The 115,343-nt window shown below is 59.8% G+C and carries 103 protein-coding genes (1 of these 103 only partly in view); 56 read left to right on the forward strand and 47 right to left on the reverse strand.

What is annotated here, in order from left to right; translation table 11 throughout:
- Positions 1-532: the 5' end (the start) of an HlyD family secretion protein gene (locus ASD36_RS09580; protein WP_060503038.1), read on the reverse strand. The gene continues 692 nt to the left of window position 1, outside the view; 532 of the gene's 1,224 nt are visible here — the first part of the coding sequence; the start codon lies at positions 530-532; its stop codon lies beyond the left edge, outside the window.
- A gap of 129 nt (positions 533-661) precedes the next feature.
- Here ASD36_RS09580 and ASD36_RS09585 point away from each other — a divergent pair, with 129 nt between their 5' ends.
- From ASD36_RS09585 to ASD36_RS09595, 3 genes are all read left to right on the forward strand, one after another.
- On the forward strand, positions 662-1,354 hold the full coding sequence (locus ASD36_RS09585; RefSeq protein ID WP_082512012.1) for a TetR/AcrR family transcriptional regulator: 693 nt from the start codon (positions 662-664) through the stop codon (positions 1,352-1,354).
- Positions 1,355-1,439: 85 nt separating this feature from the next.
- Positions 1,440-2,279 carry an AraC family transcriptional regulator gene (locus tag ASD36_RS09590; RefSeq protein WP_060503039.1) on the forward strand — a complete coding sequence of 280 codons (840 nt, stop codon included), beginning with the start codon at positions 1,440-1,442 and terminating at the stop codon, positions 2,277-2,279.
- Positions 2,280-2,427: 148 nt separating this feature from the next.
- Positions 2,428-3,177 (forward strand): TerC family protein, encoded by a 750-nt coding sequence (locus ASD36_RS09595; RefSeq protein WP_060503040.1) that lies wholly within the window; start codon positions 2,428-2,430, stop codon positions 3,175-3,177.
- Positions 3,178-3,477: 300 nt separating this feature from the next.
- On the opposite strand, the gene ASD36_RS09600 is transcribed toward ASD36_RS09595, so the two are convergent.
- The 3 genes from ASD36_RS09600 to ASD36_RS09610 form a co-directional block, all read right to left on the reverse strand.
- Positions 3,478-4,014: an SRPBCC family protein gene (locus ASD36_RS09600; protein ID WP_060503041.1), complete on the reverse strand. Its 537-nt coding sequence runs from the start codon at positions 4,012-4,014 to the stop codon at positions 3,478-3,480.
- 83 nt (positions 4,015-4,097) lie between these two features.
- Positions 4,098-4,586: an SRPBCC domain-containing protein gene (locus ASD36_RS09605; protein ID WP_060503042.1), complete on the reverse strand. Its 489-nt coding sequence runs from the start codon at positions 4,584-4,586 to the stop codon at positions 4,098-4,100.
- Positions 4,570-4,917, reverse strand: a complete 348-nt coding sequence (locus ASD36_RS09610) for a metalloregulator ArsR/SmtB family transcription factor (RefSeq protein ID WP_060503043.1) — start codon at positions 4,915-4,917, stop codon at positions 4,570-4,572. The genes ASD36_RS09605 and ASD36_RS09610 overlap by 17 nt, the downstream gene beginning before the upstream one ends.
- Positions 4,918-5,198: 281 nt before the next feature.
- On the opposite strand from ASD36_RS09610, the gene gltX reads away from it, so the two are divergent.
- From gltX to ASD36_RS29850, 3 genes are all read left to right on the forward strand, one after another.
- The gene (gene gltX / locus ASD36_RS09615; protein WP_060503044.1) at positions 5,199-6,656 is read left to right on the forward strand and encodes a glutamate--tRNA ligase; all 1,458 of its coding nucleotides are present in this window, start codon (positions 5,199-5,201) and stop codon (positions 6,654-6,656) included.
- A gap of 198 nt (positions 6,657-6,854) precedes the next feature.
- Positions 6,855-8,348 (forward strand): lysine--tRNA ligase, encoded by a 1,494-nt coding sequence (gene lysS, locus ASD36_RS09620; protein WP_060503045.1) that lies wholly within the window; start codon positions 6,855-6,857, stop codon positions 8,346-8,348.
- Positions 8,349-8,462: 114 nt separating this feature from the next.
- Complete coding sequence (locus tag ASD36_RS29850; protein WP_037100293.1) at positions 8,463-8,636, forward strand: DUF1328 domain-containing protein; 174 nt, start codon at positions 8,463-8,465, stop codon at positions 8,634-8,636.
- A gap of 35 nt (positions 8,637-8,671) precedes the next feature.
- Here ASD36_RS29850 and ASD36_RS09625 read toward each other — a convergent pair whose 3' ends face one another.
- Positions 8,672-9,550: a hypothetical protein gene (locus tag ASD36_RS09625; RefSeq protein ID WP_244481983.1), complete on the reverse strand. Its 879-nt coding sequence runs from the start codon at positions 9,548-9,550 to the stop codon at positions 8,672-8,674.
- Between the two features lie 302 nt (positions 9,551-9,852).
- Here ASD36_RS09625 and ASD36_RS09630 point away from each other — a divergent pair, with 302 nt between their 5' ends.
- The 6 genes from ASD36_RS09630 to ASD36_RS09655 all read left to right on the forward strand — a co-directional run bounded on the left by ASD36_RS09630 (position 9,853) and on the right by ASD36_RS09655 (position 18,384).
- Complete coding sequence (locus ASD36_RS09630; protein WP_060503046.1) at positions 9,853-10,812, forward strand: nucleoside hydrolase; 960 nt, start codon at positions 9,853-9,855, stop codon at positions 10,810-10,812.
- 59 nt (positions 10,813-10,871) lie between these two features.
- Positions 10,872-11,882: a ligase-associated DNA damage response exonuclease gene (locus ASD36_RS09635; RefSeq protein ID WP_060503047.1), complete on the forward strand. Its 1,011-nt coding sequence runs from the start codon at positions 10,872-10,874 to the stop codon at positions 11,880-11,882.
- On the forward strand, positions 11,851-13,536 hold the full coding sequence (locus tag ASD36_RS09640) for a cisplatin damage response ATP-dependent DNA ligase (RefSeq protein WP_060510002.1): 1,686 nt from the start codon (positions 11,851-11,853) through the stop codon (positions 13,534-13,536). The genes ASD36_RS09635 and ASD36_RS09640 overlap by 32 nt, the downstream gene beginning before the upstream one ends.
- Positions 13,537-13,578: 42 nt before the next feature.
- A complete protein-coding gene (locus tag ASD36_RS09645; RefSeq protein ID WP_060503049.1) occupies positions 13,579-13,767 on the forward strand; it encodes a DUF3008 family protein in 189 nt (62 codons plus the stop codon).
- A gap of 166 nt (positions 13,768-13,933) precedes the next feature.
- Positions 13,934-16,540: an EAL domain-containing protein gene (locus ASD36_RS09650; RefSeq protein ID WP_060503050.1), complete on the forward strand. Its 2,607-nt coding sequence runs from the start codon at positions 13,934-13,936 to the stop codon at positions 16,538-16,540.
- 431 nt (positions 16,541-16,971) lie between these two features.
- Positions 16,972-18,384, forward strand: coding sequence for an efflux transporter outer membrane subunit (locus tag ASD36_RS09655; RefSeq protein ID WP_060503051.1), 1,413 nt, complete (start codon positions 16,972-16,974; stop codon positions 18,382-18,384).
- A 313-nt stretch (positions 18,385-18,697) separates the two neighbouring features.
- Here ASD36_RS09655 and ASD36_RS09660 read toward each other — a convergent pair whose 3' ends face one another.
- Positions 18,698-19,957, reverse strand: a complete 1,260-nt coding sequence (locus tag ASD36_RS09660; RefSeq protein ID WP_060503052.1) for an ATP-binding protein — start codon at positions 19,955-19,957, stop codon at positions 18,698-18,700.
- Entirely contained in the window at positions 19,958-20,671 is a 714-nt protein-coding gene (locus ASD36_RS09665; RefSeq protein ID WP_060503053.1) for a response regulator transcription factor, read from the reverse strand. It abuts the gene before it with no gap.
- Between the two features lie 416 nt (positions 20,672-21,087).
- On the opposite strand from ASD36_RS09665, the gene ASD36_RS09670 reads away from it, so the two are divergent.
- The 6 genes from ASD36_RS09670 to mnhG are packed head-to-tail and all read left to right on the forward strand — an operon-like array spanning position 21,088 to position 27,096.
- On the forward strand, positions 21,088-23,982 hold the full coding sequence (locus ASD36_RS09670) for a monovalent cation/H+ antiporter subunit A (protein ID WP_347360124.1): 2,895 nt from the start codon (positions 21,088-21,090) through the stop codon (positions 23,980-23,982).
- Positions 23,982-24,317, forward strand: a complete 336-nt coding sequence (locus ASD36_RS09675) for a Na+/H+ antiporter subunit C (RefSeq protein WP_060503055.1) — start codon at positions 23,982-23,984, stop codon at positions 24,315-24,317. The genes ASD36_RS09670 and ASD36_RS09675 overlap by 1 nt, the downstream gene beginning before the upstream one ends.
- A gap of 6 nt (positions 24,318-24,323) precedes the next feature.
- Positions 24,324-25,949: a monovalent cation/H+ antiporter subunit D gene (locus ASD36_RS09680; protein WP_060503056.1), complete on the forward strand. Its 1,626-nt coding sequence runs from the start codon at positions 24,324-24,326 to the stop codon at positions 25,947-25,949.
- A 3-nt stretch (positions 25,950-25,952) separates the two neighbouring features.
- The gene (locus ASD36_RS09685; RefSeq protein ID WP_060503057.1) at positions 25,953-26,441 is read left to right on the forward strand and encodes a Na+/H+ antiporter subunit E; all 489 of its coding nucleotides are present in this window, start codon (positions 25,953-25,955) and stop codon (positions 26,439-26,441) included.
- A complete protein-coding gene (locus tag ASD36_RS09690; protein WP_060503058.1) occupies positions 26,438-26,719 on the forward strand; it encodes a K+/H+ antiporter subunit F in 282 nt (93 codons plus the stop codon). Before ASD36_RS09685 ends, ASD36_RS09690 begins: the two co-directional genes overlap by 4 nt.
- Positions 26,716-27,096, forward strand: a complete 381-nt coding sequence (gene mnhG / locus ASD36_RS09695) for a monovalent cation/H(+) antiporter subunit G (protein WP_060503059.1) — start codon at positions 26,716-26,718, stop codon at positions 27,094-27,096. The genes ASD36_RS09690 and mnhG overlap by 4 nt, the downstream gene beginning before the upstream one ends.
- Before the next feature lie 6 nt (positions 27,097-27,102).
- On the opposite strand, the gene cobM is transcribed toward mnhG, so the two are convergent.
- Positions 27,103-27,867 carry a precorrin-4 C(11)-methyltransferase gene (gene cobM, locus ASD36_RS09700; RefSeq protein WP_060503060.1) on the reverse strand — a complete coding sequence of 255 codons (765 nt, stop codon included), beginning with the start codon at positions 27,865-27,867 and terminating at the stop codon, positions 27,103-27,105.
- Between the two features lie 25 nt (positions 27,868-27,892).
- On the reverse strand, positions 27,893-29,134 hold the full coding sequence (gene cbiE, locus ASD36_RS09705; protein WP_112834739.1) for a precorrin-6y C5,15-methyltransferase (decarboxylating) subunit CbiE: 1,242 nt from the start codon (positions 29,132-29,134) through the stop codon (positions 27,893-27,895).
- On the opposite strand from cbiE, the gene ASD36_RS09710 reads away from it, so the two are divergent.
- On the forward strand, positions 29,133-29,903 hold the full coding sequence (locus ASD36_RS09710; RefSeq protein ID WP_060503062.1) for a cobalt-precorrin-6A reductase: 771 nt from the start codon (positions 29,133-29,135) through the stop codon (positions 29,901-29,903). The genes cbiE and ASD36_RS09710 overlap by 2 nt on opposite strands.
- On the opposite strand, the gene ASD36_RS09715 is transcribed toward ASD36_RS09710, so the two are convergent.
- From ASD36_RS09715 to cobF, 5 genes are all read right to left on the reverse strand, one after another.
- Entirely contained in the window at positions 29,867-30,631 is a 765-nt protein-coding gene (locus tag ASD36_RS09715; RefSeq protein ID WP_060503063.1) for a precorrin-3B C(17)-methyltransferase, read from the reverse strand. The genes ASD36_RS09710 and ASD36_RS09715 overlap by 37 nt on opposite strands.
- Positions 30,628-31,365 carry a precorrin-2 C(20)-methyltransferase gene (locus ASD36_RS09720; protein ID WP_060503064.1) on the reverse strand — a complete coding sequence of 246 codons (738 nt, stop codon included), beginning with the start codon at positions 31,363-31,365 and terminating at the stop codon, positions 30,628-30,630. The genes ASD36_RS09715 and ASD36_RS09720 overlap by 4 nt, the downstream gene beginning before the upstream one ends.
- Entirely contained in the window at positions 31,362-31,994 is a 633-nt protein-coding gene (locus ASD36_RS09725; protein WP_060503065.1) for a precorrin-8X methylmutase, read from the reverse strand. The genes ASD36_RS09720 and ASD36_RS09725 overlap by 4 nt, the downstream gene beginning before the upstream one ends.
- Before the next feature lie 2 nt (positions 31,995-31,996).
- Positions 31,997-33,370: a precorrin-3B synthase gene (gene cobG / locus ASD36_RS09730; RefSeq protein WP_060503066.1), complete on the reverse strand. Its 1,374-nt coding sequence runs from the start codon at positions 33,368-33,370 to the stop codon at positions 31,997-31,999.
- Between the two features lie 144 nt (positions 33,371-33,514).
- Entirely contained in the window at positions 33,515-34,285 is a 771-nt protein-coding gene (gene cobF / locus ASD36_RS09735) for a precorrin-6A synthase (deacetylating) (RefSeq protein ID WP_060503067.1), read from the reverse strand.
- A gap of 351 nt (positions 34,286-34,636) precedes the next feature.
- Here cobF and ASD36_RS09740 point away from each other — a divergent pair, with 351 nt between their 5' ends.
- From ASD36_RS09740 to ASD36_RS09750, 4 genes are read left to right on the forward strand one after another with little or no spacing between them, the layout of a single operon-like run.
- Complete coding sequence (locus ASD36_RS09740; RefSeq protein ID WP_060503068.1) at positions 34,637-36,406, forward strand: type I secretion system permease/ATPase; 1,770 nt, start codon at positions 34,637-34,639, stop codon at positions 36,404-36,406.
- Positions 36,403-37,722: an HlyD family type I secretion periplasmic adaptor subunit gene (locus ASD36_RS09745; protein WP_060503069.1), complete on the forward strand. Its 1,320-nt coding sequence runs from the start codon at positions 36,403-36,405 to the stop codon at positions 37,720-37,722. Before ASD36_RS09740 ends, ASD36_RS09745 begins: the two co-directional genes overlap by 4 nt.
- Positions 37,719-37,847: a hypothetical protein gene (locus ASD36_RS31670; RefSeq protein WP_277995993.1), complete on the forward strand. Its 129-nt coding sequence runs from the start codon at positions 37,719-37,721 to the stop codon at positions 37,845-37,847. The genes ASD36_RS09745 and ASD36_RS31670 overlap by 4 nt, the downstream gene beginning before the upstream one ends.
- An 8-nt stretch (positions 37,848-37,855) precedes the next feature.
- A complete protein-coding gene (locus tag ASD36_RS09750) occupies positions 37,856-38,764 on the forward strand; it encodes a DMT family transporter (protein ID WP_082512017.1) in 909 nt (302 codons plus the stop codon).
- Here ASD36_RS09750 and ung read toward each other — a convergent pair.
- Complete coding sequence (gene ung, locus ASD36_RS09755; RefSeq protein WP_060503071.1) at positions 38,761-39,462, reverse strand: uracil-DNA glycosylase; 702 nt, start codon at positions 39,460-39,462, stop codon at positions 38,761-38,763. The two genes, ASD36_RS09750 and ung, sit on opposite strands and share 4 nt — an antisense overlap.
- 187 nt (positions 39,463-39,649) lie before the next feature.
- On the opposite strand from ung, the gene modA reads away from it, so the two are divergent.
- From modA to modC, 3 genes are all read left to right on the forward strand, one after another.
- Entirely contained in the window at positions 39,650-40,444 is a 795-nt protein-coding gene (gene modA / locus ASD36_RS09760; protein WP_060503161.1) for a molybdate ABC transporter substrate-binding protein, read from the forward strand.
- An 88-nt stretch (positions 40,445-40,532) separates the two neighbouring features.
- Positions 40,533-41,234, forward strand: a complete 702-nt coding sequence (gene modB / locus ASD36_RS09765) for a molybdate ABC transporter permease subunit (protein ID WP_060503072.1) — start codon at positions 40,533-40,535, stop codon at positions 41,232-41,234.
- Positions 41,231-42,298: a molybdenum ABC transporter ATP-binding protein gene (gene modC, locus ASD36_RS09770; RefSeq protein WP_060503073.1), complete on the forward strand. Its 1,068-nt coding sequence runs from the start codon at positions 41,231-41,233 to the stop codon at positions 42,296-42,298. The genes modB and modC overlap by 4 nt, the downstream gene beginning before the upstream one ends.
- On the opposite strand, the gene ASD36_RS09775 is transcribed toward modC, so the two are convergent.
- From ASD36_RS09775 to ASD36_RS09810, 7 genes are all read right to left on the reverse strand, one after another.
- Positions 42,273-42,668: a winged helix-turn-helix domain-containing protein gene (locus ASD36_RS09775; RefSeq protein ID WP_060503074.1), complete on the reverse strand. Its 396-nt coding sequence runs from the start codon at positions 42,666-42,668 to the stop codon at positions 42,273-42,275. The genes modC and ASD36_RS09775 overlap by 26 nt on opposite strands.
- A gap of 89 nt (positions 42,669-42,757) precedes the next feature.
- Entirely contained in the window at positions 42,758-43,825 is a 1,068-nt protein-coding gene (ugpC, locus tag ASD36_RS09780; RefSeq protein ID WP_060503075.1) for a sn-glycerol-3-phosphate ABC transporter ATP-binding protein UgpC, read from the reverse strand.
- Complete coding sequence (locus tag ASD36_RS09785) at positions 43,822-44,649, reverse strand: carbohydrate ABC transporter permease (RefSeq protein ID WP_060503076.1); 828 nt, start codon at positions 44,647-44,649, stop codon at positions 43,822-43,824. The genes ugpC and ASD36_RS09785 overlap by 4 nt, the downstream gene beginning before the upstream one ends.
- Entirely contained in the window at positions 44,646-45,548 is a 903-nt protein-coding gene (locus ASD36_RS09790; RefSeq protein ID WP_060503077.1) for a sugar ABC transporter permease, read from the reverse strand. The genes ASD36_RS09785 and ASD36_RS09790 overlap by 4 nt, the downstream gene beginning before the upstream one ends.
- 263 nt (positions 45,549-45,811) lie before the next feature.
- A complete protein-coding gene (locus ASD36_RS09800; RefSeq protein WP_060503162.1) occupies positions 45,812-47,044 on the reverse strand; it encodes a sugar ABC transporter substrate-binding protein in 1,233 nt (410 codons plus the stop codon).
- Between the two features lie 90 nt (positions 47,045-47,134).
- Positions 47,135-48,037, reverse strand: coding sequence for a sugar phosphate isomerase/epimerase (locus tag ASD36_RS09805; RefSeq protein ID WP_060503079.1), 903 nt, complete (start codon positions 48,035-48,037; stop codon positions 47,135-47,137).
- 16 nt (positions 48,038-48,053) lie between these two features.
- Positions 48,054-49,079 (reverse strand): Gfo/Idh/MocA family oxidoreductase, encoded by a 1,026-nt coding sequence (locus tag ASD36_RS09810; RefSeq protein WP_277995994.1) that lies wholly within the window; start codon positions 49,077-49,079, stop codon positions 48,054-48,056.
- Between the two features lie 137 nt (positions 49,080-49,216).
- Here ASD36_RS09810 and ASD36_RS09815 point away from each other — a divergent pair, with 137 nt between their 5' ends.
- Together ASD36_RS09815 and ASD36_RS09820 are read left to right on the forward strand one after the other, a co-directional pair.
- A complete protein-coding gene (locus tag ASD36_RS09815) occupies positions 49,217-50,251 on the forward strand; it encodes a LacI family DNA-binding transcriptional regulator (protein ID WP_060503081.1) in 1,035 nt (344 codons plus the stop codon).
- A gap of 105 nt (positions 50,252-50,356) precedes the next feature.
- Positions 50,357-51,688 (forward strand): FAD-binding oxidoreductase, encoded by a 1,332-nt coding sequence (locus ASD36_RS09820; protein ID WP_060503082.1) that lies wholly within the window; start codon positions 50,357-50,359, stop codon positions 51,686-51,688.
- A gap of 86 nt (positions 51,689-51,774) precedes the next feature.
- On the opposite strand, the gene purU is transcribed toward ASD36_RS09820, so the two are convergent.
- From purU to ASD36_RS09855, 7 genes are all read right to left on the reverse strand, one after another.
- Entirely contained in the window at positions 51,775-52,659 is an 885-nt protein-coding gene (gene purU, locus ASD36_RS09825; RefSeq protein WP_060509992.1) for a formyltetrahydrofolate deformylase, read from the reverse strand.
- 161 nt (positions 52,660-52,820) lie between these two features.
- Positions 52,821-54,128 (reverse strand): type III glutamate--ammonia ligase, encoded by a 1,308-nt coding sequence (glnT, locus tag ASD36_RS09830; RefSeq protein ID WP_060503083.1) that lies wholly within the window; start codon positions 54,126-54,128, stop codon positions 52,821-52,823.
- 91 nt (positions 54,129-54,219) lie between these two features.
- Positions 54,220-55,548 carry an FMN-binding glutamate synthase family protein gene (locus ASD36_RS09835; protein WP_060503084.1) on the reverse strand — a complete coding sequence of 443 codons (1,329 nt, stop codon included), beginning with the start codon at positions 55,546-55,548 and terminating at the stop codon, positions 54,220-54,222.
- A gap of 15 nt (positions 55,549-55,563) precedes the next feature.
- On the reverse strand, positions 55,564-56,250 hold the full coding sequence (locus ASD36_RS09840; protein ID WP_060503163.1) for a GXGXG domain-containing protein: 687 nt from the start codon (positions 56,248-56,250) through the stop codon (positions 55,564-55,566).
- Positions 56,251-56,288: 38 nt separating this feature from the next.
- Positions 56,289-57,194, reverse strand: coding sequence for a glutamine amidotransferase family protein (locus tag ASD36_RS09845; RefSeq protein WP_060503085.1), 906 nt, complete (start codon positions 57,192-57,194; stop codon positions 56,289-56,291).
- 112 nt (positions 57,195-57,306) lie between these two features.
- Positions 57,307-58,002 (reverse strand): XRE family transcriptional regulator, encoded by a 696-nt coding sequence (locus tag ASD36_RS09850; protein WP_060503086.1) that lies wholly within the window; start codon positions 58,000-58,002, stop codon positions 57,307-57,309.
- A 75-nt stretch (positions 58,003-58,077) separates the two neighbouring features.
- Positions 58,078-59,055 carry a GlxA family transcriptional regulator gene (locus tag ASD36_RS09855; protein ID WP_060503087.1) on the reverse strand — a complete coding sequence of 326 codons (978 nt, stop codon included), beginning with the start codon at positions 59,053-59,055 and terminating at the stop codon, positions 58,078-58,080.
- Between the two features lie 90 nt (positions 59,056-59,145).
- Here ASD36_RS09855 and ASD36_RS09860 point away from each other — a divergent pair, with 90 nt between their 5' ends.
- From ASD36_RS09860 to ASD36_RS31010, 5 genes are all read left to right on the forward strand, one after another.
- Positions 59,146-60,396, forward strand: a complete 1,251-nt coding sequence (locus ASD36_RS09860; protein ID WP_060503164.1) for a sarcosine oxidase subunit beta family protein — start codon at positions 59,146-59,148, stop codon at positions 60,394-60,396.
- 9 nt (positions 60,397-60,405) lie between these two features.
- Positions 60,406-60,678 carry a sarcosine oxidase subunit delta gene (locus tag ASD36_RS09865; RefSeq protein ID WP_060503088.1) on the forward strand — a complete coding sequence of 91 codons (273 nt, stop codon included), beginning with the start codon at positions 60,406-60,408 and terminating at the stop codon, positions 60,676-60,678.
- Positions 60,675-63,629, forward strand: a complete 2,955-nt coding sequence (locus ASD36_RS09870; protein WP_060503089.1) for a sarcosine oxidase subunit alpha family protein — start codon at positions 60,675-60,677, stop codon at positions 63,627-63,629. Before ASD36_RS09865 ends, ASD36_RS09870 begins: the two co-directional genes overlap by 4 nt.
- Entirely contained in the window at positions 63,622-64,194 is a 573-nt protein-coding gene (locus ASD36_RS09875; RefSeq protein ID WP_060503090.1) for a sarcosine oxidase subunit gamma family protein, read from the forward strand. The genes ASD36_RS09870 and ASD36_RS09875 overlap by 8 nt, the downstream gene beginning before the upstream one ends.
- 153 nt (positions 64,195-64,347) lie before the next feature.
- On the forward strand, positions 64,348-64,488 hold the full coding sequence (locus tag ASD36_RS31010; RefSeq protein ID WP_164491962.1) for a hypothetical protein: 141 nt from the start codon (positions 64,348-64,350) through the stop codon (positions 64,486-64,488).
- Positions 64,489-64,533: 45 nt separating this feature from the next.
- On the opposite strand, the gene hutC (ASD36_RS09880) is transcribed toward ASD36_RS31010, so the two are convergent.
- Positions 64,534-65,295: a histidine utilization repressor gene (gene hutC, locus ASD36_RS09880; protein WP_244481989.1), complete on the reverse strand. Its 762-nt coding sequence runs from the start codon at positions 65,293-65,295 to the stop codon at positions 64,534-64,536.
- 97 nt (positions 65,296-65,392) lie between these two features.
- Positions 65,393-66,733: a formimidoylglutamate deiminase gene (locus ASD36_RS09885; RefSeq protein WP_060503091.1), complete on the reverse strand. Its 1,341-nt coding sequence runs from the start codon at positions 66,731-66,733 to the stop codon at positions 65,393-65,395.
- 100 nt (positions 66,734-66,833) lie between these two features.
- Between ASD36_RS09885 and hutI the strand changes: the two genes are divergently transcribed.
- From hutI to hutU, 4 genes are read left to right on the forward strand one after another with little or no spacing between them, the layout of a single operon-like run.
- Positions 66,834-68,084 carry an imidazolonepropionase gene (gene hutI, locus ASD36_RS09890; protein ID WP_060503092.1) on the forward strand — a complete coding sequence of 417 codons (1,251 nt, stop codon included), beginning with the start codon at positions 66,834-66,836 and terminating at the stop codon, positions 68,082-68,084.
- Positions 68,085-68,131: 47 nt separating this feature from the next.
- Positions 68,132-69,667: a histidine ammonia-lyase gene (hutH, locus tag ASD36_RS09895; RefSeq protein WP_060503093.1), complete on the forward strand. Its 1,536-nt coding sequence runs from the start codon at positions 68,132-68,134 to the stop codon at positions 69,665-69,667.
- A 1-nt stretch (position 69,668) separates the two neighbouring features.
- Positions 69,669-70,487, forward strand: coding sequence for an N-formylglutamate deformylase (gene hutG, locus ASD36_RS09900; protein ID WP_060503094.1), 819 nt, complete (start codon positions 69,669-69,671; stop codon positions 70,485-70,487).
- Positions 70,484-72,157, forward strand: coding sequence for a urocanate hydratase (hutU, locus tag ASD36_RS09905; protein WP_060503095.1), 1,674 nt, complete (start codon positions 70,484-70,486; stop codon positions 72,155-72,157). The genes hutG and hutU overlap by 4 nt, the downstream gene beginning before the upstream one ends.
- A gap of 4 nt (positions 72,158-72,161) precedes the next feature.
- Here the strand turns inward: hutU and ASD36_RS09910 are convergent, their stop codons facing one another.
- On the reverse strand, positions 72,162-72,554 hold the full coding sequence (locus ASD36_RS09910; RefSeq protein WP_060503096.1) for a type II toxin-antitoxin system VapC family toxin: 393 nt from the start codon (positions 72,552-72,554) through the stop codon (positions 72,162-72,164).
- Complete coding sequence (locus ASD36_RS09915) at positions 72,551-72,814, reverse strand: type II toxin-antitoxin system prevent-host-death family antitoxin (protein WP_060503097.1); 264 nt, start codon at positions 72,812-72,814, stop codon at positions 72,551-72,553. The genes ASD36_RS09910 and ASD36_RS09915 overlap by 4 nt, the downstream gene beginning before the upstream one ends.
- Before the next feature lie 57 nt (positions 72,815-72,871).
- On the opposite strand from ASD36_RS09915, the gene ASD36_RS09920 reads away from it, so the two are divergent.
- A complete protein-coding gene (locus ASD36_RS09920; RefSeq protein ID WP_244481985.1) occupies positions 72,872-73,471 on the forward strand; it encodes a HutD family protein in 600 nt (199 codons plus the stop codon).
- On the opposite strand, the gene ASD36_RS09925 is transcribed toward ASD36_RS09920, so the two are convergent.
- The 7 genes from ASD36_RS09925 to ASD36_RS09955 all read right to left on the reverse strand — a co-directional run bounded on the left by ASD36_RS09925 (position 73,468) and on the right by ASD36_RS09955 (position 80,314).
- A complete protein-coding gene (locus tag ASD36_RS09925) occupies positions 73,468-74,400 on the reverse strand; it encodes an arginase family protein (protein ID WP_162246342.1) in 933 nt (310 codons plus the stop codon). The two genes, ASD36_RS09920 and ASD36_RS09925, sit on opposite strands and share 4 nt — an antisense overlap.
- A gap of 2 nt (positions 74,401-74,402) precedes the next feature.
- Positions 74,403-75,560 (reverse strand): N-methyl-L-tryptophan oxidase, encoded by a 1,158-nt coding sequence (gene solA, locus ASD36_RS09930; protein WP_060503099.1) that lies wholly within the window; start codon positions 75,558-75,560, stop codon positions 74,403-74,405.
- A gap of 21 nt (positions 75,561-75,581) precedes the next feature.
- On the reverse strand, positions 75,582-77,075 hold the full coding sequence (gene hutH / locus ASD36_RS09935; protein ID WP_060503100.1) for a histidine ammonia-lyase: 1,494 nt from the start codon (positions 77,073-77,075) through the stop codon (positions 75,582-75,584).
- 2 nt (positions 77,076-77,077) lie between these two features.
- Positions 77,078-77,848 (reverse strand): ATP-binding cassette domain-containing protein, encoded by a 771-nt coding sequence (locus ASD36_RS09940; protein ID WP_060509994.1) that lies wholly within the window; start codon positions 77,846-77,848, stop codon positions 77,078-77,080.
- Positions 77,849-77,880: 32 nt separating this feature from the next.
- Entirely contained in the window at positions 77,881-78,591 is a 711-nt protein-coding gene (locus ASD36_RS09945; protein ID WP_060503102.1) for an ABC transporter permease subunit, read from the reverse strand.
- A gap of 15 nt (positions 78,592-78,606) precedes the next feature.
- Positions 78,607-79,329 carry an ABC transporter permease subunit gene (locus ASD36_RS09950; RefSeq protein WP_060503103.1) on the reverse strand — a complete coding sequence of 241 codons (723 nt, stop codon included), beginning with the start codon at positions 79,327-79,329 and terminating at the stop codon, positions 78,607-78,609.
- Between the two features lie 145 nt (positions 79,330-79,474).
- Positions 79,475-80,314, reverse strand: a complete 840-nt coding sequence (locus ASD36_RS09955) for a transporter substrate-binding domain-containing protein (RefSeq protein ID WP_060503104.1) — start codon at positions 80,312-80,314, stop codon at positions 79,475-79,477.
- Positions 80,315-80,509: 195 nt separating this feature from the next.
- On the opposite strand from ASD36_RS09955, the gene hutC (ASD36_RS09960) reads away from it, so the two are divergent.
- Entirely contained in the window at positions 80,510-81,277 is a 768-nt protein-coding gene (hutC, locus tag ASD36_RS09960) for a histidine utilization repressor (protein ID WP_060509996.1), read from the forward strand.
- A gap of 55 nt (positions 81,278-81,332) precedes the next feature.
- On the opposite strand, the gene ASD36_RS09965 is transcribed toward hutC (ASD36_RS09960), so the two are convergent.
- The gene (locus tag ASD36_RS09965; protein WP_060503106.1) at positions 81,333-81,932 is read right to left on the reverse strand and encodes a TetR/AcrR family transcriptional regulator; all 600 of its coding nucleotides are present in this window, start codon (positions 81,930-81,932) and stop codon (positions 81,333-81,335) included.
- Positions 81,933-82,118: 186 nt separating this feature from the next.
- Between ASD36_RS09965 and ASD36_RS09970 the strand changes: the two genes are divergently transcribed.
- Together ASD36_RS09970 and ASD36_RS09975 are read left to right on the forward strand one after the other, a co-directional pair.
- Positions 82,119-83,339 carry an efflux RND transporter periplasmic adaptor subunit gene (locus ASD36_RS09970; protein WP_060503107.1) on the forward strand — a complete coding sequence of 407 codons (1,221 nt, stop codon included), beginning with the start codon at positions 82,119-82,121 and terminating at the stop codon, positions 83,337-83,339.
- A gap of 38 nt (positions 83,340-83,377) precedes the next feature.
- Positions 83,378-86,605, forward strand: a complete 3,228-nt coding sequence (locus ASD36_RS09975; RefSeq protein WP_060503108.1) for an efflux RND transporter permease subunit — start codon at positions 83,378-83,380, stop codon at positions 86,603-86,605.
- 74 nt (positions 86,606-86,679) lie between these two features.
- Here the strand turns inward: ASD36_RS09975 and ASD36_RS09980 are convergent, their stop codons facing one another.
- From ASD36_RS09980 to ASD36_RS09990, 3 genes are all read right to left on the reverse strand, one after another.
- Positions 86,680-88,467: a PAS domain-containing methyl-accepting chemotaxis protein gene (locus ASD36_RS09980; protein WP_060503109.1), complete on the reverse strand. Its 1,788-nt coding sequence runs from the start codon at positions 88,465-88,467 to the stop codon at positions 86,680-86,682.
- 586 nt (positions 88,468-89,053) lie between these two features.
- Entirely contained in the window at positions 89,054-91,078 is a 2,025-nt protein-coding gene (locus ASD36_RS09985) for a beta-N-acetylhexosaminidase (RefSeq protein ID WP_060503110.1), read from the reverse strand.
- Positions 91,079-91,097: 19 nt separating this feature from the next.
- Entirely contained in the window at positions 91,098-91,574 is a 477-nt protein-coding gene (locus ASD36_RS09990; protein ID WP_060503111.1) for a hypothetical protein, read from the reverse strand.
- Positions 91,575-92,078: 504 nt separating this feature from the next.
- Here ASD36_RS09990 and ASD36_RS09995 point away from each other — a divergent pair.
- From ASD36_RS09995 to nadE, 5 genes are all read left to right on the forward strand, one after another.
- Complete coding sequence (locus tag ASD36_RS09995) at positions 92,079-92,339, forward strand: hypothetical protein (protein WP_060503112.1); 261 nt, start codon at positions 92,079-92,081, stop codon at positions 92,337-92,339.
- A gap of 372 nt (positions 92,340-92,711) precedes the next feature.
- Entirely contained in the window at positions 92,712-94,658 is a 1,947-nt protein-coding gene (gene asnB / locus ASD36_RS10000; RefSeq protein WP_060503113.1) for an asparagine synthase (glutamine-hydrolyzing), read from the forward strand.
- 21 nt (positions 94,659-94,679) lie between these two features.
- Positions 94,680-94,958, forward strand: a complete 279-nt coding sequence (locus tag ASD36_RS10005; protein WP_060503114.1) for an acyl carrier protein — start codon at positions 94,680-94,682, stop codon at positions 94,956-94,958.
- 26 nt (positions 94,959-94,984) lie between these two features.
- Complete coding sequence (locus tag ASD36_RS10010) at positions 94,985-96,529, forward strand: AMP-binding protein (RefSeq protein WP_060503115.1); 1,545 nt, start codon at positions 94,985-94,987, stop codon at positions 96,527-96,529.
- Positions 96,526-97,539: an NAD(+) synthase gene (gene nadE, locus ASD36_RS10015; protein ID WP_060503116.1), complete on the forward strand. Its 1,014-nt coding sequence runs from the start codon at positions 96,526-96,528 to the stop codon at positions 97,537-97,539. Before ASD36_RS10010 ends, nadE begins: the two co-directional genes overlap by 4 nt.
- Before the next feature lie 30 nt (positions 97,540-97,569).
- Here the strand turns inward: nadE and ASD36_RS10020 are convergent, their stop codons facing one another.
- Both ASD36_RS10020 and ASD36_RS10025 read right to left on the reverse strand, forming a co-directional pair.
- Positions 97,570-98,685: a hypothetical protein gene (locus ASD36_RS10020; protein WP_060503117.1), complete on the reverse strand. Its 1,116-nt coding sequence runs from the start codon at positions 98,683-98,685 to the stop codon at positions 97,570-97,572.
- Between the two features lie 53 nt (positions 98,686-98,738).
- Complete coding sequence (locus ASD36_RS10025) at positions 98,739-99,425, reverse strand: HemK/PrmC family methyltransferase (RefSeq protein ID WP_060503167.1); 687 nt, start codon at positions 99,423-99,425, stop codon at positions 98,739-98,741.
- A 340-nt stretch (positions 99,426-99,765) separates the two neighbouring features.
- On the opposite strand from ASD36_RS10025, the gene ASD36_RS10030 reads away from it, so the two are divergent.
- From ASD36_RS10030 to ASD36_RS10070, 9 genes are all read left to right on the forward strand, one after another.
- Positions 99,766-101,031 carry a lipopolysaccharide biosynthesis protein gene (locus ASD36_RS10030; RefSeq protein ID WP_060503168.1) on the forward strand — a complete coding sequence of 422 codons (1,266 nt, stop codon included), beginning with the start codon at positions 99,766-99,768 and terminating at the stop codon, positions 101,029-101,031.
- 82 nt (positions 101,032-101,113) lie between these two features.
- Positions 101,114-102,286: a hypothetical protein gene (locus tag ASD36_RS10035; RefSeq protein ID WP_060503118.1), complete on the forward strand. Its 1,173-nt coding sequence runs from the start codon at positions 101,114-101,116 to the stop codon at positions 102,284-102,286.
- Between the two features lie 135 nt (positions 102,287-102,421).
- Entirely contained in the window at positions 102,422-104,050 is a 1,629-nt protein-coding gene (locus tag ASD36_RS10040; RefSeq protein ID WP_082512014.1) for a GumC family protein, read from the forward strand.
- 88 nt (positions 104,051-104,138) lie between these two features.
- Positions 104,139-105,398: an O-antigen ligase gene (locus ASD36_RS10045; protein ID WP_244481991.1), complete on the forward strand. Its 1,260-nt coding sequence runs from the start codon at positions 104,139-104,141 to the stop codon at positions 105,396-105,398.
- The gene (locus ASD36_RS10050; RefSeq protein WP_060503119.1) at positions 105,391-106,167 is read left to right on the forward strand and encodes a polysaccharide deacetylase family protein; all 777 of its coding nucleotides are present in this window, start codon (positions 105,391-105,393) and stop codon (positions 106,165-106,167) included. The genes ASD36_RS10045 and ASD36_RS10050 overlap by 8 nt, the downstream gene beginning before the upstream one ends.
- Positions 106,164-107,450 carry a glycosyltransferase family 4 protein gene (locus tag ASD36_RS10055; RefSeq protein ID WP_244481987.1) on the forward strand — a complete coding sequence of 429 codons (1,287 nt, stop codon included), beginning with the start codon at positions 106,164-106,166 and terminating at the stop codon, positions 107,448-107,450. The genes ASD36_RS10050 and ASD36_RS10055 overlap by 4 nt, the downstream gene beginning before the upstream one ends.
- 373 nt (positions 107,451-107,823) lie before the next feature.
- Positions 107,824-108,930, forward strand: a complete 1,107-nt coding sequence (locus tag ASD36_RS10060) for a glycosyltransferase family 4 protein (protein ID WP_244481992.1) — start codon at positions 107,824-107,826, stop codon at positions 108,928-108,930.
- A 117-nt stretch (positions 108,931-109,047) separates the two neighbouring features.
- Complete coding sequence (locus ASD36_RS10065) at positions 109,048-110,046, forward strand: glycosyltransferase (protein ID WP_060503173.1); 999 nt, start codon at positions 109,048-109,050, stop codon at positions 110,044-110,046.
- Positions 110,043-112,205, forward strand: a complete 2,163-nt coding sequence (locus ASD36_RS10070) for a hypothetical protein (RefSeq protein WP_060509998.1) — start codon at positions 110,043-110,045, stop codon at positions 112,203-112,205. Before ASD36_RS10065 ends, ASD36_RS10070 begins: the two co-directional genes overlap by 4 nt.
- A 36-nt stretch (positions 112,206-112,241) precedes the next feature.
- Here the strand turns inward: ASD36_RS10070 and ASD36_RS10075 are convergent, their stop codons facing one another.
- A complete protein-coding gene (locus tag ASD36_RS10075) occupies positions 112,242-113,864 on the reverse strand; it encodes an ABC-F family ATP-binding cassette domain-containing protein (RefSeq protein WP_060503121.1) in 1,623 nt (540 codons plus the stop codon).
- A 180-nt stretch (positions 113,865-114,044) separates the two neighbouring features.
- On the opposite strand from ASD36_RS10075, the gene pepT reads away from it, so the two are divergent.
- Positions 114,045-115,277, forward strand: a complete 1,233-nt coding sequence (gene pepT / locus ASD36_RS10080) for a peptidase T (RefSeq protein WP_060503122.1) — start codon at positions 114,045-114,047, stop codon at positions 115,275-115,277.
- Positions 115,278-115,343 lie beyond the last annotated feature (66 nt).

Genomic DNA, 115,343 nt, shown 5'->3' on the forward strand with positions numbered 1-115,343 from the left:
GGGCGGTTTTCTGCGCTTCTGCCTGCTGCAGGCTGGCCTTTGCACCAGCGATCTGAGCGTCGAAGCGTTGCAGCGACAGTTTTTCCGTATCGATCTGCGCCTGCGCCTGATCGGCGGCAATGCGGTAATCTTCCTTGTCGAGCGTGATCAACGGATCGCCAGCCTTGACGTGCTGGTTGGCGATGACATTGACCTTTTCGATATAGCCGGACACCTTCGGCGAAATCGACGCGATATCGCCCTCAATATAGGCGTCGTCGGTCGAGATCATGAAGCGGCCGTTGGTCCACCAGTCGTAGCCATACCAGCCGCCGGCTGCCAAAGCAGCGATCACGATGACCGGAAACACCAGCTTGCGGCGCTTCGGCGCGGGCTGCTCAGCAACAGCCGCAACCTGAGGAGCCGCCTGCTGCTCGGCAGCGGGCTCCGTCACGTTCTTGGCTTCAGGAGCTTCGATCTGTTCGCCGGGCACCTTGAAATCATCGCCGACGGGGCGGACATGGGCAGCACCGGACTTGCTTGAAACTGACATATTGCACTACCAGCCATGATATGAGAAATTCGAACCGAACCGTTCAGTTCGATTTGACTTAATGCGAAACTACTCACATATCAAGTCAAATCGAACCAACCGGTTCGAAAAGTTAACAATGAGACAAAAATGTCCGAAGGTAACGACAAATTGGCAGAAACAACGGCTACCGCAGACTGTCCGGGTGAGGCCCTTTCCGGCCGCCGCGCCGCCGGCGAAGACCCAGCAAAGCGTGAACAGATCATCGAAGGCGCAAAGCGCGTTTTCATGAGCGTCGGCTTCGCCTCCGCCAGCATGAACGATATAACGCGGGAAGCCGGCGTTTCCAAAGGCACGATCTACGTCTACTTCCAGAACAAGGAAGACCTGTTTTCGGCGATCATCGAAAACGAGCGCGCGCTTTTTCTGGCAGCGGTTCGCACGGTTCTGGCCGCTCACGAGGATGTCGAAGCCGGGCTTTATAAATTTGGCGTCTCGTTCGTCACCCACGTGACCGATGAAAAGGTGATCAGCGCGATGCGTACCGTTCTGGGCGTCCGCGATCGCATGCCGGTTCTGTGTCAGCGGTTCTTCAAGGGGCCGGAAAACTTGCGAACGGTCCTGCAGGAATTCCTGGCACATCAGGTCGATATCGGCAGTGTCAAGATCGATGACCTCGATCTGGCGGCAGGCCAATTTCTGGATCTCGCCAGTGGCGGCTTCTTCAAGTTTCGCCTCTTCGGAACCATGGAGGCCCCACCGTCGCCAGAAGAAATCGACCGAGTCATTAGCGGCGCCGTTCGCGTCTTCATGGCCGCGTACGGAACCCGGGCAACAGCCTGATAGCCGTCAGCAATCGCGCAACCACGATCAAATGAAGCCGCCTGATCGGCATTAAGGTCATATCCGGTTTGCTGCGGGAGGTTGGATGAATGCGATTGGCAAGGCGCTGTGGTTTATCGAAAGCCATTACGCCGGGGATATTTCACTGGAAGATATCGCGGAGACGGCGGGGCTTTCCCGCTATCACCTGTCGCGTGTCTTTGGCCTGACGACAGGATTTTCGATCAGTGGTTATATCCGGGCGCGGCGCTTGAGCACCGCGGCTCTCTCCCTTGCCGAGGGCGCCTCCAGCATTCTCGCAGTCGCCCTTGATGCGGGTTACAGCTCGCATGAAGCCTTCACCCGTGCCTTTCGCGAGCATTTCGGCGTGACACCGGAAGAAGTTCGCAACAGAGGGCATGTTGGCGATCTCGATCTTATGGAGCCCCTTCGCATGAACACTGCACCCCTTCCAAGACTGGACGAGCCGCGATTTGAAACCACGCCAACCATGATGATGGCAGGCCTGCAGCAGACCTACAATTACGGCGCCAATGCTGGCATCCCCTCGCAATGGCAGCGGTTCAACGCCCATGACGGCGGCATTGCCGGCCAGATCGGGCGTGCCGCCTATGGCATCTGCACGCAGGAAGACGGACAGGATAGCAGCTTTCAGTACATGACCGCCGTCGAGGTTCGAGACACCGACGACCTGCCCGAAGGCTTTGAAACTCTGAAACTTCCCGCCCAGACCTATGCAATCTTCGCCCATCGCGGCCATATTTCCGGCATCCAGGCAACCTGCAACGCGATCTTTACCGAATGGCTGCCCGCATCCGGCTATAAGCATGCCGGACTTCCCGATCTGATGGAACGCTATGACGAGCGGTTTGACCCGAGAACGGGTATGGGGCTCACCGAAATCTGGCTTCCGGTGGCGAGTTAACGGTATCGCGCCGGTTTGCGCGCCCCTCGGCGCTTGCCTTGCCACCGTTTCCGCATACATAAGAAACAATCAATTAAACCCGCGTTGCCATCCGGCGGCGCGGGTTCCCGCATATGCACGCTGATTGCCGAGGAAGGAACCGCCCCCGATGCAGGATATTTTGCTCCTAATGCAAGATCCGACTGCCTGGATTGCCCTGATCACTCTGATCGTCATGGAAGTCGTGCTTGGCATCGACAACCTGATCTTCATCTCGATCCTGACCAACAAATTGCCGCCCGAACATCGGGAAAAGGCACGCAAGATCGGCATCGGCCTTGCCCTGCTGATGCGACTGGGCCTGCTTGGCACCATCGCGTGGATCGTCCAGCTGACGACCCCGGTCTTTACCGTGTTCGACCATCCATTCTCGTGGAAGGACATGATCCTGATTGCCGGCGGCCTGTTCCTCGTCTGGAAGGCCACCAAGGAAATCCACCACAATGTGGATCCAGCCGATCATGAGCAGGATTTCATCGCCAGCTCGGTGACAACGGGCTTTGGCGCCGCCATCGGCCAGATCCTGCTGCTCGACCTGGTTTTCTCGGTCGACAGCATCATCACTGCCGTCGGCATGACGCCGCATCTGCCGATCATGGTTATCGCCGTCGTTTTTGCCGTTACCGTCATGCTGGTCGCTTCCGGTCCGCTTGCCCGCTTCATCGAGAAGAACCCGACCATCGTCATGCTGGCGCTCGCGTTCCTTCTGATGATCGGCACGACGCTGATCGCCGAAGGCATGGGCCTGCATGTGCCGAAGGGTTACGTCTACGCCGCCATGGCCTTCTCAGCGCTCGTCGAGGTGCTCAACATGCTGTCGCGCAACAAGCGGCAGAAGGACAAGGCCGCAAAACACTGACCGGGTATTCGCCTGATTGACGACTCAACAGGGAGCGCACCATCCGGCTGCGCTCCCTTTTTTGTTTGCGGCTGGAAAGCGCCCATCAAAAAAGCCCCGGGACTGTTGTCCCGGGGCAATTCCATATGGGCATTCGAGGAACGAGGCCGAAGGGGTAAGAAGCTCGCCTGCCATTTCGTTGGCCGCGAAGAGAAACCGGAAAAATCTCCGCGTTCTCCATCTCCCTCTGGTCCGGTTGGCACGGCCCGCACTCCTCATCAAGGAAACGGGTCACGCCAACAATGGTTCCCTTTTTGCCGGTTACTTTTCCGCAATCACCTTGAGGTTTTGCAACCCTTGCGCAAAATCGCCACCGATCATCGTGTCCATATTGAAAAACAGACCCATCACTTTGGCGATCAGCGGGCTCGGTCCATCCATCGCCCAGGTCACAGTCGTGCCTTGCGTGGCGGGTGAAAGCGCGAAGGTAGCAACGTTATGGCCTTCGAAGGGACGGATGAAGTCAAGCTTGATCTGTACCTTGGTGGATGGTGTCGCTTCAGTGATTTCCATCCGGCCAGCGCCGACATTCTTGTTGCCATCCCAACTGTAAACCGCGCCCTGACCGCCTGTCGCGCCATCATAGGTGCGCTTCATGGCCGGGTCCTTCATTTCATAGGGTGACCAGGCCTGCCATTGCTTGAAGTCATTGATCAGCGGGAAAATCTTTTCAGGCGGGGCATTGATGGTGACACTACGCTCGACATGGAATGTGTCTGGCTTGGTGGATGCGAAGACGACCACGGCGAGCAGAAGCACGACGATGACGGCAAGAACAATCAGTAGAATTTTCAACATATTCAGGGTCCTGTTGTGTAAGGGAACAAGCGCCCCTGAAGCGCCCGTTGCGGGCTTCAGGGGCATGTTGGATAAAAAGAACTTCAGGCAGCGGCTGCGTCGTTGATAACGGCTGCAAGCTTTTCGAGGCTCTGGCTCCAGCCTTCCTCCATGCCGTCAAGGGCAGGCAGAACGGCTTCGGTTGCCTTCAACACCTCAGCATGCAGGGTCAGCACGGTCTTGCCGTCCTTTTCCGTAAACGTCACCGTATTCAGCGCCTCGAGCATGGGGATGCCGTCTTCGCCATCATAAGTGCTGGTAAACACCAGGCGCTCGTTCTCGACGATTTCCTTGAAGACGCCGTTTGACGGATACATCTGGCCGTCCGGCCCCTTCATATGGATACGAATGACACCGCCAGGTCTCAGATCGACCTCGCAGACCGGGTTGGTAAAATGGTGTGGCCCCCACCACTGGGACAGATGATACGGGTCCGTCCAGACCTTGTAGACCAGCGCTGCCGGGGCGTTGAATGTCCGGGTCAGGACAAGGTTGGCCTTATCGGCCGGAACCACGTCAGCTCTTGCGTTCATTTCCATCTCCCTCTTGAAGTTTTTGCAGGTAGAGATCGAGCCTGTCGAAACTCTCCTCCCAAAATTGCCGGTAGTTATCGAGCCAGGCGTTCAGGTCTTTCAGCGGCCCCGCCTCCAGTTTGCAGGGCCGCCACTGCGCCTCGCGACCGCGACTGATCAGCCCCGCCTTCTCCAGCACCTTCAGATGCTTGGAAACGGCAGGCAGGCTCATCGCGAACGGTTCGGCCAATTCATTGACGGACGCCTCCCCCAAAGCCAGCCGCGCCAGAATTGCCCGGCGCGTCGGATCGGCGAGCGCCGAAAGAGTTGTGCTGAGTTGGTCCTGGGTCATTTTATTTAGCCAATAAGTTAATTAACTTAAAGGTTAATTAGATCGATTTCACGCGGATGTCAACGGCCATTTGAAAAGTTCCCGGCCACAGCTGAAAACGCAGTTTTCCTTGACGCGCCCTTTTGAATATGGTCTCACCCCAGCCATATGGAATTTCCGGTATTTTCCGCCATTTCAGGCATCAGCCGGGCATTTCCTTCCCTTAAAAGCATGCGCCTTCACATCCGGACGTCTCCTTTCCGGCAGGAAGGCCGAAAGCACGTAAAGCACGGGCCAGGATCATGACAGACAGACCAGTCCGGGTGCGCATTGCACCTTCCCCCACCGGCGAACCCCATGTCGGCACCGCCTATATCGCGTTGTTCAACTACCTCTTCGCACAGAAGATGGGTGGCGAGTTCATCCTGCGTATCGAGGACACCGACGCGACCCGCTCGACCCCAGAATTCGAAACCAAGGTGCTGGACGCCCTGAAATGGTGCGGACTGAAATGGTCGGAAGGCCCGGATATCGGCGGCCCCTATGGCCCCTACCGCCAGAGCGACCGCAAGGACACCTACCTGCCCTTCGTCGAGAAGATCGTTGCCAACGGCCACGGTTTCCGCTGTTTCTGCACGCCCGAACGTCTGGCGGAAATGCGCGAGGCGCAGCGCGCCGCCGGCAAGCCGCCAAAGTATGACGGCCGCTGCCTGACACTTTCGGCAGAGGAAGTGACGACACGCATGGCTGCCGGCGAACCGACCGTCGTGCGCATGAAGATCCCTGCGGAAGGCTCCTGCAAGTTCGTCGATGGCGTCTATGGCGAAGTCGATATTCCGTGGGATGCAGTCGATATGCAGGTCCTGCTGAAAGCCGACGGCATGCCGACCTATCATATGGCCAATGTCGTCGACGACCATCTGATGAAGATCACCCATGTGGCGCGCGGCGAGGAATGGCTGTCCTCGGTCCCGAAGCACATCCTGATCTACCAGTATCTCGGTCTCGAGCCGCCGGTTTTCATGCATCTGTCGCTGATGCGCAACCATGACAAGTCGAAGCTGTCGAAGCGCAAGAACCCGACCTCGATCTCGTACTACACGGCACTCGGCTACCTGCCCGAAGCGCTGATGAACTTCCTCGGCCTGTTCTTCGTGCAGATCGCCGAAGGCGAGGAAATGCTGACCATGGAACAGCTAGCGGAGAAATTCGATCCGGCGAACCTCTCCAAGGCCGGCGCGATTTTCGACGTACAGAAACTGGATTGGCTGAATGGCCGCTGGCTGCGCGAAGGTTTGTCAGAAGACGAGTTCGCCGCCCGCGTGCTTTCCTGGGCGATGGAAAACGACCGTATCAAGCAGGGCCTCAAACTCTCGCAGTCGCGCATTTCCAAGCTGGGCGAACTGCCGGACCTGGCGGGCTTCCTGTTCAAGTCCGATCTGTCGCTTGACGCCGCATCCTTCGCCAAGGTCAAATCGAGCCCGGAAGAACTGGTCGAGATCTTCAACACGGTCCAGCCGGATCTGGAAAAGATCCTCGAATGGAACGTCGAGTCGATCGAAGCCGAGCTGCGTGCCATTGCCGACCGCATGGGCAAGAAGCTGAAAGTCATCGTGGCGCCGCTGTTCGTGGCGGTCTCGGGCTCCAGCCGCTCGCTGCCGCTGTTCGATTCAATGGCTATCCTCGGCCGCTCGGTCGTGCGCCAGCGCCTGAAGGTTGCAGGCCAGGTTGCCGCCTCGATGGCAGGCAGCGGCAAATAAAGACTGGCTCTTTCTTCTCCCCAGCGGGGAGAAGTGCCGAGCGAATGCGAGGCGATGAGGGGGTGGTGCGGCAGGCTGAGAAGTCTTTTGCTCCCCCTCATCCGGCCCTTCGGGCCACCTTCTCCCCGGTGGGGCGAAGAGGAAATGGCCTCGACCCCTAGTACCCTTGAGAACAAAGCCCCATAGAAGGCGAGCCCCATGACCGACAAGACCGAAACCGCCCTCTCCTCCGACGTCACCGAAGTGCGCGCCCAGAAGCTGAAAATGCTGCGCGAAAAGATCGGCGACGTCTATCCGGCGCATTTCCACCGCACGATCACCAATGCTGAGCTTGCGGCGAAATACGAGAACCTGGAAGCAGACGTGGTGACCGAAGATGTCGTCACGGTTGCCGGGCGCGTCTATTCCTCGCGCAATTCTGGCATGTTCATGGATATCCATGATGCCGGCGGCAAGATCCAGATTTTCTCCCACAAGGACACGACGCCGGAAGAAGCCCGGGCGATGCTGCCGATGATCGATCTCGGCGACATCATCGGCGTCACCGGCGTGGTGCGCCGCACCAAGCGCGGCGAACTCTCGATCAACGCGCAAGAAATCACTATGCTGACCAAGTCGCTGCTGCCGATGCCGGAGAAGTGGCATGGCCTGTCCGACATCGAGCAGCGCTATCGCAAGCGTCACCTCGACATCATGACCAACGAGGAGTCCAAGCTCCGCTTCCAGCAGCGTTCGAAGATCGTTTCCGGTATTCGCCGCTTCATGGAAGACGACGGTTTCATGGAAGTCGAAACGCCGATGTTGCATTCGGTCTACGGCGGCGCAACGGCCGAACCTTTCAAGACGCACCACAATACGCTGAAGCTCGACATGTATCTGCGCATCGCGCCGGAACTGTATTTGAAGCGCACGCTGGTGTCGGGCCTGACCGACAAGGTGTTCGAAATCAACCGCAACTTCCGCAACGAAGGCGTTTCCACAAGGCACAATCCTGAATTCACCATGATGGAATGCTACTGGGCCTATGCCGACTACGAGGACGTCATGGACCTCGTCGAGCGGCTGTTCTCCAAGCTCGCGATGTCGATCCATGGCACGACCGAATTCATGTTCGGCGACAAGGAAATCTCCTTCAAGGGGCCGTTCAAGCGCGTGCCTATGCCGGATGCCGTCAAGGAAGCGACCGGTATCGACTTCCTGGCGATGAAAACCGACGAGGAAGCCCGCGCTGCCGCCGAGGCTGCCGGTTTTGAAGTCGAGAAGGACGCGACCTGGGGCGAATGCCTGGCCTTCATTTTCGAAGAAAAGGTCGAAGGCACGCTGATCCAGCCGTCACACGTGACGCATTTCCCGAAGGATATCTCGCCCTTCGCCAAGGAAGTGCCGGGCGAACCACGCCTAGTCGAACGGTTCGAGACCTATTGCAACGCCTGGGAGCTGGGCAATGCGTTTTCGGAACTCAACGATCCGGAAGAGCAGCGCAGGCGTATGGTCGAGCAGCTCGAGCAGGCGCATGCCCGCGGTGAGAAGGACAAGCAGCTGGACGACGAATTCCTCGATGCGATCGACCAGGGCATGCCGCCCGCAGGCGGTCTCGGCATCGGTGTCGATCGCCTGATCATGCTGCTCACCAACGCGCCGTCGATCCGCGACATCATCCTCTTCCCGGCCCGCCGCAACAAGGCGGACTGAGACAACGCTAGGGACGCGCCATTCGCTAAACCGGATGGCGCGTTCTTGTCAGCCGACGGAACTTTTCAGGCTCCTGCGCGTCTATGTCCGCAGAATCTGAAAAGGACCCCCTCCATGCTGAAATGGGCGCTCATCTTCCTGGTCATCTCGCTGATTACCGGTTTTCTCGGTTTTTCAGGCGTTTCGGCCGCAACCGCGACGATCGCGCGCGTGCTGTTCGCCATCGCCGTGATCATCTTCCTGATTTTCGTGGTTCTCGCCGTCATTGCCGGCAACGCCATCGTCTGATCCGGATGGCCGGCAGCGCGCTGTTTGAAAGCCCGTCAGTGCCCTGCAGGTTCTTCTGCTGGGCGTTCGGCGGGTTTTTCCATCGCGGATTCCAATGGCTTTTCGCCATCTCCGCCGAGCACCATGGCCAGCATGGAGCCGAAGAAACCTTTTTCCTCAGGCTTTACCGCGCCCTGCTCCGCCGTAGCCTCGGCGTCATGTTCCGGCGCGGCTCCTTCCTCGGCATGCGTAGCAGGCGCCTCGCCACTCTCTGCTTCCTCTCCGTGCGCAGCAGCCGGCGCTTCACCGTGGTCGCCGCTCTTTGATCCGGCAGCCCCAGGCACTGCCGCAGCAGCGGCCGCGACCGGATCGAAACAATCCGACTTGTCGTCCATTGCCGTCAACGTGGTCTTGATGTCGTCGGTCGAGAGAGCCACTTCGGCACCATAGAACAGACCGACGGTGTTTGCCTTCGCCTCCGTATAACGGGCCGTAAATGGCGTGCTCATTCCCGGCAGCTTGGATGGATCAGGCGCGAAAAGGACCTGGGCGCCGATGGCCGCGCCGCGCCGATCGGCACGATCTGACGGTCCGGCGGAATCAAGCACAACTACCTGATAGAGATCGGCCTGCTCTTCCTTGGCCAACAGGCCGGTAATGCGCAATGCAGTGCGGACACGATCGACACCGCCTGCAGATTCCGTGCTCACATATTTGCGAATCCAACGTTGGCCATTGCGGCGCATCTTCAGGGTTTCGATCGTGGTGCAGGCCAGGCCCGAAGTTGAGGGCTTTTGCGGTCCGGCCATGCCGAGAAAGGTTTCCTTGCCGGAATAGACGGCATAGGCGCCGGACGCACCCGACAGCACGAGAATGCCGGTAATGAGGAACATCACCTTGCGGGGGAGACGTATCTTTTTAAAGACCGACTTCACGTACGCTGTTCCGTCATCAGCTTGAAACTCCCTTGCCTGCCACCGCGCGTCTGCGCGGATGCAGGAACGGCCCCACCTATTGATTGAGCCCCCATCCTATCGCGGCGACGTTTCGGAAAGTTTAAGCCTGCTGGCCCTATTTCGCGGCAGGATACGGATTTGCCTTGTTTTGGCACTCCACCTCCCATGGCCCGGAAAATGGGTTGCTCTTGGCCGCCGCACCGCTAAAAGTGACACAACGCTGGACGTCACCCCTTTCAGCAAGCTGCGGCCGGCTTTCAAAACAAAGAAAAGAACACATCATGCATAAGGTAATTTTTGATACGGATCCCGGCGTCGACGATGCGATGGCCCTGTTGTTCCTGCATAATCACCCGGATATCGACCTGATCGGCATCACCTCCGTTTTCGGTAATGCCTCGATCGAAACGACGACTCGCAACGCGCTCTATCTGAAGCAGCAATGGGATATTGCAGCGCCTGTTGCCAAAGGGCTTGGCGAAACGCTCGACCCGTCCCGGCCCCATGTTGGCTGGCCAACCTTCATCCACGGCGATGATGGTCTCGGCAATATCGGGGTTCCAGAAACGGTCGATCTGGCCTGCGATCCGCGTCCGGCCCATCGCTTCATCATCGACATGGTACGCGCCAATCCCGGCGAGGTAACGCTTGTTGCCGTCGGCCGAATGACCAATCTGGCGCTCGCCTTGCGCGACGATCCAGATATCGCCGTTCTGGTCAAGGAAGTCGTCATCATGGGTGGTGCCTTCGACATGCGCGGCAACATCACACCGGCTGCCGAAGCCAATATCCATGGCGATCCGGAAGCCGCCGACGTGGTGATGACAGCCCCATGGCCGGTGGTCGTCGTCGGGCTTGATGTAACCGAGAAGACCGTCATGACTCGTGGGCGGTTGGAAGCTATTGCTGCGACCGGCGGCAAGCGCGCCAAGCTCCTGTCGGACATTTCGCAGTTCTATATCGATTTCTACGAACAGCATGTCGATGACGGTATGGTCGTGCATGACAGCTGCGCCTGTGTCTATGTCGTGGCGCCGGAACTCTTCACCCTGCGCAGCGGTGCGATCCGCGTCGTTTGCGGCGGCATTGCCGATGGCCAGACCATCCAGAAGGCCGACGATCATATTTTCCCGCCAAGCGACTGGGACAACCTGCCAAGCCAGAACATCTGCATCGGCGTCGATGCCGAGGGCGTGCTTGATCTGATTTCCAAGACACTCGGCCACAACCCGGTAGCCTGATTTCGAAAAATTCGCTGCGATAGCTGGCAGTCGTGCAATTGCCAGCTATCTTCGTCTGCATGAAACCGGAAACGCTGCTCTATCCGACGCCCAAGGGTCTCTTTTGCGAGAAGGGCGGCTTCTATATCGATCCCGTCCAGCCTGTCGAACGGGCGTTGATCACCCACGGTCACGCCGATCATGCGCGCGCCGGCCACACACATGTGATGGCGACGCGCGAGACGCTGGAGATCATGCGTATCCGCTATGGCGACACATTCTGCGTCAGTACGCAGGAAGCCGTCCTCGGTACCCGCACGACGATCGGCGATGTCACCGTCAGCTTTCATCCGGCCGGTCACGTGCTCGGGTCGGCACAGATCGCCGTTGAAGCAGGTGGCATGCGCATCGTCGTCTCAGGCGACTACAAGCGCCGCCGCGACCCGACCTGCCTCTCCTTCGAGCCGGTCCCATGCGATGTCTTCATCACCGAAGCAACTTTCGGCCTGCCGGTGTTTCACCACCCGGATGACCGTGGCGAGATTGCCAAGCTGTTGACCTCGCTCAAACAATTTCCCGAGCGTGCCCATCTGGTCGGCGCCTATGCTCTCGGCAAGGCGCAGCGGATCATCATGCTTCTGCGCGAAGCGGGTTACGACGCACCGATCTTCATTCACGGCGCCTTAGCAAGGCTCTGCGATTATTATGAAAGCGAAGGTATCCAACTGGGGGATCTCCGGCCGGCCACGATCGATGCGAAAGACAAACAGTCCTTCGCCGGTGCCGTTGTCGTCGGCCCGCCCTCGGCCTTTGCCGACAAATGGGCCAGGCGCTTTCCCGATCCCATGCCCATCTTCGCGTCCGGCTGGATGCTGGTGCGGCAACGCGCCAAGCAGCGCGGCGTCGAACTGCCGATGATCATGTCGGATCACTGCGATTGGCCGGAACTGACCGCGACAATCAACGAGATCAAGCCAGCCGAGGTCTGGGTGACGCACGGCCGCGAAGAGGCCCTTGTCCGTTGGTGCGAGTTGCAGGGTATCGCCGCCCGGCCGCTGCATCTGGTCGGCTACGACGACGAAGGAGAATAGCCGGTGCGTCCCTTTCGCAGAACTGCTCGACCGCCTGGTTCTCACGCCACAACGCAACGCCAAGATCAAGCTGATGGCGGATTATTTCCGCGACGCACCGGATCCCGACCGCGGCTATGCGCTCGCCGTCATCGCCGGCACGCTGACCTTGAAGGCCGTGAAACCGAACGTGCTGCGGCAACTGGTACTGGAGCGCATGGACGAGGTGCTGTTCCGCTATTCCTATGATTATGTCGGCGACCTCGCCGAAACGATCTCGCTCGTCTGGGAACCGCCAGCCACAGGAAAGCCAGCATCCAGCGACCTATCGCTTGGCACAGTCATGCATCAGCTGGAAACGGCCGGCCGAGCCAATGTGCATGGCCTCGTGCGCGATCTGCTTGATCAACTCGAAGGGTCAAGCCGGTTTGCCTTCCTCAAGCTCATCACCGGCGGCCTGCGCATCGGCGTCTCGGCACGGCTGGTGAAGCAGGCCCTCGCCGACATGGGCAATGTCGATATCACCGAGATCGAAACGCTCTGGCATGGCCTGTCCCCGCCCTATGTGTCGCTGTTCCAATGGCTCGACGGAAAGACCGACAAGCCCAAACTGGATATGCCCGCGGTTTTCCATGCCGTGATGCTCGCAACACCGGTTGGAGACAATGATCTGGCTTCACTCGACCCGAAGGATTTTGCCGCCGAATGGAAATGGGACGGCATCCGCGTCCAGCTTGCCAATCTGGCCGGGACGCGGCGGCTCTATTCACGCAGCGGCGACGACATTTCCAGTGCCTTTCCGGATATTCTTGAGGCTGCGGATTTCGAGGGTATCATCGATGGCGAGCTTCTTGTCGGCGGCACCATGCGCACCAACCGCGCAACGCGGACATTCTCCGATCTGCAGCAACGATTGAACCGCAAGACCGTGACACGAAAAATGCTGGAAGACTATCCGGCCTTCATTCGCGGTTACGACCTGTTGTTTTCCGGGTCGCGCGATATGCGTCCGGAAAGCTTTTTGACCCGGCGCGCAGCACTTTCGGCCCTGATCGAAAAGGCCGCCCCCTCGCATTTCGATCTCTCGCCGCTCGTCCCGTTTTCGAGCTGGGAGGAACTCGATCGCCTACGCAAGGAGCCGCCGGATCCGGTGATCGAGGGCATCATGCTGAAACGCCTGGATTCGTCCTATACGTCTGGACGCTCGAAGGGGCCTTGGTTCAAGTGGAAACGCGAGCCCTATAATATCGACGCGGTGCTGATGTATGCCCAGCGCGGCCACGGCAAACGGTCCAGCTACTATTCCGACTTCACCTTCGGAGTCTGGACGGAGAGTGAAGGCAAGGATGTTCTGGTGCCCGTCGGCAAGGCCTATTTCGGTTTCACCGATGCAGAGCTTGAGGTGCTGGACCGCTACGTGCGCAATAACACTATCGAGCGCTTCGGCCCGGTGCGGTCGATCCGGGCGGAGCCAGATCACGGCTTCGTTGTCGAGGTCGCATTTGAGGGTATCAATTTCTCCAGCAGGCACAAGTCCGGTGTTGCCATGCGCTTCCCGCGCATCTCGCGGCTGCGAACCGACAAACTGCCGCGCGATGCTGACCGGTTGGAGACATTGCTGGCAATGATTGGCACTCCTGAAATCAATGTGGCAAGCCCTGCGGAACCAATCTAGAAGACGGTTGTTAAACAGGCATCCGACCGAAGGAGTAAGTCGATGCCCGCAAAATCCCAAGCCCAGCAAAAAGCCGCCGGTGTCGCATTGTCCGCCAAGCGCGGCGACATGAAAAAATCCGAACTCCAGGGCGCTTCCAAGAGCATGGAAAAATCCATGTCGGAAAAAGAGCTGAAAGAGCTTGCGGAAACCGACCGCAAGAACCTGCCAAAAAGGAAAAAATCCGAATAGAACGCTAGAATTGACGGGGCCTCGAAGCACATCTTGTTAAGACGCCTTTGCGACAATCCGGTCCAATTGCTGTCGAATAGTGAACAGCATTGGAGATCACGTGTTTTCGGGACTGTCGAATGCGCTCAGAAAGTCAACAATAGTTCGGTTTCTCAAACCGAACTACATGCCGACCTACGTCGCGTTGATGGTGGTGATCGCAACCGGCCTGTTTGCTGAACAGCAGAACCGCGCAGTTCATGCGGCAAAGATGCGGGAGGCGGTTATTGCGGAGCTCAACCCGATCCGCTCGAAGCTCGAAGCCAACATCAATGGCGACATTCAACTCGTGCGTGGATTGATCGCTGCGATCTCCACGGAACCGGGCATGAACCAGAAACGGTTCTCCGAACTGGCGCGCAACATCTTCAATGAGCGTTCGCGCTTGCGCAACATCGCGGCCGCCCCCAACCTGATCGTCTCCCTCGTTTACCCACTCGAAGGCAACGAGAAGGCCCTCGGCCTCGACTACCGCAAGAACAGCAATCAGCGCGCCGCAGCGCTCAAGGTTCGTGAGCTGGGCAAGATGGTTCTTGCTGGCCCCCTGGATCTTGTGCAGGGCGGTCAAGGCCTGATCGGCCGCTTTCCTGTGGCCATCTCATATGGCGGCGCCTCGAACCGCTACTGGGGTGTCGTCTCCGCAGTCATCGACGTGGAGCGGCTCTATCAGGACAGCGGGCTTCTTTCAGCCGCACTTGATATAGACGTGGCGATTTCCGGCCGCGACGGCTTGGGTGAAGATGGCGCCTTGTTTTTCGGCAATAGCGCGGTCAAGGCAGCCGACCCTGTCGAAGTAAGCCTGTTTCTGCCGGGTGGATCCTGGATGATCAGTGCAGTGCCAAAAGGGGGGTGGGTCGATACCCCTCCGAACGCCTGGTTCATCCGCACCCTCATCCTTATCGGCGGCCTCTTCATCCTCGTGCCGATGTTCATCAGCGGGCGGCTGATCGAGGAACGCAAACGTAATATCCAGGTCCTTCAAAACAACAAGGATCAGCTCCAGGAACTGTCCCACCGGTTGAAGATTGCGCTCGATGCCTCACAGATCGGCATCTGGGAGCTCGACATCGCCTCCGGTAAACTTCTCTGGGACGACCGCATGAAGGAATTGTACGGTCTGCGGCAGAACGCCAGTGAAGTCTACGAGGATTGGCGGGACGCCCTGCATCCGGATGATCTGCAGCGCGCCGAACAGGAATTCAGCAATGCCCTGCACCACGGTGCGAGCTACGTTTCGCAATTTCGCATCCGCCTTCCGGGCAGCCGCGTCAGGCATATCCGGACGGTCGGCTCCACCTATATTGGCGCTGGCGGCAATGAGAAGATCGTCGGCGTCAACTGGGATGTAACCACCGACGTCGAAAAGACCGAGCGGCTTGAAGCCGCCAAAGGACAAGCCGAAGCCCACAGTGCCGAACTGGAAGCAGCCCGGCACCGGATGGAATTCAATGCTCTGCACGATCCACTGACAGCGCTGCCGAACCGCCGATACCTTGACGAAATTCTGGCAAAAAAACACGCCGACGAGACGAGACCGGGTCTCGCCAGCATCTTCCATATCGATCTCGATCGGTTCAAGGAAATCAACGACACGCTCGGCCATGCGGCTGGCGACGAAATCCTCAAGCATGCAGCCCAGATCCTTCGCGCCAACACCAGCGGCGACGATTTCGTTGGCCGCATCGGTGGAGACGAGTTCGTCATCATTTCACGCCAGACCGGGATAGAGGCTCATGAAGCTGAGCTCGCCCAACGGATCATCGATGCGATGAGCATACCGGTCCGATACAAGGAACAGGAATGCCGTATAGGCGTCAGCATCGGCATTGCCCATCAGGCAAGGCAAGAGGAGGAACTGAGCCAGGTTCTGGTCAACGCCGATATCGCGCTTTACGAAGCAAAGCGCCGCGGCCGCAACCGCTATGAGTTCTTCACGCATTCCCTGAAGACGGCTGTTTTCAAGACGAAACAGACGGCAGATGAAATCCTGCGCGGTCTCGAGCAGAATGAGTTCATCGCGCATTTCCAGCCGCAGTTCTGTCCGAACACTCTGGATATCATCGGGGTCGAAGCGCTGGCCCGCTGGGACCACCCTACCAAGGGACTGCTGGCGCCATACGCCTTTCTGAAGACGGCCGAAGACATCAATGTGCTTTCGGAGATCGACCAGCGTATCCTTGAGCAGGCGCTGTTCCAGTCGATGCGGTGGGAAGCCAGCGGCATCCATATCCCGAAAGTGTCCGTCAATCTTTCCTATCATCGCCTGCATGATGAAAAGCTGATCGATCGCCTCAATCAGATGGCTATTCCGCACGGTAAGATCTCGTTCGAACTGCTGGAGTCCATCTCGTTCGACGAAAGCGACATGACCGTGCTTTCCAATATCGAGCAGATCAAAAATCTCGGCATCGATATCGAAATAGACGACTTCGGCACCGGATATGCCTCCATTGTCAGCCTTTTGAAGCTCACCCCGCGCCGCCTCAAGATCGACAGGCAGCTGGTGATCCCGATCCTGACCTCGACCACACAGCGCCAGCTGGTGGCCTCAATCATCGACATCGGCATATCGCTCGGTATCGACGTCATCGCCGAGGGCGTCGAAACCATGGAGCATGCCCGAATTCTGAAGGATCTGGGGTGTCACGGGCTGCAAGGCTATGCCTTCGCCAGACCGATGAGCGCGACAGACCTCGCAAACTTTGCCCGCGAGCGCCGATGGCTGGCGGCTTAACTCAGGAAAGCACCGTGCCGCATCATGCGCATGACACCTGCCTTCTCGTGAGACACGCTTGGTTCGCCGGTTCATCACCGGATTTCTCATGTCCGCCCGCATTGGCCCGTGGGCCACGCACGCTGGAAACAATTCGACACGCCACCGACAAACGTCAGACATGCACACCCTTTAAGGGTCAGCAAATTGTTAACATTCACGCAGGCACACTGCTGGAATCAGCGTGATTCGCACGGGCAATTTTTTGTCAGGCGCCCTTGAAATCACAGCTACAACGTCCAAGCCGTGGCACTTAGGAAACACCAAAGCTGGGGAAAGTCCATTTCAGGGCCATCTTTGCAATTGTTCCCTCGCATGCGGCGCGGAAAATGTTAAAGACGAAAAGTATGAATCGTTTATTACCGACCCGCTCGGGCCGGATGGGGACCCAGATGAAAATTGCTAAAGTGCTCTTTCCCTTGAGCCTCGTTCTTCTTTCGGGCTGCGTTGTCGGTCCTAACTATCAATCTCCGAATGCCGCGGTGCCGGCGAAATTCTCGGAGGGAGGCAAGGCGGAAGCAGAGGACGTGACGCTGAAGCCATGGTGGGAAGCCTTCCGCGACAAGAAATTGAACGGCCTCGTCGCACAGGGCCTGGGCGAGAACCTTGACGTCCAGCAGTCGATCGAGCGCATCGTTGAAGCCCGCGCCAATGTCATCGTCGCAGCATCCGGCGGCCTGCCGCAGATCAATGCGAATGGTTCTGCAACGGTTGCGGGCCAGGATGGCTCTACCCGGCGCAAGAGCGGCCAGGGCGACCATAGCGAAACAAAGACGATCGGCGGCGGCGGCGATGCTTCCTGGCTGATCGATCTGTTTGGCCAGTATGCACGCGCCAAGGAATCGGCCAATGCTTCGCTTGATGCCGCCTATGCCGACGTCAACGTTGCCCGCCTGGCCTATCTGTCCGATCTGACCACGTCTTACATCGAGGCGCGTTACAACCAGGAAGCTTATGCGCTGCAGCAGAAGAGTCTGGCATCGCGGCGCGAAACACTGAAGCTGACGAATGACATCAAGGCAGCGGGCGCAGCGTCCAGCCTCGACGTCGTTCAGGCCGAAGGCCTCGTGAACACCACCCTCGCGGAATTGCCGGGTTACCAGACCGGCTTCAACCAGGCGGCAAACCACATCGCCACGCTGCTCGGACTGCCCGCGACAACCGTCACGGCAAGCCTGCGCAACGGCGCATCGCAGCCTTCGCCGCGCTATAACACCAAGATCGGCATTCCGGCTGATCTCGTGCGCAACCGCCCCGACATCCGCAAAGCCGAACGCCTGCTGGCTGCGGCGACTGCCCAGATCGGCGTTGCTGAGGCTCAGCTTTACCCAAGCCTCAGCCTGAGCGGTTCGATCGATGGCGCGCGGATCGTCTCGACGGTCGCAGGGGGCCTTAGCACTTGGTCCTTTGGCCCAAGCCTGAACATTCCGATCTTTAATGGCGGCCGTTTGAAGGCCAATGTCGATATCGCCAAGTCCGGCGCACAACAGCAGTACCTTGCATGGAAGCAGACTGTTCTGAACGCGATCGAGGAAGTCGAAAACGCGCTCGTCGGCCTCCGAAACAACTATCAGACGGTAGCAGCCCTGCGTAAGGTCGTGGATTCCTACGAGGAAGCCCTGGGTCTGGCCCGCGAAAGCTACAAGGGCGGCGCAACATCGCTGCTCGACGTTCTCGACGCGGAACGCAACCTTGCGAACTCCCGCATCGCGCTTGCAGCCAGCATCCGCAACCTGTCCAACAATTACGTTGCTCTCAATATTGCCATCGGTGGTGGCGCGGGTATCCAGGCCATCGGACAGTAAGCCGGAAGCCTGCCGATACCGGCAGGTCCGAATAGCCAGACCAATCAAGCGCGGCCATTTCAATCGGTCGCGCTTTTTTATGCTCATCAGTGGCTTGTGAGGAGTTCATCGGTGTGCTGTGAGGGAATGAAAGTGCGGCTTGGCGCTGGCCTCATATCTTGCACGCTGGGCAGCATCACAAAGGCAATGCTGATGCCCGCGCCTACCGGTCAGAAACGGTATTCGCTCCGTCGCTGGCTGCCAAGCCCGATGCGACAGCCGATCCCTGACCGCGATTGGCTGGACGCATCATCCCGGAGCGCAGGTGGTTCGATTAGTCCTGATGTGGCTTGCACAGCGGCAGGCGTACGGTCTGCAGCAGGCCACCCTCCCGGCGGTTGACGATGGTGATGGTGCCACCATGATTTTCAATGATTTCCTGCGAAATGGCGAGGCCGAGACCGGCGCCCGGCACGATCTGCCGTCTGGCCTGGTCAACGCGAAAGAACGGCTCGAAGACACGATCAAGCAGATTTTGCGGAATACCGGGGCCGCGGTCCATAACCGTCAAGACCGCCTCTTCGCCATAGTTGGCCAGCGAAACGCGGGCACCAAGACCATGCGTGGCAGCATTTACCACTAGGTTACGCAGCGCGCGTTTCAGGGCAAACGGCGCGCCCTTGACCAGGACCGGTACGATCGCTCCCTGCTCTACGAGTAGATCCGTCTCGCGAACCTCCTCGGCGACGGAGCGAAGGACTGCATCCAGCGATACCTGCTCCTGCGCGGCCGGACTGATTTCCTCGCGCACCAGCCGGATAGCACTGTCGGCGATGTGATCCAGTTCGTCGAGATCCTTCAGCCAGGACTGTCTATCATCGCCATCGCCGACGAATTCGGCGCGAAGGCGCATACGCGTCATGGGCGTGCGCATGTCGTGGCCTGCGGCGGCAATCATGCGCATACGGCTGGAAACTGCCGCATTGAGACGTGTTGCCAACCGGTTGATGGTCTTGGCAGTGGTGCGAACCTCCATCGGCCCGGTCTCCGGCAGCTCCGGAATAATGCCATCAGGGCGGATCTTGGCAATCGTTTCATCCAGAATGCGCAGGGGCCTCATCATCACATTGCTGACATAGGCCGAAATGCCGGTCATGCCGATCGCGACCAACGCCAGGTAGGCCGCCAGTGGCAGATAGGGAAAAGGAGCGGGGTCGGGGAAGTCCAGATAAGCCCATCGGCCATCATCCAGCCGGATGGCGATATCCCAGCGATGCGGATTGAAGCTCTTCAACACGACGACATCGGCGGTGTAACCCTGCCGGCGGCCCTCTGCGAGGATATTCTCCGTGCGCTCCTGATCGATGCGGTCTTTCGCCGGTTTTTCTTGAATTGCAATATGCAGCGTCTGCGCTGCCAACGGGTCGGCACGAAGCAGAAGAAGTGCGAACTCGGCCTTTTCGGCAAGAACGCGGTCGTACATGACCTCCGGTGGTTTCCGCAGCAGCCACGCCGTGATGACGGCAGCAATCACCAGTACCAGAACAACCGAGATGATCAGCAGCGCCGTCAACCGCGTGCGGAGCGACAGCATCTAGTTGCTCCGCTCAACGGGAACTGCGAGTTGATAACCCTTGTTGCGCACCGTCTTCAGCATGGCGAACACGCTGGCATCGCCCAGCTTGCGGCGCAGACGGCTGACCAGGATATCAATCGACCGGTCGAAAGGATCGGCCGTCCGGCCCTGCGTCAGGTCAAGCAGCGAATCGCGTGACAGAACACGGCCCGGACGCTGGAGAAACACCACCAGCAACTCGAACTCGCCGCCCGTCAGGTCGACGGCACTACCGTCAGGCGCGTGCAAGGTGCGGCTTTCGATATCGGCGATGTAGTTGGCAAACACATATTGCCGGCTGCCCGTGGGTGTCGGCTCGGCGCGGCCACGGCGAAGCACGGCGCGGATACGGGCAGAGAGTTCGCGCGGATTGAACGGCTTTCCGAGATAATCGTCGGCACCGAATTCAAGCCCGATGATTCGGTCGACATCTTCCTTTAGCGCCGTCAAAAGGATGATCGACAATTGCGGCATCCTTCCCCGCAATGAACGGCAAAGATCAAGCCCGGAACCATCCGGCAACATGACATCGAGGACCAGAAGATCGATCTTCAGCTCAGCCAGCTTGGCCTCGCATTCGCCCTTGCTGCCGGCCAGGCTGATGCGAAAGCCCTGGCCGTCGAGGTATTTCCCAAGCAGCCGACGAATCTCCGGATCATCATCGACGACAAGAATGTGCGGTATTGTATCCATGCCGTGTTTATATCAGCAGCAAGGAAAAACGCACGTACCACGGCCGCTGCCCCGGGCCGTTTTCAGTGTCGAAATATTTCCCGCCACATCGATCCTACATTTCGTTACAAAAATCACGGCCTGATGTTTCCAAACACAAATTGACCGGGCACGTGACGACCGGACGCTGCACTGTGATTTCACGGCACACCCGGCAACGAATTGCCGCAGCCAGTCGATTTTATCACGGTTGCGGGTTGGCATGGCGGTCGAAAGCAGCCATAAAAACAATGTGCTCTTGCACCGTTTCGCGGTGCGCTTCGGGCACCGCCGTGGCGCACAATGCTGCAGCATTCACGGACCCCTCGCGGTCCTGTCATTTCGGAAAGATTTAGGGAAACGGGCACATAGAGACCGCGGCGACATTGCTTTTGATTCTGGTTCTTGCGCCTTTTGCAGGAAGCCTTGCTGCAATCTGCATTCCCGCACACAAAGGTACGGCCAGTGCCTGGCTTTCAGGTTCGATCGCCCTGTTTTGCCTCGCCATATCGGCCGGCCTCTACCCGATCGTCGCCGCGAACAAGGTGCTTCGCTACGATATCAACTGGCTTCCGGAGCTGGGCCTGAACTTCTCGTTGCGCATGGACGGCTTCGCCTGGATGTTTGCAAGCCTGGTCACCGCGATCGGCCTGCTCGTCGTCATCTATGCGCGCTACTATATGTCGGCCAATGACCCCGTGCCGCGCTTCTTCGCACTTTTTCTCGCCTTCATGGGTGCCATGCTCGGCATGGTTCTATCAGGCAATCTCATTCTTCTGGCGATCTTCTGGGAGCTGACCAGCATCATCTCCTTCCTTCTGATCGGTTACTGGCACCACAATGCCAATGCCCGTGACGGAGCCCGCATGGCACTGACGGTCACGGGCACCGGCGGCTTGTGCATGTTCGTCGGGCTGATGCTGATCGGCCATATTGTCGGCAGCTACGATCTCGATGTCGTGCTCTCGTCGGGCAATTTGATCCGCAACGACCCGCTCTATACCCCCGTGCTAATCCTTATCTTGCTGGGAGTTCTCACCAAGAGCGCGCAGTTTCCCTTCCATTTCTGGCTACCCCATGCCATGGCGGCGCCAACGCCAGTGTCGGCCTACCTGCACTCGGCCACGCTCGTCAAAGCCGGCGTGTTCCTGTTGATCCGGCTCTGGCCTGTCATGGCAGGCACTGACCAGTGGTTCTGGCTCGTCGGCCTGGCCGGGCTTAGCACGCTCTTGCTCGGCGCCTATTTCGCCATCTTCCAGCAGGATCTGAAAGGGCTGCTCGCCTATTCGACGATCAGTCATCTCGGCCTAATCACCGTCCTGCTCAGCCTCGGAAGCCCGCTGGCAGCAGTCGCCGCGATCTTCCACACCATGAACCACGCCACCTTCAAGGCCTCGCTGTTCATGGCGGCCGGGATCATCGACCATGAAACCGGCACGCGCGACATGCGCAAGCTGAGCGGACTGTTCAAGTACATGCCGATCACCGCGACGCTCGCGATGGTCGCCAGCGCCTCGATGGCGGGCGTGCCACTGCTGAACGGCTTCCTGTCGAAGGAAATGTTCTTCGCCGAGGCGATTGAAACCCACAAATACAACGCGCTCGACACGCTCACACCCTATATCGCAACGCTCGCCAGCATGTTCGCTGTCACCTATTCGCTGCGTTTCATTTACAGCGTTTTCTTCGGCCCACCACCGCAGGACCTGCCTAAGACGGCCCACGAGCCGCCGCACTGGATGCTGGCGCCGATCTATTTCCTGGTGTTTTCCTGCCTCGTCGTCGGCGTCATCCCGGCCCTGACCATCGGCCCGTTCCTCCACACCGCCGTCCAATCGGTGCTCGGCGATGCAACCCCCGTCTATAGCCTTGCAGTCTGGCACGGTTGGAACCTGCCATTGTTCATGAGCCTAATCGCGCTGGTCGGCGGCATCGGACTGTTTTTCATCATGCGGCCCTATCTCGCCACCAGCATCGAGGGGCCGCCCTTCTTCCGCCGCCTGGAGGGCCAACGCATCTTCGAGCGCGTACTCGTGACCCTGTCGTGGAAATGGGCACGCTCCATCGAAATGCGCGCCGGCACCCGGCGTCTGCAGCCCCAGATGCGGGTCCTCGTCGCAGTAGCGCTGCTTGCGGGAGCCGTGACGCTTCTTTCACAGGGTTTCAAACCGGCGAATATCGTTCTGCGGAATATCGATCCAGCCTTTGCGCTGCTCTGGCTGGTTGGCATGGTCTGTGCCGTCGGCGCCGCCTATCAGGCGAAATTCCACAGGCTCGCAGCGCTCGTATTGCTCGGCGGTGCCGGTCTTGTCACCTGCGTCACCTTTGTCTGGCTCTCGGCACCCGATCTTGCCGCGACGCAATTGCTCGTCGAGATCGTCACGACAGTTCTCATCCTGCTTGGCCTGCGCTGGCTGCCCAAGCGGATCGAGGATCCGGACGACCAGTTGATGACCATCTCCACGCGCCTTCGGCGCCTGCGCGATCTGGCCTTTGCCGTGTTTGCCGGACTTGGCATGATGCTCATCTCCTACACGGTGATGACCCGGGAGATGCCGGAGACCATCTCCAGCTATTTCCTCGAACGCGCCTATAGCGAAGGCGGCGGCACCAATGTCGTCAACGTCATCCTCGTCGATTTCCGCGGTTTCGACACGCTGGGCGAAATCGCCGTTCTCTGCATCGTTGCTTTGACAGTATTTGCGCTGTTGTTGCGTTTCCGCCCCGCCACCGAAAGCCTCGAGGCGCCGGAGCAGCAACGCGTCCAGAACGCCTTCGACGACGATCACCCGGACCGCAAGAAGGGCGACAGCGTCACAGAATACCTGCTGGTCCCCTCGGTCATCATGCGCTGGATGTTCCCCGTCATCGGTATGCTGGCTGCCTTCCTGTTCTTCCGCGGCCATGACCTGCCGGGCGGCGGCTTTGCAGCGGGGATCGCCATGTCGATCGGCTTCATCCTGCAATATATGGCGGGCGGCACGCGCTGGGTGGAAGAACGGCTGCGAATCCATCCACTGCGCTGGATGGCCATCGGCCTCATCGTCGCCACCGCGACCGGTCTTGGGTCCTGGGTCTTCGGCTATCCGTTCCTGACCTCGCACGCCCAATACGCATCGCTGCCGATCCTTGGCAAAATCCCGCTGGCGAGCGCGATCCTGTTTGATCTTGGCGTGTTCTCACTGGTGCTCGGCGCCACCGTGCTGATCCTGATTGCGCTTGCCCACCAGTCGGTGCGTGCTCCCCGCGCCCAGATCAGGGCCGCGAGACTGGCTGCGAAGGAGAACACATAATGGAACTGGTTCTCTCTGCCGGTATCGGCGTTCTGACAGCCTCCGGCGTCTGGCTTCTGTTCCGGCCGCGCACCTATCAGGTCATCATCGGCCTGTCGCTGCTCTCCTATGCCGTCAATCTTTTCATCTTCGGCATGGGGCGGCTGAGGGTCAATGCGCCGCCGGTGCTGGAACCGGGTGGTGTCGGTGGACTTTTGACCCACACCGATCCCATCCCCCAGGCACTGGTATTGACAGCTATCGTCATCGGCTTTGCTATGACGGCGCTTTTTCTCGTCGTTCTTCTCGCCTCTCGCGGCTTTACCGGCACCGACCATGTCGATGGCAGGGAGTAGCGCGGAATGAGCTGGCTTCATCACCTGATCATCCTACCGATCCTGCTGCCGATCGTCACGGCAGCGGCTCTCATTCCCATCGACGAACGGAACCGGACGCTAAAGGGCGTGATCGCGTTCACCTCGACCGTCGTGGTTTTCATCATCAGCATTCTGCTGATGCAGATGGCGTCCTCCTCGGGAGACGGCGAAGCGGGTGCCAGCGTCTACCTGCTTGGAAACTGGCCGGCACCGTTCGGCATCGTTCTGGTGCTTGACCGGCTGTCCGCCCTGATGCTGGTCCTGACGGGACTGCTAGCGATGGCAACGCAAGTGTTCTCGATGGCGAAGTGGCATCGGGCCGGCCATCACTTCCATTCGCTGTTCCTTTTGATGCTCGCTGGTCTCAACGGCGCCTTCCTGACCGGCGACCTTTTCAACCTGTTCGTCTTCTTCGAAATGATGTTGGCAGCGTCCTATGGATTGCTGCTGCATGGCTCAGGCCCGATGCGGGTCAAGGCGGGTCTACACTACATCGCCGTCAACCTCGCGGCGTCCTCGCTGTTCCTGATCGGCGTCAGCCTGATCTACGGCGCGACCGGTACCCTCAACATGGCCGATCTTGCCATGCGGATCACCACGATCGGCCCGGAAAACCGGATGCTGATGGAAGCTGGTGCTGCCCTTCTCGGCATAGCCTTCCTCGTCAAGGCCGGCATGTGGCCACTCGGCTTCTGGCTTCCTGCCACCTACGCGGCGGCAACCCCGCCGGTTGCCGCAATCTTCGCCATCCTCACCAAGGTTGGCGTCTATATTCTTCTGCGGCTCTCCATGCTGCTGTTCGGCAGCGATGCCGGCGCCTCCCTCGGCTTCGGGCAGTCGGTACTTCTTTATGGCGGCCTGCTGACGATCGGTTTCGGTGCAATCGGCGTACTGGCCTCGCAGGCGATGGGCAGGCTTGCCGGCTATTGCGTGCTGGTCTCCTCCGGCACGCTGATGGCGGCGATCGGCCTGGGCAATGGTGCCGTCATCGGTGGCGCGCTGTTTTATCTTGTCAGCTCGACACTGACGATATGCGCCTTCTTCCTGCTGATCGAACTGGTGGAGCGCGCCCGCGATGCCGGTGCCGACGTTCTGGCCGTGACGATGGAGGCCTATGGCGACGTCGATGAGAACGAGGAAGAGAAAGAGGGGGGCGTTGCCGTGCCTGGTACCATGGCCGTACTTGGCCTGTGTTTCTGCATCTGCGCCATCCTTCTGTCAGGCCTGCCGCCACTGTCCGGGTTCCTTGCCAAATTCGCCATGCTTCATGGGGTGTTCAATCCCAGCAGCTTTGGCGACGATGTGCCGGTATCCGGTGTTGAATGGAGCTACACGGCCCTGCTTATCCTGTCTGGCCTTGCCGCCATGATCGCCATGAACCGCGTCGGTATCCGCACGTTCTGGACATCGATCGAAGGCACTATCCCACGCGTCTTCCTGATCGAGATCACACCCGTTCTGCTGCTACTGACGGCCTGCGTTTTCCTGAGCTTCCAGGCAGGTCCCGTCATGCGCTACATGGACGCGACGGCAAAATCGCTGAGTGAGCCACAAAACTACATCGGACGCGTGATGTCGGCGCCGCGCGCCGGTCCTGTGGCAGGGGAATAGAGCATGCGCTACTGGTTCCCCTATCCGCTACTGTCGCTAGCCCTTTTGATGTTGTGGCTGCTGATCAACCAGTCGCTGTCGCCAGGCCAGGTCGTGCTCGGCAGCGTACTTGGGGTCGTCCTTGCCTGGATCATGGTCAATCTCCAGCCCGACAAGACGCGCCTGAAGAATTATGGCGTGATTGCCGTTCTTGCCGGACACGTGGCTGCCGACATTGTCCGCTCCAACATCGCTGTCATGAGTGCGATCCTGCGCGCCGGAAAGCGTCCGATCAATTCCGGTTTCGTCACCATCGACATCAGCCTGCGCGACGAGAATGCGCTGGCAGTGCTTGCCTGTATCCTGACCGCGACACCAGGCACCGCCTGGCTCGAATTCGACCGCCAAACCGGTGTTCTCATGATCCATGTCCTGGATCTTGAGAACGGCGCGGCATGGTCCGAACTGGTCAGAAATCGCTATGAGGCCCCGCTGAAGGAGATATTCGAATGAACGAGCTCTTCATCATCTGGTCGATTCTGGCATCCCAGATCCTGCTTGGACTGGCCATGGGATGTGCGCTGTTCCGGATGGTCCGTGGGCCACGGGCGCAGGACCGTATCCTCGGCCTCGACGCGCTTTATATCATCGCCATGCTACTGCTGCTGACATTCGGCATCCGCACGGCCAATTCGATCTACTTCGAAGCGGCGCTGATCATCGCCATACTCGGCTTCGTTTCCTCGATCGCTTTTGCCAAATTCTTGATGCGTGGCGAGGTGATCGAATGAGCCATCTGACCGACCTTCCAACCTGGGTAGCAATCCCGGTTTGCATCTTGCTTCTCCTCGGGTCAACCATCACCCTTATCGGTTCGATAGGGCTGATCCGGCTGAAAACCTTCTATGGCCGCCTGCACGCGCCGACACTCGGTGCCAGCGCCGGCACGGTCCTGATCTGCACCGCCTCGATGATAACCTTCGCCGTGCTTCAGAACCGCTGGATTCTTCATGAGGTCCTGATCATCGTCTTCGTCATCCTGACAACGCCGGTGACCTTGATGTTGCTTGGCCAATCCGCGCTTTACCGCGACCGGATCGAAGGCAAAAACGACGTGCCGCGCAAGGCAGCCGGCGAGCAGCCGGACACCACGGGCATGGATATCTGAGGCCTTTTACAACCCGTCGCGACCGCGAAACCGCCGCTGATAGGCCGCGTCATAGAGCGAACTCTCGCGGAAGTCAGTGGCTCCCAGCGTGCGGCCGACAAAGATCAGTGCCGTCCGCTCGATCGGATCGGCCGCCACCTTTGCCTCGATATCGGCGAGCGTAGCCCGGATAACTCGCTCATCTGGCCAGGAAGCCTTGACGACGATGGCCACTGGGCAATCGGCGCCATAAAGCGGTGTCAGTTCCTCAACCACCTGTCCAAGCGCATGGATCGCCAGATGAATGGCCAGCGTCGCACCGGTGGCACCAAAACCGGCCAACGTTTCCGCATTCGGCATCGGCGATGCACGGCCGGACACGCGCGTCAGCACAAGGCTCTGGGCAACCGCCGGAATGGTCAGCTCCCGGCCAAGCGTCGCAGCAGCGGCCGCAAATGCAGGTACGCCGGGCGTCATCGTATAGTCCAGCCCATGCTTCTCCAGCCGACGGATCTGCTCGGCAACAGCGCTCCACACCGACAGATCGCCGGAATGCAGCCGCGCCACATCATGACCAGCGGCGGCAGCCTTCACATATTCCGCCTCGATCTCATCCAGCGACATCGGCGCCGTATCGACGATCCGGGCGCCTTCCGGGCAATATTGTAGTAATTCCGGCGAAACAATCGAGCCGGCATAGAGGCAGACCGGGCAGCGGGCGATGAGATCGCGGCCGCGCACGGTGATCAGGTCTGCAGCGCCCGGGCCTGCTCCGATGAAATGAACGGTCATGCTTTGTCCTTTTGAAATTCCAAGATCACGGCTTTACCCATGACCATTGCGTCACCGGCATCGCAGGCCGCCAGCCGGTCATGGCGCCAACGGGAGCGACGCGGGCAATATCGATACGGATCAACGAACCGCCGAGCCGCGCGTGATGATCGAGAAGAACCGCTTCCATCTGTGTCGTGACCGCATTGGCAACCAGCCGGCCACCGGTCTTCAAGGCAGCGATGGCCGCTGCCATCACGCCCTCTTCACTGCCGCCACCACCAACGAAGATCGCATCCGGAGATGGCAGCCCGGCAAGGGCGCCCGGTGCGGTACCATGCACGACGGTTAAACCCGGCACGCCGAAATTGGCCGCGTTCCGCTTGATACGCTCTGCCCGCTCGGCAGAGCCTTCGATGGCAATTGCGCGCATGGCCGGGGCGCACAACATCCACTCGATGCCGATCGAACCGGATCCGCCACCGATATCCCAGAGCAGTTCACCGCGCCGCGGGGCCAGCGCCGACAGCGTCAGTGCGCGGACCTCCCGTTTGGTGATCTGGCCGTCATGCTCATACAGCCCGTCATCGAGGCCGGGCGCCAGCGGCAGGATTCGGGCGCCTGCCTCAGCCACGACATCGACGGCGCAGATGTTGAGCGGATTGATATCCGTCAGCGAAAATTCCGCTGCGACATGCGATGTTTCACGCTCCCCAGATCCACCCAACGCCTCGAGTACCGTCAGTCGCGACGGCCCGAATCCGCTTGCCGCAAGCAACCGGGCCAGTTCACCAGGACCGCGCTCATCCGATGTCAGCACCAGAATGCGCGAGCCTGGCTGCAGATGCGGCCGGATCAGATCGAGCGGACGCCCATGCAGGGAAACGATCACCGAATCCTGCAGCGCCCAACCAAGACGGGAGGCGGCCAGACTGAAGGATGACGGAGCAGGAAGAACGCGCATTTCCGAACGGTCGATCTGCCGCGACAAGGTCACGCCGACGCCGAAGAAGAATGGGTCGCCGGACGCAAGAACCACAACGGGTGTTCCGCGCCGCGCAAGTACAGCTTCGACGGAGCGCTCGAAGGGGCTGAGCCAACTCTGTTGCTCACCGGCGATCAGCGGAGCGGCAAGCTCCAGATGGCGAACGCCGCCGAAAACCACCGAGGCACTGGCGATACAGCGCTTGGCCTCGTCTCCGAGACCGGCTAAACCGTCTTCGCCAAGGCCAACAATCGTCAGCCACGGCGTTGTGTCACCACGAGAAAAGGCCTGATTGTCACCCATGGGCAAACACCGCATCCTGATCCTTGGCGGCACGACCGAAGCGCGGCAACTGGCAACCGCGCTCGCGCAGCGCGCCGATTGCGACAGCCTGCTTTCGCTGGCCGGGCGCACGGCCGAGCCGATGGTGCAGCCCGTTGCGACCCGCAGCGGCGGCTTCGGTGGCAGCGACGGACTTGCCGAGTTTTTGAAGGCTGGAAATTTCGATCTTTTGATCGATGCCACCCATCCCTTTGCCGCTCGCATCTCCAACAACGCCGCCATCGCCGCAGGCAGTACCGGTATTCTGTTTTTTGCTTTGCGCCGCGCCAAATGGAAGCAGGAACCGGGCGATCGCTGGAAGAGTGTTCGCTCCATCGCGGACGCGGTCGGCGCTCTTGGCACCGTGCCGAAACGTGTCTTCCTCGCGATCGGCAGACAGGAGGCTTTCCACTTCGAAAGCGCACCGCAGCACCGCTATCTGATCCGCAGCGTCGATCCCGTTACACCGCGGCTCGACATTCCCCAAGCGGATTACATTCTCGCGACCGGCCCCTTCGAGGAGGCCGCCGAACGTCAATTGCTGATCGAGAACCGGATCGACGTCATCGTCGCCAAGAACAGCGGCGGCACCGCCACCTATGGCAAAATCGCGGCCGCCCGCGCGCTCGATATCGCGGTGATCATGGTCGAGCGCCAGCAACCGGACGATGTCCGCACGGTCGAAACTGTCAAAGACGCGCTCGGCCTTGTCGATCACCTTTTCTCCCCGGAGATGAAACGCGGCGTGTAAACGAGATCGGGTTTACCCGGACGCTGAATGATCCGCGTTTCCGGCGAGCCGATGACCACACAGGTCGCCATATCAGCCTTCTGCGCATCCGCCTGCCCAAGCGGCATGACCAGCATCCGCTCGTCCAGACGGCCAGCCGCACGGCCGAAGATAACCGGCGTTTCCGCAGGCAGCACGGTGCGCAGGATTTCGAATGCTTCGCCGAGCTGCCAGGGCCGCGCCTTGCTGATCGGATTGTAGAGTGCGATCACCAGGCCTGCTTCGGCCACCAGCTTCAAGCGGCGGGTGATCACATCCCAGGGCTTCAGATTGTCCGACAGCGAGATCGCGCAGAAATCGTGTCCGAGCGGAGCGCCGATGCGGGCGGCAACCGCAAGCATGGCGGTGACGCCGGGAACGATGACGAGATCGATCGTGCGCCATTCGTCTGGCCCGTTGTCGATCGCCTCGCAGACGGCAGCAGCCATGGCGAAGACGCCCGGGTCACCGCCGGAGACGACGCAGACATTCATGCCGGAAATAACGCGAAGGATCGCGGCATGCGCCCGGTCGAGTTCTTCGCGGTTGTCCGAAGCGATCCGGTTCTGGTCGGGGCGCAGCGACAACCGGTCGAGATAGGGGCCGTAACCGAGGAAATCGGTGGAGTTCGAGACCGCATCAAGCGCCTCTGGCGTCATCTGCTGCGGACCCCCGGGACCTGTGCCGATCACATAAAGCGTACCGCTCATGGCCTGCCACTCCAGCCGGGCACCAGCACCAGCGAAAAATATGGCGCGATATCATCGGCTTTTTCAGCCAGCGGGATCATGGCGGAATTCGCCATCGTGCCGCGCTCGACGTAAACGGCCTGGTTGATCTTGCCCGCAGCGACCAACGCCCGCCGGATTTTCGGCAGGTTGCGGCCAACCTTCATGATCACGGCGGCTTCCGTGTCGCCAAGACGGCGCTTCAGTTGATCCTCACCCATCGTGCCCGGAAGCACGGAGAGCACGTCGTCGCCCTGTACAATCGGCAATCCCGCCAGCGACCAGCAGCCGGACATGGCCGTAATCCCGGGGATGACCTCGACCGGAAAACGCCCGGCCAGCCGCACATGCAGATGCATGTAGGAGCCATAAAACATCGGGTCGCCTTCGCTGAGGATCGCGACGGTCTTGCCCGCGTTCAAATGTTCGGCAACAGCGGCTGCCGAGGCATCGTAGAAACCGGTAATCTGGCTCTTGTAGTCGTCGTGATCCTTATCGATCTCGACGGTCACCGGATAGTAGAGTGGCAATTCGATAAGACCGGGCTTCAACAGCCCGTCGACAACCGCGCGTCCATTGCCGCGCCGGCCTTCCTTGGCGAAATAGGCAAGCACGTCGGCTGCCGCCAGCGCCTTGACGGCCTTGAGGGTCAGAAGCTCCGGATCGCCCGGGCCAGTTCCGACACCAATCAGCCTGCCGATCGAAGCGCCGCTCAAAGACCCGGCCTCGCCAGCGAATTGACGGCCGCCGCCGTCATGGCACTACCACCGAGACGGCCGCGCACGATGGCATAGGGTACACCATAGGAATTTTCCGCCAGCGCATCCTTCGATTCCGCTGCACCGACGAAGCCGACCGGCATGCCGATGATCGCCGCTGGTTTTGGCGCCCCGTCGCGCAGCAGTTCCAACAGGAAGAAAAGCGCTGTCGGCGCATTGCCGATGGCAACCACGGAACCGGCCAGGCGCTCGACCCACAGCTTCAGAGCGGCGGCAGACCGGGTGTTGCCGATCTCACGGGCGATATCGGCCGTCTGCGGTTCGCGCAAGGTGCAGATCACGTCATTCTCGGCGGGAAGGCGTGCGCGGGTAATGCCATGAGACACCATGAACGCATCACAGAAGATCGGCACGCCGTTCTTCAGCGCCTGACGCGCTGCTGGAACAAAGCCCGGAGAAAACTCGAAATATTGCGCAGCCTCCACCAATCCGCAAGCATGCACCATGCGAACAGCCAGATCGGCCTCTTCCTCGGAAAAGCGGGACAGATCGGTTTCGTTGCGAATGATGGCAAACGAACGCTCGTAGATGGCATCGCCATCCCGGATATAATCGTATTCAGGCATCTCTATCCCTGTTGAACCGCGGCTCTGATCCCGTCCGCTCCGAGCCGTGTAAGGCAGGACCGGGCCGATTCGCCACCCTGTTTCCGCTCAGACACGAGCTTGTCGAGGTGTTCAAGTGCCGTTCTCATGTTGTTTTCTTCGATATAGGCGGTTGGCGCCGCCGATGCTGGGCCATTTACGACAAGGCCGTAGCCTGTTGGCGCAGCGGTAATCGTCAGCGCCGAGGCGGATGGCTTGGCGCACCCCTTGGCGCAACCGGAGACATGCACCGTCAGCGACCCGTCGAGCAGCGCCGGTGCCGTGTCTGCAACCAGTTGTGCCACGGACCGCGTATCGATCCGCGCCGAGCCACAAGCACCGGCACCGGCGCAGGCGGCAATATGGTTGCGGGGATCGCGCGGAAAGGCCCGCAATCCATGGCCGAGGGCCAGAGCTTGCGCTGCGCCTATCCGGTCGGGTGCGATGCCCAGCACCATCAGCGCTTGGCCAGGCGCCAGCCGGATTTCTGTAGCCCCCAGAATTTCCAGCGCTTCAAGCAATGCGACAAGACGCTGTACGTCGATTTGTCCGAAAGGCAGGCCGATGCCCAGAACCGGTCTCTGCCCGCCGAGATCATGTATGCCAGCAGCGTTCGGTGCCGCAACCAGCGGCGCGATCAGATCAAGATCGGTCATCGCCGCCCAGCGTGTCGAAACAGCACCAACAATATCGCGGGCTCGGGCATCCCGGCCGATCGCAGCAAGGTTTTTGAGAATATCCATCACGGCCGGGACGACGGCCGCTTCCTCCAGTGCCGCAATCCGCGTTGCCGTCGTTTCCGTACCGGCAAGGGCCAGCAGCCAGAAGACCTGCCCATTGGTCCGCATCGCTCTCAGCCTGATATCCGCCGTGACCGCGCCCAGGTTCAATTGGCCACCACCATCGATGATGACCGACAGCTTGGGCGCTAGAACCAATGGCGGCTGATGTGCGGCTACCGCCACGCGCAACCGTTCAGCGACGGAAACGGCATCGGCAACTTCGGTCTGGTCCAGCCCGGAGAGCGGGGGCGTTTCGATGGCCAGACCCTGCGCAATCGCTATCCCGGCTTCGGCAATTTTTTCAGAAAGGAGCGGGACTGTGCGCGTGGTCAACCCTCGGATCTGCAGATTTCCGCGGGCGGTGATTTCCAGGATGCCGTTTCCACACGACGCAGCCGCATCCGCTATTGCCATCAGGTCGCGAAGCGCAAATTCCGGCTTTTCAGGCCGCAGCCGTGCCAGAAGGCCATCGCCCGTCATCATCGGCGTTGACAGTGACGGACAGGCGCCGCGGCGCATCGCCAATCCCTGCGTGGCTTCCATCGGTCCGTTGGAGGGGGCGGCACAAAACGTCATGACAGGCAGCTGGCCATTTCCAGTTTTCAAAAAAAGGACAATCCAAGGCGCCGGGCCATCGCTCGCCCGCCGCTGTAGTCTACAACACAGGACACCAGGCCGCCATCGCATGCAGCATGTCGAAACGAAGCACCGCTTTGACCACTACTCTTCAAAATCCGCACCCTTCTGCAAAAGATAAATATCCATGATCCAGCCATGCAGCGCCCGCGCCGACGCCCGGGCTTTGAGGATATCGTCCCTCACATCGGCTAGCCTGCCGGAGATAATGATCTCCTGCTCGGTGCCGAGATAGGCACCCCAATAAATCCGCGCACCCGGGTCGTCGATCTTCATGAACGCCTGCTCGCCATCAAGCATGACGACGGCCGTTTCGCTTTTCTGCGGAAAACTATCGGTCAAACGGCGGCCGGTGGTGATCTCGACCGGTTTGCCGACGAGATTGAGCGGGATCCTGTGGCTGGCCGCAAGCGCCTGAATGCTGGTAATGCCAGGGATGACCGCATAATCGAACACGATCGTCTTCAAGGCACGGACCCGTTCGATAATCCGGATCGTGCTGTCATAGAGCATCGGATCGCCCCAGACGAGAAAGGCACCGGTCTGGCCTTCATCGAGTTCCTCGGTCAGAAGCCGCTCGTAAGCACTGGAGATTGCGGCATGCCATTCATCGACGCTGCGATGATAGGATCGATCCGCCACCTGGCGTACCGGTATTTCGAATTCCACCACCCGGCTGCGCGGATTGGTAACATAGCGCGACACGATATCGCGGCGGATATCGGCAAGCTGCGCCTTGGCATCACCCTTGGTGGGGATAAACAGAACACTGGCCTTATTGAGCGCATTGATCGCCTGTACCGTCATGTGTTCAGGGTTTCCGGCGCCGATCCCCACGACCAGAATGTTTCTCATTTCGCACCCTTTTCCAACATATCGGAGTGTTTGGCTGATTGATTGAAGGAGTGCAAGGCAGAGGCACCTATCATCAAGTCTAAGCATCTGGTAAAGCAGTAAAATACTTTACCTGAACATTACAACCGCGTGGCAATATTCCGATATTTCCACTATAAAATCGACAAAACCGTTTACATTAGCGAGGAATAATTTACATAGGCGCGCAAATCCGGCAACCGGCGATGCGATATGCCGTTGCAGTTCGCAGATCCCCCAGGAGACAGAATCCCAGGTAATGCGGCCTTAGAGAAATTGTGGCACATTGTGCACACCATTTGAGACGGCGAACGTCTCGCGAGGACCTCCACAGTGACGAATTCATCGAAGAACAAAGTCAGCGCATCCGATCCTGCCGAAGCTTTGTGGAACTGCAAGGCGGCGTTCATCGGCATCTTTATCGCCAGTGCGCTTGTCAACATTCTCTACCTGACTGGCTCCTTCTTCATGCTGGAAGTCTATGACCGGGTCCTGCCGAGCCGAAGCATCCCGACATTGATCGCGCTCTGCCTGCTTGCGCTGCTGCTCTATGCGTTCCAGGGCGCCTTTGAGATGGTGCGCAGCCGCATGCTCGTACGCGTCGCAGGGGCCTTGGATGAAGCCATGAGCGCGCGGATCTATCGTGCCGTGGTTCAGGCCCCTTTGAAACTGCGCACCCAGGGCGATGGCCTGCAGGCTCTTCGCGATTTCGATCAGGTGCGTTCCTTCCTGTCCGGCACCGGCCCCGCGGCTTTCTTCGACCTGCCCTGGCTGCCGTTCTACATCGGCATCTGCTTTCTCTTCCATCCACTGATCGGCGTCGTCGCGATCGTCGGTTCGATCATCCTCATTGCCCTGACGTTCCTGACGAACCGCGGCACGCAAGGCCCATCGAAAAGGGCGTCGGAAGCGGGCAACCATCGCAACGCCTTCGCCCAGGCTTCGCAGCGCAATGCCGAAGTCATGCAGGCCATGGGCATGATGGGGCGGATGTCGCAGCTCTGGGAGCAAAGCAACAATACCTACCGGGAGCAGAATCGCGAAACATCGGACGTCGGCAACGGCTATGGCGCTTTGTCCAAGGTGTTCCGCATGGCGCTGCAATCCGCGGTTCTCGCAACCGGGGCGGTTCTGGTCATTGAAGGATTGGCGTCGCCCGGCATCATCATCGCCGGTTCGATCCTGACGGCACGGGCGCTGGCGCCAGTAGAACTCGCGATCGGCAACTGGCGCGGCTATGTTTCCTGCCGCCAGAGCTGGGCTCGCCTGAAGGAACTGCTCAAGGCCCTGCCGGAACGGGAGGCACCGTTGGAGCTCCCCGTGCCGAAGGGGCAACTGAGCGCTGAAAGCCTTGCAGGTGGCCCTCCCGGTGCGCAGCGCCTGACCTTTGCAGACGTGAACTTCACTGTGAGAGCCGGCAGTGCGCTTGGCGTGATCGGCCCCAGCGCCTCCGGCAAGTCCTCGCTTGCGCGTGCCCTCATCGGCATCTGGCCCGCTTTTCGCGGCTCCGTGCGCCTCGACGGTGCAGCACTTGATCAGTGGGACACCGACAGGCTTGGCCGGTTCATCGGTTATCTGCCCCAGGATGTCGAGCTTTTCGCCGGCACCGTGGCGCAGAACATTGCCCGCCTGAGCGAAAATCCGTCACCGGACGCGATCGTTTCCGCCGCCAAGGCCGCCCGTGTCCACGATCTCATTCTCAAACTGCCCAATGGTTACGAGACGGAGATTGGCGAAGGCGGTGCAGCACTTTCCGCCGGCCAGCGCCAGCGGGTCGCTCTTGCCCGCGCCCTGTACGGAGATCCTTTCCTCATCGTCCTCGACGAACCCAACTCCAATCTGGATGCCGAGGGCGAGCAGGCGCTCAGCGAAGCGATCATGAGCGTGCGCGCACGCGGCGGTATTGTCATTGTCATTGCCCACAGGCCAAGTGCGCTCGCCGCCGCCGATATGGTGCTGATGATGAACGAGGGGCGGATGCAGGCCTTTGGGCCAAAGGACGAAGTGCTTGCGCAGATTCTGCGCAAGGAGAACCGCCAGCAGCAAGTTGCAAGCCACGCATCGTTGAAAGTCGTGGGTGAAGGACAGGAGTCCGCATCGTGACCGATACAGCAAAGCCCATAAGCGCGCACCGCTCGCTGCGCCGGCATATCACCGCGGTGACCGTCCTCGGCCTCGCCCTCGTCGTTGGCGTCGGCGGCTGGGCAATGACCACCGAACTGTCGAGCGCGATCGTCGCCAGTGGCACCGTCGTGGTCGAGAACAATGTCAAGAAGATCCAGCACCTGACCGGCGGCATCGTCGAAGAAGTGCTGGTTAAGGAAGGCGATACCGTCAAGGCTGGCCAGATCCTGATCAAGCTCGACGGGACGACCGTGCGCGCCAACCTCTCCATCGTTCAAAATACCCTGGCGCAGCTTTATGCGCGCCGGGCCAGGCTTCTCGCAGAACAGCTCGGCTCAGACGATTTCACCATCCCCGAAGACCTCAGCCAGCTGATATCCGGCACCAGTACGCCCGGTGAAGTTCTGGAGCAGAGTGAACGCAAACTGTTCATCAGCCGCAAGAACGCGCTCGTCGGCATGAAAAGCCAGCTCGCATCGCGCAAGGACCAGCTGGCCGATGAAACCAAGGGCCTGAGCGTTCAGCTCACAGCGATCGAAGATGCGCTGAAGCTGATCAGCGAAGAACTGACGGGTCTCGATAAGCTCTACGGCAAGGGCCTTGTTTCCATGCAGCGGCTGACTGAACTGAAGCGTGACCGCGCCCAGCTCGAGGGAGACCGCGGCGCGCGTATCGCGGCCCGCGCTCAGGCGGCCGGCAAATCCAGCGAGATCGACCTGCAAATCCTGCAGCTGGATGAAGACCGCCGCACCGAGAATGCCAAGGAGCTGACGGATGTCGAAGGCAAGATCGCCGAATACGAAGATCGCCGCGTCGCCGCCATGGACCAGCTGAAGCGCATCGACATTCGTGCGCCGCTTGACGGCCGGATCTATCAGCTGGCCGTTCATAGCGTGAACGGCGTCATCAACCCCGGCGAAGTTCTGATGCTTGTCGTCCCCGGCGCTGACGGCCTGACGGTCGAGGCCAAGATTGCCACGCATGACATCGACCAGATACGCGTCGGCCAGCCGGTTGAAGTCCGGTTCAGCGCCTTCAATCAGCGTACCACACCGATCGTCGAGGCAGAGGTTGTCACCGTTGCACCCGACCTCGTGACCGACCAGCGCACCGGCATGACCTACTATCCGTTGCGCATCAAACCGAAGCCGGAGAGCCTGAAGGGCCTGAAGGGGCTGACCCTTTATCCCGGCATGCCGGCCGAGGTCTTCATCAAGATCGCCGATCGCACGGTGATCTCCTATCTCGCGAAACCGCTGACCGAACAGATCCAGCATACGTTCCGCGAGGATTGAGCCAGGCAAACACCGGCAACACGGCGGTGGTGATCATCGTCGTGTTGCCGGAAAACGCCGGTTTGAAACAAACAGTGCTGCAACGCAAAAATGCCGTGGCTGCTTGCGGCACCACCGGTGTATGACCATGGTCATGACCTCGAAGCAAACCGGCTATATCTTCGTCTTGGCTGCCCTTGTAATCTTCTCGATACAGGACGCGATTTCCAAGCATCTGGGCAGCCTTTATCCTCCCGTCTTCATTACCATGATCCGCTATTGGGCCTTTGCCGCCTTCGCCATCGCGCTGGCGGCGCGTTCGCGTGGCGGCCTTGTAGTCACCGCAAGGACAAAACGCCCGGGACTGCAGATCCTGCGCGGCATCCTGCTGGTTGGACAGATCGTCATCGTCATCATCTCGTTCTCGCGAGTGGGCCTTGCCCATTCGCAGGCAATCTTTTCGTCCGGGCCGCTTTTCGTGGCGCTGCTTTCCATGCCGCTCCTGGGCGAGCGCGTCGGTTGGCGGCGCTGGACGGCAATCATCGTCGGGTTGCTGGGCGTTCTGCTGATCCTGAAACCGGACGACAGCAGCTTCGATATCAACTTCCTGATCCCGATCTCATCGGCGCTGATCTTTGCGATCTATGTGATTTCGACCAGGCTGGTCAGCCGCGACGATAGCTCGATCACCAGCTTTTTCTATACCGGCATCGCCGGTGCCGTTGCGATCACGCTGATCGGACCATTGTATTGGACGACATTGGCGCCGCAGGACTGGGCCTGGATGCTGCTCTTGTGCATTACCGGAACGACCAGCCACTTCTTTCTGATCAAGGCCTATGAACTGCTCGACGCGGCCGAGGTCCAACCCCTGACCTATCTTCAGCTGGTCTTTGCCTCGATCATCGGCGTCTCCGTCTTCGGCGAGACGCTGAACCTCAACATGATCCTCGGATCGGTGATCGTCGTTTGCGCCGGCATTTTTACCGTGTGGCGTGAAAGCATCGTTGCCCGCCGCAATGCCAAGAACCCTGAACCGCCCTCCTCCCAGACATTGACCTAAGCTGGCGTTTCCGGGTTGGCGGGCAGAGCCCACTCGATCGGCTGGCGGCCCTTCGAGACCAGAAAATCATTGGCCCTGGAAAAAGGCTTGGTGCCAAAAAAACCGTTATGCGCCGAAAGCGGCGACGGATGCGGCGAGCGGAGCACCAGATGGCGCGACTGGTCGACGAAGGCCGCCTTCTTCTGCGCATAGGATCCCCAGAGGATGAAGACGACGGGATGTTCCTGATCGTTGACCGCGCGGATGATTGCATCAGTGAACGTCTCCCAGCCTTTGCCCTGATGCGATGCCGCCATCGCCCGCTCGACCGTCAGCACGCTGTTGAGCAGCAATACACCCTGCCGCGCCCAGCTTTCCAGAAAGCCGTGACGGGCAGGCGCAATGCCGAGATCGCTTTGCAGTTCCTTGTAGATGTTCACCAGTGACGGCGGGGAGCGCACGCCCGGCTTGACGCTGAATGACAGCCCATGCGCCTGCCCCTCGCCATGATAGGGGTCCTGCCCGAGAATGACGACGCGCACCTGGTCGAGCGGCGTCAGATCCAGCGCGCGAAAATACTCCGGCCCCTTCGGAAAGATCTGCTTGCCGCTGTTTTTCTCCTCCAGCAGGAACGTCTTCAGGCTGGCCATATAAGGGCTGGAGAATTCCGCGCTCAGAGCTGCCTTCCAGCTTTCCTCGATCTTCACACTCGATTCCATCGCGTCCCTGCCCTGTTCATTCCGGTCAATCTTGTGCCGCCGAATGTAACTTCCGCCGCATCGATAGCAAGCCGCGAGCTGCAGGCCGGTGCAAATGACTTTCAATATATTTTGACAAACATAACGCTGGCCAATCGGATTATACCGTTATATCTAAAGAGATATCTCGAAACCAATGGGGGACCGCATGCGCTCTGAACGTCGAACCTTGCTGAAATTTTTCGGAACTGCCGCCGTTGCACTCTGGATTGGCGCCGCGGCGCTTGCCCAGCCTGCACTTGCAGCCGAAAAGGTCACCGTCTTTGCCGCAGCAAGCCTCAAGAACGCGCTCGATGCCATCGATGCCGAATGGAAGAAGGAATCAGGCAAGGAAACCACCGTTTCCTATGCGGCAAGCTCGGCGCTCGCCAAGCAGATCGAATCCGGCGCACCGGCCGACGTCTTCATCTCCGCCGACCTTGCCTGGATGGATTACGTCGCTGAAAAGAAGCTGATCAAGGACGAAACCCGCGCCAACCTGCTCGGCAACCGTATCGTTCTGGTGACCGGCAAGAAAGACGCCGCTCCGGTGGATATCAAGCAGGGACTGGATTTGAAGGCTCTTCTCGGCGACGAAAAGCTCGCCATGGGCGCCGTCAATTCTGTGCCGGCCGGCAAATACGGCAAGGCAGCACTTGAAAAGCTCGGCATCTGGTCTTCGGTCGAGAAGAACGTTGCGGGTGCTGAAAACGTCCGCGCAGCGCTTCTGCTCGTCTCCAAGGGCGAAGCACCCTACGGCATCGTCTACCAGACGGATGCCGCCGCCGACAAAGACGTGACGATCGCCGGTACTTTCCCGGAAGACAGCCATCCGCCGATCGTTTATCCGATCGCGATCACCACCGACAGCAAGAACCCGGACGCCGCCGCCTATGTCGACTTCGTCAAGTCTGCCAAGGCCGCCGCACTGTTCGAGGCCCAGGGCTTTACGGTTCTGAAGTAAGACAGGCCGGAAATAAGACTTCAATGCGCTCTATCCGCGAATGGATGGAGCGCATATCGTCTGACCGTCAGGGACGGAGCACGCACATTTGGACTGGTTGACTTTAAGTGACGCGGAATGGACGGCAATCCGTCTCAGCCTGCGCGTCTCGCTCGTCGCGATGATCGTCAGCCTGCCCTTCGCCATTGCTATCGCCATGCTTCTGGCGCGCGGGCGCTTCTGGGGCAAATCCATCCTCAACGGCTTGGTTCACCTTCCGCTGATCCTGCCGCCGGTCGTGACCGGCTTTCTCCTTCTCGTTCTGTTCGGCAAACGCGGCCCGATCGGCGCATTTCTCGCCGAATATACCGGTATCGTCTTTTCCTTCCGCTGGACCGGCGCTGCCCTTGCCTGCGGCGTGATGGCCTTCCCGCTGATGGTGCGCAGCATTCGCCTCTCGATCGAGGCCGTCGATCGACGGTTGGAACAGGCTGCATCAACACTGGGTGCCGGACCCTTCTGGGTATTCCTGACCGTCACCCTGCCGCTGGTGCTGCCCGGCATCATCGCCGGTATGGTGCTCGCCTTTGCCAAGGCGATGGGCGAATTCGGCGCGACGATTACGTTCGTCTCCAATATTCCGGGTGAAACCCAGACCCTGTCGGCAGCGATCTACACTTTCACCCAGGTTCCCGGTGGCGATGCCGGCGCGTTTCGCCTGACCCTCATTTCCATCGTCATTTCGATGGCCGCGCTGATCGTGTCCGAAATCCTGGCAAATCTTGCCGCAAAGAAAATGGATGCCGCATGAGCCTCAAGGTCGATATCCGTCATCGGCTCGGCGCATTTTCCGTGGAAGCTGCCTTCACCGCGGACAAGGGCGTGACCGCCCTCTTCGGCCGCTCGGGCTCCGGCAAAACATCGCTGATCAATATCATTTCTGGTCTTATACGGCCGGGCGGCGGGCATCTTTCCTTCAATGGAGACGTTCTTTTCGACGGTGACAACCAGATTTTCGTGCCCGCGCATAGGCGCCGCTTCGGTTACGTCTTTCAGGAGGCACGGCTGTTTCCGCACCTGAGCGTGCGACGCAATCTCGGCTACGGCCGGTGGTTTGCCCGCCGCAGCCATGTTGGTGCGGATTTCAACCGGATCGTCGATCTGCTCGGTGTCGGCGCACTGCTGGACCGCGCGCCGGCCAATCTCTCCGGCGGCGAAAAACAGCGCATCGCCATCGGCCGGGCGCTGTTATCCAACCCGCGCCTGTTGCTGATGGACGAGCCCATGGCTGCGCTCGACGAGGAGCGCAAGGCGGAAATTTTACCCTATCTGGAGCGGCTGCGCGACGAAGCGGATATTCCGATCATCTATGTCAGCCACTCGGTGGCAGAAGTCGCCCGGCTGGCGACAAAGGTCATCATCCTGGAAAATGGCCGCATCAGCGCATCTGGCGATGCGGCAACCATTCTCAGCCAGCCCTCCTCGACCATCGACCGCCGCGAGGCCCGTGCTGTCATCGACGGCACTGTCGAGACGACGGACATGGAACACCAGATCACGGTCATCAGGTCCGGAAATGTCGAAATCCGCGTGCCGCAGCTGAATGCCCCCATTGGCAAACACGTCCGGCTGCAGATTGCCGCCCGCGACGTCATGCTGGCAACCAGCCGGCCAGAAGGTCTGAGTGCGCTCAACATTCTGCAGGCCATGATCATCGAGATCGGCGAACCGGCGCAGGGCATGGTCGATGTACGGCTGGATTGCGATGGTGTGACGATCATCTCGGCGGTGACGGTGCTGTCCCGCGACATGCTCGGGCTCAATCCCGGCAAGCCGGTTTACGCGATCATCAAGAGCGTGGCTCTGGATCTCTGATCGCCGGCGCGCTGGCGCTGAGATTGTCCTGCAGCCAGGCCAGCTCCGATGCCAGTGCCGCCTGTGCCTTCTCCTCCATCGCTCGAAACTGACGGATCAGCTCGTCACCGAAAGGCGTCAAAACCGCACCGCCGCCCTGTTTTCCGCCACGCTGCGATTCCACCGCCTCTTGCCTGAACATGCTGTTGAGCGCGCTCACCAAAAGCCAGGCCCGCCGGTAGGACATATCCATGGCCCGGCCCGCAGCGGAGATCGATCCGGTCTCGCGGATATGCTCGAGCAGTTCGATCTTGCCCCGCCCCAGCCGTTCGGAATGTGGAAAATCGACCCGCAAAACAGGGTGGAGACTGCTGGATTTTGTCTGTGTCATGCGGTTCTGCATACCTTGGCTGCTCGGCGAGAGATTATCGCGCCGGCCTGCCGATGTATAGCGCCGCCATCACGCTGGAATGGCTTGCCTCATACCCGCAATCCGGTCTCGCCATCGAACACATGGACATCGGCGGGACGGATCGACACATCGATGATATCGCCGGTTTTCACCGGTCTCCGCGCCGTTTCAACAATCGTCACCTCCGTCGCAGTGGCTGTCGTGATGTAAGTCGCCGAGCCGGTGCTTTCGACAATGCCGACCGGCAGGCGGAAAACACCCTGCCCCGGCTCGACGAAATGCAGATGTTCAGGCCTCAATCCCGCCGTCACCCTGCGGCCCGGCTGTAGCTGCCGGTCGAGCGTGATGGTCTGCCTCTCGCCGACATCGACCGCCAGCGAACGGCCATCCTCGCCGACAACAGCAGGCACGAAATTCATCGCCGGCGAACCGATGAAGCCGGCAACAAACTTGTTGGCCGGCCGGTCGTAAAGTTCGAGCGGTGCGCCCTGCTGCTCGATGACGCCATCCTTCATCACCACGACATGATCGGCCATGGTCATGGCTTCGATCTGGTCATGCGTCACATAAACGGAGGTTGCGCCCAGCCGGTCATGCAGGGTGCGGATTTCCTTGCGCATGTGGACACGCAGCGCGGCGTCGAGGTTGGACAGCGGCTCGTCGAAGAGAAACGCCTTGGGGTGGCGGATGATCGCCCGGCTCATGGCGACACGCTGGCGCTGGCCGCCGGAAAGCTCGCGCGGATAACGGCCGAGAAGCTGGGAGAGCCCGGTCGTTGCCGCAACTTCTTCCGCCGCCTTTTTGGCCTCCGCTTTGGGGACACCGCGAATGCGCAAACTGTAGGTCAGGTTCTGCTCCACCGTCATATGCGGATAAAGCGCATAGGACTGGAACACCATGGCGATATCCCGCTTGCGCGGCGGCACGTTGTTCATCAGCTCACCGGCAATTTTCAGATCGCCCGTCGAGATGCTTTCCAGTCCGGCGAGCGACCGCAACAGCGTGGACTTGCCACAGCCGGACGGACCGACAAGCGCGACGAAGCTGCCCTTCTCGATGCTGAGTTCGATGTTCTTTAGTGCATGGAAGGCACCGTAATATTTATTGACGCCCGAGAGCTCGATCTGCTTGGTCATTTGATGGCTCCCGAAGTAAGGCCGGAGACGATGCGCCGCTGCAGCAGCACGAAGATGGCGAGGATGGGGGTCACATAGATCGTGGCATAGGCCATGATGTTGTTCCATTCATTGGTGTTCGGTCCCATGAACGAGTTGAGGCCAACGCTGGCGGGCTGCAGTTCCACCGCCTGGATGATCGATTTCGAATAGACGAACTCGCCGAAGGCCTGCATGAAGATCAAAATGGCGCTGACAAGGATACCGTTGCGTGCAAGCGGCAGAACGATGTTGAAGAAAGCGCCGACCCGCGAATTGCCGTCAACAAGGGCTGCTTCTTCCAGCTCCTGTGGCACCGCCATGAAGGTGGCGCGCACCAGTACGACAAAGAATGGCATGCTTTTGGCAGCAATGGCGATGATCACCGCCAGGCGCGGATAATTCAGCATTCCCAGCTGCGAGAAACCGACGAAGATCGGCGTGATCATCAGCGACGCCGGTAGCACCTGCAGCATCAGGATCAGGAACAGGCCGATATCGACCCAGACATTCCTGTACCGCGCCAGCACATAGGCACAGCCGACACCGAGCACGGTGATCAGGGTGACCGAGCCGAAGGCGATGACCAGCGAGTTCCACAGATAGCGTCCCATGCCCCGGCTTTCCCAGACGAAGGCGTAGGTGGCCCATTGCGGCTCTGACGGCCAAAAGCTCGGCGGCGTCGCAAACATCTCCGAACCGCTTTTCAAAGCGGTGATGAACATCCAGTAAAGCGGGAACAGATAGATTGCTGCCATGACGATGGCGATCACCAGCATCAGGCGGTTGCGATTGGTATCACTCATCCGCGCACCTCATGACGTGTGGAGCGGACATAGACGACCGAGGCGAACATCACGAAGACGATCATGATGACGGAGATCGTCGCTCCTTTGGCGAAGTCATATTGCCGGAAGGACAGGTCCCACGCCCAGTATTGCGTGACGTTGGACGAATTGTTCGGCCCGCCGGAGGTGATGGCGGCAAAAAGGTCGAATTGCTGCAGCGTGAAGATCAGGCCAAGCGAAACGATGGCGCCGATGGTCGAGCGCATCATCGGCAGGGTGATCGTCCAGAAGCGTTGCCAGGCATTGGCGCCGTCGAGTTCGGCAGCCTCATAGAGATCGCCGGGAATGCTGGCCAGCCCGACGGATAATAGGATCATGTTGAAGGCAGTGCCCAGCCAGATATTGGCGATGATGACCGCATAGAGCGAATAGTTCGGATCGGAGCGCCAGAAAATGTTGCCCGAGATGATGCCGGTTTCCCGCAGCATGAAATTCAACACGCCGAAATCTCCCGACAGGATCCAGTTCCAGATGGCGCCGACGACGAGGCCCGGCATGACCCAGGACACGAGAAACAAGCCGCGCAGCCAGGAAGCCCCGGGGAAATTGACCCAGAAGAACAGCGCCAGCCCAAAGCCGATCAGGAATTGCCCGGCAATCGAACCGGTGACGAAGATCGCGGTATTGCCAAGGATCGGCCATGTCTCCGGTTGAGAAAACAGATCCTGATAGTTCTTGAAGCCGACGAAGGGGCGCAGGAACGTGCCGAGGCTGAACATATCGACTTCCTGAAAGCTCATCAGGATATTGTAGAGCAGCGGCAGACCCGCCATCAGGAACAGAAAACCGAGCGGAAAGGCGACGAGCACGATATCGAAACCGTTGCCATCCCGGATGCTGGAAAGCAGCCTCTTCATGGGGCCTCCGATGCTCCGAACGGGGCTGTCTGGCGCATTGGCGCGAAAGACAACCCCTTCCGGGAGGAAATGATGATGGTACGAACCATCGGCGTTTTTACCTTCTCCCCAACGGGGAGAAGGTGGCCCGAAGGGCCGGATGAGGGGGCGGCACACACTGCCGTTCGGTTATGGCTTTCGTGAAAGCATTCGTCGCTGCCGCTCCTCATCCCCCTCATCTGCCCGTTGGGCATCTTCTCCCCGCTGGGGAGAAGAGGAGCAAATCAGCCCAGCACAGCCTTGATCTTATCGGCCGCCTGATCAAGCGCGTCCTTCGGGCTCGACTGGCCGGTGAGCGCTGCCTGAATGGCATCCTGGATCGCCTTGGAGATCTTCGGCCATTCCGGATGCGGGCCGCGCGGCTTGGCGTATTTCAGCTGTTCGAGGAACACTTGCAGTCCAGCATCCTTCAGCGCCTGGCCGGTTGCCGGGATCGCGATATCGGAGCGGGCCGGAAGCTGGCCGTAATTCTTGAACATCTTGTCATCCTGCGAGGCGAAAAACTCGAGCGCCTTGAAGGCTTCCTCCGGATGCTTGGTCGAGGCGAAGATCGCCCAGTTGAAATCGCCCATGGCAGACGAACGTTCTGCACCTTCCTGCGGAACCGGCAGCAGCGTCACGCCCCAGTCGAATTTCGCTTCCTGCGACATGCGGTCGAGTTCCCACGGACCGGAGATCGCCATGGCGGCATTGCCCGAGTTGAACGTGCCGGTCGAATCCCACTGGCCGCGGGTCAGCGTATCCGGGGAAGCCAGCTTCTCGTCCATGATCGTCTTCCAGACGGTCAATGCCTTTACGGCACCTTCGGAATTGATGTTTTCATAACTACCGCCGCCCATCTGCGCCCAGGGCAGGAACTGGAACGTGCCTTCTTCGTTGGCCTTAGCCGAGAAGGCCAGACCATAAACATTGGCCGCCGGGTCGGTCAGCTTGCGTGCGTCCTCGACAAGCTCGTCCCAGGTCTGCGGCGGCTTGTTCGGATCAAGCCCTTTCGCCTTGAACATGTCCTTGTTGTAGTAGAGCGCGATCGTGTTCGTCGCTTTCGGCACGCCGTAATACTTGCCGTCCCATTCAACCGATTTCAGCGGGCCGGGGAAATAGTTCTCCGGCTTGATCACTGTCGATTTCGAGATCATGTCGGTGAGATCAAGGAAGGCGCCGCGCGACGAAAACAGCGCATGCTCGGGATTGTCGATGGCGATAATATCCGGCGCCTGGCCGGTCGAATAGGCGCGCATCGCCTCGCTCACCACATCATCGAACTGGATCTGGCGGTATTCGATCTGGATACCGTTGTTGAGCTTGTTGAAATCGGCCACCAGATGCGGTGCCGGTTGGATGTCCCGGTCAAGCGACCAGACGGTGAGCTTCACATCTTCCGCCTTGGCGGAAAGGCCGAACATAGAGACGCCTGCCAGCGCCATTGCACCAATGACTGCATATTTGCGGATACCCATGATTTCCTCCTTGTGGTTATCCTGTCGGCCGACATCCTCCATGCCGGCCTTCTTCAGTCCATGTCAGTTCTCTCAAGCCTGCCTGATCAATCAGGCGGGATCGGTGACGAAATCACCGCCCCGGCATGTCTTCAGATAATTGAGGCCGTGCACCTGGCCGGTCATTTCCAGCGCATCGCGATAAACCGGATCGTGCCAGCCTTCGATGTCGATCGAGCCCGACCAGCCGGCAAGGCGTAGTTCCGAGATCACATCCGTCCAGTTGGTGTCGCCAAAGCCCGGCGTGCGCATGAAGACGAATTTTTCCTTGCCGAAAATGCCGTGCTCGCGAATGACATCCCAGCGGATCGTCGCGTCCTTGCCATGCACGTGGAAGATCTTTTTCGCCCATTTGCGGATCTGCGGCAGCGGATCAATGAGATAGACCATCTGGTGGCAAGGCTCCCATTCGAGCCCGATATTATCATCCGGTGTCTCGTTGAACATCAGTTCCCAGGCATCCGGATTGTGGGCGATATTCCAGTCGCCGGTCGCCCAATTGCCATCCATGGCGCAATTCTCAAACGCGATCTTGACGCCCTTGTCGGCGGCACGCTTGGCAAGCTCGCTCCAGACTTCCTTGTAGCGCGGCAGGCTGTCGGTCAGCGGTTTGTTGCGGATACGGCCGGTGAAACCCGCCACGCAAGTGGCGCCGAAATGGTGGGCGTTGTCGATGCAGTCCTTCCAGCCCTGCAGCGTATCGCGGTCGATGTCGGTGGTTTCCAGCGGATTGCCGAACATGCCGAGTGTCGAAATGGTGATATCGCGATCGCCGATCGCCTCGACGCAGCGCTTGCCAAGTTCGGCGAGGTTCTGGCCATTGGTCGTCTGCCAAAAGAACGGCTCGAAGCTTTCGAAGCCCAAGTCTGCCACCTTGCCGATGCGCTCCGCCGCCTTGCCTGCGGATGCGCTGATCATGGTGCCGATACGGATGGATTTTGCCGGATTGCTCATCAAACTGTCCTGTTCTTCATAGGGTCACGCGCTGCCGGGTGCGGGCGCTCTCGATCGCCGCAAACACCATGGCAAGGCTGTTGATATTGTCGCTGCTGACGGTCTCCGGCTTGGCGCCGGTTCGGATGGCGGTGAGGAAGTCGGCGATCACGCTGGCATGGCCATGGGTCTGCGCCTCGTTTGCCGGTTGCGGCACGTCGATAGCCTCGATTGGACGGAAGAAACCTTCCGAACCCGCGATCACGCCCGCCTTGAATTCGTCCGCACCATCCCAGAGCAGCGTGCCCTTGGTGCCAATAATCCGCCACTGGCTTTCCCAGCTGGTATTGGCCCCTTCCGCACACCAGGAGCCGCGATAGGTAAACGTCACGTCATCGGAAAATTCGAAGATCGCGTTGGCCGCCGCGCCATGCGCATACCAGGAACCGCGCGGATTGCTTTCATGGCAATAGACCGCCACCGGCACCTTGTCCGCCACGAAACGGGCGGCGTCGAATGTGTGGATCGCCATGTCGAGAAGCAGCACATTGTCCATCTCTTCGCGGAACCCGCCGAAATGCGCGCCGATGAAGAAGTCGCAATGGATCGCCGTTAGTTCGCCAAGCGCACCGCTTTCCACCAGACGGCGGATGCGGCGAATACCAGAGATGAACCGGCGGTTCTGGACAATGGCGTGAATCTTTCCTGCGGCCTCGGCTTGCGCAATCAACGAACGGCCCGCTTCAATCGACGCTGCCATCGGCTTTTCGCTGAGCACGTGACAGCCATGGGCGAGCGCCGTTCCCACCACATCGTGGCGGGCGGATGGAATGACGACATCGAAGACGATTTCGGCGGAGGTCTTTTGCAAGACATCGCCGAGATCAGAACCGATAACCGCATCCGCCAATCCGAATTCGGCGGCCAGGGCTTTCGCTGCCACCGGATTGACGTCGACCAGCCCGACGACTTCAACCGCCGAGCGAATTTCAGGGGTTTCAGCGATCGCCTTGAGCCAGCCTTTGGCCATAGCTCCGCACCCGCACAGAACTGCACGCAAAATGGGTTTCTCCTCCTTAAAGTCTACGGTTTTCGCTCCTTTTCGGCCACCGTAAACGTTTACGGAACTATGAACGATTTTTGAAACGTGTCAATAGAGAAGCATTGGGCAACCGAAATCACGCGTTGAAAGCAGCTGAAATGACGGGCATACGCAGGCTTGCACAGCATCTGGATATTTCTATCGGCACCGTCTCGCGGGCGCTGAACGGGCGCCCTGACGTCAACGAGGAAACACGCCGCAAGGTTCTCGAAGCAGCGGCAGAACTCGGCTATGTGCCCAATCAATCCGGCCGCAGCCTGCGCCAGGGCACCACCAACATCATCGGCTTCATGATGCAGACCGGCACGGAGATCACCGGCCAGGGTGATACGTTCTTCATGAGTGTATTCGACGGCGTGCAAACGGTGTTTGCCCGCCACCATCTCGATCTGGTTGCCCTGCTCTGCTCATCGGAAGAAGACCCCGACGACTATCTCCGCCGCGTCGTCGCGCGTGGTTTTGCCGATGGCCTCATCCTGTCGGCGACGCAGCGGCACGATCCACGCTTCGAATTTCTCGCCAAACGCAAGATTCCGTTCGTTACGCTCGGACGCAGCCTGACGGATGTCGGCCAGCCCTGGCTCGATCTCGATTTCGAAGGCATGGCGCAAACCTCGATCGACCGCCTGGTGGCCAAGGGTCATCGCCGGATCGCCGTGACAAGGCCGCATGATGATATCAACCTCGGTCATCTCTTCGTCGATCAGAGCGCCCGGGCACTTGCTGCACACGGACTGACGCTCGATCCTGATCTCGTCTTCAACTCGAAGCCGAACGAGGCAGGTGGCTATCATGTCGCCCAGCAATTGCTGGCCATGAAGGACCGGCCGACCGCAATCCTTTTGGTCAATGAAACCATCGCCATAGGCTTCTATCGTGGCATGAGCGAAGCCGGCCTCAAGCCTGGACGCGATATCGCAATCATCGGCCGCCAGAGCCCGCAATCGCATTTCCTCTCGCCAAGCCTGACCGGCTTCACGCTATCGCGCCGCGATCTCGGGATCGCACTGGCGGAAGCGCTCCTTGCGACCATGCCGGCCTTTAGCCATTTCTATCCGGATGCGGAACTCAGGAAGGTCTGGCCGGAAGACCTGGTCGAGGGTGAGAGCGACGCTTTTTCACTGCCCGCCTGAGGCCACGTCGCAGGACCGGCAAGCGGCCAGTCTTTGCGACTTGAACAACGGCAAGATACCGTGCACATCGGAGATAACTTCCTTCGACGCACGGAACCTTCGCCCATGCCCGGCCCCATTCTCGATCGCAGTGAAACCGACCACGCCCTGCCAAAGAAAGCAGACGTCATCATCATCGGCGGCGGCATTATCGGGGTCAGCACGGCGCTATTCCTGGCCGAACGCGGCGTCGATGTCGTGCTGTGCGAAAAGGGCGTACTCGGGGGCGAACAGTCGAGCCGCAACTGGGGCTGGGTCCGTGTCATGGGCCGCGACCGGCGTGAAATTCCGCTGGCGATTGAGGCCCTGAAAATCTGGGATGGGCTGGATGCGCGCGTTGGCGGCAACACCGGATTTCACCGTTCGGGGATTGTCTATATCTCCGAGACCGAGACGGATGTCGCCAATCGCGACGCCTGGTTGAAACTGGCGCAAGCGCACGGCCTCGACACGCGCCAGATCGGCCCCGACGAAACGGCTGCCGTGATGCTGGGCGCCGGGCAACGGTACAAAGGCGCGCTCTACACGCCAAGCGATGGCCGCGCCGAACCGCAAAAGGCGGTACCTGCGATTGCGGCGGGCGCGCGCCGGGCCGGTGCCCGTATCCTGACCAGCTGCGCCGTGCGCGGCATCGAGAAAAGTGCTGGCCGCATCAGCGCCGTCATCACAGAGAAGGGCCGCATCGAAACCTCCGCCGCCGTGCTTGCCGGCGGTGCATGGTCACGGCTGTTCTGCAAGGGACTTGGCATCCGGCTGCCGCAACTGAAAGTGCGCAACTCGGTATTGCGCACCAGCGCAGTCAACCGTGGACCGGACGGCGCGGGCGCAACCGCGTCGTATGCCTATCGCAAACGCCTCGACGGTGGCTACACCATCGCCAACGGCGGTATCAACATGCATGCGCTGGTGCCGGACAGTTTTGCCTTATTCCGGGATTTCCAGCCTGCCAGAAAAGCCGAAGGGGACGCAGTACAACTCGGCCTGAGCGCACAGAGCTGGAATGAACTGTTCGAAATTTCCGCCGTCCCGCTCGACCGGCCCGGCGCATTCGAACATCACCGGATTCTCGATCCGAAACCGGATGGCAAGGCCGCCTTGCGCGCGCTGCAAGCCGCCACGGAAGCGCTGCCGGTGCTGCGCGATGCGAGGGTGGAGCAGATCTGGGCTGGCCTGATCGATGTGACGCCGGACGCCGTGCCGATCATCTCGACATTGGAAGCCATCCCGGGACTGACAATCGCGACAGGATTTTCAGGCCACGGCTTCGGCATCGGCCCAGGCGCCGGCCATCTCTCCGCCGACCTCGTCATGGGCACCACGCCGATCGTTGATCCCGCGCCGTTCCGATTCAGCCGCTTTTCAGATGGCTCCCCGCTTGAGATTGCGCCGCCCGTTTGAGTTGCACGGCACATCCCCAGATGTGAAACATCCCCGGACGCATAGGGCGTCCGGGGATGCGAAGAACGACGGCAAGCTGGCTAAGATCACCCCATGCGCTCGGAGGCATAGGATCCCGGGCTTGCCGGGAAGACGACAGTGCGGTTGCCGTTGATGAAGGTACGGTGGTGGATATGGGCGTGCACGGCGCGCGCCAGAACCTGGCTCTCCACATCGCGGCCGATCGAGACATAGTCCTCGGCCGACTGCGCATGGGTGATGCGGGCGATGTCCTGCTCGATGATCGGGCCTTCGTCGAGATCGGCGGTGACGTAATGCGCCGTCGCACCAATCAGCTTCACGCCGCGCTCATAGGCTTGCTTGTAGGGGTTGGCGCCCTTGAAGGACGGCAGGAACGAGTGGTGGATGTTGATGATCTGCCCCGACATCTTCTGGCAGATGGCATCCGACAGGATCTGCATGTAGCGGGCAAGCACGATCAGCTCGGTGCCGGTCTGCTCGACCACGTCCATCATCCGGGCTTCCGCCTGCGCCTTGTTGGCCTTGGTCACCGGGATATGATGGAACGGGATATCGTGATTGACGACCACCTTCTGGTAATCGAAATGGTTGGAGACCACGCCGACGATGTCGATCGGCAAAGCGCCGATCTTCCAGCGGTAGAGCAGGTCGTTGAGGCAATGGCCGAAACGCGACACCATCAAAAGCACCTTCATCCGGTGCTCGGAATCACGGATATCGGCTTCCATGCCAAACCGGGTCTTCACCGCCTCGAACCCGGTCTTCAGCTTCTCAAGCGCAGCGCCTTCCTGGCTGATGAAAGTCAGCCGCATGAAGAACAGGCCGGTTTCCATGTCGTCGAACTGCGAACTGTCGGTGATGTAACAGCCTTCGTCGGCCAGATAGCCGGTAATCGCCGCGACAATGCCACGGGTGGATTTGCACGATACGGTCAGAACGTAGCTCTTCATCGGTCTCAGTCTCTCGGTTTGGGTCTTGGCTGGCCCTCCCGGCCCAGCATCGTGGAACGGAAGCTAGCGCGGCGCTGGCCTGCCCGTCCATCCGTTTCGCGACATCGGATAGCAGGAACAGGCCATGCCGTCTCTTCTGATCTTGGAACTTGGCCTGAGGCTCAGATATCGAGCGTCGTCTGCCGCTCCCAATCGGTGAAATGCGAGGCGTAGGCATTCCACTCCTGATGCTTGAGCTTCAGGTAGGCGCTGGAGAAACTCTTGCCAAGCGCCGCCTTCAGCTCCTCGTCCTTGTCGTATTCCCTGAGTGCATCGAGCAGGTTCAGTGGCAGGAGCGGTGCGCCGGTAACGGTGTGGCCTTCCTTGTACATGTCGATGTCCCAATGACGGCCCGGATCGGCATTCTTCCGGATACCGTTCAAGCCCGCTGCGATGATGATCGCCTGCAGAAGATACGGGTTGACCGCGCCATCCGGCAGACGCAATTCGAACCGGCCGGGACCGGGAACGCGGACCATGTGCGTGCGGTTGTTGCCGGTCCATGTCACCGTATTCGGCGCCCAGGTGGCACCGGAAATCGTGCGCGGCGCGTTGATACGCTTGTAGGAGTTGACGGTCGGATTGGTCACTGCAGCAAGTGCCGACGCGTGCTTCATGATACCACCGAGGAAAGTCCTTCCCTGGGCGGACAGACCGAACGGCATTTCCTTGTCGGCAAAGGCATTGGTCTTGCCGTCCAGATCCCAGACGGAGATATGGGCGTGGCAGCCGTTGCCGGTCAGCCCCTTGAAGGGCTTTGGCATGAAGGTGGCGCGAAGGCCGTGTTTTTCGGCGATCGTCTTGACCATGAACTTGAAGAACGAATGCTTGTCGGCAGTCTGCAGAGCATCGTCATATTCCCAGTTCATTTCAAACTGGCCGTTCGCATCCTCATGGTCGTTCTGGTAGGGCTTCCAGCCAAGTTCGAGCATGTAGTCGCAGATTTCGGCGATCACGTCATAGCGGCGCATGATAGCCTGCTGGTCGTAGCAGGGCTTTTCGGCATTATCGAACTCGTCGGAAATCTTGCCGCCATCCGGTGAGATCAGGAAGAATTCCGGCTCGACGCCGGTCTTGACGCGAAGGCCCTCCTTGGCCGCTTCAGCGATCAGGCGTTTCAGCATGACGCGCGGTGCCTGGTCCACCGGCTGGTCTTCCATGACGCAATCGGCGGCGACCCAGGCCACATCCTTCTTCCAGGGGAGCTGGATGACCGAGGACGGATCGGGAAGCGCAAACAGGTCTGGGTGGGCGGGCGTAAGGTCGAGCCAGGTGGCAAACCCGGCAAAACCCGCACCATTCTTCTGCATGTCGGCAATCGCCTCGGCCGGGACGAGCTTCGCCCGCTGGCCACCGAACAGGTCGGTATAACTGATCATGAAATATTTGATGCCACGGTCTTTGGCAAAGCTGGCAAGATCGAGTGTCACTGCGTTCCCCTTTGGATTATTCAGACACTTTTTCGTAAAAAGGCCGCTGCCTGACTTTTAAGATCGGGCAACGGCCGAAGGTATGTTTGGGTCAGAAGCCTCCCTTGCCTGGGATCCAGCTGGTACCGGCCAACGGCACCTGCGCCATGGCCGATGCCTCGAGCGTCAGTGCGACAAGATCCTCCGGCTCCAGATTGTGCAGATGGTTCTTGCCGCAGGCCCGCGCGATCGTCTGGGCCTCCAGCGTCATCACCTTGAGGTAATTGGCGAGACGGCGCCCGGCCGCGACCGGATCGAGGCGCTTGGAAAGCTCCGGGTCCTGCGTCGTGATGCCGGCGGGATCCTTGCCTTCGTGCCAGTCGTCATAGGCACCGGCCGTCGTTCCGAGCTTCTGATATTCCGCTTCCCAGTGTGGATCATTATCGCCGATGGCAACGAGTGCAGCCGTACCGATCGCGACCGCGTCAGCGCCGAGCGCCAGGGCTTTGGCGACGTCTGCGCCGGAACGGATACCGCCCGAGACGATCAGTTGAACCTTGCGGTGCATGCCGAGATCCTGAAGCGCCTGAACGGCCGGGCGGATGCAGGCAAGGATTGGCATGCCGACATTCTCGATGAACACGTCCTGCGTAGCCGCCGTGCCGCCCTGCATGCCATCGAGCACGACGACGTCGGCACCGGCCTTCACCGCAAGAGCAGTATCGTAATAAGGACGCGCACCACCGACCTTCACATAGATCGGCTTTTCCCAATCGGTGATTTCGCGCAGTTCCATGATCTTGATTTCGAGATCGTCCGGGCCGGTCCAGTCCGGATGACGGCAGGCCGAACGCTGGTCAATGCCCTTGGGCAGGTTGCGCATATTGGCGACACGATCGGAAATCTTCTGGCCGAGCAGCATGCCGCCACCGCCGGGCTTGGCGCCCTGGCCGACAACGATCTCGATCGCATCGGCACGGCGCAGGTCCTTCGGGTTCATACCATAGCGCGATGGCAGATACTGGTAGACCAGCGTCTGTGAATGGCCACGCTCCTCGTCGGTCATGCCACCGTCACCAGTGGTCGTCGATGTTCCGGCGATCGTCGCCCCACGGCCAAGCGCTTCCTTGGCATTGCCCGAAAGCGCCCCGAAGCTCATGCCGGCAATGGTGATCGGGGTTTTCAGGACGATCGGCTTCTTGGCATGACGCGCACCGAGCACGACGGACGTGTCGCATTTCTCGCGGTAACCTTCGAGCGGATAGCGAGAGATCGAAGCACCAAGGAACAGGAGGTCGTCGAAATGCGGAACCTTGCGCTTGGTCCCGGCGCCACGAATATCATAAATGCCCGTGGCTGCCGCGCGGCGGATTTCCGCGAGTGTGTAATCGTCGAAAGTCGCTGACTTGCGCGGCGGGGTATAGGGGTTGTGATAGCTCATGTAGGGTTCCCTGCCTTAGTACGCGTCAGCGTTATCGATGTTGAAATTGTAGAGCGTACGGGCGGAGCCATAGCGCTTGAACTCCTGCGGCTTGACGTCGGTAATGCCTGCCTTGTCCAGCAGCTCAGCAAGCTTCTCGATATGCTCGGGGCGCAGCTCCTTCTGAATGCAGTCGGCGCCAAGGCTCTTGACCTCACCGCGCACGAACAGCTTGGCCTCATAGAGCGAATCTCCCAGCGCATCACCCGCATTGCCGAGCACCACCAGATGACCGGACTGGCCCATGAACGCCGACATATGGCCGATATTGCCCTGGACGACGATATCGATGCCCTTCATCGAGATACCGCAGCGCGATGCTGCATTGCCCTTGATGACCAGCAGACCGCCGCGGCCTGTCGCCCCGGCATACTGGCTGGCATCGCCTTCGATGACAACCGTGCCCGACATCATGTTCTCAGCAACACCCGGGCCTGCTGAACCGTGAACAGTGACAGAACCGCCGTCGTTCATGCCGGCACAATAGTAACCAACGCTACCTCGAACCTCGACCGTCACCGGCTGATCGATGCCGACTGCGACGGCATGGCTGCCGCGCGGGTTGACGACTTCGAAGTTCGTATCATTAGTGCCGGGGGCAATCGCATGCAGGGCGCTGTTCAGGTCGCGCAACGGCATTTTGGCAAGGTCGAATACGCGCATCGTTTCCAGACTTTCTCGTTTAACGCTGAGGTCCATGTTTACGCCGCCTTCTCATGATCCCAGAAGTAAACGGTGGCGGGTTCCGGCTCCCAGACACGGGCGTCTTCAATACCCGGCAGGTTGACGAGCGCCCGATATTCGGAACCGAAAGCAATGTACTGGTCGGTTTCCGCCATCACGGCCGGTTTGCAGGCGATCGGGTCGCGCACCACGCCGAAGCCGGACTTGGTGCCGACAACGAAGGTGAAGAACCCGTCGAGGTCATCAAGCGCACTGGTCAGCGCCTGCCCCAGATCCTTGCCCTTGGCCATTTCCGCCGTCAGGTAGGCCGCAGCGACTTCCGTGTCGTTCTGGGTCTCGAAGGTCATGCCTTCGCGCACCAGCTCGCGGCGCAGGTTGTTGTGATTGGAAAGCGAACCGTTATGCACCAGGCACTGATCGGCGCCGGTCGAAAACGGATGCGCGCCGAGCGTGGTCACAGCCGATTCCGTTGCCATGCGGGTGTGGCCGATCCCGTGCGTGCCGCCCATCTGGCGAATGCCGAAGCGGGAAACGACGTCCTTCGGCAGGCCAACTTCCTTGTAGATCTCGACGCTGTCGCCCGAGCCCATGACACGGATACCGGTCCGTTCCTGGGAAAGCAGATCGCGCACGGCCGAAGCCTTGTCTGCGTCGGTTTCGATGACCGCATGGGTGCTTTTCAGCTCTACCGATACACTTGAATCGACAGGCTTCAGCAGCGCCTCGAGACCGGCGAAATCCTGCTTCGGGTCCGATGATTGAACAGTGATTTTGGCCCGGCCCTTGGAGGGCGATCCGTAAATGGCGATGCCCGCGCTATCCGGTCCGCGGTCGGTCATGGTGACCAGCATATCGGACAGCATGGCACCCAATTGCGGCTCCAGACTCTTGTCCTTCAAAAACAATCCGACAATTCCGCACATGGGGACAATCCTTCGTTTCGTTGATGAAAAGATGGATATCAGCTGCCGTTTTAAATTTCAACTGAGAAGAAAGTTATTTTCTTATCAGGCAATATTTTTGAGTATGAAAGGCTTAGATATTGCTGCGCGTCTGCGGATAGGAAATGATCGACAGATAGCGGATCGGCAACTTCACCAGCTCCTCCGGCCCGTGGCGGGCGTCGGCGTCGAAAAACAAGCTATCGCCGGGCTGCATGGTAAAAAGCCGGTCGCCATGGCGATAGACCACTTCACCGACCAGCATGTAGAGAAACTCCATGCCTTCATGCTGGAAAGCCGGGAACGTATCGGAATCTGCCGTCAGCGTGATCAGATAGGGCTCGACCACTACGCCGGCTGTGTTGTTGTCGATATGACCGAGCAGATTGTACTGATGCCCCGCCCGCGTACCCCGGCGCTCCAGTTCGACACCTTCGCCGGCCTTGACGAACACCGCGTTGCGCGGTTCCTCATAACGGCGGAAGAAAGCGGTGACCGGGACGCCAAGCGCCCGCGAAAGAGATTGCAGCGTAGTCAGCGACGGCGAGATATTGCCATTCTCGATCTTCGACAGCATGCCAAGCGAAATGCCGGTGGCGGTCGCAAGGTCGGTCACGGTGATGCCGAGTTTCTTGCGGAAAGCGCGAACCTCGTGGCCGATCGCGATTTCGAGGTTGTTTTCCTTCGGCTCACGCAGCGCGTGCGGATCCTGCAGAAAAGCAGCCTTCAGAGCCGGATGCTCGTCGTCTGTGATCCGGCCAATATCGGTGACTGGCTGCTTTTTCGCCATGCGGTTTCGCCCCCTGCTTGCAAGTCAATCAATCTATCCTGAGAGTGAAATTTTCTCAACCCGGAAGAATATCGCTCAACGGACTGCGGTACCACTAATTTGCCTCTGGGATCGCGGTGGCTCGCCGAACGCGGCGCGGTAGCTGCGGGAAAAATGACCGGCGCTGGAAAATCCGGTCGCAAAAGCGATTTCCGAGATCGAAAGCGGGCTCTGTTGCAGCAGGCGGCGGGCATGATCGAGCCGTAGCTTGCGGTATTCCAGAAGAAAGGACGATCCCATCTGGCTCGAGAACAACCGGTCAAGATGACGCGGCGACAGGCCCGCCAAAGCCGCCATGGTCTGGCGATCGAGCGGGGCCTCGATTGTCGCTTCCATCTTTTCAAGCACTGCGAGCAAACCCGGGTGATTGACACGGTAGCGCTCTGCCAGCGATGCCCGCTGCGGCGCGCCGGAGCTTTCCACGTGGGTGTGCAGATACCAGTCGCTGACCCGGCGGGCGAAATCCGATCCCATGCGCTCCGCGATGAGTGCATGCATCATGTCGAGCGGCGCTACGCCGCCGCCGCAGGTGATACGGTTGCCGTCAAGCACATACCGCGCCTGACGTGGCGCAAGCGCCGGAAAGGCCTCCATCAATGCGGGGGCATGCTCCCAGTGGATCGTAAAATCCCGATCCTCCAGCAAGCCGGCTTCTGCCATCAGGTATGGACCGCCGGAAATCCCGCCGATGCGCACGCCGTCGCGGGCAAGCTGGCGCAGGCAGGCCAGCACCGGTGGCACATCCCAGTCAACCGGTGTACCGCCCGCGCAGACAAAGACAGTATGGAAACCCGAACCCCGTGACGGCAGGAGCGTTGCAGGAACCGGAATGCCCGATGAGGTCATGCCGGCGCTGCCTTCAGCAACATGCGCCGAAAGCGCATAAATATCCCGGCCGGCCAAAAGGTTTGCGGCACGCAGCGGCTCGACCGCCGAGGCATAGGACATCAGGGCAAATCCCGGAACGAGGATAAAGCCGACCTTTTGAACGTTTTTCAGGTCATCTGGTGCCATGTCCGAATTATGACTGAAAACGTCTCTTTACTGCAAGTACCCAAATGCAATCCTGTCATGATCGGCGCGGTTCACCGGGATTCATTTGCCATGCGCTACTCTGCCTTTTCCGTTTTTCTGAATGCCCTGCGCGGCAACAAAGGCTGGAGGCCAGCATGGCGCAGTCCGGTTCCGAAGAACCATTATGACGTTGTTATCATCGGCGGTGGCGGACATGGCCTTGCGACGGCCTATTACCTCGCCAAGGAGTTCGGCGTCACCAATGTGGCCGTGCTGGAAAAAGGCTATATCGGCTCCGGCAATGTCGGCCGCAACACCACGATCATCCGCTCCAACTATCTGCTGCAGGGCAACAACCCGTTTTACGAACTGTCGATGAAGCTCTGGGAGGGGCTGGAGCAGGATTTCAATTTCAACGCCATGGTCTCGCAGCGCGGCGTGCTGAACCTTTATCATTCCGACGCCCAGCGCGATGCCTATACGCGGCGCGGTAATGCGATGCGGCTGCACGGCGTCGATGCCGACCTGCTCGATCGAAACGCCGTGCGCCAGATGCTGCCCTTCCTCGATTTCGACAATGCCCGCTTCCCGATCCAGGGTGCCTTGATGCAGAAGCGCGGCGGCACCGTGCGCCATGACGCCGTTGCCTGGGGCTATGCCCGTGGCGCTGATATGCGCGGCGTCGATATTATCCAGAATTGCGAAGTCACCGGCATCCGCCGCGAAAACGGCCGCGTCGTGGGCGTCGAGACCAGTCAGGGCTTTATCGGTTGCGGCAAGCTGGCGTTGGCTGCCGCCGGCAACTCCACCACCGTCGCTGATATGGTCGACATGAAGCTACCGATCGAAAGCCACGTGCTGCAGGCCTTCGTCTCGGAAGGGCTGAAGCCCTTTATCGACAATGTCGTCACCTTCGGTGCGGGGCATTTCTACGTCTCCCAGTCTGACAAAGGCGGCCTGGTCTTCGGTGGCGATATCGATGGCTACAATTCCTATGCCCAGCGCGGCAATCTCGCGACAGTGGAACATGTCGCCGAAGCCGGTGTTGCGATGATCCCGGCCCTGTCGCGTGTCCGGGTTCTGCGCTCCTGGGGTGGCGTGATGGACATGAGCATGGACGGCTCGCCGATCATCGACCGCACGCATATCGACAATCTCTATCTGAACGCCGGCTGGTGTTACGGCGGCTTTAAGGCCACGCCCGCCTCCGGCTTCTGCTACGCCCATCTGATCGCCAGGAACGAGCCGCATGAAACAGGACGCGCCTTCCGGCTCGACCGGTTCGCACGCGGCCGGATGATCGATGAAAAGGGCGTCGGCTCGCAACCCAATCTGCATTGAGGACTTCACATGGCCAGCCTGATCGCCTGCCCCCATTGCGGGCCGCGCCCCAAGGAAGAATTCACCGTCAAGGGTGACGCCGCAATCGTCCGCCCGGCACCCGATGCCGGCGAGGATGCCTGGTATGCCTATGTCTACCTGCGCGACAATCCGCGCGGCCGTCACAAGGAATATTGGCATCACACCTCCGGCTGCCGCCGCTGGCTTGTGGTCGAGCGCGATACGATGACCCACATTGTCTATGCCATTACCGATGCCAGTGCTCCGGGAGAGACCGCATGAGTTCCTATCGTCTCCCCAAAGGCGGCCGCATCGACCGCGCCAAGCCACTCGATTTCACCTTCGACGGCAAACCGATGCAGGGTTTTGCTGGTGACACGCTGGCCTCGGCGTTGCTGGCCAATGGCCGCCAGCTCGTTGGCCGCAGCTTCAAGTATCACCGTCCACGCGGTATCCTGACCGCGGGTGCCGCCGAGCCGAATGCCCTGGTGACGATCGGCGAAGGCGGACGCACCGAAGCCAATACCCGCGCCACGCTCGTCGAGCTCTATCGCGGCCTGACGGCGAAAAGCCAGAACCGCTGGCCTTCGGTCGATTTCGATCTTGGCGCCGTCAACAGCCTGCTCTCGCCCTTCCTCGGTGCCGGGTTCTATTACAAGACCTTCATGTGGCCGGCAGCGTTCTGGGAAAAGGTCTATGAGCCGATCATCCGCAAGGCCGCGGGCCTTGGCCGCGCCACCTATCAGCCCGATCCCGACACCTACGAAAAATGCTGGGCGCATTGCGACCTGCTGGTCATTGGCGCCGGCCCTGCGGGGTTGGCCGCTGCGCTGACGGCTGGCCGCGCCGGTGCCCGCGTCATCCTTGCCGACGAAGGTTTTGAGCCGGGCGGTTCGCTGCTTTCCGAAACGGCGCCGGTCGGCGGAAAATCTGCGACCGATCTGCTGACAAAGACGCTTGCCGAACTGGCGGACCTGCCCAATGTCCGTATTTTCTCCCGCACGACCGTGTTTGGCTGGTACGATGGCAATGTCTTCGGCGCCGTCGAAAGCGTGCAGAAAAACACGGCCACGGTGGACCCGAACCGGCCAGTCGAGCGCATCTGGCGTATCGCCGCCAGAGAGGCAATCCTCGCCTCCGGCGCTGAAGAACGGCCGCTAGTATTCGGCGGCAACGATATTCCCGGCGTCATGATGGCGGGCGCTATGCGCTCCTATCTCAATCGCCAAGCCATCGCACCCGGAAAAAGCACGGTCCTCTTTACCAACGATGCCTCCGGTTACGCGACCGCTGCCGATCTGGAAGCGGCCGGCCTCGATGTCGCGGCCATTGTCGATAGCCGCCCGGATGCGGCACGCACCTGGTCCGGCAAGGCACGTATTCTCGCAGGCACTGTGGTCGATGCCAATGGCGGCAAGAACCTCAAGGACGTGACCGTCCTCAACAACGGCCGGACCGAAACCATCGAGGCAGACGCGCTCGGCATGTCCGGCGGCTGGAGCCCCATCATCCATCTTGCCTGCCATCGCGGTGCAAAGCCGGTCTGGTCGGATGCCAAAGCCGCATTTCTTGCACCGGAGAAGCAGGAGGGCCTGACCATCGCCGGGGCCGCCGCAGGCATCGGCAGTGTCGAAGCCTGCCTTGCAGACGGCGCCGGTAAAGCGGTGTCTGTCCTGCAGACACTCGGCTTCTCGAATGCAACGGCCGCTTTCGCCGCGGCAGCCGACACGGCAACCATTTCGAAACCGCTCTGGCGCATCCACGGATCGAAGGGCAAGGCATTCGTCGATTACCAGAACGACGTCCACCTCAAGGATCTCGGCCTGGCCGTCAACGAAGGCTATGGCCATGTCGAGCTTGCCAAGCGCTACACCACCAACGGCATGGCGACCGATCAGGGCAAGCTGTCGAACATCAACGCCATCGGCATTCTCGCCGAAGCGCGCAAGGTATCGCCCGCCGATGTCGGCACGACGACCTTCCGCCCTTTCTATACGCCGCTCTCCTTCGGTGCGCTGACCGGCGCTTCCAAGGGCAAGCACTTCCAGCCGGTGCGCAAATCGCCACTGCACGATTGGGCCAAAAAGAACGGCGCGGTCTTCGTCGAAACCGGCCTCTGGTATCGCTCCTCCTGGTTCCCGAAATCAGGCGAAACGACTTGGCGCGAGAGCGTCGATCGCGAAGTGCTGAATGTTCGTAAGAATGCGGGCATCTGCGATGTCTCGACCCTCGGCAAAATCGAAATCTTCGGCAAGGACGCAGCAGAATTCCTCAATCGGGTCTATTGCAACGCTTTCCTTAAGCTGCCGGTCAGCAAGGCGCGTTACGGCCTGATGTTGCGCGAGGATGGCATGATCTACGACGACGGCACGACCAGCCGGCTGAGCGAAACCCATTTCTTCATGACGACGACCACGGCCTATGCGGCCGGAGTCATGAACCATCTGGAATTCTGCGCCCAGGCGCTATGGCCCGATCTCGACGTCCAGTTCTCGTCTTCGACCGATCAATGGGCGCAGATTGCCGTTGCCGGGCCAAAGTCTCGCCTGATCCTGCAGACACTGGTGGATGAGGATATTTCCGATGCAGCCTTCCCATTCCTAGGCGCCAAGGAGGTGTCACTCTGCGGCGGCAAGCTGACCGGCCGCCTGTTCCGCATTTCCTTCTCCGGCGAACTGGCCTACGAACTGGCGGTTCCTGCCGGCTATGGCGAAGCGGTCGCCGATGCCATCATGGAAGCAGGCGCGCCGCACGGCATCTGCCCCTATGGGGTCGAGGCACTCGGCGTCATGCGCATAGAGAAGGGCCATGTCACCCATTCCGAAATCAACGGCACCGTCATTCCCTCCGATCTCGGCTTTGCCAAGATGGTCTCCACAACCAAGCCGGACTTCATCGGCAAGGCGATGCTGTCACGCGAAGGCATGACCGCGGATGACCGGCTCTCGCTCGTCGGCGTCAAGCCGCTCGATCCGGCGACAACCTTCAAGACGGGCTCCCATATCCTGTCGGACGGCGCCGTTCCGTCGCTCGACAACGATCAGGGTTATGTTTCCTCCAGCTGCTACTCGCCGAATCTTGGCTCGACCATCGGCCTGGCTCTGGTCAAACATGGCCCCACGCGTCACGGCGAACATGTCACCGTCTGGAACGACCTCAAAAACGAATACACCAAGGCCGTGCTGTGCAGCCCGGTTTTCTTTGATCCGGAAAACGGAAAGCTCCATGGCTGATTTTGCGCTCCTCCATCGCCCTGCCCTCGCCAACGCCAAGTCCGGCTCGTTTGGCGCACCATCCTCCAACGGGCGGATTACGATGACAGCCTTGCCGGAAGGACATGTTCTGCATGTTCTGGCCACGCGCGGCAGCGGTGATCTGACAGGGCTCATTCCCCGGATTGGCGACGGCAGCACGTATGCCGTGCGCCCGTATGGTCCTGGACAATGGTTCGTCATCGGTGACGCGCCTCTTTCGGCGGCGGAGATTTTCGGCAAGACACCGGTCCTGGATGGCAAGGCGTCCATTTCCGATCAAGGCCACGGTCGCGTCCGGATCGGCATCAGTGGCACGCCGGTGGAGGCGGTGCTTGCCAAGGGAACAGCGGTCGATCTCGCCGTGTCGAATTTCCCGGTTGGCCATTCGGCAATGACCCTGATCGGTCATATTTCGGCACTCATTTCCCGGACGGGACCGGAAAGCTTCGAGCTTCTTGTGCTGCGCGGCTTCGCCGAAAGCCTCTGGGATGAACTCATCGAGATGGGCCTTGAATTCGGCGTGGATGCAAAAACGGCACGTTAGAGCAACTGTCTCGTAAAGCAGCACTTTCCGTCCAATTTTCCGATTGTCTCAGCGCAAAGCATCGTCCATGCTTGTCGTGTTCGTGAAGTGAGACGCAGGCGGCCTGCCGTGCATTCCATTCGCGGATTTTGATTTTTGCAGGAGGATAGCGCCATGGCCAAAGGACAAGTAAAAAGCAACAAGGAAGTCAGGAAGCCGAAGAAGGACAAGGTTGCAGCCAAGGCAGCCACCCCTTTCGCCGCAACGACATCCAAGGAAGTACCCAAGCTCTCTGGCGCAAAGCCGAAGAAGTAAGGATGATTGATAAGGGCGGCGCTGGCGATCTGGCGCCGCCCTTTTCTATTTCGGCTGCGATGGCGTAAAGTTGGCAATCAGCGCGTGGCGTTCGCCCGGATAGATGAGGCGTACGTGGGTGACATAGGAGCCGTTGCTCCATGTCCGCCGCTCGACCGTCAAACACGGTGTTCCACTGGGGATTGCCAAGGCCGCCGCAATCGTCTCATCGGCCGCGATGGCCCGGATCGTATGTTCGGCCGCACTCCAGGGGACACGGTTCAGGAGCCACGGCCCCGGAGCTTCAACCTCAAAGCTCTCCGCCGCCGCATCCGGTACCGCCGTCAGATTGATCAGGCGCTGCTCGAAGCAAAATGGCCTCGCGCCTCCGAAATGCGTACAGTTTATCTCCAGAATCGAAGCCGTGGCATCGAGGTCGAGCCTGTTTTTATCGTCAGCCGTGCTGCGGCGCCGGGTCTTGCTCAGCAACCGGTAGTCATAGGCTAGCCCAAGCGACTGGACCTCCAGCTTGATGTCGCGAATTTCCAATACGGCCGATTGCGCCCGTGGCTGGGTGACATAACTCCCCGACTTACGCCGCCGCTCGATCAAGCCGGTCTTTGCCAGCTGCGTCAGCGCCTTGTTCACGGTCATCCGCGAACATTTGTATTGCTCGGCCAGATCCACTTCGAACGGAATGCGGAAGCCCGGCTGCCATTCACCCGAGAGAATGCGATCCTCGATATCGCCGAGGATACGCTGATGCAGAGACAGGTCGCCTGCACTTTCGGCAAGCGGCCCATCAACAGCCTGATCGATATCCTGCAATTTCACCAAGGTCTCACCTTCCGCACATCCGGTTCGGTACTAGCAGAAACTGTGTATCGCCGCTTGCCTGGAAAGACGTGGTAGCGAACCCCGCCGCTCAGGCCAACAGTTCACGCATGGCGGCACGGAATTTCGCCGATATTTCATCCCGCTTGTGGTGACGCCCGCCTTCGACCTGCTTCCGGCCTGCCACCCAGACAGTTTCAGGTTTCGTGCCGTTGGCAAACAGCCAGGAATCCAGAGCCGCATCCTCCGTGAGATCGCCATCCGGCGCCCGCAGGCTGACGAAATCCGCGGCATTGCCGGTAGCGATCCCGGCCTTCCCGGCCAGCGCAATCCCACCACCGTCGACACCACCATCAAACAAGGCACGGCCGGTCGACTGGCCGGGGGCCGCCAGAACATTGCGGGAGCGATGCGCCAGACGCTGCGAATATTCCAGCTGGCGCAGTTCGTCCGGCAGGCCGATCAGCACGTTTGAATCCGAACCGATGCCGAATTTGCCGCCCGCCTCACCGAACACGACCGCATTGAAGGTGCCGTCGCCGAGATTGGCCTCCGTGATCGGGCAAAGGCCGGCAATCGCCTTGCTCTTAGCCATCCGGCGGGTCTCGTCGTCGGTCATGTGAGTGGCATGGATCAGGCACCAGCGGCCATCGAGCCCGGCATTGTCGAGCAACCATTCGACCGGCCGCGCACCGGACCATGCGATGCAGTCCTCGACTTCCTTGACCTGTTCAGCCACGTGAATATGGATCGGACCATCTTTCGCCATCGCCACAACGGCCGAAAGCTCATCTGGCGTCACGGCCCGCAGCGAATGCGGCGCGACACCGACCCGGCCATCCGGCAATCCCTTGACGGCGGAACGGCAGCCATCGAGCAACCGCTCGAAGCTCTCGACCGTATTGATGAACCGGCGCTGACCTTCATTCGGTGCTGCGCCGCCAAAGGTCGAATGGGCATAGAAAACCGGAAGCAGCGTGAGGCCAATTCCTGTCCATGAGGCCGCCGCAGCGATCCGTTGCGCCATTTCGGAAATGTCGGCATAGGCATGCCCATCGATATCATGATGCAGATAATGGAACTCGCCGACGCGCGAGAAGCCCGCTTCCAGCATTTCCATATAGAGCTGACTGGCAACCGCTTCAGCATGATCCGGCGTCATCGTCAGCGCAAACCGGTACATGACATTGCGCCAGCTCCAGAAGCTGTCGGCGCCGGGGCCACGAGTTTCAGCGAGGCCCGCCATGCCGCGCTGGAAAGCGTGGCTGTGCAGGTTCGGCATGCCGGGTACCAGGATATCGTGCCGCTCATCACCCGTTCGCACCGCGGTGTCCGCCTCGATCGTAGCAATCTGGCCGCCCTCGATCGTCAGCCGTACATCCTTCTGCCATCCCGACGGCGTCAAAGCCGATTTCGCATGAATGCTGGCCAAGGCCTCATCCCTTCCTGACTGCGTTGTTCAAAAAAAACCACTTGCGCTCATTTTCTTTATGTCTATACATAATGACACGAAAAGGAAAGGCTAGAAAACGATGTCTTCCATAAAATCGCCGCCAGACAGCCCCCGGCCAACCACCTGTGATCGCCTCTGGCGAAACGCACGGCTTGCGACGCTCAACCCTTCCTTGCCGGGCCTTGGCCTTGTCGAAGACGGCGTCATTGCGGTTCAGGACGGCCGCATCCTTTTTGCCGGCAACGCGGCAGAACTGCCTTTCCCGATCGAAAACGCCGCCGAGATCATCGATTGTGGCGGCCGCTGGATTACACCGGGCCTGATCGACTGCCACACACATCTGGTTCACGCCGGTGACCGCGCCAACGAATTCGAGATGCGGCTTGCAGGCGCAACCTATGAAGAAGTCGCCCGTGCCGGTGGCGGCATCGTGTCCTCGGTCCGGTCGCTACGTAAAGCGAGCGAAGATGAGCTTGTCGCCCAGTCGCTTCCCCGTCTCGACGCCTTGATGGCTGAAGGTGTGACCACCGTCGAAATCAAATCCGGCTACGGTCTCGATCTCGAAAACGAAGCCAAGGCGCTACGCGCCGCGCGCCGTCTTGGTGAAGAACGCGACGTGGCTGTTCGCACCACCTTTCTTGGTGCACATGCGTTGCCGCCGGAATTCAAGGGCGACAAGGCCGGTTACGTGGCCAAGGTCGTTGGCGAAATGCTGCCGGCCATTGCAGCCGAGGGTCTGGCCGATGCGGTCGATGGCTTCTGCGAAGGCATCGCCTTCTCGACCGATGAGATGCGGCTGGTCTTCGATGCAGCCAAGGCCCACGGCCTGCCGGTCAAGCTGCACGCCGATCAGCTCTCCAACCTGCATGGCGCAGCACTTGCGGCCGAGTATGGTGCGCTGTCGGCCGATCATCTTGAATACACCGATGAAGCTGGCGCAGAGGCGATGGCAAAAAGCGGCACCGTCGCTGTCATTCTGCCCGGCGCGTACTACTTTATCCGCGAAACCAAGAAGCCGCCAATTGATCTTTTCCGCAAAGCGGGCGTCGCCATGGCAATCGCCACCGATAACAATCCCGGCACCTCGCCGCTGACCTCGCTGCTTTTGACGATGAACATGGCGGCAACATTGTTTGGCATGACAGTCACCGAGTGCATCGCCGGCGTGACCCGCGAAGCAGCAAGAGCGCTCGGCCTCGTCGACGAAGTGGGGACGCTGGAACCCGGAAAATGGGCCGATTTTGCCATCTGGAATATCGAGCGACCGGCCGAACTCGTCTATCGCATGGGCTTCAACCCGCTGCATGCGCGCGTCCGCAACGGACATTGATTTTAAAGCACGCGGTTGGGAGACCCGTGCATTGGTGAGGACTGCACATGACCCTTATTCTGCAACCGGGCTCCGTCCCGCTTTCGACCCTCGAAACCATCTACTGGACCGGCGAACCCGCCCGTCTCGATCCATCCTTCGACAAGGGCATCGAGAAGGCCGCCGCCCGCATCGCCGAGATCGCCGCTGGCAACGCGCCGGTCTACGGTATCAATACCGGCTTCGGTAAACTCGCATCGATCAAGATCGATGCCGCCGATGTCGCCACCCTGCAGCGCAATCTGATCCTGTCGCATTGCTGCGGTGTCGGTCAGCCGCTGGCTGAAAACGTCGTCCGCCTGATTATGGCGCTGAAGCTCGTTTCGCTCGGCCGCGGCGCGTCTGGCGTCCGGCTCGAACTCGTCCGGCTGATCGAAGGCATGCTCGAAAAGGGCGTCATCCCGGTCATCCCGGAAAAGGGCTCCGTCGGCGCTTCCGGCGATCTGGCGCCACTCGCCCATATGGCAGCGGTGATGATGGGCGAAGGCGAAGCCTTCTTCAACGGCGAACAACTGGACGGCCGCACCGCGCTTGAGCGTGCCGGCCTGACGCCGGTCGTCCTTGCCGCCAAGGAAGGTCTGGCGCTGATCAACGGCACCCAGACGTCGACAGCACTGGCGCTCGCCGGCCTGTTCCGCGCCCATCGCGCCGCCCAGTCCGCTTTGATCACCGGTGCACTTTCCACCGACGCCGCCATGGGCTCGTCGGCACCGTTCCATCCGGATATCCATACGCTGCGCGGCCACAAAGGCCAGATCGACGCCGCTGCGGCCCTGCGCGGCCTGCTCAAGGGCTCGGTCATCCGCGAAAGCCATATCGAAGGCGATGAGCGCGTACAGGATCCCTATTGCATCCGCTGCCAGCCGCAGGTCGACGGCGCTTGCCTTGATCTCCTGCGCTCGGTTGCCCGCACGCTCGAAATCGAAGCCAACGCCGTCACCGACAATCCGCTGGTACTCTCGGACAATTCCGTCGTTTCCGGCGGCAACTTCCATGCCGAGCCGGTCGCCTTCGCCGCCGACCAGATCGCCCTTGCCATCTGCGAAATCGGCGCCATTTCGCAGCGCCGCATCGCCCTTCTGGTCGATCCCGCCCTCTCCTACGGCCTGCCGGCGTTCCTCGCCAAGAAGCCAGGCCTCAATTCCGGCCTGATGATTGCCGAAGTCACCTCGGCAGCCCTGATGTCTGAAAACAAGCAGATGTCGCATCCGGCCTCGGTCGATTCGACGCCGACCTCGGCCAACCAGGAAGACCATGTCTCCATGGCCTGCCACGGTGCCCGCCGCCTGCTACAAATGACCGACAACCTTTTCGCCATCATCGGCATCGAGGCACTGACCGCCGCACAGGGCATCGACTTCCGTGCCCCCCTCGTCACCAGCCCGGAACTGACCGACGCCATCGGGGCAATCCGCAAGGTTGTCCCGACGCTGGACGTCGATCGCTACATGGCAACCGACCTCAAGGCAGCCAGCGACCTCATTGCCACGGGCGCACTGAACGCCGCGGTATCTACCGGCATTCTTCCGGTTCTGGGGGCCTGACGTGAGCGTCTTCGAAGTCAAACAGGGCACATCACCGATCATTCTCGGTTTCCCTCACACCGGCACTGATGTTCCGCCGGCCATCTGGGAGCGGCTGAACGATACCGGAAGGTTGCTGACCGATACCGATTGGCATATTCACCATCTCTATGATGGTCTGCTGCCGGATGTGACGACGGTGCGGGCCACCTTTCATCGCTACGTTATTGACGCCAATCGCGATCCGGAAGGCGTCAGCCTCTATCCCGGCCAGAACACCACCGGTCTCGTTCCCGAAACGGATTTCGATGGCGTTCCGATTTGGAAGGACGGCGAAGAGCCGGCCGAAGCCGATATCGCCGCCCGCCTCACCGATTTCCACGCGCCCTATCATGCGGCACTCTTGGCCGAGATCGAGCGGGTGAAGGCGATCCACGGCATCGCCGTGCTCTATGACTGCCATTCGATCCGGTCGGATATCCCGTTCCTGTTTGAAGGCACATTGCCCGATTTCAACGTCGGCACCGATATGAGCAAGACCTGCGATCCGGCCATTCAGGATGCTACTGTCGATGTCGTTCTGAACGCCGACGGCTATACCAGCATCCTCAACGGCCGCTTCAAGGGCGGATGGACGACCCGTCATTATAGTGATCAGGAAAACGGCGTTCACACGATCCAGATGGAGTTGGCACAGTCGACGCATCTGAGCACCGAAGCCCCGCCCTTTGCCTATGACAAGACCAAGGCAGCCAAGCTTCGCATTCACCTCAAAGAGATTCTCACGCGCATCGAAACAACGGCGCTGACATTGGCACACACCAAAAGGGGAACAAAATGACCAATCCTCGTCACAATATCCGCGACGTCCGCGCCGCCCGTGGCACCGAACTGACGGCAAAATCCTGGATGACCGAAGCACCGCTTCGCATGCTGATGAACAATCTCGACCCGGAAGTCGCCGAGAACCCGCATGAACTGGTTGTCTATGGCGGCATCGGCCGCGCCGCACGCACCTGGGCGGATTTCGACAAGATCGTCGAAACGCTGAGCGATCTCAACGAAGACGAAACCCTGATGGTACAATCGGGCAAGCCGGTCGGCGTGTTCCGTACCCACAAGGATGCGCCGCGCGTCCTGATCGCCAACTCCAACCTGGTGCCGCATTGGGCAACCTGGGATCACTTCAACGAGCTGGATAAGAAGGGTCTCGCCATGTACGGCCAGATGACAGCCGGCTCGTGGATCTATATCGGCACGCAGGGCATCGTTCAGGGTACCTACGAAACCTTCGTCGAGGCCGGCCGCCAGCATTACGGCGACAATCTCAAGGGAAAATGGGTGCTGACGGGTGGTCTCGGCGGCATGGGTGGCGCCCAGCCGCTCGCCGCCGTCATGGCTGGTGCCTGCTGCCTTGCTATCGAATGCAACCCGGATTCGATCGATTTCCGCCTGCGCACCCGCTATGTCGACGAAAAAGCCGAAACGCTCGATGAAGCGATGGAGATGATCAATCGCTGGACCAAGAACGGCGAAGTGAAGTCCGTCGGCTTGCTTGGCAACACCGCCGAAATCCTACCGGAAATGGTCCGCCGCGGCATCCGTCCCGACATGGTCACCGACCAGACCTCGGCTCACGATCCGGTCAACGGCTATCTGCCAAAGGGCTGGACGATGGGAGAGTGGAAGGAAAAGCGCGAAAGCGATCCGAAGGCCGTCGAAAAGGCTGCCCGCGCCTCGATGCGCGAACATGTCGAAGCAATGATCGCCTTCCAGGACATGGGTATCCCGACCTTCGACTATGGCAACAATATCCGCCAGGTCGCCAAGGACGAGGGTCTGGAAAACGCCTTCGCCTTCCCGGGTTTTGTGCCGGCCTATATCCGTCCGCTGTTTTGCCGCGGCATCGGCCCGTTCCGCTGGGCAGCCCTGTCGGGTGATCCGGAGGATATCCGCAAGACCGATGCCAAGGTGAAGGAACTGACGCCGGGCAACAAGCACCTGCACAACTGGCTCGACATGGCCGCCGAGCGCATCGCTTTCCAGGGCCTGCCGGCGCGCATTTGCTGGGTCGGCCTCGGTGACCGCCACCGCCTCGGCCTCGCGTTCAATGAAATGGTCAAGAATGGCGAGCTTTCGGCTCCGGTCGTAATCGGCCGCGACCATCTCGATTCAGGCTCCGTTGCCTCGCCGAACCGCGAAACGGAAGCGATGAAGGACGGTTCGGACGCCGTTTCCGACTGGCCGCTCCTGAACGCGCTGCTCAACACCGCATCCGGCGCCACCTGGGTGTCGCTGCATCATGGCGGCGGCGTCGGCATGGGCTTTTCGCAGCACTCGGGCGTGGTCATCTGCGCCGACGGCTCTGACGACGCCGCCCGCCGCCTCGAGCGCGTACTCTGGAACGACCCGGCAACCGGCGTCATGCGCCACGCCGACGCGGGCTACGACATCGCCATCGACTGCGCCAAGGAAAAGGGCCTGCGACTGCCGGGTATTCTCGGCAACTGAGGTTTTAGGTCAGCTGATATTTCGGAAGCCCGGGATAGCGCAGGACCATATCGTCAACCGATATGAGAGGAACCCCTTCGATAATCGCCTGAGCAATCAGGATGCGATCGAAGGGGTCCTTGTGAAGCAACGGCAACCCGGCAATTGCGATTGCGTGTTCGCTGTTGATCGGCAATTCGATGTATCCATTTTCGAGAAGACGATAACGCAGAACGAAAGGATCGGTGCGGAAGTCATCACGTGCCAGGCCGTGCTTGATCGCTGTTTCCCAGATGCTGGCCGGGCTGAACAGAAGCTCATTGCTCGTATCTTCGATGAGTAGCCTGACGTCAGTTGGCAGCAGATCGATATCGCCCGCCGCCCAGATCAGGATATGTGTATCGAGGAGAAATCTCATCGATCTTTGAACTTGTCGGGATTGCCGTAAAACATCTCTTCGATTTCATCGGCCATCATCCTATCGAAATTATCAGGCACGATGATTTCACCCTTCATGAAACCGATCCGGCGTTTTTTCGGCATTTCGGTTTCATCCAGTGGCACGAGCTTTCCAATCGGCTTGCCGGCCTTGGCAATGATGAAGGACTCGCCCTTCGACACTTTCTCCATCAAGCGTGACAAATGCGTCTTTGCCTCGTGAATATTGACCGTTTCCATCATCGCCTTCCTTCGGACTTAGTCCACTAAACTTAGTTCACGCCGTAGGGGTTTACAATGCGCGACGAACAGACATCCTTTCCCAGCCAACTTCACGTGCTGAAGGCCACCAATCATCGCCGCATGCCGTGGAAAAACGGTGGCGGTGAGACCGTCGAGATCGCTATTTTCCCGCTGGGAGCCGATCTGTCTGCGTTCGGCTGGCGGGTCAGCATGGCAACAGTTGCCAGCGATGGCCCGTTTTCAGTGTTTGCCGGTATAGACCGCACCCTGTCGATCCTTGAGGGCGAAGGTATGGAACTGGATATTGCCGGTCGAAAGCCAGTCGTATTGACCCGAGCGTCCGAACCACTCGCATTTCCGGCCGATACAGCAACCTCGGCACGGCTGGTATCTGGCACGATCGTCGATCTCAACGTGATGACCCGGCGGGACCGCTGGGCGCACCAGGTTGAGCGGCGCGTGTTTGAAGGCGACCATCCTCTCGATGCCGAAGGCGGCGTAACGATGCTTCTGTCGCTTGGCAATCTGCGGATCGACAGCGGTGAGCACGCCGAGGAACTGACCCGGCTCGACTGTGCCATCATCGAAGGCCCTTGCCGCATCAGTTCGGATATGCCCGTTGAAGCTTATCTGGTCCGCATCAGCTCCGTTTAACGGCCATTCTTGCGGGCCAGATTGCCTAGCACATGGCAAATCAACCGGCCGACCACAGTCGCGGTCATTCCGTTGACATCGGCCTTCGGTTGAAACTCGACGATCGAAAAGCCAGCGAGTGTGCGGCCCGTCATTGCCGAGGCGATGAGATCGGTAACTTCCTCAAGCCATAGACCTCCGGGTGACATTGCGTTGACGCCTGGGCAGATCGACGGGTCCAGCGCATCGACATCGATATGGATGAGCAATGCACCATCACGCGGAATGGCGTCGGCGATCTCCACAACGCCGTTTGCCCGAACCTGACGCACCGTAACCAACCGCGAACCCCAGCGTTTCGCCGTCTCGACTTCTTCGCGGCGCGCACTGCCGACAGCGCGAAGACCGACCTGGGTCATGGAACGCACGAACGGAAGCTCGGAGGCGCGCCGCATCGTGCTGGAATAACCAAGCGGCTCGTCGCCGATCCGGTCGCGCCAGTCGATATGCGCGTCGATCTGCAGGATATGCAGCGTTTCGGCATCCGAGAAACCGCGCATGAAGGGGATGGCGGCGGAATCATCGCCACCGATGAGAAGCGGAATAGCACCGGCTGCCCGGATGTACCGGGTTGCCGCTTCAATCGCGGCGCGATTACCCGCATTATCATCATAGTGCGTAACGACATCACCCAGGTCCACGACATCCAGCGCGCCATCGTTCAGCAAAGGCCCATCGAAATCGAAATCCCAATGATCGACATGCACGGACGCTTCAGTGATCGCCCTGCGGACAGCATCCGGCGCTGATATACCAGGCTTATCGGGAATACTGCGGGGATAAGCCGTTCCATGAACAGCACCAAAAATCGCGACCGATCCCGCTTGGGCGTCGCTCGCGGCTGGCAGATTAAAGAAAGTCTCTCGTACCGGCTGAAGTGTGTAGGTCATGCTCATGCAGCCCGCGCTGCCAGAAATCGGTCCATTGCCGCGAACGAAAACGCTCCAATCGGCAGATCGGTGCCGCCATCCAGAGCCAGATCAGCCAGGATTTCGCCGACGACGCTGGTGAACTTGAACCCGTGCCCGGAGCAGGGTGACGCCACGACGATGCGTTTGTCACCCGGCATCAGGTCGAGCAGGAAATCCTCACTCGGCAGCATCGTATAGCGGCAGGTGGTGGAGCGCACGCGCAAGCCGGCCGCAGTTGGTAGACGGCGCTTGATAAAGCTGTCGAGCAGATCCGTATCCCTGTCATTGACGGGCGGATTGGGCTGGTTCGGATCGATCGGCTCGCGGAAATGCGCATGACGGCCCACTTTGACACCGTCGACGCCGATCGCCGGAAAGCCGAAGAACGAGCCATTCTCTCCCTCGTCGCGAATGAACACCGGCATGCGCTGCGGCATCGTGACGAAACCGTCCGTTGGCTGGTACCAGGAGACCACCTGCTTGATCGGCACCGCATGATCGCGCAACGCCGGCACCAGCTCGCCAATCCACGAGCCGGTCGCGATGATCACCTTGCTGGCATGATAACGTCCGGTCTCAGATACGATGATTACGCCACTCTCGCCCGGCTCGATCGCGGTCACCTTCTCGCCGAAATGCAAAGCCGCCCCATCGGCGGCGGCCAGCTTGAGATGACCCATGACCGCCGCTTCAGGCCGCAGATAGCCGCCCTGCGGGTCGAGCAATGCGATCTCGTCAGCATCCAGCGAAAACACCGGAAAACGGCTGCGCATCTCGTTTGGATCCAGCGTTTCCAGCGGCAGGTTGTGTAGCGCGCAGCTCTTCCTGGTGCCGCTGACGATCTTGCTGTCAGGCTTGCCAATCTGCAGCACGCCGGTGATTGTCAGGATATCTTCGCGCAACCGTGCTTCCAGAGCCCGCCAATTGGCATAGGCGCGCTGCAGCAATGGCACATAGGATGGATCCTCGAAATAGCCGAGCCGGATCAAACGGCTATCGCCATGCGACGAACTCAGCGCATGGGCCGGATAGTAGGCATCGATGCCGATTGCCTTGACGCCGCGCGCGGCCAGATGCGCAATGGCGGCACTCCCCATGGCGCCAAGGCCGACAACAGCAACGTCGAAATGGGCGGTCATGGCAGTATCCTTCCGGGAATTTCAGGTGTGTGGAGGCAGCGGTCTGCGCAGGAGATCGCGGGCCTTTTCCAAATCCCAGCCGAGCGGCCGGTCGTCGGCATAGGTTGGCACATCCGCACGGATATGGCGATAGAGTAGATCGGTCCCCGCTGCTCTCGACGCAACGCCCGTTTTGAAGTCCTGCGCCTGTGCGGCGGCGGCAAACTCGATTCCGAAGATCTGTTCAGCGTTGTCGATGACAGCAAGAAGCTTGTTGGCGGCGGCCGTCGGATGTCCGAGAAAATCCTCCTGCAGTGCCGACGTAATGCCGCCATCAAGGCTGGCGGGCGCGCCAAGACGCCGGTTTTCCGCCGCAAGCGCAGCTGCCGTATATTGCGCGATCATGAAGCCGGAACCAGCACCCGGGTCCGCAGCCAGAAACGCAGGCAGGCCGCTGACCAGCGGATTGACGAGACGGTCGATCCGGCGCTCGCTCATCATCGAAATCTGGGCAATAGCGATGGCGAGGCTATCCAGAGCCTGGCCAAGCGCCGGGGCGACGGCATGGGCCTCGGAGGAGACCACCGGTGCTTCCGGCGTGCCGGAGACAGCGGGATTGTCGGTGACGGAGGCCAGTTCCTGATTGACGACGGCACTCGCAAAATCGAACACGTCCCACCCGGCACCATGGGCATGCGGAACGGAACGCAGGCTGAGGGCGTCCTGTGTGCGCACGCCTTGCGCGGCCTCGATCAATCCGCTCCCGGCCAGCCGCTCGCGCAAGGTCCTGCCGACCTTCTCGATCCCCGCAGACTTGCGAAGCGCGAGCACATCCGCGTCAAAGGCTGCCATCTGGCAGCCAAGCGCTTCGATCGTCAGTGCGGCAATGGAGTCGGCCCAATCCAGCAGCTGCTCCGCCCGCTGTAAGGCGACCGCTCCAAGCCCCACGGAGCAGGCCGTGCCATTGACGAGGCTCAGGCCTTCCTTCGCCTGCAAAACAAGTGGCGCAACGCCAAGCGTCTTCAACGCCTCGGCACCGGTCACCATGTTACCCTTCAACCGGGCCTTGCCCTCGCCGATCAGCACCAGTGCGATATGCGCATTGTGGCTGAGATATCCGGCCGACCCTTTGGATGGCACTTCGGGAATGCAGTCTTCGCGCAGAAAGGTTTGCAGCAGTTCAACGATCGCCGGGCGCACACCGGAATGGCCGTGTGAAAAATTGGCGATCTGGGCTGCGATGATCGCGCGGACTTCCCGCGCTTCCAGTCGTGGGCCGACGCCACAGGCGTGACTGAGGATAATATTGCGCGACAAGCGGCTTTGAGAAGGACGGTCAACGACCGTATCAGCAAGAGCACCAACGCCGGTATTGACACCATAGGCCCGTACGCCGCTTTCAACGATCGCCGAGACAATGTGGCTTGCCGTCTCAACCCGCTGTCTGGCCGCATCGGAAAGAGTAAGCGTTGCGCCACTGGCAACCGCCGCTACGGCGCGCCAGTCGAGCGCGCTCTCAAGCACGATATCCTGCACGATCAGCCCCCAAAATTGCCGATGAACTGGCGGAAGCTTGGCGAACCACCCGAACCGAACAATTCGTCCGGCGCACCATCGCTGTCGATCTCGCCGGATTTCATGAAGATAACCCGGTTGGAAACGTTGCGGGCAAAGCTCATTTCGTGGGTGACGACCAGCATGGTCATGCCCTCTTCCGCCAGCGAGCGCATGACACGCAGCACTTCGCCGACCAGTTCCGGATCCAGTGCCGAGGTCGGTTCATCGAACAGCATGACTTTCGGCTTCATCGCCAGCGAGCGGGCGATCGCCGCACGCTGCTGCTGACCACCGGACAGGTGCGCCGGATAGGCGTGGCGCTTTTCGGCAATCCCCACTTTCTCCAGGAGGGCCTCGGCCTCGGCGATGCACTCGGCACGCGGACGTTTCAGAACGTGAACCGGCCCTTCGATCACATTCTCAAGGATGGTCATATGGGACCAGAGATTGAACGACTGGAACACCATGCCGAGTTCGGAGCGGATGCGATCCACCTGCCGGCGGTCGGAAGGGTAATTCTTGCCACCGCGCTGAGCCATCTGGATCAATTCGCCATCGACCGAAATCTCGCCATGATCGGCGATCTCCAGAAGGTTGATGCAGCGCAGGAAGGTTGATTTACCCGAGCCGCTGGCACCGAGAAGAGAAATGACATCGCCATCGCGGGCATCGAGCGAAATCCCGCGCAAAACCTCATGCGTACCGAAGCTCTTGCGGATGTCGCGGACGGAAAGCCTTGTCGTGCCTGCCATGGTCGTTCCAGTCTGTTTGGGGGTCTCGGGGCTCATCGTTGCGGCACCGGAAATAGCGGTGCAGCGCGCCGATGCGGCGTCAGCTTATACTCAAGCAAAGCCATCGCCTGCAGGATGATGAAGTTGAGAATGAGGTAGATGGCGGCGGCACAAAGGAAGACTTCCATCGTGCGGTAGGTTTGCGAGATCAGCCGCTGTGCAACGCCGGTCACCTCCCAGACGGTGACGAGACTGGCGAGCGCCGTTGATTTCACCATCATCACCACTTCCGTCGAATAGGCGGGAAGCGCATGGCGGAAAGCGATTGGGGCGAGGATACGGCGGGTCAAAAGAAAGCCGGACATGCCGATCGAGCGCGCCGCCTCGATCTCCTTGGATGGAATGGCGCGCAGCCCGAAGCGGAAGATTTCCGCCGAGTAGCCCGCCGTGCAGAGCGCCAGGGACAGCACCGCACAAACGAAAGGTTCACGCAAAGCCGGCCACAGAAAACTGTAGCGGATGAAGCCGAACTGGCCGAGGCCGTAGAAGATCAGGAACATCTGGATCAGCAGCGGCGAGCCGCGAAAGATGAAAATGTAGCCCTTGGCGAAATTGCGGGCGACCGCATTGCCGCTGACGCGCATCCAGACGATGAGAAGCGCCAGAAGGCCGCCAAAGAAGACCGAGAGCGCAAACAATGCCAAGGTTGTCGGCAATGCTGCCAGCAACGTTTTCATTGTGTCGAACATGAAGGGGAAATCCATCGCGCGTCTCCTCGGTCAGGCCTGGCCGATGCCAGAGGGCATGCTGCGGCTGGCGCGCTTTTCGGCGCCGGTGAAAAGGCGGTCGGAGAGGCTCGTCAGGATCAGGTAGAGGCAGCCACCGACGATGAAGAATAGGAAGTGCTGGCGGGTGGAGCCGGCCGCAACCTGGCTGGTCCGCATCAGATCAGCAAGACCGGTGACCGAGACCAATGCGGAATCCTTGAGGCTGAGCTGCCAGACATTACCGATGCCCGGAATGGCGAAGCGAAATACCTGCGGGCCAATGATACGGCGGAAACGCAAACCGCGATTCATCCCGATGGCCTGCGCTGCCTCAAGTTCCCCCTTGGGGATAGCCAGATAGGCGCCGCGATACACCTCGGCCTGATAGGCCCCGGAAATGATACCGACGGCAAGAGCGCCAGCCGCAAACGATGGCAGCCCCAGAAAGCCCTCATACCCCATGGCCGTGCCGATGGCGGTGATCGCGCTCGATCCGCCGAAATAGACGAGATAGATGATCAACAGCTCGGGAACCCCGCGAAAAACGGTGGTATAAATACCGCCAAGGGTCCGGAAGAACCGGCTGCCGGATAGTTTTGCCCAGGCAATCAGGGTACCCAAAACTGCCCCGATCAACAGCGCGACGGCGGTGACGGCAAGCGTCATCAGGGCTGCCACAAGCAGCAGTCCGCCCCAGCCGGTGGGGCCAAATCCGATCATTTGAAGTAAAGACATGCCGCAGGCGTCCCGTCGTTCCCGGCCAGGCCGGCTTCCCGATCTTCAAGTGGATGTGGAAGGCCGCACCTCATCCGAGAAAACGGCCTGCCGCAGCAAGTGTGCCCGCCGCCGCTAAAATAGCAAGCGGCGGGAAAACCTGAAATCAGGGCGTAACGTCGGTCTTGAACCACTTCATCGACAAGGTCTTGATCGTGCCGTCGGCAAGTGCCGCCTCGATCGCCTTGTTGAACATGTCGCGCAGGTCGGTATCGGCCTGACGGATACCGAGCCCCTCGCCGCTGCCGAAGATCGTTCCGCCGATTTCCGGACCAGTGAAGCCGAGCGAACCATTGGCCTTCTCGAATGCCGAGATCAGATAGACGGCGTCGTCGAACACCAGATCGATACGGCCGCTCTCGAGATCGAGGTCGCGCTCAGCGCCGGTCTTGTATTCGCGAACCGTGGCGATATCGCCGAAATTGTCATAGACGAACTTGGAATAGACGGTCGCGGCCTGGATGCCGATGGTCTTGCCGGCAAACGCCGCCTTCATCGCCTCGACTTCCTTGACGCCGGTTGCACCCGGATCGAGCTTGATAACCGTTCCGGTACCGGCAGCATTGGCCAGCGGGCTGTCCTTCAGGGTCGCAAAAGCAGCGTGCGTGTGGGCGTAAGGGATGGTGAAGTCGATGATCTTCTTGCGCTCTTCGGTGATCGACAGAGCATCCATGATGACGTCGAACTTACCGGCATTGAGCGCCGGGATCATGCCGTCCCAATCGGAAGCGACCAGCGTGCACTCGACCTTCATGTGGTCGCACAGATATTTTGCTAGCTCCGGTTCAAAGCCGCCGAGCGTGCCGTCCGGATTGGTGAGGTTCCACGGCGCATAGGCGCCTTCAAGCGTGATGGTAACAGTCTTCCAGTCCTTGGCTTGAGCCAACGGAGCGGAAAGGGTTGCAAAAGCGACGGCACCAGCCATCAGAAATTTTGACAGGTTCATGTTCACGTTCCTCTGAGGTTTATCTTCAACAACGTCCGCCGATCTGCCCCGGCTTCACAAATATCTTGATGGATAACGCGGCAAAAATGCCTCTGAACATCCATGTTGTATATGGTACCATATGCTAATTTTTATGGTATGCAAGTACGCGGCCGCATTTGAATGCAAAATTAATTCCGCCCAGGGAATGAACATATGAAACGAAGCAATGCCCCGAAAGCTCCGTTAAAATGGGACGCCAGCGACAACGACGGCTCGCCGCTTTATGCCGGCGTCAAGCAGATGATCCTTGACCGCATCCAGAGCGGCGAATGGCCGCCAAAACACCGGGTGCCATCGGAGAACGAACTGGTTGCGGAACTCGGCGTCAGCAAGATGACGGCCAACCGTGCCTTGAGGGAACTGGCGAGCGAGGGCGAACTCGTGCGCATCCAGGGGGTCGGCTCTTTCGTTGCTGAGCGCAAAGGTTACTCCGAACTGTTCGAAGTCCGCAATATCGCCGAGGAGATCGACGAGAGAGGCCATACGCATCAGGCATCCGTGGTGGTTTTGGCGCAGGAAACTGCCGCGCCGGATGTTGCCGATGCCCTCGGGCTACCGATCGGCGCACCGGTGTTTCATTCACTGATCGTCCACAGCGAAAACGGCGTTCCGGTCCAGGTCGAAGACCGTTTCGTCAACCCCGAAGCGGCGCCAGGCTACCTGGAACAGGACTTTACGGCGCAAACGCCCAATGCCTATTTGACAGCAGAAGCCCCCTTGAGCGGGTCCGAGCATATTGTCGAAGCCGCCATGCCACAGCCATGGGAATGCAAGCTGCTGGTCATCCTGCGCACCGAACCCTGCCTGCTCATTCGCCGCCGCACATGGTCATCGAAGCGGGCCGTGTCCTTTGCGCGGCTGGTTTATCCCGGCAACCGGTATCGCTTGGAATCACGCAACGGAAAGATGAGCGACGAGTAGTTGAACCCGCGAAACACTCCCTATGTTGTATAGGGAACTTGGGTGGTCGATTGATTCAGCCCTGCGCGACGACGGTTTCGGGCCAGAACTGAAGCGCCATATCGATGACGCGGTACAACGCCGATCGATCCGCACCGGATGCCGCTTGAATGGCGGTCCCCTGTGAAATGGTCATGATATAGCGAGCAAGATCATAAGGCTCATGCCCGGCAGGCAGGTCGCCCTCCTTCGCCGCGCGCTCAAACCGGCTACCCAGATCACGCTCGCCGCGCTGGCGGTTTTCGATGAGGCATTTCTGGATTTCGGCAGCCGCCTCACTGCAGGCAAGCGCACCATTGATGCCAAGACACCCACTTGGACCCGTTTCCGCGGTCTGTGAATCGGCAAAGCCTCTCAGGATTTTCTCGGCGACAACACGCGCCTTCGGCTCCCTCAGAGCCTCATGGAAGAAATTCATCTTGGTGCGCTCGTAACGCTCCAGGGCCTTGAGGAAGAGGCCTTCCTTATTACCGAAGACCCCATAGAGGCTCGGCTTGGTAATGCCCATGCCCTCGGTCAAGTCGGTCAGAGACGTGCCTTCGTAGCCCTTTCGCCAGAACAGCTCCATCGCCGTTTCCAAGGCTTCATCGACATCAAACTCTCTTGGCCGTCCCATGGGGTGGGCCCTCCCGAATTTTTTTATACCGATCGGTATATAATTCGATTGACAGTGATCGGTTTCAGAACTTATTTCTATACCGAACGGTATTGAACGTCAATGCAACCCTAGCCTAAATCCTCCGCCTCCCACGAAGGACGACCGGCCGCCCACCACCCGGGGCAGAAATTCAGGATAACCGCCATGTCATTCGGAACTTTCAGAACCAAGCTTTTCACCACCGGCCTCGTGCTTGCAGTCGCCACCATCACGCCGACGATCTATTTCGACCTGCTGGGAAGCACCGCAGGCAGCGGCAACGCGGCCGATGCTTCGACCACAGCTCCCGTCGCCATTCCTGTCTCCGTCGCGGTCGTGGAAGCCAAGTCGGTGACACAGTGGAGCGAGTTCTCAGGCCGCCTCGAAGCCGTCGATCACGTCGAGCTGCGCTCCCGCGTCGCTGGCGCCATCCAGTCTGTCCACTTCCAGGAAGGTGCGATCGTAGAAAAGGGCGACCTGCTCGTCACCATCGATCCCGCCCCCTTCCAGGCGGAGGTCGCCAGAGCTCAGGCAAGCGTGACGGCAGCCGAAGCACGCGCTTCGCTGGCCCGCGTCGAACTGAAGCGCGGCACCCAGCTGCTGGCATCCAACGCAGTCTCGCAAAGCGAGGTCGATCAGCGCCAGAACGGCCTCGCCAGCGCCGAAGCCGACCTTGAGGCGGCGCGCGCAGTGCTGCAATCTGCGGCACTCAACCTCAGCTACACCGAAATCCGCGCCCCGATCACCGGCCGCGTCGGCAAGATCGAGATCACCGCCGGTAACCTGATCGCTGCTGGCCCTTCCTCGCCGATCCTCACCCGTCTGGTCTCCTTGAGCCCGATCTATGCCAGCTTCGAAGCCGACGAGCGGATCGTCTCAGGCATCCTTGCCGAGCTTCCGGAAGGCGTGAACGCCCGCAACTTCATCGACCGTGTGCCGGTCCGCATGGATGTCGCCGGCCTGCCGGGCGTGAGCGGCAAGCTCCAGTTGGTCGATAACAGCGTTGATCCCCAGAGCGGCACGATCCGTGTTCGCGCCGTGTTCGACAATGCCAATGGCGCCCTGATGCCGGGACAGTTCGCACGGTTGAGCATGGGCCAGGCGAAGTCCGAAGACGCCGTGCTCATCCATGAACGCGCCATCGGCACCGACCAGAACAAGAAATACGTCATGGTCATCAAACCGGACAACACCACGGAATACCGCGAGATCACCGTCGGCATGAAATCCGATGGCCTGCGGGTGGTGACGGCCGGATTGAAGGCTGACGAGCGCATCGTCGTCAACGGCTTGCAACGCATCCGTCCCGGCGCGCTCGTCGCGCCTGAAATGGTCTCCATGAAACCGGCTGCCGATCCCCAGCAGCAAGCCTCGATAACCAACTAAGCCTTTTCCGGCATTTCAGCACAAGGGCGGATCACGCCATGAATATCTCCAGGTTCTTTATCGATCGCCCGGTTTTCGCGGGCGTTCTGTCTTTCATCATCTTCCTGGGCGGCCTGATCGCCATGACGATCCTGCCGATCTCGGAATATCCCGATGTCGTGCCGCCACAGATCGTCGTTCGCGCCAACTATCCGGGCGCAAACCCGAAAGTCATTGCCGAAACGGTGGCGACGCCGCTGGAGGAATCGATCAATGGCGTCGAGGACATGCTTTACATGAGCAGCCAGGCGACCACTGACGGCTTGATGACACTGACTGTCACCTTCAAGCTCGGCACAGACCCCGATCAGGCGCAACAGCTTGTCCAGAACCGCGTCGGCCAGGCCGAGCCACGGCTACCGGAAGAAGTCCGCCGTCTTGGCATCACCACCATCAAAAGCTCTCCGGACCTGATGATGGTGGTGCATCTGACGTCGCCCGAGGGCCGCTACGACATGACCTATCTGCGCAATTATGCGCTGATCAACGTCAAGGACAGGCTGGCCCGTATCGACGGTGTCGGCCAGGTCCAGCTGTTCGGCTCCGGTGACTATTCGATGCGCATCTGGCTGGATCCGCAGAAGATGGCCCAACTGGGCCTCTCCGCCTCCGATATCGTCAATGAAATCCGTGCCCAGAACGTCCAGGCCGCAGCCGGCGTGATCGGCTCGTCGCCAAATTCCCAAGGCGTAGATCTGCAACTGTCCGTGAATGCACAGGGACGCCTGCAGAGCGAAGAAGAGTTCGGCGAGATTATCATCAAGACGAGCCCGACCGGCGCGATCACCCGCCTGCGCGATGTCTCGCGCATCGAATTGGGCTCAGCCGAGTATTCGCTGCGCTCGTTGCTGAACAACAAGCAGGCAGTCGCCATCCCCGTCTTCCAGGCACCTGGTTCGAATGCAATCGAGATTGCCGACCAGGTCCGCACGACCATGGAGGAAATCAAGGCATCGATGCCGCAGGATGTCGATTACGAGATCGTCTATGACACGACGCAGTTCGTGCGCGCCTCGATCGAGGCCGTCATCCACACGCTGCTTGAAGCCATTGCGCTGGTCGTCATCGTCGTCATCATCTTCCTGCAGACGTGGCGCGCCTCGATCATTCCGCTGATCGCGGTTCCCGTCTCGATCATCGGCACCTTCGCCGTGATGCAGATGCTCGGCTTCTCGATCAACGCGCTCAGCCTGTTCGGCCTCGTTTTGGCCATCGGCATCGTCGTCGATGACGCGATCGTCGTCGTCGAGAACGTCGAGCGCAACATCGAGGACGGCCTTTCGCCGCGCGAAGCGACCTACAAGGCAATGACCGAAGTCTCCGGCCCGATCATCGCGATCGCTCTGGTGCTGGTCGCCGTCTTCGTGCCGCTCGCCTTCATCTCCGGCCTGACCGGCCAGTTCTACAAGCAGTTCGCCCTGACGATCGCCATTTCGACCGTCATCTCGGCCTTCAACTCGCTGACGCTGTCCCCGGCGCTTGCTGCCCTGCTTCTGCGTGGCCATGATGCGCCGAAGGACCGGTTGACCCGGGTAATGGACTTCCTGTTCGGCTGGTTCTTCCGGGGCTTCAATGCCGTGTTTTCGCGCGGCTCGCGGGCCTATAGCTCCGGCGTCCGGGGCGTGATCTCACGCAAGACCCTGATGATGGGCGTTTATCTCCTGCTCGTCGGCGCCACCGTGTTCTTCTTCAAGGCCGTGCCTCCCGGTTTCGTCCCGCCGCAGGACAAGCAGTATCTGGTCGGCTTCACCCAGCTGCCGGACGGTGCTTCACTCGACCGCACGGAAGAGGTCATCCGCCGCATCAGCGACATCTCCTTGAAGGTTCCCGGCGTCGAAAGCGCCATCGCCTTCCCAGGCCTGTCGATCAACGGCTTCACCAACTCCTCCAATGCCGGCATCGTCTTCCTCTCGCTGAAGCCTTTCGAGGAACGCACCACGCCTGACCTCTCGGCCGGCGCGATTGCCGGGCGGCTGAACCAGGAACTCAGCGTCATCCAGGAATCCTTCAGCGCCATCTTCCCGCCGCCACCTGTCCAGGGTCTTGGTGCCATCGGTGGTTTCAAGCTTCAGCTGGAAGACAAGGCCGGGCTTGGCTACGAGGCACTCGATGCTGCCGTGAAGGGTTTCATGGCCAAGGCTTACGTGACGCCCGAACTGGTCGGCATGTTCTCCAGCTACCAGGTCAATGTTCCGCAGCTTTATGCTGACGTCGATCGGGCCAAGGCCCGCCAGCTGAACGTTCCGCTGACGGAAATCTTCAACACGCTGCAGATCTATCTCGGCTCGGTCTATGTCAACGACTTCAACAAGTTCGGACGAACCTATTCCGTGCGTGTTCAGGCCGATGCCGACTACCGCGCTCAGGCTGAAGACATCGGCAAGCTGGAAGTCCGCTCCAGCTCCGGTGAAATGATCCCGCTGTCGGCAGTCCTGAACGTCACCTCAAGCGCCGGCCCGGAACGCGCCATGCGCTACAATGGCTTCCTCTCGGCCGACATCAACGGCAATACGGCACCCGGCTATTCATCCGGCCAGGCCCGCGCCGCTGTTGAGCGCATTGCGGCAGAAACACTGCCTGCAGGCGTGACCTTCGAATGGACGGAATTGACCTATCAGGAGATCATTGCCGGCAATACCGGTATCCTGATCTTCCCGCTGTCGATCCTGCTGGTCTTCCTGGTGCTGGCAGCCCAGTACGAAAGCCTGACGCTGCCGTTGTCGATCATCATGATCATTCCGATGGCGCTTCTGGCGGCACTGGGCGGGGTCTGGCTGACGGCAGGCGACAACAACGTCTTCACCCAGATCGGTCTGATCGTGCTGGTCGGGTTGTCAGCCAAGAATGCCATTCTGATCGTCGAGTTCGCCCGGGAACTGGAGTTCGAGGGGGCGACGCCGTTCGACGCCGTCATCAAGGCCAGCCGCCTGCGCCTGCGCCCGATCCTGATGACCTCGATGGCCTTCATCATGGGTGTCGTACCGCTCGTCATCTCGACTGGTGCCGGTGCTGAAATGCGCCATGCCATGGGGGTCGCTGTGTTCTCCGGCATGATTGGCGTGACGCTGTTCGGTCTGTTCCTGACGCCGGTCTTTTACACGCTAGTGCGTGCGATGACCGGAAACAGGCCGCTGAAGAAGAGCGGACAAACCGTCCCTCACGAAACGGCCTCGGTAACGCAACTGCATACCCAGCCGCTCTTGCCCGGACTTGAAGCCGCCGAATAGACGGTCGAGCAACTCAACGAAAAACGGCGCCGCAACCAGCGGCGCCGTTCCTATTTCAACCGATGCCAGACGGGTTAAAACTCTTCCCAGTTCTCCTGAGTAGGCACCGCATTCCCGGAAAAAGCGCGCATCACCTGCCCTGCCATCTTGCGGGCCGGCGAAGCCACCGGCCGGGAATAATGTCCAGCCTCCACCGCGCGCGGGGCGTTCGTCTGCTGGCCGACCCGAAACTGGCCAAGCAGCGAGAACAGAGCCTCCGCTTCGCGGGCCAGACTGTGGCTTGCCGCCGTCGATTGTTCCACCATCGCCGCATTCTGCTGTGTGCCCTGGTCCATGGCATTCACGGACTGGTTGATCTCCTTCAACCCGGTCGCCTGCTCCCGCGCGCCTTCGACAATGGCGACGACGTTGGTGTTGATCTCCTGGACCTGCTTGACGATTTCCTCAAGAGCCTTGCCGGTTTCGCCGACCAGCGAAACACCGCTTTTCACCTGTTCGCCCGAGGTGTTGATCAATGCCTTGATTTCCTTAGCGGCTTTGGCCGATCGCTGGGCCAGTTCGCGCACTTCCTGGGCAACGACAGCAAAGCCCTTGCCGGCATCACCGGCGCGCGCTGCCTCCACTCCCGCATTCAGCGCCAAGAGGTTGGTCTGGAAGGCGATATCATCGATGACGCCGATAATGTTGGAGATTTCCCGTGACGAGGTCTCGATTTCCCCCATCGCCGTAATGGCATTGCGCACCACGGCTCCGGACCGCTCCGCATTGGCGCGTGTCGCGGCAACCAGATGACCGGCCTCCTCCGCCCTGCGGCTGGAATCCGCGACGGTGGTAGTGATTTCCTCAAGTGCTGCGGCTGTCTCCTCGACAGAGGCGGCCTGCTGTTCTGTTCGTTTCGACAGATCGTCGGCCGCGGAGCGGATTTCCGTCGAGCCTGCGGCAATCGCCTGCGCATTGGAACCAACGGAATGCATCGCTGACCGCAACTTGCCCACGGCGTCGTTGAAGTCGTGGCGCACCTTTTCCATGGTTGGAACGAAGGGATTGTCGAGTTTCTGAGTCAGGTCGCCATCGGCCAGGTTTTTCAATGCTTTGGCGAGCATCCCGACTGCGCCCATGCGCTCGGTCACATCCGTCGCAAGCTTCACGACCTTATAGACCTTGCCCTTGCCGTCAACGATCGGGTTGTAGGCTGCCTGGATCCAGATTTCCTTGCCGCCCTTGCCGAAACGCCGGAATTCATTGGCAGTAAATTCGCCGCGCCCAAGCCCCTCCCAGAACTGCCGGTATTCCTCCGTCTGCACATAGGCGGGATCACAGAACATCCGATGATGCCGGCCTTGAATTTCCTGCAACTGATATCCCAACGCACCGCAGAAGTTTTCATTGGCGGTAATGATTTCGCCGGTCGGGGTAAACTCGATCACCGCCTGCGAGCGGGAAACGGCATTCAGCTTGCTGGCATCCTCCATCGCTTTCTGGCGGACGGCGGTGATGTCGGTTGCGAACTTTACTACCTTGTAGGGCTTGCTGCCGCGGAAGACCGGGTTATAGGAAGCCTCGATCCAGATCTCGCGGCCGCTCTTGGTGACACGTTTGTACTGCTGCCGGTCAAATTCGCCACGGCCGAGCCGGGCCCAGAATTCGCGGTATTCCACACTGCTTGCTTCCGCCGGATCGACAAAAATCCGGTGATGCTTGCCTCTGATCTCCCCAAGCTCATAGCCCAACGCCGAACAGAAATTCGGATTGGCATTGAGGATATTACCGTTGAGATCGAATTCGATAATCGCCTGCGACGTATGCATCGCGGCTAGAACAGCCGCGGCATCACCGCCAAAACGTGGGAAAAGCTTGCCCATTCAACGCCTCCTTCGGCATCCGCTCAATTTTCATGCGCCATTTGGGCGCAACAATGGGCACGCATCGGCTGATCAGCGCCGCGAATGTCCGTTTATCCGATATCTCGTATGACCCTGACTCTGGTGATCGCCGTATGTCCGAAAGACAGCAGCGTGCCGGTCAGGTTTCTGTGAAAGACATGCCGATCTTCCCGGCTTGTGCATCAGCGTCATGCTCGAACATTCTAATATTCGAATGCACGATACAACTATTGGTATAATTATTAAAATAAGAATTAATAAGTCGGGCAATTTCTAAGCATATAACATCTTCTCTGCCTTCGAATGCAGAGCTGCCCTTCACTTTTCAAATTACGCAAAATATTGTTTTTATATATATTTTCACAGAATTTGGCAGAACCAATCCCGCAATGGGAGAAAGTTCCAAGTATTTAATTCCGCGACATCACAAGGCCGCGTCAGTATCGCCGGAAAATACAATCTTTAATTGATTTTGTGACTCATCATATCTGGCTAAACCCAAGTCCACTTTTTTGCAATCGGCGGGACGGGAGCGCGTGCAGCATCTGCTCGCGCTCCCGCTCGATCAACGCTCCGCGTAAATCCCGTAAAGGATCGGCATCAAACCGACCAGCGCCTCAAAGCGGGCGAAGGATTTTCGCTCGGGGACTGTCCAGCCAGTTTCCGCCAGCGCCGACAGACGCGGGAAGACAAGCCGGTCGAATACGCCACGATCGGTCATCGGCTCCGACCAGATGCAGCATTGCACGCCGGACAGCCGCTTCTTCTGCTCTTCGCTCCAGCCTTCGATCGGATCAAACGTGTAGAGTTTCTCCGGATCTGACCAGCCCGCCCAGCTAGCGCCTGGTTCCGACCATGCCTGACTGTTGGCCATGTCTAGGTAATAGACCTGGCCGGGGCAGACGACCATATCATAGCCTTCCCCCGCCAAGGCAGCAGATGCTTCGACCGTCCGCCAGCCGAACAGCAGCGACTGCCCCTTGTCGATGACATTACCATGCGCTGCCTCCTGCCAGCCCCCGGTGATGCAGCCGCGCGAGGCCAGGAAGCCCTGCACGCGTGCAAGGAACTCCGCCTGCAGCACAGCGGCGCCTGATCCGTCGATCTCGTCGGCGCCGTGTGTATTGGTAATGACGTTCAGCCGCGCGGCATGCGCCGTTGCCATACCCTCTCCGCTGACATCACGCAGACGGGCGAGCGCTTCAGGCGACCCCGACCACGCACCGAGCGGTACTTCGTCGGCGCCGATATGGATAATCTTGGACGGAAACAGCTCGATCAGTTCGTCAAAGATCGTTTCGAGAACCCGGTAGGTTTCTTCCCGGGCCGGATTGATACAATTATCCGGGAAGCCCTGAACGGAATAGTAGCTGCCCTTCTCCTGCGGGTCACGCAGTTCCGGGATGGCCTGCTGCATGGCGTAGCAATGTCCGGGCACATCGATTTCCGGAATCACCTCGATGCCCAACGCACCCGCCAAGGCGACGATCTGCCGGATGGCAGCCTTGGTGTAATAACCACCGGTCACCTGCGGACCGGAGCCGAGCAGCGGCGGAATTTTCAGACCATGGCCGCGCCATGCGCCGACCTCCGTCAGGGCCGGATAGGCATCGATCTCGACGCGCCACGCCTCGTCGTCGGACAGATGCCAATGAAAGCGGTTCAGCTTGTTCCAGGCCATGATGCGCAGGAACTGCTCGATCTCCGCTGTGCTGTAAAATTGCCGGGCGACATCGAGATGTACACCGCGCCACGACAGCGCCGGTTCATCGGCGATCTCGCCGGATGCAGGAAACAGGAAGGTCTCGGGATGAAGCCGCGCGCCGCGCAGAATCTGCCCAAGCGTGATCAACCCGTAAAGGAAACCGGCGCGAGCGCGCGCTGATATCGTTACCCCGGATGTGGAGAACGTGATGCGATATGCGTCCGGCGCAAGGCCGTCGGCTGAAGCAAAGGAGACAGGAAAACCACCTTCGGCAGCAGGACGGACAATCCCTTCGACCGGAAAGAGACCGTCCGAAAGCACCGCGAATGCCTCTGCAGCAGCCCCAGCCTCGCCACCTTCAGCCTGCAGAGCAAGCCCGGTGGGAGGCGCCAGCCTACCGGAAACCGAAACGGCATTCGGCCAGGGCACAACGGATACCGTCACCGGCGCAACCTTCGGAACCGGATAGACCACGGCACCACGTGTCAGCGCGGCGTTGTCCCCCTTCGCCCGGGTCGGGGCAACACTGACCGGCACCGTATTGTTGTCAGCAAGCACAACATAACCGGCATTGGCACCATCGGTCCAATGCTTGGGGTGATAGCTCATGCCATGCGCCTTGATGGTCCAGGTCTCTCCGGGCTTGAGCACAAAGCCATCCAGCGGCGCAAATTCCGAGTGGTTCGACAGCCGCTTCAACAAACGTCCGCCTTCAATGGTGGCTTCCGGATCGATGCGGGCCGGACCTGAAACACAAAGCTTGAAACCTTCAAGCGACTGGTCGGTATTGTTGGTCAAGGTCAGCGTATAGACAGGATTTTCATCCTGCCCCGCGGGCACCCAGAATGTCTCCAGCTGGTACTTTGTCTTGCTTGCTATCGTCATCATATCCTCCAGAAAACGGTCATTCGGCGCTGTTGAGCAGCCCGGCATAGACACCGGGGGCGGAATTCGGGATCGGCGCAGCACCCACCGTCCGCTCGTAAAAAGCCGATGGCCCGACATCGCCGATGATGGCGTAACCGTAGCCCATGACTTTCAAATCCAACAGACTGGCGAGAAGTAGGGCATGGCCGATACTCTCGCCGCGCGCCGCCTCATCGACCCCGGTCGGTCCAAAAAAACCGCGGGCAATCGATTCATGACAGGCAAAACCAATCAGCTTTTGCGCCCGGGTCGCCAAGAAACAGGTCGGTGGCTGGCGGGCGAAAGCCACTGCCGTCTCGCTCGCCCAACCGGAGCCGAACTTCTCCCGCACCCAGCCGGTAGCCAGTTCGAATTCCGGGGCAAGCGCACGCCGGATGGTGACCCCTGCGTTTTTCATGCGCGCGTTCAGTTCCGGAATCGGCTTAACCAGTGAAAGATTGACCAGATAATCCATGTGTTGAACCCTGTGCTATGACGTTTGCGATAGAAGGGGATATGAAAGATAGGATTCTCGCCTGCCTACCTTGCAAGCTTGAGACTACGAACATCAGAATATCCTGCGTGATTTGGAGCGAAGCAAGACGCCCACCCCTTTGATTTCGCAGCCATGGGAAAACGCCACGCCTCATGGAGGCCCGGACGCCGATTCCCTGGATCACAGCATGACGAGCCCTCCCAGGTTTCGCTCCCCGATCATTAAGTCAACTTATTGGACTTAACCTAGTTTGCGAATTCGAGACCTGTCAACAGACCGGTTTGGCAAGATCGATTGGGGAACTAAGACATGCCTTGTCATGAATCGCGCAAATTTGCCAAGACCGGCTGAGCGAGCCGGAAATTTACCTTAAGTTAAGAAAGCGTTAATTTCGCCCTTTATAGCAGTGACTTGTCTCCAGCTTTCGCGCAAATTGCAGGACGGAGAAAAGTGCGAACGTAAACAGAAGAGGAGCGCACCACCATGTCGACCCTCCAGATTGCGGCGCTGGCTTACGCCTTGACCACCTTTATTTATCTCGTGCCAACTTATATCGAAGGCGAGCGAGCCGGCGGCCAATGGTCGATCTACCGCGTAGCGGGCCTGGTTCTCTGCTTTTTCTGGCCTTTGCTGACGGTCCTTTTCATCTGCAAGGCCGTAGCCGGCACTTCCAGACCAAAATTCGTCTTTAGCGATCCTGCCATTCCGGGGCAAAACAGCACAGCCAACCGCTCGCCTGATTAAGAAGAGACGCATCAGCCACCGTCGTTGCGGATTAATTGACCATAGTGCCGGACAACGTCACCAGGTTAAAAATCTTCTGGCGCTCACAAAATCCACCCAAGATTGCATAGACTTAGCAGAAATCGACCCGATCAAGCGTCGAAATCGCCCTGAAAAGACGCGACGGCGCGTGATAAATTGCATTTCCCAAGTCAACAGGGGCCAACCTTTCATTGCTTAGAACTTTAATAAAAAGCCGGAACTACTCTTAAATCAATTTTTACCGTGAGACCAAATACCGGAAATCGCTTCTGAATTCTGGTCCAGATTAACACATCACGGACGCTTTTCAGGCAATATGCGGCTTCCAGGGCAAGTCGGGGATTTTGCTGCATGTGCGGATTTGGCGGATACTTCGGAGATGGCGTCGCGCCTCATGATGCGCAGCCGTTGCTGCAGCGCATGGTTGCCGCGATTGCACATCGCGGGCCGGATGAGCAGGGCATCTTTACCGCACCCTCCGTCGGGCTCGGCCATGTACGCCTGTCGATTGTCGGCCTGGGCGACGGCCAGCAGCCGATGACGCATTCCAGCGGCGATTTCACCATCGTATTCAACGGCGAGATTTTCAACTATGTCGAACTGCGCGAGACGCTGAACGCGCAGGGCCATGTGTTCCGCACCGGCAGCGATACCGAAGTCATCCTGCACCTTTATGAGCGCATGGGGCTGGATTGCATGTCCTTGCTCAACGGCGATTTTGCCTTTGCGATCTGGGACGCATCCACACAACGCATGATCATTGCCCGCGACCGCATGGGCGTCCGCCCGCTCTTCTATACAATGGTCGGGAAAAACCTCTATTTCGCCTCGGAAGTGAAGGCCCTGCTGCAGGTGCCGGGCGTTCGCGCTGAGATGGACCCCTTCGCGCTGGATCAGATCTTCACGCTCTGGGCGCCGATTGCACCCCGCACCGCCTTTCGCGACATCTTTGAACTAGAACCCGCGCATCTGCTGATTGCGGAGAAGGGCGAGATGTCGATTAAGCCTTACTGGCAGCTGCAATATCCGGATATGGGCGAGCCAGCCGCCTACACGGACGAGCGCGCCGCCGCCGAAGAACTCCGCGACCTGCTGACCGATGCGACACGTATCCGGATGCGGGCTGATGTTCCGGTCGGCTCTTACCTCTCCGGCGGCCTTGATTCATCGATCGTCTCGGCGCTGGCAGCCCCCATGGCGTCAGGCGGACTCTCGACGTTTTCGGTCACCTTCGGAAGTGCCGAACATGACGAGAGTGCTTTCCAGCACCAGATGGCGCAGGCTCTTGGCACGCATCATCACGCAGTTGCCAGCGGCGAAGGCGATATCGCCCGAGTGTTTCCCGAAGTAATCCGCTTTACCGAGCGCCCGATCCTGCGCACCGCCCCTGCACCGCTCTATCAGCTGTCCGGTCTTGTCCGCGAAAAGGGCCTGAAGGTCGTCCTGACCGGCGAAGGTGCCGACGAGGTATTTGCCGGCTATGATATTTTCAAGGAGGCTCGCGTCCGCCGCTTCTGCGCCCGCCAGCCGGGTTCGCGGATCAGGCCGCATCTGTTCCGCAAGCTCTACGCCTATCTGCCGGGGTTGAAGCAGCAATCGGCCGAATATCTGGCCGCCTTCTTCGGGGCCGGCGCCGACAGTATGGACGATCCGCTGTTTTCGCACCGGCCGCGTTTGCGCGGGACCGCCGCCGCCAAGCTGTTCTTCTCAGGCGATCTACGCCAGACGCTTGACGGCTATGACGCCGCCGCAGAAATGGTTTCGCGGCTGCCGCAAGACTTTGGCCGCTGGCACCCATTGCATCAGGCGCAATATCTCGAAAGCCGTTTCCTTCTGCCGGGCTATATTCTGTCAAGCCAGGGTGATCGCATGGCGATGGCGCATGGCATCGAAGGCCGTTTCCCGTTCCTCGACCATCGCCTGGTCGAATTCGCCACCCGGCTGCCGCCCGAAATGAAGCTCAAGGGACTGGTCGAAAAACACATCCTGCGGGAAGCGACAAAAGACCTTCTCCCGGAGACCATCGGGCGCCGGACCAAGCAGCCCTATCGGGCACCGGACAGCCAGTCCTTCGTCGGCGGCAACGAACGGGACTATGTCCGCGACGCCTTCAGCGAGCGCAGCATCACGGCATCCGGCCTTTTCAACCCGAAGGCCGTTTCGAAGCTTTACGAGAAATGCAGCGAGAAGCCGGCTTCCGGCTATCGTGACAATGTCGCCTTCGTCGGCATCCTATCAACCCAACTCTGGCAAAACACATTTTCAGCCACCAAGGCGCTTAGCACCAAGGCGGCCTGATCTTTATCTGAGGAAAAACATATGACCCAACCTATCAAGGACAGCATCAAGGCCTTCATCATCGAGAACTTCCTGTTTGGCGACGCGTCCTACGACCTTCAGGACGAGGCATCGTTGATCGAAAACGAAGTCATCGATTCCACCGGTGTTCTCGAACTCGTCGCCTTCATCGAGGATCAGTTCGGTTTCGTCATGGCCGACGCGGATATCGTCCCCGCCAATCTCGATTCCGTGGCACGCATCACAGCCTTTGTTGCCAAGCACGCCCAGCAGCCCGCACTCAACAAGATGTCGGCCTGACACGATCAGGCGACGGGAGACAGACGATGCGCGTCGAAGAATTTCTGCAGAACAGCGCCCGCATGAACGGCGCGAAGACAGCGTTGGTGGCCGGCGACAAGCGCTTTACCTATGCGGAATTCGACGCGGCAGCCGGACGGCTGGCTTCGTCGCTTGCCGCGGACGGAATCGTGCGCGGCGACCGCATCCTCGTCTTCATGAACAATTGCTGGGAAGCAGCGGTCTCGCTTTTTGCCATCCTGAAAGCTGGCGCCACTGCCGTGCCGGTCAATCCATCGACCAAGGCCGACAAGCTCGCCTACATGATTGGAAACTGCGAAGCGGCAGGTATTCTGACCCAAGGTAAACTGCTGCCCATCGTCTCTGAAGCGCGGGCGATCGAACCACGGCCGCTGTTTGTCGCATCGACGAAATTCAGAGGCGCTGGCCCCGGCGACGGCATTGCTGATTTCGAGGCCTGTCTTGCAGTCACTGAAACCGATGTCAAACATCACGGTATCGACGTCGATCTGGCGCTTTTGATCTACACCTCGGGTTCGACCGGACGCCCGAAGGGCGTGATGATGACGCATCGGAATGTCGAAGCAGCGGCAACCTCGATCACCACCTATCTGGAAAATAGGGCCGACGACATCATCCTGAATGTCCTTCCGCTCGCCTTCGATTACGGCCTCTACCAGCTGCTGATGGCCGTCAAACTCGGCGCAACCATCGTGCTCGAGGCCTCGTTCGCCTTCCCGCAGGCCATCTTCGACCGTATCCGCGAAGAAAACGTCACCGGCTTCCCGCTGGTGCCGACCATGGCCGCGATGATCCTGCAGATGCGCGATCTAGAACCGGATTTCCTGCCGAGCCTGCGTTACATCACCAATACCGCAGCCGCGCTGCCTCCGGCCCATATCGCCCGCCTGCGCGAACTGTTTCCGCGCGCAACGGTCTATTCGATGTACGGCCTAACCGAATGCAAGCGCTGCACCTACCTGCCGCCGGCAGAACTCGATCGCCGCCCCGGCTCGGTCGGCATTGCCATCCCCAATACCGAAGCTTTCGTGGTCGATGACAATGGCCAGCGCGTGGCGCCTGGCGTCCCCGGTGAGCTGGTGATCCGTGGCCCGCACGTGATGCAGGGCTACTGGCGCAATGACGAGGCGACCAGCAAGATGCTGCGCGCCGGACCCAACCCTTGGGAAAAGGTGCTCTACACCGGCGATCTCTTCCGCACCGACGAGGAAGGCTTCCTCTATTTCGTCGGCCGCAAGGACGATATCATCAAGACCCGTGGGGAGAAGGTTGCGCCGAAGGAAGTCGAGACGGTGCTGCACGCCCATCCGGGTATCGCCGAGGCGGTCGTCATCGGTCTGCCTGATCCGGTCCTTGGCCAGGCGATCGCAGCCATCGTCGTTCTCTCCGATCCGGCGTTGACGGACCGCGAGATCATCAAGCATTGCGCGGCCCATCTGGAAGATTTCATGGTTCCGCGTCTCATCGAATTTCGCGACGAACTCCCTAAAACAGATACCGGCAAGGTCAGCCGCAGGCTCGCCGCAGAAACACTGGAGGCTGCCGAATGAACATGCATAGCGCCGAAACCACCGCCGTATTCTCAGCAGCGACGCTGGCAATCGACCCGGCCAAGGAAACCGACAAGATCGTCGCAGCGCTACGTGAGCAATTGCGTGGCCCCTTGCGCAAGCGTGGCCTCGTTCTTGGTCTTTCCGGCGGCATCGACAGCAGCGTCTGCGCAGCTCTGGCCGCCCGCGCAGTCGGCGCCAAGAACGTCTATGCGCTGTTCATGCCGGAAAACGATTCCGATCCGGATAGCCTGCGCCTCGGCCGGAAGATCGCCGAAACCTTCGGCATTGACAGTGTCGTCGAAGATATCGGCCCGTCACTACAGGCCATGGGCTGCTACGATCGTCGCGACGCCTTCATCCGTGAGCTGGTTCCGGAGTATACCAGCGCCTGGGCCTCGAAGATCGTCATTTCCAGCGCACTCGAAGGCGATGGCTACAACATTTCCTACCTCGTCGTGCAGGACCCGGACGGCAAACAGACGAAGCTGCGGATGACGCCATCCGTCTACCTCGGGATCGTCGCTGCCACCAACATGAAGCAGCGCACCCGCAAGCAGCTCGAATATTTCCATGCCGACCGGCTGAACTATGCCGTCATCGGCACGCCGAACCGGCTGGAATATGACCAGGGCTTTTTCGTCAAGAACGGAGACGGCGCCGCCGACGTCAAGCCGATCGCCCATCTCTACAAGACCCAGGTCTATCAGCTGGCCGCCTATCTCGGTGTGCCGGAGGAAATCTGCAGACGTCCGCCGACGACAGATACCTATTCGCTGCAACAGACACAGGAGGAGTTCTACTTCTCCCTGCCCTATGATCGGATGGATCTCTGCCTTTACGGCCTCAACAATAATCTGCCAGCAGAAACCGTTGCAGCCGCCGCCGGCCTGACCGCCGATCAGATGTCGCGCGTCTGGGCCGATATCACTGCCAAGCGCAAGGCGACGCGCTACCTGCACCTTGCGCCGCAACTGGTCGAACCGGTGAGCGAAATCGCGCCAAAATAATCCGCGACAGGATAAGCGGCGGCGAGCGTGTCAGTCGATATCGCCCGCTGCCAGCCGGCTCCAGTGTTCACCGGCAAGCCCGTTGAAAAACCCTTCGCCATTCTGGAAGGCCTGAAGGATTTCGGGATCCTTGGCATGGATGACACTTGAGGCGATATGGGTGAACGAGATACGGCGCCCGAGCATGGCTTCAAGAAGCGCCGGCTGGGTACGGCCGCGCAGCGCAACCAGACCCCGCCCTGCGGCATGTGCAATCAGGCAATCGATAACCTGGCGCTCCTGACCGGGGATCGACAGGATCTGCAGAACCCTGCCGATGCGCCCTGCATCTCCGTGATAGACGAAAGCTCCGATGACAGCGCCGGTCCGAGCTTCGACCTTGCAGAAATTGACCGCACCTTCGGCTCTCGCGTGCTTTGTATCCTGCAAAATATAGGCGAGTTGCTCGCTGGAAAAATCAGGCCGCAACAGGTACCGCGCGGTCAAGCGGACAAACAGTTCGGCAAAGTCGTCAGCAGACACATCGCTTGTCTTGAAACTGCCGTGCCCGTTCCAGGTTGCCGGAATCCCGGACCACCGCAGATCGTCGGAACGCATGCGCCGGAGCAGAATATCATCAGTCTTGCGCGCCAGCGGCCGCAGAAAACGAGCGGCGCTGATGCGGCTCATGCCAAGCTCCGTAAAGAACCCGGCCGGCCGGATGATGCGCAGCCAGTCGAGACTGTATTGCGGCAGGGCCAACCCACGCAGCTTCATCCACATTGCGGCCGACACCTCGCTCGCCGTTTCGCTGAACGACAGGTCCTGCGGGCCGGCGAGAAATGCCTTGAGCAGCCGCGCACCCGCCAGCGGATCGGCGTCCCGCCCCTCGACCATCAGCGAGCCGCAAATCGCCGCCCGCAATTGCCGGCCCTGAAACGTCATCGGCAAACCCGTGGCGCCGACGAAGCCGGTCATCTCGCCGCCGTCACTCAAATGAACGAGTGAGGCGATACCGATATCCTGGCCTGGCGCATCGAGATAAAAATGCCGGAGATAATCTGCCAGACCCTTGCCGGGCGGAACCTTTGGATCGCGGAAGACACGTTGAAACATCCCTGCCAGAGCCGGGATATCGGAGCTTTGCAACGCGCGGATTTCACTCATCGGCTTTTCGGGTTCCGGCAGAAGGTTTTGCAGGCAGGCTCGGTGCAGACGCGTTACGCATCGGACCGTTTCTGGACGAAAGCGACACGCGGAAGACCACCTGCATCCTCGGCGAAGGCCGCCGGTTCATATCCCCGCGCGCGGGCAAGCAATGCGGCCGCCTGCCGGTGCTGCCCTTCGCCGAATTCGAAAGCCAGCCAGCCGCCGGGCTTCAGAAAAGCAAGCGCATCACGGACAAGACGCTGATGAATGGAGATACCATAGGGTCCACCGTCGAAGGCCTCGCGCGGCTCGTTGTTGAGAAGATGCGCGCTATCGCCTTCGAGGCGTTGGGTAGAGATATAAGGAGGGTTGCAGACGATGAGATCGATCTTGCCTTCGAGGTCCTTGCCGGCAAGGCCGCCGAAGAGATCACCCTGGACAACCCTGAGGCGATCGGTAACTCCGCAGCGTTCGGTATTTCGCTTCGCAAGACTTACAGTCTCGTCGGTCAGATCGCATGCCCAGAGCTGGGCTGAAGGGCTGTGCGTGGCAATTGCCAGGGCGAGGTTGCCGGAACCGCAGCACATGTCGATCACCAACGGACTTTCAGCCCGTCCCTCGATCAATCCAAGCGACGTGCGTCCCAGAAGCTCCGTTTCTTCCCTCGGAACGAGCACACCGGGAGCCAGTTCGAGATCAACTCCCATGAAACGATGCAGCGGCGCTCCGTTCCGGTCCTCAACGCGTGCTTTGTCCATCACCAGCGCAACTCCAACCTGCAATCCCCAAAACCTTCTGCAATCAATACCGTAGCGAAGTAAACATAAACTGAAATCAATTCAGCAATGGCAAGCGTTAACCTCAATATGAATTCTTGGACGGCTCAGGCGCAAATTCACGGTGAAATTAACGACCTTTGCAGTGAATGAACGTATTGTCGGACAACCGGAAATCTAATGAAACTGACGCACCTGCAACTTTGACGTTTTCGCTCAATTTGCCGTGGTTGTTACCGCTGCACCCAAACGGAACCTCATTGACTGCAAGAGGAGAACACCAACGGTGACAGCGGACGCTTTTCACGCGCCCAAGCAGCGGATGCTGATGTCGATGGTCATGTCTTACATGGCCTCCGGCGGCAGCCTCATCTTGAGTTCGGCTGCCCAGCTGCTCACCTTCGCCATTCTCGCTCGCTCACTCGGCGTCAACGAGTTCAGTGTCTTCGTCGCCGTTACCGCGGTTTGCAACATTGCCGTCCATCTCTGCGGGCTCGGCGGCATGGAATGCCTGGTCCGGCGTGTCGCGCGTGATCCCGCAATGTATCCGGTCATGCTTGGCCACAATATCATCCTGACGGCGATCAGCGGCGTAGCACTCGTCCTGCTCGGCGTCGCTATCTTGCCGTTCTTCTTCGCGCTTTCGCCCGATCCGTCGCTCAACCTCCTCGACATGACGCTGATGTTGATCACCAACATCATTTTCGTACGCATCATTGTCCTGACCGAGCAAATCTTCATCGGTCACTCCAATTTCGTCTCAGCCAACATGACCGTCGTCAGCTTTGCAATTGCACGCACCATCACTGCAGCGCTTGCCTGCCTTGCATTTGGTGTCTCGACAGTCGCCGAATGGGCAGTCTGGCAATTTGCCTGCCACGTTCTGGTTGCAGCCTTCTGTATCCGGGCACTGGCAAAACTAGGCCGGCCAAAGTACGAGATCGTTCGGGAAGAATTGCCGCTCGGCATGTATTTCAGCATTCCCTTCATTTTGCGTGCGATCCGCCAGAATGCCGACCTTTTGACGCTGAGCCTTGTCACGACGGCCGAAATCGTTGCCAGTTACAGCGTCGCCCGCCGGATTCTCGAAAGCAGCTATCTCTCCGTCGAGGCCTTGAACCGGTTGATGTATCCCGGCTCTGCACGGGCAGCCGCCAATGGTCTTCATAAGGCGATGGATCGCATTCGCAAGGTGCTTTTTGCTGCAACCGGCATCAGCCTGGCAGCGGCGGCAACCGTATTCCTCCTGGCGCCGTTGCTGCCATATCTGTTCGGCCACGAATATCTGACGCTCGTGTCCTTCGTCCGCAATCTCTGCTGGGTCGTCATACCGCTCGGCATGTGGTCGATTGCCGTCGAAGCCCTCGGGGCCGCCGGATATCATGCGGCGCGCGCCAGTGTCATGGGTCTTGGCAGCATTCTGGGCGCAGCCCTTGCCGCCTGGGCAACCTGGTACGCCCCCCCGATGGGAACTGTCGTTTCATTCTATGTGATCGAGATTTCAATGGTAGCCGTCGCCTGGACGGTCTTCTTCCGCTACGCGAAGAAGGATGAGCTAAAAGATAATACCGGGGCAGCCCTTATATAAATACGCTTTAGGTACTTAGAGAATATTGACCGATATCCCGTAAATAAACTGGCGTAATAGAGCCGGATATGAAGAGTGTGACATGACACCCGCTGCGGAAAATGCTTTGAGACAACCCACCGAACTCTCCGCCGCGCCTTCCGGAGAGGGACGGCAGAGGCCCAATACTGGCGCGGTTCGCGCAATGGAACGCTCGGATCTTCCGGCGATCGCCGATCTGTTCACCCGGACCTTCCGCAAGAACAACCAGGCGACGGACAGCCAGCTGGCTGGCTATCTCGAAACGGTTTTCTTCAGCAGCCCTCTCTACACGCCGGATGTGGGTAGCCTCGTCCACCTGAACGAGACATCGACGATCGACAGCGCTATCCTGGCAATGCCGGTGGAATTCATCGTTCATGGCCGGCCGGTAACCGCCAGAGTACTTTGTGCGTTCATGGCCGAGGGAAAGTCCGGCGCGGCCGGGGCTGCCCGTCTTGCCCGCATGCTGCGCGCAGCACGCCAGGATTTCTGCTTTACCGACAACGCATCACCCGTCAGCGCCGACCACTGGGTTGCCGGCGGCGGGCTGGTCCTGCCTGTTCAAAGTCTCGAATGGCACCGCACATTCCGCCCGGCCGCAGCCGCGCTCGACATGGCTCGCCGCAGGGTGAAACTGCTCGCCAAGCTGCCCCTCCAGGGGCTTGCCCGAATTGCGGACCGCTTCGTGCGCCGCTCGAGAACCTCGTTCGCGGCGGCACCCCAGGATGGCGTCACGAGCACGCCGATTTCGCTGCCGCAGCTCATGGAACAGGCGCAGGTGATGATGGAGCGCTTCTCGGTCCATCCGGTCTTTTCCAAACCGGAATTCGATTGGCTGGTCGCTGCCGCGAAACTGAATACCTCGCTTGGCGAACTTCAATGCCGCAGCATCACGGATGCGCAGGGCAAGATCATCGGCTGCTATCTGTATTTTGGCGCGGATGGCCGCAACGCCGTGGTCATGAACGTCTTTTGCCACGAGCGTCAGGAAGCGCTCGTGGTCGCTCAAATTTTCGCGGATCTCGACAACCTGGGATATGCAAGCGCGCAAGGAATGGCGCAGCCCTTCCTGACACAGGCGGTGCTGCGGCAACGCCATCTGGTCCACAAGCACACCGGATATTTCTGCCTGGTGACACGCCACGCCGACCTGAAGGAAGCGGCCATCGGCGATGGGTTCTATGCCGGTGGTCTCGCTTCGGAAAGCTGGAGCCGGCTGCTGCACGATTTCTAGTCCGCACACTCCGTATGCGGGTGCTCGCACCCGGCATTTTAACGTCCGGTTTACCATAAGGGGCTATTCATGATGCTCACCTAGAGCACGGCGATAGTCTGTACGGGCTTTAAGCACGCCGCGGAGACAGAACGGATGTATACGCCGAAGGAGCCGGATCTGCGGCAAGCGATGAAGCGCCCGGAAACGGTTGCGCGCTCACGCCCGCGTCCCGGCTCCCTGCTTGACCTGGTCTCCGGCGACGACGAGGATTTCCGCCCAGCGTATCACGCCTCCGCAGCCGCTGAGACAGCACGCGCGACATTTTCGCCAAACCGGCAACAGGCCGTCATCGCCGAACAGATCAACGCACGCCCCACGCCCGTCAAAGGGCAGATCATGGGATATGTCGCGGCTCTTCGCGCCATCGGTCCCGATGACGTTTTCCATTGGCTCAAGGATGGCCTGCTCTGGATCATCGGCGCAACGGTCCTGTGCGTGGCCGCAGCTTTTGTCTATGCGATGGCTGCCCAGCCGCGCTACACCGTCTACACCGACCTCGTCATCGATCCGTCCAATCTGCAGGTGGTCAGTGACGACGTATTCGGCTCCAATCCGTTGCGCGACTCACAATTGCTTGAGGTCGAAAGCAAGTTGCGGATTCTCACATCGCGCAATGTGCTCACCCGCGTCATCGACGGCATGAACCTGACGCAGGACCCGGAATTCGTCAAACCCGGTATCCTTGGAGGCATCAAGGAACTGTTTTCCAGTACCAGCAAGGCCGAAACTCAACAGGCAAAGATGCTCGGCGCGACCCGCGCGCTCGCCGAGCGCGTCGAAGCTCGGCGCGAAGAGCGTTCATTCGTTGTTTCGCTCGGCGTCTATTCCGACAATGCGGAGAAATCGGTGGCGCTGTCCGACGCAATCGTCGATGCGTTCGAAAAAGAAATCTTCGAATCCGCCGCGCAAAGTGCCGGCAGGGTCGCAACGACGCTTAACGATCGCCTGGAAGAGCTTCGGCACAACGTCACCAATGCGGAAGCAAAGGTGGAGGAGTTCAAGCGCCAGAAGGGACTGCAATCCTCCAACGGCGAGCTGGTCAGCACACAGCTTGTTGCCGAGTTGAACACGCAGGTCCTGACGGCCCAGCAGCGCTATATCGAGCTGGAAACCCGATACAAGCAGATGCAGGAAGCAATTTCCACGGGCCGGACCGGCACCGCATCGGTTTTTGCTTCACCGGCAATGACGTCGCTGCGGCAGGATTACGACCAGGCTCTGTTGCAGCTCAACTCGCTGAAACTGACCTACGGTACCCGGCACCCGCGGATCACAGCGGCCAATTCCGACCTGTCGACCTTGAAGGCATCGATTAACAACGAAGCCCGGCGGATCGCCGATACGGCATTTGCAGACGTGAACCAGGCCAAGTCTGCGCTCGCCGCCCTGCAGGGCAAGGCGAACGAACAGCAGACAACCGTCTACATGGATAATGATTCGCAGGTCGAGCTGCGGGATCTGGAGCGCGACGCGCGCGCCAAGGCAGCCCTTTATGAAACGCATCTGACCCGTGCCCAGCAGATTACCGAACAGCAGCAGATCAACACCTCCAATATCCGGGTGATTTCCCGTGCAATGCCGCCGCAATCGCGCAGCTGGCCGCCGCGAACTCTGATTCTGCTTGCCGCCGGAGCGTTTGCCGGTATCGCAATCGGCATCGGACTTGCACTGCTGTTCGGCATTCTTCGGGCTTTGCGCCAACATCAACCACGCACGGGCTGACATGAGGACCGCTTCGCCGGACAATCATACACTGCCGGATGCTGCCGGTATCGGGACCGGTGGTATCGGCGCCGGTCCAGTGCTCTTCATGGCGATCTTCCTGTTCTTCTGGATTTCCATGACACCGTTTGTCGATCTTACCGGCGAAGGTATTCTCGACCCGTCCGCAGGCAATTCGAACCGTCTGAACCAGATCGTCTCGCTCAGCCTGTTTGCCGGTACGCTTTGCTACGGTCTGCTCCATCCGTTGCGCGCGACAATCCTGCAGCCCCGTGCGCTGCTGTTGCCACTGTTCGGCTGGTTCCTGTTCGTTTCGCTGATTTCCAACCATCCCATGCTCGGCATCAAGGCCGTCATCCTGACCGTCATGGCGACCATCAACGCCAGCATCTACCTGCTGATGCCGTCATCGGAGAAGCAATTCGCCAAGATGCTGGCGATCGGCACGCTGATCATGCTGGCGACCGCTTATTACGGCATCGTCTTCAAACCGGAACTGTCGATCCATCAGCTTTCGGAACTGCGCGAACCGATGAACGCCGGTATGTGGCGCGGCCATTTCCCGCACAAGAACAGTGCCGCTGCCGCCATGGTGATTGCAGCCTTCTTCGGCCTTTTCGTCATGAATGCTTGGTCACGGCTGGCCGGGATAACCATCGTCGCCCTCGCCATCATCTTTCTCGTCCACACCGGCGGAAAAACCTCCAGCGCCATGCTGCCCGGCATCCTGATCCTTGCCTGGGTATTCGAGCGTCTGCGGTTTCTGCGCATTCCTATCGCCGTCGGCGGCGTCGCATTGTTCAATCTGTTCGCCGTTGGATCGGCCGTCTTTCGTCCACTTGGCGAGTTTGTCACCTCGCTCGGGATCGATGCCACCTTCACCAACCGGGCCGACATATGGCGCTTCGCCTTCACGGCGCTGGCCGAAAACCCGATCACCGGCTACGGCATCAAGGCATTCTGGCAGACGCAGGAACTGGTCTATAGCGGCGGCTCCGTCGAAACCTGGGCGGTCGCTGCAGCCAACGGCCATAATTCCTATCTCGACATCGCGTTGATGACAGGCATCCCCGGCCTCTTCCTGACCCTGCTCTGGGTCATTTTCCTGCCGCTGCGCGACATCTCCCGCCTGCCTCCGGCCATCGAACATTCGGATCTGACACGGCTTTTCATCCGGGTCTGGCTCTATGTCATTTTCAACGCCGGCCTCGAAAGCCTGTTTTTCGAAGGCGGCAATCTGCTCTGGTTCACCTTCCTCTATTGCCTGTACGGACTGCGTTTCCAATCATCCGCGACGCTGACCGAGAAACGCTTCGCTCCCGCGGAAAGGCCGGCGGCCCATGCCTGACATTTTCAACACGATCACCAATATCGCCGACCGGCTGAACAACCGGCTGATCGGGCAGTTTGCCAGGACACGGCGGCCGATCGCGACAAAGCGACCGATCATTTCCTTCACTTTCGACGACGTTCCCGATACTGCCCTGAGCAGAGGCGCAACCATTCTGGAACAATATGGCGCGCGCGGAACCTTCTATATCGCCGGTGGCCTTGAAGGACGCATCGAGCCGGATCGCCAGTTGATTTCGGCTGACGGCTGCCGTGAACTGTTCGCGCGCGGACACGAGATCGGCTGCCACACGTTTTCTCACCGCAAGGTCAGCACCTTGACCAGCCGGACATTTGCGGATGACCTCACCCGCAACGAAGCCTTCCTGACCGATGCCGGGATCTCCCGTAAGCCCAGCAACTTCGCCTTCCCCTATAATGCGGCGTCACCCCGCCTTCGGCATGTTCTGAAAAAACGCTACACCACCTGCCGGGCAGCAGGCGAGGCGATCAACCGGGGAGCGGTCGATCCTTTCATGCTGAAAGCCGTCGAAATCCGCCAGCCGGAGGACCACGCTCTGGGCCTGACACGGTGGATCGACGATGTTGCGGCCAATCCGGGCTGGCTGATCTTTTTTACCCACGATATTGCCGCCACCCCGACACCCTATGGCTGCCGGCCGGAAACGCTGGAGCGGCTGGTCTCGCACGCCCGCGAACGCCAGTGCGACATTCTCCCCATCTGCGAGGCATTAGGCCGCTTCGGCTGGAAGGAGGCCCACCCTTGACTATCGTCAACCAGACAATCGGCAAGACGACATTGCTGAAGATCAACAACTACTTCTACCGGAGAGGCGGCGCTGAAGCCGTGTTCCTCGATCATATCGCCATGTTTGAAAAGGCCGGCTGGAACGTCATTCCCTTCGCCATGCAACATGAATTGAACCCGCCAAGCCCGTGGTCCGACTATTTCGTTTCAGAGATTGAATACGGCCATGAAACCGGCACGCTGAACAAGATCAAGCAGGTCGCGAATATCATCTATTCCTTCGAGGCGCAGCGCAATGTCAAGCGGCTGATCGAGCGGGTCAATCCGGCGATCGCCCACGCGCACAACGTCTACCATCACCTTTCGCCGGCGATCTTCTCGACATTGAAATCGGCTGGCATCCCGACGGTCATGACGGTTCACGACCTCAAGCTCGCCTGTCCCTCCTACAAGATGCTGCGGGATGCCAAGGTCTGCGAAGACTGCAAGGGCGGCCGCATCCATAATGTCCTTGTGCATCGCTGCATCAAGGGATCGACGGTGCTGAGCACCGTCGTGCTGGCCGAGACCGCGCTGCATCGAAGCCTTGGACTGTACCGCAGTAATCTCGACCGCCTCGTCGTCCCCAGCCGGTTTTACATTGAAAAGCTGGTCGAGTGGGGCTGGCCGCGGGAAAAAATGGTCTACATTCCCAATTTCGTCGATGTCGATGCCTTCGAAACGGAATGGGTGGAGAGCGACTATTTCGCCTTCGCCGGGCGCCTCGCACCGGAAAAAGGGATCGACACGCTGATCCGCGCCGCCGCGCTGTCGAAGCAGAAGCTGGTGATCGCGGGAACCGGGCCGGAGGAAGCCGCATTGAAAGCGCTGGCCGAGACGCTCGAGGCTGATGTCGTATTCGCCGGCTATCTGTCCGGAGACGCGCTGCATCGGTTGATCGGCGAAGCCAAGGCTTTGGTACTGCCGTCCGAGTGGTACGAGAACGCCCCCATCAGCGTGCTCGAAGCCTATGCACTCGAAACGCCGGTCATCGGTGCCAGGATTGGCGGTATTCCCGAGATGATCCTGGAAGGCGAAACCGGTTTGATGGCCATGCCTGGAGATGCGCAGGATCTGGCGGCGGCACTGACAGCAATGGATTCGCGCTCACCCGAAGAACGGCGCGAGATGGGCCGGAAAGCACGGCAATGGATCGCCGTCGAGTTCTCCTCGGCCGCCTATCTGAGGCGGACGACGGAACTCTATAATAGCCTTGGCGCATCCCTGCCGGTGCCCACGCGCCACATCACGCAATCAAATTGATACACTTCTCGGCAATACAACTCATAATTTCAGCCGATATCTACAATTTTAACGGTTATATTTCCGTGATTTCAGCCGTTCGCAGCTAAACCATATCCCAAGGAACCGGGGATGTGGGACTATGAGCAACGAACCGCGAGTTTTCGGGACAGCAGACCGGCAGTCTGAACAGTCAGGCATCGGGAGCATCCTGAACACGATCAGGGAAGGCGTACAAGACGCCGCTGCGGATACACCGGTCGAAATGCCAGCGGAAACCGCGAGCGCGCCGCCAGCGGAACGCATCACGATTGCGCCCGTTCCTCCGTTGAGTGAGACCTCTCTTTTTGAGCCCGCTGAGACGTTCGGAAAGGCGGTGGCGCGTCCCCGCGTCATGATGCTCGGCAGCCGAGGCATCCCCAATGTCCAGGGCGGCGTTGAAAAGCACATCGAGATGATCGGTACCGAGCTTGTCCAGATGGGCTGGGACGTTGACGTTATCGGTCGGCGGCAATACCTGGCCAGCCCATCGGAAAGCGTCTGGAAGGGTATTCGGGTCATTCCGCTGTGGGCGCCCAAGAGAATGGTCCTTGAGGCCATCGGGCATAGCATCGCCGGGGTGTTCTATGCCGCGCGCCAAAGACCCGATGTCCTGCATATCCATGCTGTGGGCCCTGCGCTGGTAGCGCCGCTTGCCCGCCTCTTCGGGCTGAAGGTCATCATTACTCACCATGGCTATGACTACGAACGCCAGAAATGGGGTCGGTTTGCCAAGCGCATGCTGAAGACGGGCGAGGCATTCGGAATGTATGCCTCTAACGGGCGCATTGCGATTTCGCAGGAAATCGTTCGTGCCATGCGGAAAGAATACGGTGTTGCCGTCGATTTTGTCCCGAACGGCGTCTCTGTGCAACCGAAGATCAGCACCACCGAAATCCTGAAAACTTTCGGGCTGACGCCGCGCCGATACATCGTCATGATGGCCCGCCTGGTTCCCGAAAAGCGCCAGCACGACCTGATCCTTGCCTTCGCCAAGGCAAACAGGCCCGAGAAACTGGTGATCGTCGGCGGCGCCGACCATGAAACCGAGTATTCGGCCCACGTGAAGGCCCTGGCTGCAAAGACGCCTTCAGTCGTCATGACGGGATTTCAGACAGGCGCCGCACTTGCAGAGCTCTACAGCAACGCGGCCTTGTTCGTGCTGCCGTCAAGTCACGAAGGAATGCCGATCGCCTTGCTGGAAGCGCTCAGCTACGGCCTGCCGGTCCTCGCCAGCGATATCCCTGCCAATCGCGAACTCAAGCTCGCCCCGGCCGATTACTTTCCGATGGGCGATGTCGATGCTTTGGCGGCAGCTCTCGGGCGCAAATTGTCCAGCCCATTCGATGAGGACGGGACGGATGAGCTGACTGTCCAGATCCAGACGGATTACAGCTGGAAGAAGATCAGCGAACGAACGGCTGCGGTGTATCGATCCGTCATTCGCAGGCGGCCACGCTGACCTGACCGATCCATCCGGCCATCAACCAAATTTCAAATCATCGGCAATATTATGAGCGACGTCACAGTCCTGTCCAACAACGCGCCGGCGGTGCTTCATGCAAACGGGGAGGTCATTTTGGGTGTATCCATCATTATCAAGACCTTGAATGAAGAAAAACGCATCGCCGCGACCATCGAAAGCGCGCTTGCAGGACTGCCTGGCGGCATCGGCGAAGTCATCGTTGCAGACAGCGGATCCAGGGATCGCACCGTTGAAATAGCATCGCGCTACCCGGTCACCGTTGTGCAGATCGCGCCGCCAGCGCAAGCCAGCTGCGGAATAGGCCCGCAACTCGGCTTCCAGTATTCGACCTTCGGCCACGTCTGCCTGCTCGACGGGGATATGATCCTCGATCCGGACTTCCTGACCGACGCGCTGCGCTTTCTCGCCGATAATCCCGATGTCGCCGGCGTCACAGGGCACGTGGAGGAAATGCAAACGGCCAACCTCGAATATGCTCGCCGCGTACAGCGCAATGCGCCGGAAAACCGCGTTGGCGATATCGACAGGATGAATGGCGGCGGGCTTTACCGGCGCAGCGCCATCGAGAAGGCCGGTTACATTTCCGATCGCAACCTGCACGGATATGAAGAGTTCGATCTCGGCGTCCGGCTGCGCAGTCAAGGCTGGCGGCTTCATCGTCTTGACCGGCGTTTCGTCAGCCATTTCGGACACACATCGAACTCCTACCGGCTGCTGGTCCGGCGCTGGAACAGCAAGTATCTCTACGGCACCGGCGAACTGTTGCGCGCATCGGTCGGCAAACCCTATTTCGGCCGGCTGATCGCTGAATTGCCGGAGTTGAAGCTCTGGGCCGCCGTTTATTGCTGGTGGGCTGTATCGCTCGCCATCCTGTTCATGGCGCCGGGATTGGTATCAGGCCTGGCAATTGTGATCGCGCTGGCCGCCGCCATCGTTCTCCTGCTCAGCGTCAAGAAGGGCGGCTTTGCCATGGGCCTTTACACGGTCGTCGCCTGGTGCTTTCACGCCGCCGCCATACCGGCCGGCTTCTTCCGGCGCCGCCTGCCGCCACAATCATGGATCGAAAGCCGGACAATCGGAGCTGCCCGATGAGGCTTTGGGCCTATTGGGTTGCCGCATTAATTCTGGCCGTTTCATCGCCGGTCATGGCGGCCGATGAATGGCTGCCCGTCCGCGAAACCTCGATGGTGCTCAGCAATCAAAGCCCTCTCGACTTCTCCTCCATCCTGTCCAATCCGCCCATCGAAGAGGGCAGCCAGCTTCTGACAGGAAATCAGGGCCGGTTTGTCCGCGCCAACGAGCCGGATAAACCCGTAAGACTGCTTTGCGCATCGCTGGCCTGGAGCCCGGCTTCCGGCGGCTTTCCAAGCCACGCCGATGCCGATCTCTACGCGGCACAGCTGGCCAAACACGGCTACAACATCGCAAGGCTCCATTTTGTCGATGCCAGCCTGATGTTCGGCCGTACCCGTGATTTCGATTTCGATCCTGAAACTCTCGACCGCGTCCATTACCTGCTGGCGGCACTCAAGCGTAACGGCATCTACTGGATCATGGACGGCCTTTCCTCCTGGCGCGGCGCCTATGGCGGCTATGACGATCGCTGGGATCCGTCAAGCGATCTGAAGCTTGCGCTCTACTTCGATGACAAAGCCTTTGACCACTGGCTGGAATTCCAGCGCCGCTTCCTGACATCCGTCAACCCCTATACCGGCAGTGCGCCGGTCCATGACAATGCGCTGGCGTTGATCATCCTTGTCAACGAGAACAATATCGAATTCGACAGCATCGTGCGGGAGCGCGACGGCAAACCGCACTACGACGAGCGATTGAAGCTGCCCTTCAATGCTTGGCTGAAGCAGCGCTACGGTTCGACCGAAGCCCTTTCGCAAGCGTGGCCCGACCTAAAGTCCGGCGAACGGCTGGAAGACGCCTCAATCGAACTTCCAGGGTCGCGTTACGAAGACTCCCCTCGCCTGAAGGACCTGCAGGCCTTTTTCGTTTCTGTCGAAAAGACTGTCACCGCCCGCATGAGCGAAGCGCTGCGTGGGCTTGGCTACAGGGGCGAGATCAGCAACTATAACAACTGGCCGACGATCCAGACGACGCTGAGCCGAGAGGATCTGCCGGTTGTCACGATGAACACCTATCAGGATTGGGTCGGCAGCTATTCGCCCGGCGCGACCATGACGCAGAAAAGCTCGATTGACGATAGTTTCAATTACATGCGCCTGATCGCCGCCGCCCGCTGGCTCGGCAAACCGTTCGTCGTCAGTGAATACGACCATCTCTTCTGGAACCGGTATCGCTACGAGGCCGGACTGGTCATGCCGGCCTACGCCTCGCAGCAGGGCTGGGACGTGCTCTGCCGCCATGCGCATGGACCGATCATCCTGAAATATAACGAGCCCTTTCCCCATAAGAAGGCGATGCTGCCCTATGCCATCGCGCTTGACCCGGTCGCACGCGCAGGTGAAACGCTGGCAGCACTTTTGTTCCGGCGCGGAGATGTGGCCACCTCGGAACTGACCTTTCCCTTTCTTGTGCGCGGTACCGAGGATCTCACCGACGATATGCAGGCGCGCGAACCGGAGCGGCTCACCGAGCTTGGCCTTGTCGGGGCGATCGGCATGGCAAAAGCAGCGAAAGGAAACTTGGGTGTCGGCCAGCCACGATCTACCGTCGATCCACAAGCGATCCTCGACGCCGCCAAGACTGCCGGGCTGTTATCCAAGGACAACCAGACCGACCTGAAGACCGGCCTCTATGAAAGCGATACCGGCGAACTGCTGCTGGATCGCCTGCGGGGCCAATTGCGGGTGATGACACCAAAAACCGAAGCGGTAGCATTTTCGACCCTTCGGGAACCTGTCAATCTGGGCAGCGTCCGCGTCGAGGCTTCAGACGGTGATGGCCTGCTGGCAGTCTCGGTGCTGGATGATGTCGAGAGCATTGCGCAGAGCCGCAAACTTCTCGTCATCTACGCCACGGATGCGCACAATACGGATATGCAGTTCCGCGACGACGAGGAAAAAGTCATCGCCGATTTCGGCCGCCTTCCCGTGCTGATCCGCAGGGGTTATGTCGACCTGTCGCTCAAGCTGGCCGAGGGGCAATGGCGGTTGACACCGATCACGCTGAACGGCGTCGCCTCAACTGCCGCCGGCCAGGAGGTATCCCCGACCGGATTCCGGCTTTCCAATGACGCGGCGTCAGGTCCGACAACGTTCTTTCTGCTCGAAAGAAGCTGAGGCGGCCCCCAAGCCGGCCAGCGGATGTCTCGTGGATCAGCCTCGCAGACCCGGCGCCTCGTGGCCGGTGCGCGCCACATATTCCGTGTAGCCGCCGCCATATTCGTGGATGCCGTCCGGGGTCAGTTCCAGAACCCGGTTAGACAATGCACCGAGGAAATGCCGGTCGTGGGAAACGAACAGCATGGTGCCCTCATATTCGGACAGTGCCTGAATCAGCATTTCCTTGGTGTCGAGGTCCAGATGGTTGGTCGGTTCGTCGAGCACCAGAAGATTGGGCGGGTCGAACAGCATGATCGCCATGACCAGCCGCGCCTTTTCGCCACCCGACAGAACGCGGCAACGCTTTTCGACATCGTCGCCGGAAAACCCGAAACAGCCAGCCAGCGCCCTGAGCGGGCCTTGCCCGGCGCGCGGAAATTCGTGCTCCAGTGTTTCGAACACGGTGCGTTCGCCATCAAGCAGATCCATGGCATGCTGGGCGAAATAACCCATCTTGACGCTGGCACCCAGCGCCACAGTTCCCTTGTCCGGCTCCGTCGATCCCGTCACCAGCTTGAGGAGTGTCGACTTTCCGGCACCGTTGATGCCCATGATGCACCAGCGCTCCTTGCGGCGAACCATGAAGTCCAGCCCGTCATAAATGCTGCGGCTGCCATAGCTCTTGTGGACGTTTTTCAGGTTGATGACATCTTCGCCGGAGCGCGGCGCCGGTTGGAATTCGAAGGCGACAACCTGGCGGCGCTTCGGCGGCTCCACCCGTTCGATCTTGTCGAGCTTCTTCACCCGGCTCTGCACCTGGGCCGCATGCGAGGCACGCGCCTTGAAGCGCTCGATGAACTTGATTTCCTTGGCAAGCATCGCCTGCTGCCGCTCGAACTGGGCGAGCTGGTGTTTTTCATTCAGCGCCCGCTGCTGCTCGTAGAATTCGTAATCGCCGGAGTAGGTCGTCAACCCGCCGCCGTCGATCTCGATCAGCTTGGTGACGATCCGGTTCATGAACTCCCGGTCATGCGAGGTCATCAACAGCGCGCCATCATAATTCTTCAGGAATTCCTCCAGCCAGATCAGGCTTTCCAGATCCAGATGGTTGCTCGGTTCGTCGAGCAGCATGACATCGGGGCGCATGAGCAAAATGCGGGCAAGCGCCACGCGCATCTTCCAGCCGCCGGATAGCTTGCCGACATCACCATCCATCATTTCCTGCGTGAAACTCAGGCCCGAGAGGACTTCGCGCGCCCGGCCGTCCAGCGCGTAGCCGTCCAGTTCCTCATAGCGCGCCTGCACCTCGCCGTAGCGCTCGATGATCGCGTCCATCTCGTCAAGCCGGTCAGGATCGACCATCGCAGCTTCGAGCTCGCGCAGTTCGGCGGCAACAATGCTGACCGGACCGGCACCGTCCATCACTTCGGCAACGGCGCTACGGCCTTCCATCTCGCCGACATCCTGGTTGAAATAACCGATGGTGACGCCCTTCTCGACGGCCACCTGCCCCTCGTCGGGCTGCTCTTCGCCGGTGATCATCCGGAAGACGGTCGTCTTGCCGGCGCCATTTGGACCAACGAGGCCGATCTTCTCGCCCTTGTTAAGCGCGGCGGAAGCCTCGATGAAGAGAATGCGGTGGCTCAGCTGCTTGCTGATATTTTCGATACGGATCATTTGTGCGGTGCCCAAGAAATGTTGCGGCGCCCTTATGCCACGTGTTTCAGGGAATGTCGCAGGTTTTCGACATTCCCTGAAACACGGCTTTTTGAATGGTGTTTTTCCTAGAAATACCTTCACGGCGCAAATGGCGAAGGCTACAGAAGAGCACCTGACGCAGATGAAGTGGAGTGAACCATGACCGACACCGTTACCGATCGTTTCCTTCGTTATGTCGTGATCGACACACAGTCGGATGCCAATTCGGCAGCGCAGCCCTCCACCGAAAAGCAGAAGAACCTCGGCCGCCTGCTGGTCGAGGAACTGCTCGCGATCGGGATTTCTGACGCGCATCTCGACGAGCACGGCTATATCTACGCGACCATCCCATCGAACACCGACAAGCCGGTGCCGGTCATCTGCTTCTGCTCGCACATGGATACTGCCCCGGATTTTACCGGTACCGATGTCAAGCCGCAGTTGATCCGCGGCTATGCCGGTGGCGATATCCAGCTTCCGGGCGACCCGCAGCAGATCATCCGCGTTGCCGATCATCCGGCCCTGCGCAACCAGATCGGCAATGACATCATCACCACCGATGGCACAACATTGCTTGGCGCCGACGACAAGGCCGGCATTGCCGAAATTATGACGGCGGCGCAGTTCCTTGTCGATAATCCGGATATCAAGCACGGCGCCATCAAAATCCTCTTCACGGTAGACGAGGAAATCGGCCGCGGAGTCGACAAGGTCGACCTGAAGAAGCTTGGCGCACAATTCGCCTATACGATGGACGGCGAAACGGCTGGCCATATCGAGGATGAAACCTTCTCCGCCGATGGCGCCGAAATCACCATCCAGGGTGTTGCCATTCATCCGGGCTTTGCCAAGGGGAGAATGGAAAATGCCATCAAGATCGCCGGCGCCATCATCGACCGCCTGCCGAAGCATCTGGCGCCTGAAACAACCGAGGGCCGGGATGGTTTCGTTCATCCCGTGAGCGTTACGGGTGCGATGGAAAAAGCCAGGATCAGCCTGATCGTTCGCGACTTTACCGACGAAGGCCTCGCTGAAAAGGAAGCCATGATCGAGGCGATCGTCAAGGATGTCATGCCGGACTATCCCGGTTCGTCCTACACATTCGAGGTCAAGCACCAGTACCGCAACATGAAGGCGATCCTCGATCGCCACCCGGAAATCGTCGACAACGCCGTCGAGGCGATCCGGCGGGCGGGCATGCAGCCGGTGCGCGGCAGCATCCGTGGCGGCACGGATGGGTCGCGCCTGTCGTTCATGGGCCTGCCCTGCCCCAACATCTTTGCGGGTGGCCACGCTTTCCATTCTCCGCTCGAATGGGTGAGCAGGCAGGACATGGAAAAGGCGGTCAAGACAATCGTCGAGCTTGCAAAGGTCTGGGAAGAGCGCAGCTGATTGCGTCTGAAGGCCACAATCAGCGCTTCCATCCGGCCGCTGTTTTGGTATGACCCGCCTCTTGTC

This window comes from Rhizobium sp. Root1334 (assembly GCF_001426665.1).
Taxonomy (GTDB): domain Bacteria; phylum Pseudomonadota; class Alphaproteobacteria; order Rhizobiales; family Rhizobiaceae; genus Pararhizobium.

Coding starts and splice junctions, on each gene's coding strand:
- ASD36_RS09585 (WP_082512012.1), top strand. CDS start 662: ATGTCCGAAGGTAACGACAAATTGGCAGAAACAACGGCTACCGCAGAC.
- ASD36_RS09590 (WP_060503039.1), top strand. CDS start 1,440: ATGAATGCGATTGGCAAGGCGCTGTGGTTTATCGAAAGCCATTACGCC.
- ASD36_RS09595 (WP_060503040.1), top strand. CDS start 2,428: ATGCAGGATATTTTGCTCCTAATGCAAGATCCGACTGCCTGGATTGCC.
- ASD36_RS09600 (WP_060503041.1), bottom strand. CDS start 4,014: ATGTTGAAAATTCTACTGATTGTTCTTGCCGTCATCGTCGTGCTTCTG.
- ASD36_RS09605 (WP_060503042.1), bottom strand. CDS start 4,586: ATGAACGCAAGAGCTGACGTGGTTCCGGCCGATAAGGCCAACCTTGTC.
- ASD36_RS09610 (WP_060503043.1), bottom strand. CDS start 4,917: ATGACCCAGGACCAACTCAGCACAACTCTTTCGGCGCTCGCCGATCCG.
- gltX (WP_060503044.1), top strand. CDS start 5,199: ATGACAGACAGACCAGTCCGGGTGCGCATTGCACCTTCCCCCACCGGC.
- lysS (WP_060503045.1), top strand. CDS start 6,855: ATGACCGACAAGACCGAAACCGCCCTCTCCTCCGACGTCACCGAAGTG.
- ASD36_RS29850 (WP_037100293.1), top strand. CDS start 8,463: ATGCTGAAATGGGCGCTCATCTTCCTGGTCATCTCGCTGATTACCGGT.
- ASD36_RS09630 (WP_060503046.1), top strand. CDS start 9,853: ATGCATAAGGTAATTTTTGATACGGATCCCGGCGTCGACGATGCGATG.
- ASD36_RS09635 (WP_060503047.1), top strand. CDS start 10,872: ATGAAACCGGAAACGCTGCTCTATCCGACGCCCAAGGGTCTCTTTTGC.
- ASD36_RS09645 (WP_060503049.1), top strand. CDS start 13,579: ATGCCCGCAAAATCCCAAGCCCAGCAAAAAGCCGCCGGTGTCGCATTG.
- ASD36_RS09650 (WP_060503050.1), top strand. CDS start 13,934: ATGCCGACCTACGTCGCGTTGATGGTGGTGATCGCAACCGGCCTGTTT.
- ASD36_RS09655 (WP_060503051.1), top strand. CDS start 16,972: ATGAAAATTGCTAAAGTGCTCTTTCCCTTGAGCCTCGTTCTTCTTTCG.
- ASD36_RS09660 (WP_060503052.1), bottom strand. CDS start 19,957: ATGCTGTCGCTCCGCACGCGGTTGACGGCGCTGCTGATCATCTCGGTT.
- ASD36_RS09665 (WP_060503053.1), bottom strand. CDS start 20,671: ATGGATACAATACCGCACATTCTTGTCGTCGATGATGATCCGGAGATT.
- ASD36_RS09675 (WP_060503055.1), top strand. CDS start 23,982: ATGGAACTGGTTCTCTCTGCCGGTATCGGCGTTCTGACAGCCTCCGGC.
- ASD36_RS09680 (WP_060503056.1), top strand. CDS start 24,324: ATGAGCTGGCTTCATCACCTGATCATCCTACCGATCCTGCTGCCGATC.
- ASD36_RS09685 (WP_060503057.1), top strand. CDS start 25,953: ATGCGCTACTGGTTCCCCTATCCGCTACTGTCGCTAGCCCTTTTGATG.
- ASD36_RS09690 (WP_060503058.1), top strand. CDS start 26,438: ATGAACGAGCTCTTCATCATCTGGTCGATTCTGGCATCCCAGATCCTG.
- mnhG (WP_060503059.1), top strand. CDS start 26,716: ATGAGCCATCTGACCGACCTTCCAACCTGGGTAGCAATCCCGGTTTGC.
- cobM (WP_060503060.1), bottom strand. CDS start 27,867: ATGACCGTTCATTTCATCGGAGCAGGCCCGGGCGCTGCAGACCTGATC.
- ASD36_RS09710 (WP_060503062.1), top strand. CDS start 29,133: ATGGGCAAACACCGCATCCTGATCCTTGGCGGCACGACCGAAGCGCGG.
- cbiE (WP_112834739.1), bottom strand. CDS start 29,134: ATGGGTGACAATCAGGCCTTTTCTCGTGGTGACACAACGCCGTGGCTG.
- ASD36_RS09715 (WP_060503063.1), bottom strand. CDS start 30,631: ATGAGCGGTACGCTTTATGTGATCGGCACAGGTCCCGGGGGTCCGCAG.
- ASD36_RS09725 (WP_060503065.1), bottom strand. CDS start 31,994: ATGCCTGAATACGATTATATCCGGGATGGCGATGCCATCTACGAGCGT.
- cobG (WP_060503066.1), bottom strand. CDS start 33,370: ATGACGTTTTGTGCCGCCCCCTCCAACGGACCGATGGAAGCCACGCAG.
- cobF (WP_060503067.1), bottom strand. CDS start 34,285: ATGAGAAACATTCTGGTCGTGGGGATCGGCGCCGGAAACCCTGAACAC.
- ASD36_RS09750 (WP_082512017.1), top strand. CDS start 37,856: ATGACCTCGAAGCAAACCGGCTATATCTTCGTCTTGGCTGCCCTTGTA.
- ung (WP_060503071.1), bottom strand. CDS start 39,462: ATGGAATCGAGTGTGAAGATCGAGGAAAGCTGGAAGGCAGCTCTGAGC.
- modA (WP_060503161.1), top strand. CDS start 39,650: ATGCGCTCTGAACGTCGAACCTTGCTGAAATTTTTCGGAACTGCCGCC.
- modC (WP_060503073.1), top strand. CDS start 41,231: ATGAGCCTCAAGGTCGATATCCGTCATCGGCTCGGCGCATTTTCCGTG.
- ASD36_RS09775 (WP_060503074.1), bottom strand. CDS start 42,668: ATGACACAGACAAAATCCAGCAGTCTCCACCCTGTTTTGCGGGTCGAT.
- ugpC (WP_060503075.1), bottom strand. CDS start 43,825: ATGACCAAGCAGATCGAGCTCTCGGGCGTCAATAAATATTACGGTGCC.
- ASD36_RS09785 (WP_060503076.1), bottom strand. CDS start 44,649: ATGAGTGATACCAATCGCAACCGCCTGATGCTGGTGATCGCCATCGTC.
- ASD36_RS09790 (WP_060503077.1), bottom strand. CDS start 45,548: ATGAAGAGGCTGCTTTCCAGCATCCGGGATGGCAACGGTTTCGATATC.
- ASD36_RS09800 (WP_060503162.1), bottom strand. CDS start 47,044: ATGGGTATCCGCAAATATGCAGTCATTGGTGCAATGGCGCTGGCAGGC.
- ASD36_RS09805 (WP_060503079.1), bottom strand. CDS start 48,037: ATGAGCAATCCGGCAAAATCCATCCGTATCGGCACCATGATCAGCGCA.
- ASD36_RS09815 (WP_060503081.1), top strand. CDS start 49,217: ATGACGGGCATACGCAGGCTTGCACAGCATCTGGATATTTCTATCGGC.
- ASD36_RS09820 (WP_060503082.1), top strand. CDS start 50,357: ATGCCCGGCCCCATTCTCGATCGCAGTGAAACCGACCACGCCCTGCCA.
- purU (WP_060509992.1), bottom strand. CDS start 52,659: ATGAAGAGCTACGTTCTGACCGTATCGTGCAAATCCACCCGTGGCATT.
- ASD36_RS09835 (WP_060503084.1), bottom strand. CDS start 55,548: ATGAGCTATCACAACCCCTATACCCCGCCGCGCAAGTCAGCGACTTTC.
- ASD36_RS09840 (WP_060503163.1), bottom strand. CDS start 56,250: ATGCGCGTATTCGACCTTGCCAAAATGCCGTTGCGCGACCTGAACAGC.
- ASD36_RS09845 (WP_060503085.1), bottom strand. CDS start 57,194: ATGTGCGGAATTGTCGGATTGTTTTTGAAGGACAAGAGTCTGGAGCCG.
- ASD36_RS09850 (WP_060503086.1), bottom strand. CDS start 58,002: ATGGCGAAAAAGCAGCCAGTCACCGATATTGGCCGGATCACAGACGAC.
- ASD36_RS09855 (WP_060503087.1), bottom strand. CDS start 59,055: ATGGCACCAGATGACCTGAAAAACGTTCAAAAGGTCGGCTTTATCCTC.
- ASD36_RS09860 (WP_060503164.1), top strand. CDS start 59,146: ATGCGCTACTCTGCCTTTTCCGTTTTTCTGAATGCCCTGCGCGGCAAC.
- ASD36_RS09865 (WP_060503088.1), top strand. CDS start 60,406: ATGGCCAGCCTGATCGCCTGCCCCCATTGCGGGCCGCGCCCCAAGGAA.
- ASD36_RS09870 (WP_060503089.1), top strand. CDS start 60,675: ATGAGTTCCTATCGTCTCCCCAAAGGCGGCCGCATCGACCGCGCCAAG.
- ASD36_RS09875 (WP_060503090.1), top strand. CDS start 63,622: ATGGCTGATTTTGCGCTCCTCCATCGCCCTGCCCTCGCCAACGCCAAG.
- ASD36_RS31010 (WP_164491962.1), top strand. CDS start 64,348: ATGGCCAAAGGACAAGTAAAAAGCAACAAGGAAGTCAGGAAGCCGAAG.
- hutI (WP_060503092.1), top strand. CDS start 66,834: ATGTCTTCCATAAAATCGCCGCCAGACAGCCCCCGGCCAACCACCTGT.
- hutH (WP_060503093.1), top strand. CDS start 68,132: ATGACCCTTATTCTGCAACCGGGCTCCGTCCCGCTTTCGACCCTCGAA.
- hutU (WP_060503095.1), top strand. CDS start 70,484: ATGACCAATCCTCGTCACAATATCCGCGACGTCCGCGCCGCCCGTGGC.
- ASD36_RS09910 (WP_060503096.1), bottom strand. CDS start 72,554: ATGAGATTTCTCCTCGATACACATATCCTGATCTGGGCGGCGGGCGAT.
- ASD36_RS09915 (WP_060503097.1), bottom strand. CDS start 72,814: ATGGAAACGGTCAATATTCACGAGGCAAAGACGCATTTGTCACGCTTG.
- ASD36_RS09920 (WP_244481985.1), top strand. CDS start 72,872: ATGCGCGACGAACAGACATCCTTTCCCAGCCAACTTCACGTGCTGAAG.
- ASD36_RS09925 (WP_162246342.1), bottom strand. CDS start 74,400: ATGACCTACACACTTCAGCCGGTACGAGAGACTTTCTTTAATCTGCCA.
- solA (WP_060503099.1), bottom strand. CDS start 75,560: ATGACCGCCCATTTCGACGTTGCTGTTGTCGGCCTTGGCGCCATGGGG.
- ASD36_RS09940 (WP_060509994.1), bottom strand. CDS start 77,848: ATGGCAGGCACGACAAGGCTTTCCGTCCGCGACATCCGCAAGAGCTTC.
- ASD36_RS09945 (WP_060503102.1), bottom strand. CDS start 78,591: ATGGATTTCCCCTTCATGTTCGACACAATGAAAACGTTGCTGGCAGCA.
- ASD36_RS09950 (WP_060503103.1), bottom strand. CDS start 79,329: ATGTCTTTACTTCAAATGATCGGATTTGGCCCCACCGGCTGGGGCGGA.
- ASD36_RS09955 (WP_060503104.1), bottom strand. CDS start 80,314: ATGAACCTGTCAAAATTTCTGATGGCTGGTGCCGTCGCTTTTGCAACC.
- hutC (WP_060509996.1), top strand. CDS start 80,510: ATGAAACGAAGCAATGCCCCGAAAGCTCCGTTAAAATGGGACGCCAGC.
- ASD36_RS09965 (WP_060503106.1), bottom strand. CDS start 81,932: ATGGGACGGCCAAGAGAGTTTGATGTCGATGAAGCCTTGGAAACGGCG.
- ASD36_RS09970 (WP_060503107.1), top strand. CDS start 82,119: ATGTCATTCGGAACTTTCAGAACCAAGCTTTTCACCACCGGCCTCGTG.
- ASD36_RS09975 (WP_060503108.1), top strand. CDS start 83,378: ATGAATATCTCCAGGTTCTTTATCGATCGCCCGGTTTTCGCGGGCGTT.
- ASD36_RS09980 (WP_060503109.1), bottom strand. CDS start 88,467: ATGGGCAAGCTTTTCCCACGTTTTGGCGGTGATGCCGCGGCTGTTCTA.
- ASD36_RS09985 (WP_060503110.1), bottom strand. CDS start 91,078: ATGACGATAGCAAGCAAGACAAAGTACCAGCTGGAGACATTCTGGGTG.
- ASD36_RS09990 (WP_060503111.1), bottom strand. CDS start 91,574: ATGGATTATCTGGTCAATCTTTCACTGGTTAAGCCGATTCCGGAACTG.
- ASD36_RS09995 (WP_060503112.1), top strand. CDS start 92,079: ATGTCGACCCTCCAGATTGCGGCGCTGGCTTACGCCTTGACCACCTTT.
- asnB (WP_060503113.1), top strand. CDS start 92,712: ATGTGCGGATTTGGCGGATACTTCGGAGATGGCGTCGCGCCTCATGAT.
- ASD36_RS10005 (WP_060503114.1), top strand. CDS start 94,680: ATGACCCAACCTATCAAGGACAGCATCAAGGCCTTCATCATCGAGAAC.
- ASD36_RS10010 (WP_060503115.1), top strand. CDS start 94,985: ATGCGCGTCGAAGAATTTCTGCAGAACAGCGCCCGCATGAACGGCGCG.
- nadE (WP_060503116.1), top strand. CDS start 96,526: ATGAACATGCATAGCGCCGAAACCACCGCCGTATTCTCAGCAGCGACG.
- ASD36_RS10020 (WP_060503117.1), bottom strand. CDS start 98,685: ATGAGTGAAATCCGCGCGTTGCAAAGCTCCGATATCCCGGCTCTGGCA.
- ASD36_RS10025 (WP_060503167.1), bottom strand. CDS start 99,425: ATGGACAAAGCACGCGTTGAGGACCGGAACGGAGCGCCGCTGCATCGT.
- ASD36_RS10030 (WP_060503168.1), top strand. CDS start 99,766: ATGCTGATGTCGATGGTCATGTCTTACATGGCCTCCGGCGGCAGCCTC.
- ASD36_RS10035 (WP_060503118.1), top strand. CDS start 101,114: ATGACACCCGCTGCGGAAAATGCTTTGAGACAACCCACCGAACTCTCC.
- ASD36_RS10040 (WP_082512014.1), top strand. CDS start 102,422: ATGTATACGCCGAAGGAGCCGGATCTGCGGCAAGCGATGAAGCGCCCG.
- ASD36_RS10045 (WP_244481991.1), top strand. CDS start 104,139: ATGGCGATCTTCCTGTTCTTCTGGATTTCCATGACACCGTTTGTCGAT.
- ASD36_RS10050 (WP_060503119.1), top strand. CDS start 105,391: ATGCCTGACATTTTCAACACGATCACCAATATCGCCGACCGGCTGAAC.
- ASD36_RS10060 (WP_244481992.1), top strand. CDS start 107,824: ATGATGCTCGGCAGCCGAGGCATCCCCAATGTCCAGGGCGGCGTTGAA.
- ASD36_RS10070 (WP_060509998.1), top strand. CDS start 110,043: ATGAGGCTTTGGGCCTATTGGGTTGCCGCATTAATTCTGGCCGTTTCA.
- ASD36_RS10075 (WP_060503121.1), bottom strand. CDS start 113,864: ATGATCCGTATCGAAAATATCAGCAAGCAGCTGAGCCACCGCATTCTC.
- pepT (WP_060503122.1), top strand. CDS start 114,045: ATGACCGACACCGTTACCGATCGTTTCCTTCGTTATGTCGTGATCGAC.